This is a genomic window from Methylopila jiangsuensis, assembly GCF_027922305.1.
Classification (GTDB): domain Bacteria; phylum Pseudomonadota; class Alphaproteobacteria; order Rhizobiales; family Methylopilaceae; genus Methylopila; species Methylopila jiangsuensis.
The window spans coordinates 868,933-984,275 of the sequence record NZ_BSFK01000016.1 but is presented as its reverse complement, the minus strand read 5'-3'; the positions used below and the strand labels follow the sequence as shown (position 1 = coordinate 984,275).

Genomic DNA, 115,343 nt, shown 5'->3' with positions numbered 1-115,343 from the left:
AGACCTTCCGAGAAAATCACCGCCTCGTAATGCCCGGTCGGATCCGACAGGGTGATCACCCCCATGCGGTTGCCGCTCTTGGTCTTGCGCTCCTGGCGCGCAAGCACGGTGGCGGCGAGCCGGCCGGCGGTCGCGCCCTGCTTCGCGGCGTTGACGAAATCCCCGTAGCGCTGCAGCCGCAGCTTTTCGAGCAGGGCCCGGTAGTCGTCGAGAGGATGGCCGGAAAGGAAAAAACCGACTGCCTCATATTCCCGCTTCAGCCGCTCGCCGGTGGACCAGCCTTCGTAGGGCGTGGGTCGAATCGGATCGGCCGTGGCGCCGAACATGTCCGGCTGGCCGCGGTCGGCCGATTCGCGCGTGCGGGCCGCGATCGCCATCACCGCCTCGACGCAGGCCAGCGCCCGCGCGCGGTCCGGCTCCAGCGCGTCCAGCGCGCCGGCCTGGACCAGCTGTTCGAGCGCGCGCTTCGGCAGGGCGCGGACGTCGATCCGGCGGGCGAAATCGGCGAGATCGGCGAAGCGGCGGCGGCGGCTTTCTCCCACCAGCGTCTCGACCGCCTGCGCGCCGACCCCCTTCAGCGCCGCAAGCGCATAGAGAATCGCCCCCTCGCTGACGTCGAACGCGACCGCCGAGCGATTGACGCAGGGCGGCTTCACCACGATGCCGAGCCGCAGCGCCTCCTGCCGGAACTCCGCCAGCTTGTCGGTGGAGCCCATGTCGAGCGTCATGGAGGCGGCCAGAAACTCCACCGGGTGATTCGCCTTGAGATAGGCGGTCTGGTAGGCGACCAGCGCGTAAGCCGCCGCATGGCTCTTGTTGAAGCCGTAGTCGGCGAACTTGGCCAGCAGATCGAAGATGGTGGAGGCGTCCGCCTCGCCGATGCCGCGCTCGGTGGCGCCGGACACGAAACGCTGCCGCTGGGCGTCCATCTCGGACCGGATCTTCTTGCCCATGGCGCGCCGGAGCATGTCGGCCTCGCCCAGTGTGTAGCCGGCCAGCGCCTGCGCGGTCTGCATCACCTGCTCCTGGTAGATGATGACGCCGAAGGTTTCGCCGAGGATCGGCTCCAGCTTGGGATGCGGGTATTCCGGCCGTTCGAGCCCGTGCTTGCGGGCGCAATAGACCGGTATGTTGGCCATGGGGCCCGGACGGTAGAGCGCGACCAGCGCGATGATGTCCTCGAACCGGTCAGGTTTCATATCGGCGAGCGCGCGCCGCATGCCCGCGCTTTCCAGCTGGAACACGCCGACCGTCTCGCCCCGGGACAGCATGGCGTAGGTGGCGGCGTCATCGAGCGGGATCGTGCCGAGGTCGAGGTCGACCCCGCGCCGCTTCAGCAGGTCGACCGCGGTCGTCAGCGTCGTCAGCGTCTTGAGGCCGAGGAAGTCGAACTTCACCAGCCCCGCCGGCTCCACCCACTTCATGTTGAACTGGGTCACCGGCATGTCGGAGCGCGGATCGCGATAGAGCGGCACGAGCTCCGACAGCGGGCGGTCGCCGATCACGATGCCGGCGGCGTGGGTGGAAGCGTGGCGGTAAAGCCCTTCGAGCTTGAGCGCGATGTCGAGCATGCGCCCGACCTTCTCGTCCTCCGCCCGCGCTTCGGCGAGCTTGGGCTCGTCGGTCACCGCCTGCTTGAGCGTGACCGGATTGGCGGGGTTCTGCGGCACCAGCTTGCAGAGCTTGTCCACCTGCCCGTAGGGCATCTCCAGCACGCGCCCCACGTCGCGCATCACGCCGCGCGCCTGCAGGGTGCCGAAGGTGATGATCTGCGCAACGCGGTCATGCCCGTAACGCCGCTGGACGTAACGGATTACCTCTTCCCGGCGGTCCTGACAGAAGTCGATGTCGAAATCCGGCATCGACACGCGCTCGGGATTGAGGAAGCGTTCGAACAGCAATCCAAACCGCAGCGGGTCGAGGTCGGTGATGGTGAGCGCGTAGGCGACCAGCGAGCCCGCGCCGGAGCCGCGGCCCGGACCGACCGGAATGCCCTGGTCCTTCGCCCATTTGATGAAGTCCGAAACGATCAGGAAGTAGCCCGGAAACTTCATCCGCTCGATCACGTCGAGTTCGAACGCGAGCCGCTTCTCGTAAGCTTCGACGTCAAGCTCCGGGGCGGGTCCATGCAGCGCGAGACGGGCGGCGAGACCGACCTCCGCCTGACGCCGCAATTCGCGCGCCTCGTCTTCGGCCCCGTCCGCCCCGGAGGTGAAGCGGGGCAAAATCGGCTTCATGGTGCGCGGTCGGTAGGCGCAGCGCCGGGCGATCTCGACGCTGTTGGCGGTCGCCTCCGGCAGATCCGCGAACAGCGCGACCATCTCGGCCCGGCTTTTCAGGCCATGCTCGGGCGTGAGCTGCCGCCGGTCGCTCTCCGCCAGATACCGCCCTTCCGCCAGACAGATCAGCGCGTCATGCGCCTCGTGATCGGCGCGGTCGCCAAACCGCGCGCCATTGGTCGCCACCAGCGGCAGGCCGCGCTGGTAGGCGAATTCCGCGAGCCCGCTTTCCACGCCCTTCTCGCTCGCGAGACCGTGGCGCTGAAGCTCCACATAGAGATGGTCGCCGTAGAGATCGGCCAGCCGGTCGAGACGCGCGGCGGCGAGATCGTCCACACCCTCGAGCAGGAGCCGGTCCACCGGACCTTCGGGGCCGCCGGTGAGCGCGATCAGCCCCTCGCGGTGGGCCTCGAGCATGGCCGGGGTCGCGAACACGCCCTCGGTCGGATCGCTTTCCAGAAAGGCGCGGCTGCCGAGCGCCATCAGATTCCGGTAGCCGGCTTCGGACCTTGCCAGCAGCACGATCAGCGGGCGGCGTGCGTCACGCCCCGGACGGCCGGGACGCTCCTCCCGGTCGGCGAACTCCACGTCGACGGCCATGCCGCAGATGGGCTGGATTCCCGCTGCAGCCATCTTTTCGGAAAACTCGAGCGCCCCGAACAGGTTGTTGTCAGTCAACGCCATGGCCGGCATGTGGTCGGTCTTGCCGATCGACGCCAGTCGGCCGACGGTCAGCGCGCCTTCCAGCAGCGAGAACGACGAGCGCACATGGAGATGCACGAAACCGAGATCACCCCGAAGTCCGTCCGCATTGGCCATGACGCCCTCCTTAGACCTTGCGATCCTAGACCGTCCGCGCCCGCCAAATTCGCCGCCGACGCCATCCGCACAGGTTTTTCATCTCAGGTCGCCGCCTAGATGGGTCCCAGCGCCGCGCCCCAGAACAGCACCGCCCCGATGAAAACGCTCACCGCGCAGAGTTCAAGCACCCCGCCGCACACCACCTTCGCCGCCTGCCAACCCATGGCGCCACTCCGTTTTTGAACTTGCTAAGTTCATTTTTTGTTCTCATAACGTCCGGAGTCAAGAACAAATCTGTGGATGGTGCGGAAGCGGGGTGCGAGCGACATGGCCGCGTGGATGGGGGAGCTCCGGAGACAGAGGAGCAGAAGTCGCAGTCGCCTACGTCCGTTTGGAGCGCGGGCCGGGCCGTTCGGGAATCGGACGGCGGCGGTTTTGGTCACGCCGGCCTCGACGTTTCCCGTCGCCCGGCCGCGGCGATCGTTGGATTTCAGAGCTTGCTTGGACATTCGCGCTTGGCGTCATCCCTGAGCTTGGTCCTCGGGCATGACGCCAAAGCCGAAGCTTCCGACAGGCCGTCAGAGATCGACGATCTGGCCGTCGCGCAGGGTGATGCGGCGGTCGAGCGTGCCGGCGAGATCGAGATTGTGGGTGGCGACGACGGCGGCGAGGCCGGAGGCGCGGGCGAGCCGCGTCAGGGTGTTGAACACATGGGCGGAGGTCACGGGGTCGAGGTTGCCCGTGGGCTCGTCCGCGAACAGCAGCCGCGGAGCGTTGGCGACGGCGCGGGCGATCGCGACCCGCTGCTGCTCGCCGCCTGAAAGCTCCGCCGGCCGGTGCGACAGGCGGTGGCCGAGACCGAGATAGGACAGCAGCTCGCTCGCCCGCTCACGCGCCTGGGGCGCCGGCAACCCACGGATCAGCTGGGGCAGCGCGACGTTCTCAAGAGCCGAGAACTCCGGCAGGAGATGATGGAACTGGTAGACGAAACCCACCTCGTTGCGCCGAAGCGCGGTGCGGGCGTCGTCGCTTAAGGACGAGGTCGGCTCGCCGTCGAGATAGACTTCGCCGCCGTCCGGCCGCTCCAGCAGGCCGGCCACATGCAGCAGCGTCGACTTGCCGGTGCCCGACGGCGCGACCAGCGCGACCACCTCGCCGGCGTGCAGCGCCATGGAGGCGCCGGACAGCACCTCGAGCGCGTCGGCGCCCTGGCGGTAGCGGCGGACCACCCGGTCGAGCAGCAGCATCGGCATGCGTTCGTCGCGCGCGGCCTCGAAGGCCTCGGCGGCGTCATCCTCGGACAGGTCGCTCATTCGTAGCGCAGCGCCTCCACCGGATCGAGCCGGGCGGCCCGCCAGGACGGATAGAGCGTGGCCAGCACCGACAGCGCCATCGCCATCAGCACCACCGCCGCGGTCTCGCCCGCGTTCGGGTCGGCGGGCAGGCGGCTGAGGAAATAGATCTCCGGCGAGAACAGCTCGGTGTTGGTCACATAGGCGAGGAAGGCGCGGATCGCCTCGATGTTCCAGCACACGAGCATGCCGAGCACGAAGCCGGACAGGGTGCCGACGATCCCGATGCTCGCCCCCGTGATCAGGAAGATGCGCATCACCGCGCCGCTGGTCGCGCCCATGGTGCGCAGGATGGCGATGTCGCGCCCCTTGTCCTTCACCAGCATGATCAGCCCGGAGATGATGTTGAGCGCCGCCACCAGCACGATCAGGGTGAGGATGAGGAACATCACGTTCCGCTCCACCTCAAGCGCGGAGAAGAAGGTGCGGTTCCGCTCCCGCCAGTCGATCATGTAGACTGCGCGTCCCGCCGCCTTGCGCAGCTCGGGCTTCACGCGGTCCACCAGATCGGGATGGTTCAGGTAGACCTCGATGGCGGAGGCGTCGTCGTTGCGGTCGAAATAGGCCTGCGCCTCCGTGAAGGGCATGAACACGAAGGCGGCGTCGTATTCCGACATGCCGATCTCGAAGATGGCCGCCACCCGGTAGCTCTTGATGCGCGGCGTCACGCCCATGGGCGTCACCTCGCCGTTGGGCGAGATGAGCTGGATGGTGTCGCCGGCGCGCAGCGCGAGCTGGTCCGCGAGCCGCCGCCCGATCAGCACGCCGTCGCCGTCGTCGAAGCCCTCCAGCGTGCCCTCGCGGATGGTGCGGGAGACGAGCTGCAGCTTGCCCAGGTCCTGCGCCCGCATGCCGCGCACCAGAACGCCGCCGGAGGCCGAGCCGGACGAGGCCAGCGCCTGCCCCTCCACCAGCGGAATGACGAAGCGCACGTCCTCCACCTTCGCCAGCCGGTCGGCGATCGAGGCGTAATCCTTCAGCGGCTCGTCCAGCGGCTGAACCACCACATGGCCGTTGATGCCGAGGATCTTGTTCAGAAGCTCGGTGCGAAAGCCGTTCATCACCGCCATCACGATGATGAGCGTGGCGACGCCGAGCGTCACGCCGAGAAACGAGAACCCGGCGATGACGGAGATGAAGCCCTCCTTGCGGCGCGCCCTCAGATAGCGGCCGGCGACCATCCATTCGAACGGCGCGAACGGGCGGGTTCCGCCAGTCGCGTCCGCGACGGGGGCGTTCGCCGTCTGGGAGGCGGCCATGCGCCGGATCAGCCGATCAGGCGCGCGAGCGCGGAGTCGATGCTGACGGCCTCAGCCGCGCCGCCGTCGCGCCGCTTCAGCTCCACGGTCCCGGCGGCGAGGCCCTTGGGGCCGACCACGAGCCGCCAGGGCAGGCCGATCAGGTCCATGGTGGCGAACTTCGCTCCGGCGCGGTCGTCGGTGTCGTCGTACAGCACGTCGATCCCCTGGCTCGTCAGCTTGGCGTAGATGTCGTCGCAGGCCGCGTCGGTCGCCTGGTCGCCCGGCTTGAGGTTGACCAGCCCGACCTTGAACGGCGCGACCGCATCCGGCCAGATGATTCCGGCGTCGTCATGGCCGGCCTCGATGATCGCGGCGGCGAGCCGCGACGGGCCGATGCCGTAGGAGCCCATGTGGACCGGAACGTCCTTGCCGTCCGGGCCGGTGACATAGGCCTTCATGGATTCCGAGTACTTGGTGCCGAAGTAGAAGATGTGGCCCACCTCGATGCCGCGGGCGGACAGGCGCTTGTCCTCCGGCACGGCGGCGAAGGCGGCCTCGTCGTGCTTCTCCTCGGTGGCGGCGTAGAGGCTGGTCCAGCGGTCGACGAGGCCCTGCAATTCGGCGGCATCGTCGAAGTTCACCGTCGCCTCGGGCGTCGCGAACTCCAGGTAGTCGCTGTGGCAGAACACTTCGCTCTCGCCGGTCTTGGCGAGGATGATGAACTCGTGGCTGAGATCGCCGCCGATGGGGCCGGTGTCGGCGGCCATGGGGATGGCCTTCAGACCGAGCCGGGCGAAGGTGCGCAGATAGGCCACCACCATGCGGTTGTACGACACGCGCGCGCCGGCGGCGTCCAGATCGAAGGAGTAGCCGTCCTTCATCAGGAACTCGCGGGAGCGCATGACGCCGAAGCGAGGCCGCACCTCGTCCCGGAACTTCCACTGGATGTGATAGAGGTTCTTCGGCAGGTCCTTGTAGGAGCGGACGCTCGACCGGAAGATCTCCGTCACCATCTCCTCGTTGGTCGGGCCATAGAGCATCTCGCGGTCGTGCCGGTCGCGGATGCGCAGCATCTCCTTGCCGTAGGCGTCGTAGCGGCCGCTTTCGCGCCACAGGTCCGCGAGCTGGATGGTCGGCATCAGAAGCTCGACCGAACCGGCGCGCTCCTGCTCCTCGCGGATGATGCGGGTGATGTTGTTCAGCACCCGCAGGCCCAGCGGCAGCCAGGCGTAGATGCCGGCCGCTTCCTGGCGGATCATGCCGGCGCGCAGCATCAGCCGGTGCGAAACGATCTCAGCCTCTTTCGGCGCCTCGCGAAGGATCGGCATGAAGTAACGGCTGACACGCATGAAAAGGCCCGGACGGTTCGGAGAAAGACGGCGCGACGCAGGGCGCGCCGAACGCGGCGGAACGAAAGCCGATGCCCCCGCAAAACACAAGCCCGCCCGCCCCGCGCGCGCGGATTTGCGCCCGGCCTGGCGCCGCCCCGGCGCCCGGCGAGTAATCATGCATTATTTTTCAGCTTCACTGCGCAAGCAGATGACAGACGCAAAAAGCAGGTCTAAGCTTACTCTCAATAACAAAGGGCCTCCGGCGCGGTCGCCGCGCCGGAGTAATAAGGCCCAAGTCTTGGGAGGATGTCCGCAGGCGAGCCAGATCGCCTAGAGGTGAGCCGCCGAAGTCCCGCACCGCTCGCGGCGCTCACCCGACGGACCGCACGAGGAACTGCCGAAAAGCAGAGCGCCATGCTCTGCTTTTTTTTGCGTTCGCCACACGGCTGGACCACGTTTTGCTCCGCCTGACGTCTTTTCTCAGAAAAACCCGAGCGCCGGCAGCGGCTCGCCGGTGAGCTCGTAGGCGCCCAGCGCCCGGGCCTTCAGCGCGGACGGGTTGTGGGAGGCGAGCGTGCGGGCGTTGCGCCAGTGGCGGTCGAGGTTCTTCGCCCGCTTCGTGGCCGAGGCGCCGCCCACGTCAAACAGCCGGCTCGCGTTCTTGAGCGTCAGCTCGTCCACCACCAGCTTCGCCTTGGCCGCGGCCTCCGCGGCGCGATGGGCGACCTCGGCGCCGGGCAGGCCCCGGTCGCGGACCTCCGCCACCGCCTCGAGCGCGTCCGCGGCCGCCAGCACGGTGGCGTCCGCGGCGAAGGAGGCGGCCGAAATCTCGCCCACGATCTGCTGCAGCAGCGGGTCTTCGGCCGCGCTCCCGGCGGACGCATAATAGAAGTGCCGGTCCTTGCGGGATTTCAGCAGCGCCACCGCGTCGTCGCGCACGTTGCGCAGCACGCCCGCCACCACGCCCGTGACGATGAGCTGGGCCAGGGTGTTGTGGTAGGCGTAGCCATAGCCCACGGTCGGCGTGTCGAAGATGGCCTCGTCCGGCTCCACCCGCACGTTCCGCAGATGGGTCGTGCCCGAGCCGGTGAGCCTCTGGCCGGCGCCGTCCCAGTCGTCGACGGTCTCAACGCCTTCGCGGTCCGTCGGCACGATGGCGGACGCGTTGCGGCCCTCGGGACCCGCGGCCCGCACCAGAACATGGTCGGCGAAGATCGTGCCGGTGGAGTAGTATTTCACGCCGTCGAGCCGCCAGCCGTCGCCGTCGGGGGTCAGCGTGGTCTGGAACGCGCCGCCGCCGATGGCCGGGCTCGCAAGCTCGGTGTTGGCGAGGCCGAACAGCGCGCCGGAGGCCACAAGCGCCGCCCATTTCTCCCGGTTCGGCGCGTTCTTCGCGCGGGCGTGGCGCTCCACGAAGGTGAAATGGTTGCGCAGGGCGTGGGCCACGTTCGGATCGGCCGCGGCGAGGCGGATCACCACCTCCAGCAGCTCCCGGAACGAGGCGCCGCGCCCGCCCTCGGCCTTCGGCAGCCTGAGCGCGCCGAGACGGGACGCGCGGATGCGGTCGAACAGGTCGAACGGCATCACCCGGTCCCGGTCGCGCTCGGCGGCGCCTTCGGCGATGTGGGCGATCAGGGCGTCAAGGTCGTCCGCGCTCTCAAGCGGAAGCGCGCGGAGTCCGGCGGCGATCATGGACGCGCCCTCACTCGGCCGCCACCGCCGCGCGGGCGGCGAAGCGGTTCTCGGGGCGCTTCAGGCCGAGGTTCTCCCGCAGCGTCCGGCCTTCATATTCGGTGCGGAACGGGCCGCGGCGGCGCAGCTCCGGCAGCACATGATCGATCACGTCCCGCAGGCCGCCGGGGATGACCGGCGCCATGACGTTGAAGCCGTCGGCGCCGTATTCGACGAAGCGCTCCTCGAGCTGGTCCGCGATCTGCGCGCCCGTTCCCACGAGCTGCCAGTGGCCGCGAGCCCCGGCGATGCGCAGATAAAGCTCGCGGATCGACAGGTTCTCGCGCCGGGCGAGCGCCGCCACCAGCGCCTGCCGGCCCTTGCCGCCGGCGGTGTCGGGCAGATCGGGGATCGGGCCGTCCGGATCGTAGCCGCGCAGGTCGATCCCGAGCTGCACCCGCAGCAGCTCCAGCCCCACGTCCGGATGCACGAGGCTCTGCAGTTCGTCGAATTTCTCCCTCGCCTCGGACTCGGTCGCGCCGGTGACGATGAAGGCGCCCGGCAGGATCTTCAGCTCGTCCGGCGCGCGGCCGTATTTTCCGAGCCGCCCCTTCACGTCGGCGTAGAAGGCCTGCGCCTCGGCCAGCGTCTGCTGAGCGGTGAAGATGACCTCGGCCGTGCGGGCGGCGAGCTCCTTGCCGGGCTCGGACGAGCCCGCCTGCACCACCACGGGACGCCCCTGCGGGCTGCGCGGCGCGTTGAGCGGACCTTTCACCCGGAAATGCGCGCCCTGGTGGTCCAGCACATGCAGCTTGTCGAGGTCGAAGTAGACGCCGCTGTCCCGGTCGCGGCGGAAGGCGCCGTCCTCGAACGAGTCCCAAAGCCCGAGCACCACGTCCACGAACTCCTCCGCGCGGGCGTAGCGTTCGGCGTGGGGCACCGGCCTGGCGTGGCCGAAGTTCAGCGCCGCCTCCGGATCGTTGGAGGTGACGAGGTTCCAGCCGCCGCGCCCGCCGCTGAGGTGATCGAGCGAGAGGAACTGCCGCGCCAGATTGTACGGGTCGCTGAAGCTGGTGGAGGCCGTGCCGATGAGTCCGATGCGGCTGGTGTGCGCCGACAGCGCGGACAGCAGGGTCAGAGGCTCGAACAGCGTGGCGCCGGTGTGGGCCTTGCGCGCCGCGCCCTCGGGATGGAGCAGCCGCACGTCCACGCTGTCGGCGAGGAACACCGCATCGAACCGGCCCTCCTCCGCAAGCCGGGCGAAGGCGACGTAATCCTCGATCCGGTCGTCGGCGGAGGCCTCCGGCCGGCGCCACGCCGCGGCGTGGTGGCCGGAGACGTAATGAAACGCGTTGAGCTTGAGCTGCCCCGAGCGCTTGGCCATGGCGGTCGTGCCCCTTCGTGGTCGTCGATGGATCGGGCGGCCCGCCCAACATGGAGATCAGGCTAACGCCAAAACATCATATTTTCTATCTAAAATATATAATTTAGAGGCGAAGGCTTTTCGCGCTGCGCGCCCGTCAGGAGGCGGGCGGCACCGGGCGCCCCGCAGCGCGAAGCGCGGCCTCCAGCTTGTCGATCTCCGGGCATCCGTCCGGGTGGCACAGCAGCCGCAGCAGGGTCAGGTTGGTCTCGGCGCGGGCGAAGTCGCCGGTCTCCACGAACAGCTCGCCCTGATATTCCAGCGCCGGGCGGTGCCCCGGATCGTACCAGAGCGCCTCCTTGTACCAGCGCGCCGCCTCGTCGTAGCGCTTCAGATGGCGAAGCGAAAAGCCGAGCAGATTGTAGAGGTCGGCGTGGCGGACGGTTGCGCTGAGCGCCAGCAGACGGTCGGCCGCCGCCTGATACTCTCCGGCGTAGATCTGCGCCCGGACCTGCGCCAGATCCGGCAGGTCGGTGGACGGCGCGGTGTCCGCCGCCATGGCTGTGGAAGCGCCGAGCAGCAGCCCGGCGCAGGCGGCGGCGAACCGCAGGCCGTCACGCCGCGGCGCGGACATAGTCGCCCATGGCGTCGAGCACCCGCTTCTTGTGCGCGGCGAAGGCGGCCGAGCCGCGATCGCGCTCGCCGTCCAGCTCGACGACGATGCGCTCCGCCACCCGGCCGGGCTTGGCGTTCATCACGATCACCTCGTCGCTGAGGAAGATCGCCTCGTCCACGTCGTGGGTGACGAGGATCATGGTGACGCCCTCCGCCCGCCAGATGCGCTGCAGCTCGCCCTGAAGCCGGAGCCGGGTCAGCGCGTCGAGCGCGCCCAGCGGCTCGTCCAGCAGCAGGATGTCCGGCCGGTTGGCGAGCCCGCGGGCGATGGCGCCGCGCTGGGCCATGCCGCCGGACAGCTGGTGCGGGAAGGCCTGCTCGAAGCCCTGCAGCCCGACCAGCGCGATGTGCTCGGCCACCGCCTTCTCCTTCTCCTCCTGCGACCAGCCGGAGTTTTCGAGGCTGAGCGCCACGTTCTGCTGCAACGTCAGCCAGGGCAGCAGGCGGTGGTCCTGAAACACCACGCCGCGGGACAGCGCCGGCTTCGAGATGCGCTCGCCGTTGAGCAGGATGTCGCCCTGATAGTCGCCGTCGACGCCGAGGATCAGGCGCAGCAGCGTGGACTTGCCGCAGCCGGAGGGACCCACGATCGAGACGAAGCCGCCGGGGGCGACGTCGAAGCTCACATGGGACAGCACGTCCAGCCGGCGGCCGTCCACGTCGAAGCTCTTGGACACGTTGCGGATGTCGAGACGGCCGGGAACGCCCATGATGTTTCTCCTTGTCCGTTCTCAGCCTTCGAAGCCCTGCTTCCAGCGCAGCAGGCGCCGCTGGACGAAGAACATGCCGCGGTCGATGGCGAAGCCCACGAGGCCGATCACCACCATGCAGACCAGAAGCTGGTCGGTGAGCAGCAGCCCCTGGGCGCGGAAGATCAGGAAGCCGAGGCCCTCGAGGCCCGACAGACCTTCCGCCACCACCACCAGCGCCCAGGCGAGGCCCGCGGCGTAGCGCAGCGACACGAGGATGTTCGGCAGCGCCGCGGGCAGGATGACCTTGCGCACCAGTTGCCAGCGGGTCAGCGTCAGCGCGTCGGCCAGCTCCACATAGGAGCGGTCCACGTTGCGCACGCCCTGCAGCGTGTTGAGGAACACGGGGAAGAACACCGACTTCGCGATCACCAGCACCTTGGCCGGCGCGCCGATGCCGAGCCACAGCACGATCAGCGGCAGCCAGGCGATGCCGGGAATGTGGCGGATGGTGTCGAAGGTCGGCCCGAAGAACCGCTCCACCCGCCGCGACAGCCCGGCGGCGACGCCGAGGACGAGCGCGAGCGCAGAGCCGTAAAGAAACGCCTGGCCCACGATCTCGACGCTGGCCAGAAAGTCCCAGGCCAGCCGCTGCTTGGTCAGCATGGTCCAGAAGGCGGTCGCCACCGTCGCCGGCGCCGGCAGGAACACGGCGTCGACCCAGCCGAAGCTGGCGGACGCCTGCCACAGGCCCAGGATGATGGCCGGAAGCACGAGGCCGATGAAGGCGTCGCCGCTGATCCGCCGCCGCGACGCCGGAGGCCGGGCCGGGCGCGCCGGAACGACGCCGCCGATGAAATCCGCGCTGCTGGTCATGCCGCTGCGCCCTTCCCTGAACATGCTGGAGAGTTTCGGGACGAGACGGCGCCGGAGCCCGCGGACGCAGGCTCCGGCGGGGTCCGTCAGTTGTAGATCGAGTAGTCGCCGCCCACGAAGAAGCGGCCGTCCACGAAGGCGTCCACCTGCTCGCTGGTGAGGCGGCGCTCGTTCAGGATGTCGTCGCCGTGCTCCACATACCAGGCCTGGAAGGTCTTGATGGCCTCGCGGGCGCGCTGGGCGTTGGGCTCGCCGGCCATGAACTCCCACTCGCCGGCATGGCTGATCTGGAACTTGGCGGCCTCCAGCGGCACGCGGGTCTCGCGGGCGATGATTTCGGCCGCCTCGTCCACGTGGTCGCCGACCCATTCGCGGGTGCGCTCGCGGGCGGCGAGGAAGGCCTTCACCACCTGCGGGTATTTGTTCACGAAGTCGCGCCGGGCGAAGTAGGTCACGCGGCCGGCGTTGTTGACATAGACGCCGTCGTCCGGCGAGCGGCCGACCACCTTCAGCTTGCCGGAGAGCCACGGCCCCACGAAGGCGCCGGCGGCGAGATGGGCGGTGGTGGCGTCGCTCGCGCCCGACAGCACGGCCGAGATCGCGACGGCCGAGTTGTCGATCGAGGTGTAGCGGACGCGGCCCTCCTTCTCGCGGCTATCGAAGGGCAGCCCTTCCTTCTGCAGGATCTCGAACGGCGACGACCAGTAGCAGCTGATGCGGCTCGAGCCGAACTTCTTGCCGTCGAGGTCCTTCACCGTCTGGATGGCGTCGTTGTCGGCGCGGGCGAGGATCGGCGCGCGGTAGCGGTTCGACGGTTCGGACGCCCAGATGATCACGCCGTCGAGCCCGTTCGCCCGGTGCACCGTCGCCGGGTAGATCATGCGCTGGGCGATGGCGATGGCGCCGCCGCCGACCGCGGCCGCCTCGGCGCCCAGCAGGTCCGCCGCGCCGGAGGCGATCAGGTTCACGTTTGTGACGCCGATCCTGTCGAACTCCTGCTTGAAGAAGCCCTTTTCGCGCGCGACCACCGTCCAGGGCGTGAGCTGGAGGTTGATGGCCTTCAGATCGGACGCCGGCGCGACGGCGGACTGAGCCTGCGCGGCCGCCTGAGGCGTGGCGGAGGAGACGCCGGCGAGCCCGAGCGAGCCCAGCCCGGCCACGGCGGCCAGCGCGACCGCGACGCGATGACGAATCTTCATGGTTCCATTCCCCGAAGGAGCAAGGCGGGCGGCCTCGCCACGCCATTTGCTATAAAATCTACATTTTTGATATACAGACTGAGCTGGCATTGCAAGCCCTGGGACGCCACCGGCCACGCCAGCTGGCGGACTCCGCTTCGTCTGAGTTTATGTCTTTCCGAATCAAGGACTTGGCCGATGGCCGTCGCCCACCCCTTCCGTTTCGCGGCTCTGGCCGCCGGCCTCTTCGCTCTCGCCGCCGCAGGCGCCGTTTCGGCCACGGGCCCCGCGACGAAGGCGGCGGCCGCACCGTTGCGCATCGGACTCGCCACGCCGCAGGCGCCCGAGACCCAGGGCGGCCGCATCTATCTGGAGGAAGGCTTCGAGGGAGACTTGGCCAGCGCGCTCGCAGGGCGGTTGAAAACCAAAGCGCAGATCGTGCGGCTGGGACCGGACGAGGCCGACGCGGCGCTGCGGGACGGGCGAATCGATCTTCTGGTCGCCCGCGCCGGACCGGCCGCAGCCCCGAACGTGGAGGCGTTTCCCGTCGGCTACGCCTCGGGACAGAGCGCGGCGCTTCGCTCGGACACCGACATCCGGGACTGGAGCGACCTGCGCGGCCGCACCGCCTGCGTGTCGAAGGCCAACCTCGCCGGGCGGCGGCTGGCGGAAGCCCATGGCGCGACGCTGCGGCTCGCCTCCGCGCCCGCCGCCGCGCTGATCGACCTGCGCACCGGCCTCTGCGACGCCTCGATCCATGACGCCGCGCTGCTGAAGCCGCTGCTGGAGAAGCGCATCTGGCGCAAGTTCTCCGCCACCTTGCCGGAAACTGCGCCGACGACGCTCGCCGTGGTCGCCTCTACGCGCCAGCCGGACGTAGTGGAATGGGCGGCGGAGGCGACCGCCGCCATCGCCGGCGCGGCCGGATGGAAGCAGCGCGCCGCATCCTGGGCCTCGACGGTGGACTTCGAGGTCTATCGCGACCAGGTGGCCGCCGATTGCCATTGAAGGCGGCGCGCCGCGCAGGCCTTGCGGTCCTGTTCGCGCTGGCGCCCACGCCGGCCCTTGCGCCGGAGGAGACGCCCCGAGACCGCCTGCGCGCCGCCTACGCCGCCCCTCCATCCGCATGGCCGACGCCCTGGGTCGACCCGGGCGTGGCCTTCGTGGAGTTGGGAGCCCGCGATCTGCCCGCGCGCGGCCCCGAAGTCGAGATCGGGCTCGGCCGACGCCTGTTCTTCGAGCCGCGCCTGTCCGCGGGCGGCGATCTCGCCTGCGCCTCCTGCCACGATCCGGCGACCGGCTTCACGGTCCGGACGCCCGTCGCCACGGGGCACGAGGGCGCCCGTGGCCGGCGCAACCCGCCTTCGCTGATCGGCGTGGAGGCGAGGCCGAGCCTCGGCTGGGACGGCGGCGCCACATCCTTGAGCGAGCGGCTTCTCGCGCCGATCACGGACCCGCGCGAGATGGGGAACGCCCGCCTCGACCACGCGCTCGCGCGTTTCTCCGGAGACCCGCCATACGCCGGCCTGACGCCCGACCGCGCCGGCGCGGCGCTGGCGGCCTATGTGGCGACGCTCGATTCCGAGACCCGGTTCGACCGCTTCGCCCGTGGCGACGCCGCAGTCCTGAGCGATCAGGAGATCGAGGGGCTGCACCTGTTCCGCACCAAGGCGCGCTGCGCCAACTGCCACTTCGGGCCGACGCTGACGGACGACGACTTCCACAATCTCGGCCTCTCCGCCTTCGGCGAGCCGGGGCAGGACCTGGGCCGGCATGAGGCGACGGGCGACACGGCGGACGCCGGCGCCTTCCGCACGCCGGGCCTGCGCCATGCCCGCGACACCGGCCCCTACGGCCATGCGGGCCTGTTCCCCACGCTGGAAGGCGTCATCGCCCTCTACGACCGCGGCGGCGGCGAGATCTGGATCCGCAACGCGCGGGAGGCCGCGCAGCCGCTGCGCCGCGCGGCCGCCGCCCGTTCGCCTCACGTGACGCCGCTCGGGCTGACGGCGGGCGAAAGGGCCGCCCTCGCCGCCTTCCTGCGGACCCTGTGACCCGGCAAGAAACAGCCCATCACATTATTGTCAATTAAATCTACTGAATATATATATTGACGATGGCCACGCGCTCGGGATCAATCGCGTCCGGTTTGACGAACGGCTCAGGAGGCCGACGATGAAGGCGATTGCGGGGGTGTTGGGCGCGGTTCTGGCGGCGGGGCTGACCGCCGGCGCGGGCGCGGCCGAGAACGGCGCGCTGGTGACGGCGGACTGGGTCGCCGACAACCTGAAGAACCCCAAGGTCAAGGTGTTCGAGGTCAGCGTCGATCCGGGCGTCTATGAGCGCGGCCATGTTCCGGGCGCAACCAACATCCGCTGGCACACCGAGCTGGTCGACCCGGTGAAGCGCGACATCGCGAGCCGGGAGAACCTGCAGAAGCTGCTGTCCACGGCCGGCGTGGACAAGGACACCACCATCGTCCTCTACGGCGACAACAACAACTGGTTCGCCGCCTGGGGCGCCTGGGTGCTGGAGGCCTATGGCCTCGGCGACCGGGTGAAGCTGCTCGACGGCGGCCGCAAGGTCTGGGAGGCCAAGGGTCTGCCGCTCGACACCGCGACGCCGGAGAGCGCCAAGGGCTCGATCGAGATCGGCGAACTGAACACGAAGGTGCGCGCGCGCCTCGGCGACGTGCTGAAGGTGGCCGAAGGCGACCAGAGCTCGACCCTCCTCGACATCCGCTCGCCGGACGAGTTCTCGGGCAAGATCTTCGCGCCGGAGGGCTCCAAGGAGCTGGCGGTCCGCGCCGGCCATGTGCCGAACGCGAAGAACGTACCGTGGTCCAAGGCGGTGAACGCCGACGGCACCATCAAGTCCAAGGACGAACTGAAGAAGATCTACGCCGACGCCGGCGTCGACGGCTCCAAGCCGGTGATCGTCTACTGCCGCATCGGCGAGCGCTCCAGCCACACCTGGTTCGTGCTGGCCAAGGTGCTCGGCTACGACGTGAAGAACTACGACGGCTCGTGGACCGAATACGGCAACGCCGTCGGCGTGCCGGTCGCGAACCTCACCGGCACCGTCTGGCAGGGCAAGTAAGGCTCGATCCGTTTCGTCCGCAGGCGTCGGGGCGCGGCGCCGGCGGACGACGCGCATGGCGGCGGTGGGAAACGCGCCGTCGCCATCATTGCCGGCCGGCGATCCCTACGGGGTCGCCGGCCGCTCTGCGTTCCGCATCGCCTCTCGAAAGGTCTTCCCGTGCTCTCCCCGCTCCGGCGCTTCGGCTCATGGCCGGTCCTCGTCGCTCTCGCGACGCTCGCCCTGCTCGCGGCCGCCGCTCATGCGTTCGGGCAGACCCCGGGCGCGGTGGGCGCGCGCCAGTCCTTCGCCCTGCTCTCAGGCGCCGCCTTCGGCCTCGTGCTGCAGCGCGGGCGCTTCTGCTTCCTGTGCAACCTGCGCGACCTGACCCGGGCCGGCGACCCCCGCGGCGTGCTCGCCATTCTGGTCGCGCTGGCGATCGGAGCGGTCGGCTACGCCGCGGTGTTCGGCGCCTGGGTCCCGAACCCCTTCGGCGGACGCCTGCCGCCCACCGCCCATGTGGGGCCGGTGAGCCCCGCGCTCGCCGTCGCGGCCTTCGCCTTCGGCGTGGGCATGGCGCTGTCCGGCTCCTGCCTCTCGGCCCATCTCTACCGGCTCGGCGAAGGCTCCCCCACCTCCCCCTTCGCGCTCGTGGGCGCGGTCGCGGGCTTCGTGATCGGCTTCCAGACCTGGAACCCGATCTACCTCGCGACCGTCGCCGAGGCGCCCGTGGTCTGGCTGCCGTCCGTGTTCGGCTATCCGCTCTGGCTTGCGCTGACGCTCGGCCTGCTCGCGCTGCTGGCGGCGCTGGCGCTCGCCCGCGCCCGCGCCGGAGCGGCCGACCCGCGCGCGCCGCTGACGCTTCGCAGCGCCGCGCGCGCCGTGCTGGTGGAGCGCTGGCCGTTCCTGCCCACCGGACTGCTGGTGGGAGCGATCGGGACACTCGCCTACCTGCGCGTCGCGCCGCTCGGCGTCACGGCGGAGCTCGGCAGCGCGGCCCGCACCGCGGCGGGCGCCGCCGGGCTGCTGCCCTCCACCCTGTTCGGGCTCGACGGGTTGCGAGGCTGCGCCACCGTGGTGAAGGAGACGCTGCTGTCCGAAAACGGCCTGTTCGTGCTTGGGCTGGTGGCGGCGAGCTTCACCGCGGCGCTCGTCTCCGGCCGCTTCGCGCCCGCCCGTCCCACCCGCGGGCAGGTCCTGCGCGGCCTCGCGGGCGGCGCGCTGATGGGCTGGGGCGCCATGACGGCGCTCGGCTGCACGGTGGGCGTGCTGCTGTCGGGCATCCAGGCCGGCGCGCTGTCGGGCTGGGTGTTCCTGGTCTTCGTCACGCTCGGCGCGCTGGCCCATGACGCCGCGGCGGCGCGGCTCCCAACCCGCGCCGCCGCCTGATCCGCCCGCGTCAGGACACCGCGGCGCGCCGGTCTCCGCCCGCCGCGGCGAGCGCGCGCGCCAGCGGCGCCACCTCGGCGGCGAAGCGGCGCATCTCCGCCTCGAACGGCTGGAACTGCAGCATGAACAACTCGATCCCGGCGGCGTGGAACGCCGCGATCCGCTCCGCCACCTCGGCGTAGGAGCCCACCAGCCCCGCCGCGGTGCCGCCGTTGCTGCCGACCGACGGCCGGCTGGCGATGGCGCGCATCATCACCACCTTCGGATCGGTGTTGGCGCGCTGGACCGCTTTCAGCTCCGCGTCCTGCGCGGCCAGCTCGGCGAGGTGGGCGTGCTCCGCCTCCGCCTCCGCGTGGGTCGGCCGTGCGATGACGAAGGCCGCGAGGCCATAGCGCAGCGGCGGCGCCTCGCCCCTCGGCCGCGCCGCCACGTCCGCGATCAGCGCCCGCACGTTCTCCAGCGGCTGGCCGTTGATGAACCAGACGTCGCCCGCCTGCGCCACCAGCTCCCGCGCCGGCTCCGACTCGCCGCCCACATAGAGCGCCGGCCGGGCGCGATAGGCGTCCGCCGGCCGGAGCCGGTAGTCGGTCAGACGGAAATGCTCGCCCTCATGGGTCACCGCCTCGCCCGAGATCAGGCCGCCCACCACCTTCAGCCACTCCGCGCCATAGGCGTAGCGGGCGTCGTGCTCGGGGAACGGCAGCCCCGCCGGCTCGAACTCCGCCCGGTTCCAGGCGTTGACCACGTTCAGCCCGAAGCGCCCGCGGGAGATGGCCTCGATCTGCAGCGCCATCTTGGCGAGCGTCGCCGGGTGCTGCAGCAGCGGCTTGATGGCGGCGATGATCTCGATCTTCGACGTCACGGCCGCCAGCGCCGCCGCCGCCGTCCAGGCCTCGAGCTGGTCGCGGGTCCGGTCGTGCGGATTCACCGTGTGCTGCGCCACCAGCACGCTGTCGAAGCCCAGCGCCTCCGCCTCCAGAACCAGCGCCCGGTTGCGCTCCCAGGAGGCGTCATAGGGCTCGCGCGGGTCGTTCAGCGCCGCCCGATTGCCGTGCACCGCGGCCCACACCCCGAATCTCAGGCCCCGCGCCCCATTTCCCGCCTCACGATGCGTCACGTCCGCCTCCCGCCCATTAGAGGGCTTGCCCCATAAATATATTCAATCCATAGACATATTGGTTTTATATTTCCAGCATGAGGCCCGCCGTGTCCGTCCGCTTTCTCGCCCGCGCCGCCGCCGTCGCCGCCGCGACCGTCCTGTTCGCCGCCTCCGCGTCCGCCGAGACCGTGCGCATCAGCTTCCAGCGCTCGTCCACGCTGCTGATCACGCTCAAGACCAACGGCGAGCTGGAGAAACGCCTGAAGCCGCTCGGCTTCGACGTGAGCTGGCACGAGATGACCGCTGGCGTGATCCCCACCATGACCGCCCGCGCCGTGGACATACACGCCGACGTGGCAGACGCGGTGCCGGTGTTCACCCAGGCCGCCAATGTGGACCTGACCTATTTCGCCAAGGAGAGCGCCTCGCCCAAGGCGCAGGCGATCCTCGCGCCAAAGGGCTCGCCCATCGCCGAGCTGAAGGACCTGAATGGCAAACGCATCGGCGTGCAGAAGGGCTCCGGCGCCCATTTCCTGCTGGTGGCCAATCTGGCGCGCGCCGGGCTTTCGGTCTCCGACGTGCAGATCTCCTACCTGCAGCCCCAGGACGCCCGCCCCGCCTTCGACCGCGGCGTGATCGACGCCTGGTCGGTGTGGGACCCCTATCTGGCGCAGGTGGAGGCCGAGACCGGCGCCCGCGTGCTGGCGGACGGCTCCAACGGCACCTCCACCTACAAGCGCTACTACCTGGTCAACAGCGAGTTCGCCGCCCAGCACCCGCAGGTGGTGCGCACGGTCTACGCCGCCCTACAGGAGGCCGGCCGCTGGGTGAAGGCGGACAGGCGCCGCTCCGCCGAACTCCTGTCGCCGCTGTGGAAGGGCGTGCCGGTTCCGGTGATCGAGGCCATCACCGAACGCCGCAGCTACGACGTGCAGCCGGTGCTGGCCGAAGACCTCGCCACCCAGCAGGAGATCGCCGACGCGTTCGCGGAATCGAACCTGCTGCCGAAGGCGATCGAGCTGAAAAGCGCCAAGACCTTCGACCCCACCGCCCCTTAAGCGCCCAAGCCGGAAGCCGCGGACGCAGGCGACCTCCCGGTTCCCGCAGCCCCTTCGACGCAGCTCCGGTCAACGCGGCTGGCCCTCAACCGCCAGACTGGCGCGCTGCGAGTCCAAGTCATGGCGGCCACTGCTACGTTGCTATGGGCCCGAAATCTCTGAGCGGTTAAACTCCTATGTTGAACTTAGGCGCGCTGTAAAGAGTTGCTGCTGGACCGCAATCTCTGAGCGGTTAAACTCCTGGGGCGCGCTGACGCGGGACGAGCGGCGTTGCTGCTGGACCGCAATCTCTGAGCGGTTAAACTCAACGCTGTGGCGGCTCCACAAAGCGCCCAGTTGCTGCTGGACCGCAATCTCTGAGCGGTTAAACTGGCGGGCGCAGTGCCCGCTTGAACTGTTCCGTTGCTGCTGGACCGCAATCTCTGAGCGGTTAAACTCCGGACCGCAATGCCGCATCGGCGACAGCTGTTGCTGCTGGACCGCAATCTCTGAGCGGTTAAACTGCGTAGCGCGCCATCACGGCCTCCCAATGGGTTGCTGCTGGACCGCAATCTCTGAGCGGTTAAACTGAACAGGAGATGCTGGCCGGCATCCGCGCAGTTGCTGCTGGACCGCAATCTCTGAGCGGTTAAACTCCAAGCCTGGGATGGAGAGGTTCGCGATTGGTTGCTGCTGGACCGCAATCTCTGAGCGGTTAAACTCCCGGCGCCGGAAGCGGCGCTGGCGCTGGCGTTGCTGCTGGACCGCAATCTCTGAGCGGTTAAACTTCAATCAGGGCGGAACCGGCGCGCGCACGCGTTGCTGCTGGACCGCAATCTCTGAGCGGTTAAACTCGGTGATCGCCAGCGGCCCGGACACGTCCAGTTGCTGCTGGACCGCAATCTCTGAGCGGTTAAACTGTCCGGAACGCTCTGGTCCGGCGCGCCGGCGTTGCTGCTGGACCGCAATCTCTGAGCGGTTAAACTCCCTGCGCTGGGGCGCGCTCCGGTCGCCGCGTTGCTGCTGGACCGCAATCTCTGAGCGGTTAAACTGTGCCGAGCACCTCGCCGAATATCTCGCCGGTTGCTGCTGGACCGCAATCTCTGAGCGGTTAAACTGACCCACGAGATCAGAGGGACTTCGGTGATGTTGCTGCTGGACCGCAATCTCTGAGCGGTTAAACTTGCTCGCCATTCCGGATGACCATCGCGACCGTTGCTGCTGGACCGCAATCTCTGAGCGGTTAAACTCTCCAACGACTTTATGACGCGCCTGCTGCCGGTTGCTGCTGGACCGCAATCTCTGAGCGGTTAAACTTTTCGCCCGAGGCGAAGAACGAGCTGCGCGGTTGCTGCTGGACCGCAATCTCTGAGCGGTTAAACTGCCGGGAACAGCCGCTCCTCGGTTTCCTTCGTTGCTGCTGGACCGCAATCTCTGAGCGGTTAAACTGGCGGGCGCAGTGCCCGCTGGAGATGTTCCGTTGCTGCTGGACCGCAATCTCTGAGCGGTTAAACTTGGGCTATGGCTCGGACGCGGCGCGAACCTGTTGCTGCTGGACCGCAATCTCTGAGCGGTTAAACTTCATCGAGTTCGAGACCGACGCCTTGACGTGTTGCTGCTGGACCGCAATCTCTGAGCGGTTAAACTACGCCGCATTCGCGGCCCACGCGGAGATGGGTTGCTGCTGGACCGCAATCTCTGAGCGGTTAAACTTGCAGTCCATGTCCTCGCGCGGGCTGATCTGTTGCTGCTGGACCGCAATCTCTGAGCGGTTAAACTGACCACGATGCGCAGCGTGATCCAAAGCGGGTTGCTGCTGGACCGCAATCTCTGAGCGGTTAAACTGACGATGTGGCCGTCGTCGAACACCAGCGCGTTGCTGCTGGACCGCAATCTCTGAGCGGTTAAACTCGAAACCGCCTACAACGCGATTTCGGTCCAGTTGCTGCTGGACCGCAATCTCTGAGCGGTTAAACTGCTCCTCGCGAATGATGCGGCTGCGCTCGGGTTGCTGCTGGACCGCAATCTCTGAGCGGTTAAACTGACCGTCAAGGAAGCCCTCACCGCCCCCAGTTGCTGCTGGACCGCAATCTCTGAGCGGTTAAACTTTGTCGAGACGTTCGCCCTGCGCGCCCTCAGTTGCTGCTGGACCGCAATCTCTGAGCGGTTAAACTGCTTCTCCTTTCTAATGAGCGGCCCCTGATGTTGCTGCTGGACCGCAATCTCTGAGCGGTTAAACTTGCCCGGGAACCCCTATCTCGCCCGCAACTGTTGCTGCTGGACCGCAATCTCTGAGCGGTTAAACTGGTCATGCCTGCGGCTCCTTGGCGGCGAGCGTTGCTGCTGGACCGCAATCTCTGAGCGGTTAAACTCCTCCGCCCTCACGGGACGGGACGCGTAGTGTTGCTGCTGGACCGCAATCTCTGAGCGGTTAAACTCCGCCCGATCATGCGCCGCTGGATCGAGCTGTTGCTGCTGGACCGCAATCTCTGAGCGGTTAAACTGCGCTGCTCTACGGCGTCGATTTCTCGTGAGTTGCTGCTGGACCGCAATCTCTGAGCGGTTAAACTGCGCGTTCTATGCGGCTGACGACGGCGAGAGTTGCTGCTGGACCGCAATCTCTGAGCGGTTAAACTCCCCGCCATCGCGCGGGGCTTTTTCATTTCGTTGCTGCTGGACCGCAATCTCTGAGCGGTTAAACTACAGCGACAAGGCCGGCCGTGACAGGCATGGTTGCTGCTGGACCGCAATCTCTGAGCGGTTAAACTCAGCCCGGCGACAAGCCCGGCGACGACACCGTTGCTGCTGGACCGCAATCTCTGAGCGGTTAAACTGGCCGTTTGGGAAAGCGAATGCGCCAACTGGTTGCTGCTGGACCGCAATCTCTGAGCGGTTAAACTCGAGAAGTACGTCGCCGAGCAGTTCGTCTAGTTGCTGCTGGACCGCAATCTCTGAGCGGTTAAACTGACATTCTCAGCACCGCGGCGGAGCGTTCGTTGCTGCTGGACCGCAATCTCTGAGCGGTTAAACTCACCGGCCACCTGCAGTAGCGCCAGCGGCAGTTGCTGCTGGACCGCAATCTCTGAGCGGTTAAACTTTGACGCCGATGTCCCAGGCCGTGTGGACCGTTGCTGCTGGACCGCAATCTCTGAGCGGTTAAACTGTCGCACATCCGGTGCCCATATCCCGATCAGTTGCTGCTGGACCGCAATCTCTGAGCGGTTAAACTTCGGGTTGCGGGTGGCCGCAGGCGGCGCGCGTTGCTGCTGGACCGCAATCTCTGAGCGGTTAAACTGACGGTCGACGTGCGCAAGCCGGGTCAGTAGTTGCTGCTGGACCGCAATCTCTGAGCGGTTAAACTATCGGCTTGGCGGTGGCGGAGGCCGCGCCGGTTGCTGCTGGACCGCAATCTCTGAGCGGTTAAACTATGCGGCGAACGCGGTCGGCCCGGTTTCGAGTTGCTGCTGGACCGCAATCTCTGAGCGGTTAAACTCCGTGGTGTCGTCCAGCGTCAGGCCGCCCAGTTGCTGCTGGACCGCAATCTCTGAGCGGTTAAACTTTCCACAGTTTGAACGTGACCTCGTTGCCGGTTGCTGCTGGACCGCAATCTCTGAGCGGTTAAACTTCGAAGGCCTCCTGCGCCAGGCGGTGACGTGTTGCTGCTGGACCGCAATCTCTGAGCGGTTAAACTGCACGTTGCGCTCGGCAGGATCGTCCGGCCGTTGCTGCTGGACCGCAATCTCTGAGCGGTTAAACTGCTGTCGCAGAGCTTCAGCACGTCAAACAGTTGCTGCTGGACCGCAATCTCTGAGCGGTTAAACTTCAGCACGAGAAAGTTCAGGGCGCCACAGAGTTGCTGCTGGACCGCAATCTCTGAGCGGTTAAACTCAAGGTTGCTGCCCTTCGACAGCTTCGACGGTTGCTGCTGGACCGCAATCTCTGAGCGGTTAAACTAATCGCCGTCGCCCATCTCCCGTCCGCCGTGTTGCTGCTGGACCGCAATCTCTGAGCGGTTAAACTTCGGGCAGGTCAGGGACGGCGGCGGCCGTCGTTGCTGCTGGACCGCAATCTCTGAGCGGTTAAACTGTCGGCGAGCGCCTGGTCGAACCACGCGCCGTTGCTGCTGGACCGCAATCTCTGAGCGGTTAAACTCCCAAGCGTCGTAAGCGACCCGGTCGCGACGTTGCTGCTGGACCGCAATCTCTGAGCGGTTAAACTGCGCATCGAGCGCCTGGAGGAGGAGAAGCAGTTGCTGCTGGACCGCAATCTCTGAGCGGTTAAACTAGGTCTCGCTCGTCGTCACCCGCGGCCCGCGTTGCTGCTGGACCGCAATCTCTGAGCGGTTAAACTGCCCTATACCTCTTGGACGATTGCGGCCTCGGTTGCTGCTGGACCGCAATCTCTGAGCGGTTAAACTTCAGTTCGGGCGGTAGCGTCATGGTGAGACGTTGCTGCTGGACCGCAATCTCTGAGCGGTTAAACTTCTTGGTGGTGGCGGGGGCCGAAGCAACCGGTTGCTGCTGGACCGCAATCTCTGAGCGGTTAAACTTCGGCGTCCAAATGTACGGCGCGACTGGTGGTTGCTGCTGGACCGCAATCTCTGAGCGGTTAAACTAACCCGAACACAACCGCGCTCGACATCGTGGTTGCTGCTGGACCGCAATCTCTGAGCGGTTAAACTGGTACGTCTTTGATGACGGCGGACGTGCTAGTTGCTGCTGGACCGCAATCTCTGAGCGGTTAAACTTTGCGATGTCGATATGTACGCACAAGCGTCGTTGCTGCTGGACCGCAATCTCTGAGCGGTTAAACTCCGCCTGCGCCCGCGACGGCCTCACCGTTCGTTGCTGCTGGACCGCAATCTCTGAGCGGTTAAACTCAGAGCCGAAAGCTGGATGCGCGCCATGAAGTTGCTGCTGGACCGCAATCTCTGAGCGGTTAAACTCAGGCTCGCGTCGGCCGCACGTCGGAAGACGTTGCTGCTGGACCGCAATCTCTGAGCGGTTAAACTACGCCGCCGCCTCGGAGCCCAGCGCGTTTCGTTGCTGCTGGACCGCAATCTCTGAGCGGTTAAACTCGTGCTTTCCGCGCAGGCTCGCGAGCTTCTGTTGCTGCTGGACCGCAATCTCTGAGCGGTTAAACTTGCTGTCCCGCATCATCCGCGCGGCGCTCTGTTGCTGCTGGACCGCAATCTCTGAGCGGTTAAACTCGCCGAGGAGAAGGAGCCGGAGCCGAAGCAGTTGCTGCTGGACCGCAATCTCTGAGCGGTTAAACTGACGGTCGAAGTCACCGCGCGGAACCCGGAGTTGCTGCTGGACCGCAATCTCTGAGCGGTTAAACTTCATCCGAGACGCGCTGGTTTTTTACGACTGTTGCTGCTGGACCGCAATCTCTGAGCGGTTAAACTGCCCTCCGCGACCGAGAGCATGGCGACCTTGTTGCTGCTGGACCGCAATCTCTGAGCGGTTAAACTGCCCGCTGGCAATCTCTGAGAACGGTGCGCGTTGCTGCTGGACCGCAATCTCTGAGCGGTTAAACTCGCTGCGGCTATGGGACGTCATCGGACGCTGGTTGCTGCTGGACCGCAATCTCTGAGCGGTTAAACTCTGCTTGAGCATTTGCGCCAGCCCGTAACAGTTGCTGCTGGACCGCAATCTCTGAGCGGTTAAACTGCGCGCTCGACAGCCGCGCCGCGGCTCTAGGTTGCTGCTGGACCGCAATCTCTGAGCGGTTAAACTCGCGTCGAGGCGGCGATGGCGGCCGTGCACGTTGCTGCTGGACCGCAATCTCTGAGCGGTTAAACTTCGACGTCGCCGCCTCCGATCCCGGTCGCGGGTTGCTGCTGGACCGCAATCTCTGAGCGGTTAAACTCGCAGACCATCATCTCCGCGACCGGCGTGGTTGCTGCTGGACCGCAATCTCTGAGCGGTTAAACTCCGCGCCGCTCAGGGCTGGTGTGGCCGGTGGTTGCTGCTGGACCGCAATCTCTGAGCGGTTAAACTCGTCGGCGTTGATCGCGGCGCCGAGAATGCGTTGCTGCTGGACCGCAATCTCTGAGCGGTTAAACTCTGGAACAGCGGCACAAGGAACTCGTGCATGTTGCTGCTGGACCGCAATCTCTGAGCGGTTAAACTTGATCAGCCGTTATCGCCTTGATGTTAAAGGCGATAACGGCTGCCGCCTGCGGCTTATTTCCAGGGACAAATCTAGAACAGCGCAAGCTGGTCCGGTTTTTTGCGCGGAGCGCGGCGGCGTTGGCCGGAGAAGCGAACGATCGATTCATATTGGCGATCCGTGAAGGTGAGGACATGAACCTCGCCGCTGTCGGGGAGATGACGTTCGATGCGGCGCATGTAGGCTTCGAACTGCTCCTTGCCGTTGCAGAAACGAGCATAGACCGAGAACTGGCTTTTTTCGAACCCCTCATCCAGCAGGAACTCTCGGAATTTGGTCGCCGCCCGGGACTGCGCCTTGGTGGCGACCGGCAGATCGAACATCACGAAGATCCACATCAGACGGTATCCGCTCAACTGCGTGGGACCGGGGCCCAAGTCTGGCCCGGTCAACGCTGCGCCTCCGCCTCAGCCGCGACGATCGGCGACAGCGGGTCCATCGCCGCGAGCCCCGCAAGTTCGAGCGGCGAAGGCGCGCGCGGCAGCGCGAGCTCTGCGACGCGTCCGGTTTCAAACGCCCGCGCCAGGGACTGGGCGGAACGCTGTGCGGCCATGGCGACGGTGGTGACGCCGGCTTCCCCCGGCAGGTCGAGCGCGATCAGCGCCGCGAAGGCGCGCTTGGCCTCAGGGTTCACCTCGGCCGCGCCCCGATCCGCAAGCTTCGCCGCCACCAGATCCACCAGCGGCCGGAACGGCTCGATCAGATCGTCGGCCAGCGCGAAGGCGTTGCCGCGGTTGGCGTGGTGAACCCCGATCGACGGGTGCAGCCCGGCCGCGACGAGCGAGCGCGCGCACAGCGCCCGCAGCACGGTGTAGCCGTAGTTCAGCAGCGCGTTGACGCCGTCCGCGCCGCGATCCCGGCGGAAGTCCGGCCCCATCAGCGCCGGCCAGTAGCGCCGGGCGGCCTGCGCCTCCACGTTCTCCGGATCGCCGGACTTCACCCGGCGCGCGATCAGCTCGAACGCCTCGCCGGACTGGCCGCGGGCGCTAAGCGCCGCACCCTGCCAGCGGATCTTGGCCATCACGATCTCGCGCCAGAGCTGCTTCGAAAGCGGACGGCCCGCCTCCCATTGCGCCCGCATGCGCGCGTTCTGCCCGTGATGGCCGTCGATCGGCAGGCAGACGGCGACCGGCGCGTGGTTGGAGCCGCAGAACACCAGCGGCGCGCCACGCTCGGCCAGCGCCGAGACCAGATTGGCGGTCCAGGTCACGCCATGAGCGTGCACGATCACCGCCGCCACATCGTCCAGCGGCACGCGCCCCACTTCGACGCCCGCCTCGCTCACCAGCAGAAAGCCGCGATGGGCGCGCAAGTGCCGTCCGTCGACGGAAATGTCGACCACGCGCTCCATGGTTCAAGCGCCCCGCCGCATCGGCGGCGAGAGAGACTTCAGGGCGGCATCGTCGCGACGGGTCATCGCCTGTGGCGCTCGCTGGGCACACGGGAGGCGGCCACCTAGGCCGCCCCTCATGCGCCCATCATTGATTGTACAGTTTAAAAAATACAATCACTGATGATTCGCTGGCTTTGACTTCGTGCGGCGCACCGCGGTTCGGGCGGGGAAGCCGGGATCCCGCACGCGACCGAGCGGGTCGACGCGAACTTGGCGCGCGCGAGCCTTTTTCAGGCTGCTTGCCATAAGGGCGAGATACTTGAAGGGGTCGAGATCGTTTGGCGCTTTATCGCGATCCTTCAGTTTCCCTGCTTCATTGTGCTCGGCCAAGGTGATTTCACCGGTCTGCCGGAACTTCACCACGCGCATGAGCCGCCGTTCCTCGCCCTCTCGCTCGATCGCGACAATGTCGTCCTGCTGCAGGCTGAGCACTTTTTTCGCGATGGGGTGCGCCGCGCGCAACGCCGAGGTCCAGTCGGGGCGGTGGGCGTCGAACATGGACACCACCTCGGCGACCCACTTGCCGTCCTTCAGCTCCCACACGTCGTAGCGGTAGTTGGAGTCGCCCTTGTACCCCTTGTAAACGCGGCCCGTGGCGTCACGGATCGGGATCACCGCCAGCGGCTCGGTCACGCGGATGCGGCGGATGTGCGGATAGGACGCCCGCGCGCCGTCCGCCATGAAGCCGTGCTCGGGATCGCCGAACGCGCGGAGCCGGGCCTCGAACGCCGCGCCTTCCTTGCCCGCCGTCCAGCCCTTCAGCGCCTCGCGCAGAACCGGATCGCGGATCGCGTCCAGATCGGCGGCCTTTCTGAAGGACAGCAGCGGCGCCCGATGGACCACCAGATCGTTGCCCCGGGCGTCCGTCTCCCCCGTTATGCCGTAAGCCGTGTCGTTGTGCAGCCGGCCCGCCGTCGCGTCATGGCCGCGCTTCAGACCGGCTTTCGACACCGTGCCGTGGTCCGGCCGGTGGCTGACCACGATGTTCTTGACCGCCCGGCGCAGATCCTCGCGGAAGCCCTCCCACGGCTCGGGGATGACGATCTTCTCGCGCCCGTCCTTCCCCTCCTGACCCGAAATCGTCGCGACGCGCTGGAGCATGGAGCGGTCCACGATCCCCACCACAACGGCGTCGATGGCGTGGTGGCGGTGGTCCTTGCGGTTCTTGGACTGGTCGGCGCCGCCGCCGAAATTGTGGTCCGGCAGCAGTTCGTTCAGCCCGAGCTTGCGGCGCACCATCTCGGTCAGCCGGCCGGGCGAGACCCAGACATGGGAGCCGCCATCCTCCCGGTCGGAATAAAGCGCCGACAGATATTCGCGGGCGAGCCGCGCCAGATGCTGGGTGTCGGTGAGCTGGCGGGCGATGAAACCACGGCCGTTCTCGGGATCATCCCGGAACCGCTCCATGGCGTCGGGCTCGAACCGCCAGCGCTTGGAGGGATGCATGCGCGCCGCCCGGCCGGCGATCGCCTCCCAGTCGCCGCCATCGGGCCAACGCACCGCAAAATCCCCCCGCGCCTCATAAGGTGAACGATCGCGTTTTTTACGATTGGCCTCGACCAGACAGACGGTCTTGTTGCCGTTGGAGTCGTCGAGAGTGCGTTTGAACGGCAGTATGTGGTCCACATCGACCTCACTGCTGAACAGCATCTTGGCGCTGATTTTCTGGCCGGAATAAGGGCAGCGGCGATCCAGACAGTTCTCTGGGTTAAGCTCTTCCCACAGCTTCAGCAGCGCGCGGTTGGCGCCGGTGTTCCGCTGTCCAAGCTCGTGAAGCTTTTTAGCGCGCCTTTCGGCGTCTAGCCTGTTCTTGTTGTTCTTCCGGTTGTTCTCCTTCTTTTCATCATCGTTCTGTTTCAGATCGCGGGAGAGTTCGATCGCGATTTCATAGGGACGGCCATAGACGCGGATCAGGTCGTTCACCACCGTCTTGAGCTGGTTGAGGCCGATATGGACGGTGGGGTTGGTGAGCCGGCCGATGCGCAGCGCCTCGTCCGGTTCGTCGGGGTCGGCGGTGCCCGGCAGGATGTGGCGCTCCAGCGTGACGCCGTAATAGGGCAGCGCGTTCAGCCCGCCTTCAGGTCTGAAATCCGAATGGTGGCGAAAGCCGGCGCGCTGCACCGCTTCGCTGTAGACCACCACATCCTTCTCAAGCTCGGCGATCAGCCGCTCCGTCGCCTCCTCGCCGAAACGGCCGAAGCCCTCCGGCAGCCGGGCGGCGCAGACGGCCCTGGCGCGCTCGGGGTCGAGGCCGTGCTCCGCCTGCAGCCAAGCGCGGAACGCCGCCTCGTCCTCGTCGCTTTCGAGCTCGCGCAAGCGGGACACCACCTCCCACTGCCTCTTCCAATCCAGATGCGCCCAGGCCTTGCCGAAGCGCTTCGACGAGCCGAACTCCGCCGCGATCTCGTCGCCGGCCAGCTTGGTGCGGTTCTCGCTTTCCTTGTTGAAGCGAGCTTCCGTGTCGAGCTTCAGCCCCTTGATCTTGCGGAGCGAGGCGAAGGCGACGTCGCGACTGTCCTTCAGCTTCAGCAGGAGAAGGTCGCGCTGCTCTCTGGTCAGCGGCTGCGGGTTCCGCCCCGTGCGCACGATCATCAGCGCGTTCAGCTCCTCCAGCAGGCGCCGGCGCTGGAACAGCGGATGCGCCTTCGGAATGCGCTCGTCCGTCGGGATCAGCGTGCAGCGGCCGATCTTCGGGGCTTTCAGCGGCCGCTGGTGGAAGATGATCTCGAACAGGCACTGGCGCGCCTCGTCCGTCAGAACGTCGGGATGGTGGGGCGCCTGGCGCTCCCAGATGGTCGCGAACTCCTCCTCGACGATGGCGCGCGAGGCATAGAAGTCGTAGCCGTCGGCCGCCGCGGCCCGGACCCGCGTCCGCACCCAGCCCTCGCGGCCGGGCTCTTCGCCGGCCTCGCGCTTCTCCTCTGCCCTCGCCCGGCGGCGGTGGAGAAACTCGCCCAGCGTCTCGGCGCCGTCGTCCGCCATGGCGTCCTTCAGCCGCTCGACGCCGATCTTCACAACGCCGGCGTCGTTTTCCTTGCCCCGATCGGCCTTGCGGTTGGATTTGAAGCCGCGGCGCTGGTCCAGGTGGAACAGCGCCCGGCCGAGATGGGCCAGCGGCAGCGCCTCATGCAACGCGCGGGCGCGCAGGTCGTAGGGGTCGAGCCCCTCCAGCGCCTTACGCTCGGCCTCGTCGGCGGGGAACAGGCCAAGCCGGGTCAGATGCTTGATCAGCGCCGCCTGCCGGCGCTTGAAGCGGTCCCGCCGGCGGCGCATGGCCCGCGCCGCGCGGCGATCGACCGCCAGCGACGCCCCGGATTTGGGATCGCGGCCAGTGGAGAAAATGCGGGAGCCGATGGCGACGATGCGGATCGGTCCACCCTCCGGCCCAAGTTCGAGCACGATCCAGCCAAGGCTGTCTGTCCCCAGATCGAAGGCGAAACGCAGTTTCATGCCGAAGTCCCCCCCTTTATTTCTTATCTCTCCGGGGTCGCGCGATCGATGCATCGACTGCAACCGTCCCCTCCCCCGAGGGCCCAACGGCTTGATCGCCAACCGCTCCTTTGTTGTTCACCGGAGCGGGCGCTCCGATCTATGGAGAGCTATACCTTTGAGACGAATTGGTTTTTCAAAATCTCCCTCAACACCTGCAGCTGCGCAACCATAAAGTTCATTCTAGATCGCCGCGCATTTTCGCGCTTGACGCCAATCTCAGAACGACTATCCTGAAGCTCTCAGAGATTGCGGTCTGGCGGTTAACAAGCGTCAGTACGCACCAGATAAGGGCGACGCTCCGGCGTCGCCTTTTTTGTTGGCGAAACAACGGTCGGCACGGCCTTGAATGTGGCTTGGCCGCTTCACCGTGCGTCACCCCACCACGAACACGATGGTCGTTCCCCACGGGTCGGCGACGCGCAGCGCGTCCTCGTCGCGCTGGTAGGCCACGCCGCGGGCGTCGAGGCGCGTCGCCAGCGCCTCCACCGCCGCCGCGTCCGGCAGGATCGCCTCGAAGCTGAGCAGCCCGGTGGAGCCCTCCGGCGCGGGGCCGCGCCCCCGGCTCGCCCAGACATTGGCGGCGAGGTGGTGGTGATAGCCGCCGGCGCTCATGAAGACCGCGCCCGGATAGGTGGTGGTCGGCTCGAAGCCGATCGCGTCGATCCAGAACGCGCGGGCGGCGGCGAGATCGCCCACCTGCAGATGGATGTGGCCGACGCGGGTTCCCGCCGGCTGGGCGGCGTCGAGATCGACGCCCGGCGCAAGCAGGTCGAGCAGCGCTTCAGCGTCCAGAGGCTCGGTGGCCATGGCGATCTCGCCCGCGCGATACGTCCATTCTCCCCGCGGCCGGTCGCGGTAGATCTCGATCCCGTTGCCGTCCGGGTCGTCCAGATAGAGCGCCTCGCTCACCAGATGGTCGGACGCGCCGATGCGCAGCCGCTCCCGGACGAGCCGCGCCAGCGTGATCGCGAGGTTGCGCCGCTCCGGCAGCAGGATCGCCACATGGAACAGGCCCGCGGCCTCTCGCGGCTTCGGGGCCGCGCCCGGGCGCTCCACGAGACGGAGAACGGCGGGGCCGCCGGTGCCGCCCAGCTCCGCCACGCCGGGCTCCTGGGACAGGCGGCGGAGGCCCACCACGCGCTCGTAGAACGCGACCGAGCGCGGCAGGCTCGAAACCGCGAGTTCGGCGACGCCGAGCGCGAGGCCGGCGGGCAGCGTGGACGCCGCGCTTCGCGGGGCGGCGGACGGGACGGCCATGGCGACATCTCCTTGAGCTCGAATGGCGTTCACGCAATATCGGCCCGCCGCTTCCGCCACGCCATGGGCGCTGATGCAAACCTCGTTCTGCGTCCCGAAGAACGGGACGACGCGCGGCGCCTTGCCTTGGCGGCCTCGATCCGATAGCAAGCCGCGGGAGAACCCCGGCTCTCCCGAGCCGGGGTCTTTTTTTGCCCGGAGTCATGGCCGGAGAGGACTGGAAATGGCGAACGTCGTCGTGGTCGGCGCCCAGTGGGGCGACGAAGGCAAGGGCAAGATCGTCGACTGGCTGTCGGAAAAGGCCGACGTGGTCGTGCGGTTCCAGGGCGGGCACAACGCCGGCCACACCCTCGTGATCGACGGCGTCACCTACAAGCTCAGCCTGCTGCCCTCCGGCGTGGTGCGCAAGGGCAAGCTGTCGGTGATCGGCAACGGCGTGGTGGTGGACCCGCACGCGCTCGCGGACGAGATAACCCGCCTGCAGGGCCAGGGCGTGGAGCTGACGCCGGACACGCTGAAGGTGGCCGAGAACGCCACGCTGATCCTGTCCGTGCATCAGGAGCTGGACGCCCTGCGCGAAAGCTCCAGCGAGGGCACGCGCATCGGCACCACCAAGCGCGGCATCGGCCCGGCCTATGAGGACAAGGTGGGCCGCCGCGCCATCCGCCTGCGCGATCTCGCCAACCTGCCCACGCTGCGCCCCAAGATCGAGCGCCTGCTCAGCCACCACAACGCGCTGCGCCGGGGCTTCGGCCTGCCCGAGCTGACGGTGGACGCGATCTATGACGAGCTGGCCTCCGCCGCGCCGAAGGTGCTGCCCTACGTCGCCGCCACCTGGGAGCTGCTGGAGCGCCGCCGCCGCGCCGGCGACCGCATCCTGTTCGAGGGCGCGCAAGGGGCGCTGCTGGACGTGGACCACGGCACCTATCCGTTCGTGACCTCGTCCAACACCACCGCGGGCCAGGCCGCCACCGGCTCGGGCCTCGGCCCCCGCGCCATCGGCTACGTGCTCGGCATCGCCAAGGCCTACACCACCCGCGTCGGCGAAGGCCCCTTCCCCACCGAGCTGACCGACGAGATCGGCAAGCGCCTCGGCGAACGCGGCCGCGAGTTCGGCACCGTGACCGGGCGCCCGCGCCGCTGCGGCTGGCTGGACGCGGTGGCGCTGCGCCAGACCGCGAGCGTCTCCGGCATCGACGGCATCGCGCTGACCAAGCTCGACGTGCTGGACGGCCTCGACGAGATCAAGGTCTGCGTCGGCTACGAGCTGGACGGCCAGCGCATCGACCGCCTGCCCGCGAGCCAGGGCTCGCAGGCCCGCGTCCAGCCGATCTACGAGACCATCGCCGGCTGGGAGGGCACCACCGCCGGCGCCCGGTCCTGGGCCGACCTGCCGGCGCAGGCCATCAAATATGTCCGCCGGGTGGAGGAGCTGATCGAATGCCCGATCGCGCTCGTGTCCACGTCTCCGGAGCGCGCCGACACGATTCTTGTGGCCGATCCGTTCGAAGACTGAATAACTTCGGACCCGTGTCTTCCGCGCCATCGACGCGCGCGGAAGCCTGGCTTATGTCGTGAGTCATGGCGGACTATTATCCAGTACTCTCGCGCGCAGTCGCGGGCCTTCCGGAGAAAACCGGAGAAAACCGGCGCGCGGTCTATGAGCGCGCCCGCGCCGCCATCATCAGGCAGTTGCGCAGCATCGACCCTCCCTTGTCGGAGGAGGACATCTCGCGCGAGCGGATGCAGCTCGAGGACGCGATCCGCAGGATCGAGGACGAACAGCAGCCGGCGGCGCCCGAACCCGCCGCAGCGCCGCCCGCGCCGCGCCGGCCGGCGGAGCCGCCGCGCCGGGCGCCCGCGCCGGAGCCGCAGCCCGCGCAGGACGAGGCCCGCGCCGCGGCCGCCGAACGGGCCGCGCCGCCGCGCCGCGGCCCCGAGACCCGCGCCGACGGCCGCCCCATCATCCGCGCCGCCGGCGCCAAGGACGATCGACCCGCCGGCTCCAAGCGCAAGCCGCTCGTCGCCATCGCCGCGCTGGCGCTGATCGCCGCCGCGCTGGTCGGCGTCGCGGGCCGGGAGCAGATCGCCGGCCTGTTCGGCGGCGGGGCCACCGAGACCGCGGCCGTGGACGTTCCGAAAGAGCCGTCGACGCCGGAGCCCGCCACGACCAACGGCCAGACCAAATCCGACGACCGGCTGCTGAGCGACGACGCCCCGGCGGCCACCGAGCCGCCGCCCGCGGACCAGCCGGCGCAGACGGACGTGGCGCGCGCGCCCGAGCCGTCGGCGGCCGTCCCGCCGGAGGCGCAACCCCAGACGGCTCCGCAGTCCGCCGCTCCGTCCCAGCCGGCCGCCGGGGCGCTCGTGGCCCAGCGCGCCATCCTCTACGAGGAAGGCTCGGACCAGAAGTCCGGCGATCAGGTGGATGGAACCGTGGTGTGGCGCACCGAATCGGTCTCCGCCGGCCAGGGCCAGCCGCTGGAGCTTGCGCTGCGCGGCGACGCCGAGGTGCCCGCCCGCGGCATCCGCGCCTCGATCGTGATCCGCCGCAACGTGGACAGCACCCTGCCCGCCAGCCACACGGTGGAGATCCAGTTCAAGCTGCCGGAGAACTTCGCCAACGCCGGCGTCGCCAACGTGCCGGGCATCCTGATGAAGACCGACGAGGCCGCCCGCGGCGCGCCGGTGCAGGGCCTGTCGGTGCGGGTGACCAGCGGCTTCTTCCTGATCGGCCTGTCGAGTATCGACAACGAGCGCGTGATCAACGAGCAGCTTCTGCGCGACCGCGGCTGGATCGACATCCCGATCCTCTACGACAACGGCCGCCGCGCCGTGCTGACGCTGGAGAAGGGCACGCCCGGCGCCCAGGCCTTCGCCGACGCCTTCGCCGCCTGGCAGAACGCCTCCGCCGGCGCGCCCCCGCCGCAGCCCTGACGGCGGGGGCCGGGCCGCCGTCACTGTCGATCGTTAAGATTGATTTAAAACTCTCTTCATGCGGCCGGTTTGAAACCCGTGATCCGCATGTAGCATGGCTCCGGCTCGCGCATCGCGCGGCCGGCCGCCGCCTCGAAGGCTGACGGCGCAACCGTCCTGTCGGCCCAAGAGGCTCCCATGTCCGCTCGCCTTATCGGAACGTCCGGCGCCGACGATCTTCGCGGCGACGAAAGCAGACCCTCGCCTCAGGACATCTACGGCCGGAACGGCGACGACCGGCTCGTCAGCGTCGAGCACGGCGACAGGGCCGTCGATAATCTGTACGGCGGCGCGGGCGACGATCGGCTTGAGCTGGACTTCTTCTCGACGACCACTGACAGCGTGTTCCACGGCGGCCTGGGCTACGACACGCTTGCGATCACGGGAGACCTGGTCGGCCTGCTCAACGCCGACGTGCGCTCCATCGAAGCCCTCGAGCTGTCCGGCGGCTCCCACGCGCAGATCAACCTGTCGCAGCTGAACGACTCGGCTTTCGCACGCGGCCTCGCGCTGTCGTCCACCGGCGGCTCCGCGCAGCTTGAAATCGGCGTGGGCGTCGCCGGCGGGTCGGTGAACCTCACCGAACTCACCTTCACCACTTGGGCCCCCACCAACGTGATCGTCGTCTGGGGCTCCGCGAAAAACGACACCTTCGTCGGATCGGCCGCGGCCGACGTCATCAAGGGCGGAGCCGGCAACGACGGGTTTTACTGGAAACCCGCCAGCACGCTGGCGCCCCAGGGCGACGGCCTGGAAGGGCAGGACGGCGACGACGTGTTCGTCGTCAACGGCGGTTCAAGAGGCCCCCATCTCGGCTACGCCGACGGCGGCGCGGGCGTGGACACGCTTTCGGTGACGGCGACCTCGGTCTATTTCTCCTCCGACCTGACGCAAAGCCGGCTCACCAGCATCGAACGGATCATCCTTGGCGACAACGACGCCAACGTGCGGCTGGAGCTGCTGGGCTCCCAGTTCGGGGGAACCGGCGTCGCGGCGGACGCGCTGGTGAGCGGCGGGGGCGCGGGCTCCGCCACGCTTCAGGTGAGCGCCGGCCCATCGGAGTCGGCCGCGGGGACCCCGGATGTGGACCTCAGCGGCCTGCGCTTCACCTCCTGGTCGCAGACGGGCGTGCGGCCGGACCAGATCGTCATCGGCGGCGGCGATCGTGACGACGTCCTGATCGGCTCCTCCCAGTCGGACCAGATCCATGGCGGCCGCGGCGCCGACCGGATGCAGGGCGGGCTGGGCGACGACCGCTACTGGGTCGACGACGCGAGCGACACGATCGTCGAATCCGCCAATGGCGGCCGCGACGTCGTCGAAACCTCGGTGAGCTATCGTCTGATGAACGGGCAGGTGGAGGAGCTGCGCGTCTCTCTCGACGGCTTTCTCGCCGACATCGACCTGACCGGCAACAAGCGCGGCAACCTTGTGGTCGGCGGTGACGGCGACAACGTCCTGAAGGGACTGAGCGGCAAGGACAGGCTCTTCGGAGGCGACGGCGACGACATTCTTCACGGCGGCGCGCACGCGGACGTGCTGACGGGCGGGACGGGTCAGGACATTTTCGTGTTCGACACCGCCCTGGGCTCCATCGACGCGATCAAAGACTTCAGCCACGCCGACGACGCCATCGCGCTGGACGACGCCGTCTTCACCGCGTTTCAGGGCGGACGCGCCGGCTCCGCGGAGATCTACGACCACCTCTTCTACGATGGGCGGACGGGCTATCTCTATTATGACGCGGACGGGACCGAGGGCGCCGGCGCGCGCGTCGCCTTCGCCAAGCTGGCCGCAGGCCTGACGGACGTGGACGCAAGCGATGTGATCATCATCTGACCGCATCGCGATCAAACGGAGCGGCCCTCCGACATCAAAAAGCCCGGCCTCGAAAGAGGCCGGGCTTTTTGATGGAGCGACCCCGCTAAGGCCACGTCAGGCCATGGCGCCGACCGCCTGCGGATGCTGCTCCACCAGCGCGCGGCGCAGTTTCTCCAGCGCGCGGTTCTCGATCTGGCGCACCCGTTCTTTCGAGATGCCGAGACGCTCGCCGAGGGCTTCGAGAGTGACCGCGCTCTCGCTCAACCGGCGGGCGCGGACGATGTTCAGCTCCCGCTCGTTCAGCACGCCGAGGGCGGAGCGCAGCCAGCGCACCCGACGCTCGCCGTCGATGGACTCGCCCACCGTCTCGTCCGGCAGCGGACCGTCGTCGACCAGAAAATCCATTCGTTCCGAGGAGGAGTTCGGATCGCTGTCGATCATCGGCGCGTTAAGCGACATGTCGGGACCCGACAGGCGCGAATCCATCAGCGCCACGTCCTTCACCGACACGCCGACCGCTTCGGCGATCTTCCCGTGCAGCGTTCCCGGTGCCATGGCCTCGCCGGTGCGGCTGAGACGGGCGCGCAGACGGCGCAGGTTGAAAAACAGCGCCTTCTGGGCGGAGCTGGTGCCGCCGCGCACGATCGACCAGTTGCGGAGGATGTGGTCCTGGATCGCGGCCCGGATCCACCAGGTGGCGTAGGTGGAGAAGCGCACCTCCCGCTCGGGCTCGAACCGGGCCGCCGCCTCCAGCAGGCCCACGTGCCCTTCCTGAATGAGGTCGGGCATCGGCAGCCCGTAATGGCGGAAGCGGGCGGCGATCGCGATCACCAGCCGCATATGCGCGGCGGCAAGGCGGTGCAGAGCCTGCTCGTCGCGATCATCCTTCCACTGCACGGCGAGCTGATGCTCTTCCTCGCGCTGCAGAAACGGCGCCTCCATGGCGGCGCGCACGAAACGGCGGCGTACTCCAGCCATCTGGGACATTGCGTCTCCTCCCCGCTCGAGCCGTCCGCAGACGGCGTTCAGGGCAGAAACGCCTCAGGCGGCGAAAAGGACGAAACGAAGACGCATTTTGTCGATCACGGTTTCGTGATCATAAAAATCAAGGCCTTGTCGAGCGCAGGATTGCGGACAGGCGTCCCCCAGCCTTTCGTCGCAGACTTGGCCAAACCTTTGACAACGAACGTCTTTCATTATCACGACAGGTCTTGGACAGAATGGAGATGGCCGAAACGAAAAAGCCCGGCGCAACGCCGGGCTTTCCATGACATCGGATGTCAAAGGCGGAGATCAGGCCGCTTCGTCCTGCTCGGTCTCAGCCTCGGCTTCGACCTCTTCCACCTTGCCGCCGCGGCGCGGGCCCTTGGCGAGCTGGCCCTCGATCTTCTTCTGGGCCTCGATGTCGGTCAGCTTCTCGGCCGCCGCCAGCTCGCGCATCATCCGGTCGAGCGCGGACTCGTAAAGCTGGCGCTCGCTGTAGGACTGCTCCGGCTGGGTCTCGGCGCGGTAGAGATCGCGCACCACTTCGGCGATGGCGATCAGATCGCCGGAGTTGATCTTGGCCTCATACTCCTGGGCGCGGCGGCTCCACATCGTCTTCTTGACGCGGGCGCGGCCGGTCAGCGTCTCCAGCGACTTCTCGACCACGGCGGGTTCGGACAGCTTGCGCATGCCGGCGCTGGCGATCTTCGCGACCGGCACGCGGAGCGTCATCTTGTCCTTTTCGAAGCTGATGACGAACAGTTCCAGCTTGTGACCGGCGATCTCCTGCTCCTCGATCGCCATGATCTGACCCACGCCGTGCGACGGATACACCACGTGCTCCAGCGCCTTGAACCCGTGCTTGGCCTGCGAAGTCTTCTTGGTGGTCATGCTGCTCCGAACTCCGTGTCGTCGCGCCGCCTGAAGAGGCGCGACCGTCGCCGGCCCGCGGGGCCGGGCCTTGTGTTTCGGAAGGGGAGGATCGTGAAGCCGAAGCTTTCGAGCCCGCCGTCTCCGCCCAACCAGAGAAAAACGACGCGAAACCTGCCTTGCGCTCGAAGCGCCCGTCAGGTTGTTCCGCTGCAGCTGGTGAGCCGATCGACCGCCAGGATGGCGTTCTTTGAAGGCGGCGCGCGTCGTTTTTGACCGTTGTGGCACATTACCACCAACGGACTAAAAAATCAATGAAACAGACGCATGGGCGCCACACCTTCGCCGCGACGCGAAGGAGGCTTGCGGGGAATCAGTCGCCCTGGCCGGGCTCGGGCGAAAAATGCTCCTTGAGCTTGTCAGGCACGCCGTCGAACTCCTTGGCCTCCGGCAGCGGGTCCCGCCGCGTCGTCAGGTTCGGCCAGGTCTTGGCGTAATCGCCGTTGAGCTTGATCCAGTCCTCCAGCCCCGGCTCGGTGTCGGGCTTGATGGCCTCGGCCGGACATTCCGGCTCGCACACGCCGCAGTCGATGCACTCGTCGGGATGGATGACGAGCATGTTCTCGCCTTCGTAGAAGCAGTCCACGGGGCACACCTCGACGCAGTCCGTATATTTGCAGCGGATGCAGTTGTCGGTGACCACATAGGTCATGCCAGTCTCCCGGTTCGCTGCCGGTGACGTAGCGGACGCGCCTCCGCTTCGCAAGGGCGGGTCCGGCCATGGCGGACAGACGGAAACGGGACGGCGGGTCAGTTCAGAGGCGCGGCGGCGCCCAGCTCCACGAACAGGCCGCGCGCTTCGGACGGCGGCCCCCGGCGCGCGCCGAGATCGGCCACCCGCAGCACCCGCACCGTGCTTTCGAGCGCGATGGTGAGCACGTCGCCGGTCCTGACGCCCCGTCCGGGCGCGGTCGTGCGCCGGCCGTTGACGCGCACATGGCCGGATTCCGCCAGACGCGCCGCCAGCGCCCGCGTCTTGACCACGCGTGCGCGCCACAGCCAGACGTCGAGACGGGCGCGATCGGGGGAAGCCTCCTCCGGTCGCGCCGCCGCCATGGATCAGGCGTCGCCGCCGTCCGTGCCCTTGGGCCGGCCGCCGGTTTCGAGCTGCGCCTTCAGCGCCAGCAGCTTGGCGAAGGGCGAGTCCGGATCCGGCCCGCGCTCGGAACGCTTCGGGCCCGAGCTTGCGAACGGCGCGGTCGAACCGCCGCGGTCGCGCCGGTCGTCACGGGGGCGGTCGGACCGGCCCCCGTCGCGCCGCCCCTGATGGGGACGGTCGCCACCGGGACGCCCGCCCTCGCCGCGCCGCTCGGGGCGGTCGCCGCGGTGGGGACGTCCGCCGCCGGACCGCTCCGGGCGGCCACCCTCGGCGCGCGCGCCTTCGCCCTGGGGCCGCTCCGCCGAGGCGGCGCGTTCGCCCTGAGGCCGGTCGCCTTGGGGACGGTCGCCCTGGGGCCGGGGACCGCGGCCACGGCCTTCGCCGCGGGGACCGCGATCGCCGCCCGCCGGACGACGGTCGCGACCGCCGCGCTCCGGCCGCTCCCGGCGGCCGAAACCGCCCGGCCGCCACACTTCGATGAACTCGGGCTCGGCCGCCTCCGTCGGAGCGCTCTCCGCGGCCACGGCGGCGAGCCCGGCGTCCGCTTCGACCGCCTCGGGCGCATCCACGGCCGCCGCCTCTTCGGTGGCGGTCTCGACCGAATCCTCGGCCTCGACGGCGTCCACCGTCTCCGGCTCGGGCTCGTCGGCCACCGGATCGACCAGAGCCGGAGCCTCCGACGCGGCGTCGAACACGGGAACGTCGCCCGCCTCGGCGGACGCGGGCTCCATCGTTTCGACGGCGTCGGTCGGCTGCGTCTCGCCGGCCTCGTCCGCAATGTCAGCCGCCGCGTCGACCGCCGTCTCTTCGGAAGGCGCCGTGGAGGCCGCGGCCGAAGCCGGCGCCTCCGCCGGCTTGGGCTTGCGCTCCATGCGGTAGCCGAGCGCGCGCAGGATGGCGGCGAAATCCTCGCCGGAGCAGCCGGCGAGCGAGGTCATGGCCACCGTCACCGTGAAGCCGTTGCCGTCGGCGGCGCCCGCCGGAGCCACGCCCGACTGGCCCGGCTTCCACGCGATGGCGGGGCGGATCAGGTCGGCCAGACGCTCCAGGATGTCGACGCGGATGGCCCGCTCGCCGCAGACCCGATAGCCGAGCGCGCGGTAGAGGCCCTTGTCGACCTCCTTGTCCGCCGGGATCGAGGTCCGGCCCGAAGCCGCGAGATGGGCGATGTCGTCCACCTTCGAATCTGTGTCGTGGCCGTGGGCCAGCGCCCAGAGCTGGGCTGCGAGCGCCCGCGGCGCCGGCTTCATCAGCGTCGGCAGATAGATGTGATGGGCGCCGAAGCGCACGCCGTGCTTGCGCAGCGAGGCGCGGGCGTCCTGCTCCAGCCCCTTGACCTCGTCGGCGACGCGGGCGCGGTCGAGCACGCCCAGATCCTCCACGAGCTGGTAGGCGACGCCGCGGGCGACGCCGGTCACGTCCTCCGCGGATTCGAGCGCGGCGAGCGGCCCGAGCAGGCGCTGCACATGGCTGCGGATCCAGAGATCGAGACGCTTGTCCACCTGCTCGCGGGCGGCGCCGGTGAGCTGGTCGTCGGCCAGCACCCGCACGCGGGGCGCGAGCGTCTTGTCGCCCTTGACCAGCCGGCCCACCAGTTCGCCCTGCCAGCGCACCGCGCCGTCGGAGGCGAGCACGATGTCGCCGTCGCCCACATTGGCGAAGCGGTTGGCCCGCGCCTCGATCTCGCCGGCCAGCGCCTTGGCGGCCGCGGCGCGCAGCGCCTTGCCCTCCACGGTGTCGGCCGAAGAATCGGGCGCGAACTGGAAGCCCGCGAGACGCCCCACGTGGTGTCCCTCGACGACCACGTCGCCGTCCTTGTTGATTTCGGCCTCGAGCATGTCCTTTTCCCTGAGGCGGCGCATGAGCACGCTGGTGCGGCGATCAACGAACCGTTGGGCGAGCCGCTCGTGCAGCGCGTCCGAAAGCCTGTCCTCGACGCTGCGCGTCACTCCTTGCCAATGTTCGGGATCGTCCAGCCAATCGGAGCGATTGGCGACGAACGTCCAGGTCCTGATGTGCGCGATCCGGGCGGATAGCGTGTCGATGTCCCCATCCGCGCGATCCGTCAAGGCGACGTGCCGGGCGAACCAGTCGGTCGGGACCATACCCGGACGGCTCAGAAAACCATAGAGCTCTGCGAGCAGTTCCGTGTGCTGCGCCGGCGCGATCTTGCGATAGTCCGGAACCTGGCACACCTCCCACAGCAGGCGCGTCATTTTCGGCCCCCGCGCCGCGGCCCGCACCTCCGGGTCCCGGTTGAGGTGGATCAGCGCGCGCAGGTCGTCCGCGTCGGGCGCGCGGGTGAGGCCGGCCTCCGCCGGCGGCCGCGACAGGCTGTCCACCAGCGCGCCCACCGAGGCGAAGTCCAGCCGCCCATTCCGCCACTGCAGCACCCTGACCGGATCGAAGCTGTGGCCTTCGAGGCGCTCCACCAGTTCGGGCTCGAACGGCGGGCAGCGGCCGGTGGTGCCGAAGGTGCCGTCCCGCAGGTGGCGCCCGGCGCGGCCCGCGACCTGGCCGATCTCCGACGGGTTCAGCCGGCGGAACTGGTGGCCGTCGAACTTGCGGTCGCCGGCGAAGGCCACATGGTCCACGTCGAGGTTGAGGCCCATGCCCACCGCGTCGGTGGCGATCAGGTAGTCCACGTCGCCCGCCTGATACATGGCGACCTGGGCGTTGCGGGTGCGGGGGCTGAGCGCGCCCAGCACCACCGCCGCCCCGCCCCGCTGGCGGCGCACCAGCTCGGCGATGGCGTAGACCTCGTCGGCCGAGAAGGCGACGATGGCGGAGCGCGGCGGCAGCCGGGTGATCTTGCGCTCGCCGGCGAACAGAAGCTGGCTCAGCCGGGGCCGGGTGATCACATGGGCGCCCGGCAGCAGCTTCTCCACCAGCGGGCGCATGGTGGCGGCGCCCAGCGCCAGCGTCTCGTAGCGGCCGCGCAGATTGAGCAGCCGGTCGGTGAAGACGTGGCCGCGGTCGAGATCGGCGCAGAGCTGAATCTCGTCGATCGCCACGAAATCCACGTCGAGGTCGCGCGGCATGGCCTCGACCGTGCAGACCCAGTAGCGCGCGCCGTGGGGCTTGATCTTCTCCTCGCCGGTGACGAGCGCGACCTTGGCCGCCCCCACCCTCTCCACCAGCCGCTGATAGACCTCGCGCGCCAGCAGCCGCAGCGGCAGGCCGATCAGCCCCGAGCCGTGGGACGCCATGCGCTCGATGGCGAGATGGGTCTTGCCGGTGTTGGTGGGGCCCAGAACCGCCGTGACGCCCCGGCCGCGCATGGGGGCGAGCAGGTCGGACGCGGGAGCCGGAGCGAGGTCGGCGACGTCGGTCATTCACCGTTCCTTAGCATCCGGGCCGGCGCGGATGCACGCGAAACGAGTCCCCGGCGGCCCGCGAAAACTGGAACGAGTCTGGAACGAAGGCGGTGCGAATCGGTGATCGGAGCGAAATTCGTGATTCGTTCCAAGCGCTTGATTCGACTCCCGATCTTCGTCGGACGCCGGTGTCAGGCCGAAATGGGAACCGCGCAGGTGACGATGGTTTCGCCGCCGGTTTCGGCTTCGATCGTGACCGCCATGTTGGCCGCGCGGGCGACCAGCCCGGCGTAGAACGGCTGGATCACGTGGGCGTCGACCCGGTCTTCGGGCGCGCGGCCGGCGAGCAGGTCCACCACATTGGCCGGCACCCGGGCGGTGGGGCCGGTGGCGGAGATGCGGAACGAGGTGCCCTCGTCGCCGTCGCCGTCCGAGGTCACGGTGATCACGCCGCCGCGGGGGATGGTGGTGGTGGCCACCAGCACCAGATTCAGCAGCAGCTTCACCTTGTTCTTGAGCAGGAGCTGGCGCTTCGCCTCCCAGACCAGCTTGGTCTTCTGGTCCTCGATGAAGCCGCGCGCCACCTGCTCGGCGTCGCCGAGATCGAGCACCGCCGCCGCCGATCCCGCCGCGCCGAAGGCGATGCGGCAGAACTGCAGCCGGGCGGAGGCCTGCGCCGCGCTCTTCTTGATGAGGTCGAAGGCGAAGCCGCGCATGCCCTCGTCCTTCTCGTCCTCGAGGATTTCGAGGCCGTTGACGATGGCGCCCACCGGGCTGATGACGTCGTGGCAGACGCGGCTCGCGATCAGCGCCGCGAGATCCAGCCCATCCAGCGTGATCACGCCCGAGGACGGCGCGGAGTCGGAGGTTGACATGGAGGCTCCTGCCAAGGCTTGGGATGAACCATCGTCACGCGAGGCGACTCGCAAGGCCTTATCAGCCCTCTTCGCCTGATACACGCCCCCGCCCCCGCCCTCAAGGCGCGGACGGGTTACGCTCCGTCCGAGGCCCGATGCCATGACCGTCTCACCCGCCGCCGACGCCCGTCTGCTCGCCGCCCTGTCGGAGCTCTGCGCCGAGGCCGGCCGGGTCATCCTCGACGTCTACGACGCCGAAGCCGTCGCGGTCCGCGAGAAGGGCGACCGCAGCCCGGTGACGGCGGCGGACGAGCGGGCGGAGGAGGTTCTGCTCGCCGGACTGGCGCGGCTGCTGCCGGGCGTGGGCGTGATCGCGGAGGAAGCGGTCTCCCGCGACGGCGCGCCGACCGAGGCGCCGTCCGCCTTCCTTCTGGTCGATCCGCTGGACGGCACGCGGGAGTTCCTGGCGCGCAACGGCGAGTTCACGGTGAATGTGGGGCTTGTCGTCGACGGCGCGCCCGTGGCCGGCTGCGTCCACGCGCCGGCGCTCGGCGGAACCTGGCTCGGCGCCGCCGGGCTCGGCGCCCGCAAGGCGAGCGCGGCCCTCCGGGCGACGCCGGCCCCTGAGGCCTTCGCGCCGGTCATGGTCCGCGCAGGCGTCGCGGGCCGGCTGTGCGCGGTGGCGAGCCGCAGCCACGCCGATCCGGAGACAGAGGCGTTTCTGGAGCGGCTCGGCGTCGCCGAGCGCCGCTCCGCCGGCTCGTCGCTGAAGTTCTGCCTGGTGGCGGAAGGCGCGGCCGACGTCTATCCGCGCTTCGGCCCGACCATGGAATGGGACACCGCCGCGGGCCACGCCGTGCTGGTCGCCGCCGGCGGCGCTGTCACCGCCCCCGACGGCGCGCCCTTCCTCTACGGCAAGAGCGCGGACGGCTTCCGCAACGGCGGCTTCGTGGCTTGGGGCGCGCGGGACCGGGGCGCGCGGGGCTGAAGCCTCAGCCGCGCGGCAGTTCGGCCTCGACCGCGGGCCACGCCTGTTCCGCCGCGCGCGGATCGGCGAATGAATCCCGCTCCGCCGGGCTGCGGAACAGATAGAGCCGCTCCTCGCGCACCGCGAAGATCAGCGGGTGGCCGGGCGCCGCCGCGCCGTTCGCGACCGCGCCGGGCGCGTAGCCGCCGAAGCGGGGGGCGTAGACCTCGGGGGCGGACAGGAAGGCGGCGCGGTTCGCCTCGCTGGCGAACCGCCAGGCGACGCCGTTCCATTCGGCCTCGAAATCCCGGCGGCCGCGCACGGCGCGCTTCTCCACGAAATAGGCCACGGGATCGTAGCCGTAGAGCGCGACGCCGGTGGCGGGGTCGGTCACGGTGCGCTCGTCCAGCCCCGGCAGGGCCTGGGCCGACGTCGCCGCCATGAGGCCCGCGAGGAGCGCCGCCGCGATGTGGGTGCGAGAAGCCACGGAACGTCCTGTCATCCTGCGCCGGTCGAACGGCGTTTCCCTGCTCCCCCTTGGCATACCTCGCCGGCGTTCACCTTTGAGTAAAACGGATCGCTCAAATTGTATCGAATCGCGCGAAACCCGCACGCTTGGGTCCCCGCGCCCCCGAAACGAGAAGGAGCACCGCGATGACGTGGAGAACGCCCGCCGCCGCCGCCGCGCTCGTGGCCGGACTTGTCGCCGCCGGCGCGGCTGACGCGCAGTACGCCGGCCCCGCCTCGACGCGCGCCGCCTATTCCGACAGCGCCTACGGCACGCCGCGCGGACCGACCTATTCCGCGCAGGAGGTTCTGGACAAGGGCCACGCCTTCTTCGGCTCCATGTCGCGCGGCCTTGGCGGCATCGTGGAGCGGGCCACCGCCCAGTGGGGCGAGCCCAACGGCTACATTCTCGGCGAGGAGGCCAGCGGCGCCTTCGTCGGCGGCCTGCGCTACGGCGAGGGCACGCTGTTCACCCGCGACGGCGGCGAAGGCAAGGTCTACTGGCAGGGTCCGTCGCTCGGTTTCGACTTCGGCGGCGACGGCGCCCGCACCATGATCCTCGTCTACAACCTTCCCTCCAAGACGGCGATCTTCAACCGCTTCGTGGGCATCGACGGCTCGGCCTATCTGGTCGGCGGCCTCGGCATGACCGCGCTGAAAGACTACGAGACCGTGCTGGTGCCCATCCGCACCGGCGTCGGCGCGCGGCTCGGCGTCAACATGGGCTACCTGAAGTTCACGCCGCGCTCGACCTGGAATCCGTTCTGAGGCGCGGCTTGGCCCTAGGGTCGCGACGTGCCATCCTGACACGCTCATGGTCCGCGGCCTCGCGGGCGCCCTCGGCGCCGGCGCATTGCCCATGTCGCCCGCGCGAGCACGCCTGAATGGTCGAGCCCCTTCTCTACGCCTTCGCCGGCGCCTGCCTCGCCACGCTGCTTCTGCTGCTGTTCCTGCCGCTGTTCTGGCGACGCGCCGTGCGGCTCACCACGCGGCGGCTTACGGCACAGCTTCCGGCGTCGCTCGCCGAGATCGTCGCGGCTCAGGACCGGCTGCGCGCGGCCCATGCAGTGGAGACGCGCGCGACGGAGCGGCGCGCCGAGGCGAAGCTCGCAGAGGCCGCCCGGGAGCGGATCGAGGCCGGAAAGCGGGTCGGCCAGGATCTCGCACAGAAGGCGGAGATCACCGATCTGCGCGCGCGGCTGACATCGCTGGAGGCGGCGGCCGCCGAAGCGCGGGGCGATCTCGAGCAGGCGAGCGCCCAGAGCCGGGAGACCGCGACGGCGCTGGAGACCGCCCAGCAGGAGCGCCGCGCCGCCGAACGCGGCCGCGAGCAGGCCCTGAAGGACGGGGCCGCGGCCTCAGCGAAAGCGAACGACCTCAGCATCGAACTCGCCGGCGTCACCGCAGCGCTGGCCGCCGCACGGGAAACGGAGCGCGAGCTCGAGACCGAGCTTTCCCGAGCCAAAGCGCGGGAGGCGGAGCTCGACGCCCTGCTCGGGGCGGAGACCGCCCGCGTGGCCGACGCCCAGGCCGCGCGCGTGATCGCGGAGCGCCGGCTCGCGGAAGAAACCGAAGGCTATGTGGCGCTGCGGGCCGAGATCGCCCGCGCCGGGCTCGCTCTGCCCGCAGGCGGGGCGGAGCAGCCGGTCCTCATCGACCTGCGCCGGCAGCTCGACGATCTGGCGGACGCCATCCTGCGCGCCGGCGGCGCGAACGCCGCCGCGCCCGCCCATGGCGACGCGCGCCCGTCGCCGGTTCTCGCCGCCGGACAGTCCTGAACGCTCAGAGCGCGGCGTCCGCTCGCCGGAACGCCGGCGCGAGCACGAAGGTCGCCGCGACCGCCACCGCCCCGGTCAGCCCGAAGCACCAAGCGTAGCCGAGAGCGTCGCCAAAGGCGCTGGCGCCAAGCCAGCCCGCCACGCTCGCGATCGCGTCCGCGCACTGAAACAGGGTGAAGTCCACGCCGGCCTGATCGAGCGAGGCGTAGCCCATCAGCCGCGCGTAGAGCGCCACGAATCCCACCGCCATCACCACCGCGTTCAGAAGCGCGAGAGCGGCCACGATCCACGCACCATGCAGCCCATAGGCCGCGGAGACGGCGAAGCCGAGCGTGACCGCCGCCTGCAGCCCCATGGAGACGATGGCCACCCGGCCGCCGCCGAAGCGCCGCACGAGGCCGCCGCCCATGAGCGCGCCGAGCACGCCCGCGCCCATGCCGCCGAACCCGTTGATGACGCCGATCCACGTGAGGCTGAGGCCCGCGTCCACCAGATAGGGGCCGATCAGCACCATCGCCCATTTCTGGCCGACCACATAGAGCGCGACCAGCAGCAGGCCGTAGCGCACCTCGCGGCGCCGGAGCGCGGCGCGCAGATTGGGGCGCTCCGCGTCCGCCGCCCGCGGCGGGCGGGGACCATCGCGCCCGAGCACGAACAGGGCGCAGAGCGCGGCCAGCGCCGCCGCCATGGCGAAGCAGGCGAAGGCCCAGCCGAGATGGTCCACCAGCACCAGAAACAGCCCGCCGCCGATCGCCGTGCCCGCATAGGCGCCGGCCACCTGGGCGGCGTTGCCCCAGCCGCGATGCCGCTCCGACAGGGTCTCCACCGCGTAGCCGTCGCAGGCGATATCCACCGTCGCGGTAGCGAAAGCCGCGATGGTGAGCAGCGTCATCAGCAGGCCGAGCGCGCCGGGTCCCGCCAATCCCGCCCCGACCATCATGGCCATGACCACCACGCCGCCGATCAGCACCACCTGGCGCGAGCGGTGCGGCCGCCCCGCCGGGAGGCGGTAGCTTTCGACCCACGGCGACCAGAGAAACTTGAACGACCACGGCGCCACCGTGACCAGCAGCATGCCGATCTCGCTCAGCGACGCGCCGTCCTGCCGGAGCACGGCGGGCAGACCCTGGAAGGTGACGCCGCCGATCACGCTCTGGGCCATGTAGACGCCGGCGAGTCCGGCGACCACCTCCGCCGGCGAGGCGAGGCGTCTGGGAGCCCCCGCCGCCTCCGCCGCGCTCACCAGCGGTACTTCAGGCTGGCGATGACCTTCCGGCCCTCGTCCCAGTAGCAGTAGTTGGACGAGCAGACCTGCTCGACCTTGTCGAGCAGGTTGGTGGCGTTCACCTGCAGCTTCACGCCCTTCAGCTTCGGGGTGAGGTTTTCGAGCTCGTAGGCGATCTTTGCGTCGACGAAGGCGCGAGCCGTGTTGGCGATGACGGCGCGGTTGTCATTGTCGCCGAAATTGCGGCCGGTGTAGCGCACGCCGGCGCCGAGGCTCAGGCCCTTGGCGGCGCCGTTCTGCACGTCATAGCCGCCCCAGAGCGAGAACGAATGCTTCGGCGTGCTGGTCAGCTCTTTGCCCTTGATGCTGTCGGGCTTCGCGATCTTCGTGTCGGTGTAGGCGTAGGACGCCTGCAGGCTGACGCCGTTCTCGAACGTCGCCGCGCCGTCGATCTCGAAGCCGCGCGAGCGGAAGTCGAGCTGGGTCTGCCGGTTCTCCGTGCCGACCACCGCATAGACCACGCCGTCGTCTTGGCGGAGGTTGAACACGGAGGCGTTGATCGTGGCGTTCACGTCCGGGAACTTGTACTTCACGCCGGCTTCGACCTGCTCGCCCAGCGTCGGCCTTGTCACCGTGCCGTCGATCACCGTGCCGGGGTTCGGCACGAAGGATGTGCCGTAGCCCACATAGGGCGTGAGCCCGAAAGCGGTGACGTAGCTCAGGCCGGCGCGGCCGGTGAACTTGCCGTCGTTCTGCCTCTGGGTGTCCTTCACACGGTCATAACCGCCAATTGTTCCATCGGCGTTGTAGTTCGCAACGACATCGTTGGACTTGTAGATGCTGTCGAACCAGTCGTAACGGGCGTTGAGTGTCAGCCGCCACGCGTTCCACTTCAGCTCGTCCTGGGCGTAGACGCCGATCAGGCTCTGGTCCTGGCGCGCCCGGGACGGGGTCGCCGCGAGGGAGCCGAAGTCGGGCGTCGGGATGGCGTTCGGATCATCATAGGAGCTGAGGGCATATTTCGACGAGTATTTCAGTAGACTGATGTCCACGCCCGTGAGCAGCGTGTGCGCCAGTTCGCCGGTCCTGAAGTCGGTCTTCAGATAGGTGTCGGCCGCGAGCGCCGCGAACTGCTCCTTGACCAGCCCGGCGCCGCCGGCTTCCGAGACCGTGTCGTACCGGCCATTGTATTCCTCGCGCTGGCTGAGCGCCGAGAAACGGGCGTTCTGGTGCAGGCTCACGCTGTCGCTGAAAGCGTGCTTGAACTCATAGCCGATGCGGCCCTGATCCTGGGTGAAATCGTTGAAGTCGCCATTGGCGAGGGGCGTGCGGGTGGCGCCGGTCGGATTGAAGGACGCGTCATAGGCGTTCACGAAAGCCGCCGAGCCGCCCGTCTTGCCGCGCAGGAACTCGCTGAGCACCGTGATTTCGGTCGCATCGCTCGGGCGGAAGGTCACCGCGGGCGCGATGAAGACCCGGTCATCGGGCACCCGCTCCATCTCGGTGTTGGCGTCCCGCGCCAGAGCGGTGAGACGGTAGAGCACCGTCCCCTGCTCGTTGAGAGGGCCGCCGATGTCGAAGTTCACCTGCTTGCGGTCGAAGGAGCCGGTCTGGACCTCCACCTCGCCGAACCTATAGTCCGTCGGGCGCTTGGAGATCAGGTCGATGACGCCGACCGAAGCTCCGGCGCCGTACAGCGCCGAGGACGGCCCCTTCAGGATCGAGATCGCCTCCAGCCCATAGGGCTCCAGCCGGAACAGGCCGCTCGGGCTGCTGAACTGGCGCAGGCCGTCCCGGAACACGCCGGTGTAGGTGACGTCCACGCCGCGGATGAAGAAGCTGTCGAAGCGCGGATCGAAGCCGAAGGCGCCGCTGCGCACGCCCGGCGTATAGTACAGCGCCTCCTGAAGGTTCTGGGGATTGCGGTCCGCGATCTGCTTCTGCGTCACCGTGTTGATGGTGGCGGGCGCCTCATGCACCGGGGTCTCGGTCTTGGTGGCCGTGCGAGTGGTCTTGGCCACATAGCCGTCGTTGCTTACGACGCCCGCCGCGCCGTCGCCGGAGGTGCGCGCCGAGCCCTGTCCCTCGACCTGGATTTCCTCAAGCTGCGTCGCGCCCCCCGCCTGCTGGGCGGCGGCCGGAGCGGCGGCGGCAAGGCCGGCGGCAGCGGACAGAACCAGAAGTGAACGTGCCATGGCGGGGGGCGCTCCAGACAGAGTGACAACTCTGTGGCCGTTAAACGGACGCCGCGCGGGATTTCAAATTCAATTTTCCACCCTTATTTATAATAATTACACAATATAGTTATAATAATTATAATAAACAAATATATACACGATCACCCTACCATCGCTCAAAATAGGAGTATGCTATACTAACGTTGGACGACAATTTTATCATGCCCGAAGAAAAACACCGTCAGATCATTATTTCACCGCGAACTCACAACTTCGTGATGAATGCGTCTACACTCATAAGCAGGCGTTGAAGATCTTTGCGCTCGGCCGCCAGACCGCAGACCACGACACGCCGAGGCGCAGCGGGAATTGCTGTCACGTTTTCGCCACAGCGCGGCGGAAGATGGCGCTGGCCGTTTCGGAGTTTCTTCCCATGCGATCTGCGACCGCGCTGCTCGCCCTCGCGCTCCTGGCCTGCCCGGCCTCCGCGCACGCCGCCGCCGTCGTGACCTCGACGGCCACCCGAACCTATGATCGGGACGCTTTTCGCAGCCAGGCCGAGCGCGACGCCAACTTCCGGGATCTGGCGCGCGACCTGCAGCGCAGGCTCGACCGCCGCCTTCCGGCCGGCCGCGACGTTCGCGTGGAGTTGCTCAAAGTGCGCCCCGCCGGACGCTTCGAGCCGTGGCGCACGGGGATGGAGGACGTGCGCGTGCTGCGCGACGTGACGCCGCCCCGTATCGAACTGCGCTACGAGGTGCGGGAGCGCGGCCGCGTGGTGGCCGCAAGCGACGAGACGGTGACGGACATGAACTACCTGTCCAATCCGTCGTCGCGGCTGTCGTCCGACCGGCTGGCGCATGAAAAGGCGCTGCTCGCCGACTGGGCCGACCAGCGCCTGATCCGGCTGCGGCCGCCGCGCCACTGACGGACGCCCCCCGCGTCCATTGGCGAAGTTTGCGCTGCAGCGCATTCGGTGTAAGCGGGGTATGGATACCCTACTTCGGCATTCTCACGGGCGGTGACGATGGCTCTGATCGATCTGGCGCAGGCGGCTGGGCGCACCGCGCCTTTCCGGATGAACTGGACCCGCGCCGAGGCCCGGCGGCTCTACGATCTGCCGTTCGCCGACCTGATGTTCGAGGCCCAGACGGTCCACCGCCGCCATTTCGATCCCAACCGGGTGCAGATGTCGAAGCTGCTGTCGATCAAGACCGGCGGCTGCCCCGAGGACTGCGGCTACTGCAGCCAGTCCGCCCGCATGCCCGGCGAGAAGCTGAAGGCCTCCAAGCTGATGGAGGTGGAGCGGGTCATCGACGAGGCGCGCAAGGCCAAGGCCGGCGGCGCCACCCGCTACTGCATGGGCGCGGCCTGGCGCAGCCCGAAGGAACGCGACATGGACATGGTGGTCGCCATGGTCGAGGGCGTGAAGGGCCTCGGCATGGAGACCTGCATGACGCTCGGCATGCTGAGCGTGGACCAGGCCTTCCGCCTGAAGGACGCCGGCCTCGACTACTACAACCACAACCTTGACACCTCCGAGCGATACTATTCGGAGATCATCACCAGCCGCACCTTCGCCGACCGGCTGGAGACGCTGGACAACGTGCGCATGGCGGGCATGAAGGTCTGCGCCGGCGGCATCCTCGGCATGGGCGAGACGGTGGACGACCGCTGCGACATGCTCTGCACCCTGGCCAACATGGCCGAGGCGCCCGAGAGCGTGCCGATCAACATGCTGATCCCGATTCCCGGCACCAAGCTGGAGAACGCCGATCCCATCGACCCGATCTCCTTCGTGCGCACCATCGCGGTCGCCCGCATCATGATGCCGGAAAGCCATGTGCGCCTCTCCGCCGGCCGCACCGAGATGTCGGACGAGACCCAGGCGCTGTGCTTCCTGGCGGGCGCCAACTCCATCTTCGTGGGCGACACCCTGCTCACCGCCGACAACCCCGGCGAGGACCATGACGGCGCCCTGTTCCGCCGTCTCGGCGTCGAGCCGGAGGAGATGGACGCCGCCGAATGAGCGCCGACCGGCTGGCGCGGTTCGAGGCCACGCTCGCGGGCCTCGCGCGCCGCAGCCAGCGCCGGCGCCTCATCGGCCGCGCCGGCCACGACTTCGCCTCCAACGACTATCTCGGCCTCGCCGCCGCGCCCCGGCTTCAGGCGGCGATCGGCGAAGCCTTGGCGCGGGGCGTGCCCGTGGGCGCCGCGGGCTCCCGGCTGCTGCGCGGCAACGACCCGGAGCACGAGGCGCTGGAGGCGGAGGCCGCCGCCTTCTTCCGCTCCGAGGCCGCGCTCTATTTCGGCGCCGGCTACTCCGCCAATGTGGCGCTGCTGTCCGCCCTGCCCCAGCGCGGCGATCTGGTGGTCTACGACGCGCTGGTCCACGCCAGCGTGCATGAGGGCCTGCGGCTCACCAAGGCCGAGACCGTCGCCGTCCCCCACAACGACGCGGGCGCGGTCGGCGACGCCATCCGGCGGTGGCGCGAGGGCGGCGGGCGCGGCGCGCCGTGGATCGCGGCGGAAAGCGTCTACTCCATGGATGGCGACCGCGCCCCGGTCTCCGACCTGCTGGCGCTCGCGGAGGTCCATGATGGCTTCCTGCTGCTGGACGAGGCCCACGCCACCGGCGTCCTGGGGCCGACCGGCCGGGGGCTGGCGGAGGCGTTCGAGGGGCGCGAGGCGCTGATCGCCACCCACACCTGCGGCAAGGCGCTGGGCGCGAGCGGCGCGCTGGTGACCGGACCGCGCGTGATCGTGGATTATCTGATCAACCGGGCGAAGCCCTTCATCTACGCCACCGCGCCCTCGCCGCTCGCCGCCGGCGCCGTGCGCGAAGCGCTGCGCATCGTCGACGACGAGCCCGAACGCCGCGACGCGCTTCAGCGACGGGTGGCGATCGCGAAAGCCCGCCTCGAAGCCCTCGGCTTCGCGGCCTCCGACACCGCGATCCAGCCGGTGATCCTGGGCCCCAACGCCCGCGCGGTCGAAGCCGCGGAAGCCCTGCAGGCCGCGGGCTTCGACTGCCGGGCGGTGCGCCCGCCCACCGTGCCCGAGGGCACGGCGCGCCTCCGCATCTCCCTGACGCTCAACGTGGAGGAGGCCACCGTCTCCGCCCTGATGGACGCGCTGGCCGAAACGCTGACGGCCGCCGCCGCATGAGCCCCATCGTCGTCACAGGAACCGACACCGGCGTCGGCAAGACCGTGTTCGCCGCGGGCCTCACGGCGGCGCTCGGCGCGCGGTACTGGAAGCCGGTGCAGTCCGGTCTCGACGAGGGCGGCGACACGTCGGAGGTCGCGCGGCTTGCGGGCCTTCCGCCGGAGCGGATCGCGCCCGAGGCGTGGCGGCTGCGGACGCCCGTCTCCCCCCACCTCGCCGCCGAGATCGACGGCGTGGAGATCGACCCGGAGGCGCTTGAACCGCCCGTGTCCGACGGCCCGCTGGTGATCGAAGGCGCCGGCGGCCTGCTGGTTCCGTTGAACCGCCGGACGCTGACCATCGACCTGTTCGCCCGCTGGGGCTTGCCCGTGGTGCTGGTGGCCCGCACCGGGCTCGGCACGATCAACCACACCCTGCTGTCGCTGGAGGCGCTGGCGGGCCGGCGCGTTCCGGTGCTGGGGGTCGCCTTCGTGGGCGAGGCGAACGACGACAATGCGGCCACCATCGCCGCCTTCTCCGGCGTGAAGGTTCTGGGCCGCCTGCCGCGTCTCGACCCGCTGACGCCGGAGACGCTCGCCGCCGCATTCGCGGCCTCGTTCCACATCGCGGATTTCCGATTGTGAGTTCGCCCGTCTGGCGTCCGTTCTTCCAGCACGCGCTGGAGCCCGATCCCCCGCGCGTCACCCACGCCGAAGGCGCCTGGCTCACCACCGCGGACGGCGGACGGCTGCTGGACGCCATCTCGTCCTGGTGGGTCACGACCCACGGCCACCGCCATCCGCGCATCACGGCCGCGATCCGCGAGGCGACGGAGAGCCTCGATCAGGTGATCTTCGCCACCGTCACCCACGAGCCGGCGGAGCGGCTTGCGGAGGATCTGGTCGCGCTCGCCCCGCCGGGCCTGACCCGCGTGTTCTATTCGGATTCCGGCTCCACCGCCGTGGAGGTGGCGCTGAAGATGGCGCTGGGGGCGGCCCGCAACGCCGGCGACCTGAAGCGGACCACCATCGTCGCCATGGAGGACGCCTATCACGGCGACAGCATCGGGGCGATGAGCGTGGGCGAGCGCGGCGTGTTCAACGCGCCCTACGAACCGCTGCTGTTCGACGTGGCGCGCATCCCCTTCCCCGCCGCCGGCAGGGAGCAGGCGACCCTCGACGCCTTCGAACGGCTGGCCCGGTCCCGCGAGGTCGCGGCGCTGATCGTGGAGCCGCTGGTGCTGGGCGCGGGCGGGATGCGCATGTACCCGCCGTGGGCGCTCGCCGAACTCCGCCGGATCGCGGACGCCACCGGAACCCTGCTCATCGCCGACGAGGTCATGACCGGCTGGGGCCGCACCGGAACGCTGTTCGCCTGCGAGCAGGCCGGGATTTCGCCGGACATCCTCTGCACCTCCAAGGGCCTCACCGGCGGCGTGGTTCCGCTCGCGGCGACGCTCGCGACCGAAGAGATCTTCGCCGCCCACCGCTCGCAGGACCGGGCCAGGACCTTCTTCCACTCCTCGTCCTACACCGCGAACCCGATCGCCTGCGCCGCGGCCTGCGCCAACATCGCGGTGTGGCGCGAGGAGCCGGTGGCGGAGCGCGTCGCCGCGCTCGCACGGGCCCAGGCCGCGCGCCTCTCCCGCTACGACGGGGACCCACGCTTCCGGGACGCGCGCGTCTGCGGAACCATCGCCGCCGTCAACATCGCGGTGCCGGACACCGGCTACCTCGCGGAGATCGGCCTGACGCTGCGCCGCTTCTTCCTGGAGCGCGGCGTGCTGCTGCGCCCGCTCGGCGACGCGCTCTACGCCATGCCGCCCTATTGCGTCACCGACGCCGAGCTGGACCTGATCCACGACGCGCTGTTCGACGCCGCCGACCTCGTCGGGGCCGGACGATGAACCTGCGCGGAACCCGGCTCGCGGGCCTCGGCTGGGCCGCGCCCGAGCGGCGGGTGACGAGCGCCGAGATCGAGGCCTCGCTCGGGCTAGAGCCCGGCTGGATCGAGCGCCGCACCGGCATTCGCGAGCGCCGCTGGGCCGGCGACGGCGACACCCTGTCCGGCCTCGCCGTCGCGGCCGGGGAACAGGCGATGGCCGACGCCGGGCTCGACCGCGCCGAGATCGGCCTGACCCTGCTCGCCACCTCCACGCCGGATCAGCTTCTGCCCCCGACCGGGCCGCTGGTGGCGCACCGGCTCGGGCTCACGCGCTCCGGCGCGGTCGATCTCGCGGGCGCCTGCGGCGGCTTTCTCTACGCGCTCGCGCTGGCGGAAGGCCATGCGCGCCTCACGGGCAAGGCGGCGCTGGTGATCGGCGCCAACATCCTTAGCCGACGCATCAACCCGGCGGAGCGCGCGAGCTCCGTGCTGTTCGCGGACGCCGCCGGCGCGGTGGTGGTCGCGCCGGACGCCGATCCCTCGCGGGGCGTCGTCGCCTCGGCTCTCGCCGCCGACGGCGCGGGCTATGGCCTCGTCGGGATTCCCGCCGGCGGCTCCAGCATGCCGTTCGCGGCCGACCTTCCCATCGAGGACACGCTGATGGCCATCGCCGACGGGCGCGGCCTGTTCCTGGAGGCGGTCCGGCTGATGGTGGACTGCGCGCGCGAGGTTCTGGCGGAGGCTCAGGTCGCGCCCGAGACCGTGGACCGTTTCGTGCCCCATCAGGCCAACGCCCGCATCTTCGCGGCGGTGGGCGCCAAACTCGGCGTGCGGGACGCAGCCATGGCCTCCAGCATCGCCGACTTCGGCAACTCGTCCGCCGCCACCATCCCGCTCACGCTGGCGCTGTCCCATCAGGCGCGGCCCATCGCGGCGGGCGAGACGCTGCTGCTCGCCGCCGCCGGCGCCGGCATGACCGGGGGCGCGCTGCTGATCCGGGCGTGAAACCGCGCCGTCCGCGCGAATGAGCTGTGGCCGCGGCTCTCGCCCTTATGGACAGCGGCGGCCCCGCTCCGTAACGCTCAAGACCCTTTGCGACCGAGACCTCCGAGCGGCCCCATGACCGATGCGACGACCGCCTCCGCGCGCGTGACGCCGATGATGGAGCAGTATGTGGAGATCAAGACCGCCAATCCGGACAGCCTGCTGTTCTACCGGATGGGCGACTTCTACGAGCTGTTCTTCGAGGACGCGGAGATCGCGAGCCGCACGCTCGGCATCACGCTGACGAAGCGCGGCAAGCATCTCGGCGAAGACATTCCCATGTGCGGCGTGCCGGTGGAGCGGGCCGACGACTATCTCCAGCGCCTGATCGCCGCCGGCCACCGGGTCGCGGTCTGCGAGCAGACCGAGGATCCGAAGGAGGCGAAGAAGCGCGGCGGCAAGTCCGTCGTGCGGCGCGACGTGGTGCGGCTCGTCACCCCCGGCACGCTGACCGAGGACGCGCTGCTGGAGCCGCGCCGGGCGAACCTTCTGGCCGCCGTCGTCCGGGTGCGGGCGGAGACCCGCGGCTTCACGCTCGGCCTCGCGCATGTGGACATCTCCACCGGCTCGTTCTCCGTCGGCGAATGCGAGCCGGAGACGCTGTCGGCGGCGCTGGCGCGGCTCGATCCGGCGGAGGTGCTGATCCCCGAGGCGCTGCGGGACGAGTTCGCGCCCGCCGTGGCCGACACCCGGGCGGCGCTCACGCCCGTCGGCCGCGACCTGACCGACCCCGCCCGGTCCGAGGCCCGCCTCGCCGGCCATTTCGGCGTGGCGACCGTGGAGGCCTTTGGCCCGCTGTCGAAGGCGGAGGTGGCCGCCGCCGCCGCCATTGTGGTCTATCTGGAGCGCACCCAGCTTGCGAGCCGGCCGCCGCTGGCGCGTCCCCTTCGGGAAGGGCGCGGCGCGGCCATGGAGATCGACGCCGCCACCCGCGCCAATCTGGAGCTGACGCGCACGCTGTCCGGCCAGCGCGAGGGCAGCCTGCTCAGCGTCATCGACCTCTGCGTCACCTCCGCCGGCTCCCGCCTGCTGGCGCAGCGCGTGGCCGGGCCGCTGCTCGATCCCGCCGCCATCGCCCGCCGCCACGATGCGGTGGAGGCGCTGGTCGCGGCGCCGGACCGCCGCCGCGCCATCCGCGCCGCCCTCGGCCGCACGCCGGACCTCGCCCGCGCCGCCCAGCGCGTCGCCTTCGGCCGGGGCGGCCCGCGCGACCTCGCCGCCATCCGCGACGCGCTCATGGGCGCCGAGGCGCTGGCGGCGGTGGCGGACGGGCTCGGCGGCGCGAGCGCCGAGCTCGGCCAGATCGCCCGGGCGCTGGAGGCCGCCGACCACGCCCTCGCCGCCGAGCTCGCCGCCACGCTCGACGACGAGCTGCCGCTGTTGAAGCGGGACGGCGGCTTCGTGCGCGCGGGCGCCGACCCCCGGCTCGACGAGGCGCGGGCGCTGCGCGACGAGAGCCGCAAGGTCATCGCCCGGCTGCAGGCGTCCTACGCGGACGCGACCGACGTCCGGACCCTGCGCATCAAGCACAACAACGTGCTCGGCTATTTCATCGAGGTGCCGCAGGCCCATGGCGAGCGCCTGCTGAAATCCCCCCACGCCGAAAGCTTCGTGCACCGGCAGACCATGGCCGGCGCCATGCGCTTCACCACCACCGAGCTCGGCGAGCTGGAGCGCCGCATCGGCGAGGCGGGCGAGACCGCGCTTGCGCTTGAGCTTGCGATCTTCGAGGCGCTGGCGGGACGGGTCAGCGCGGCGTGGGAGACCTTGCGCGCCTGCGCCGACGCGCTGGCGGCGCTGGACGTCGCCGCGGCGCTGGCGGAGCTTGCGGTCGATCGCGGCCATGTGCGCCCGCATGTGGACGACAGCCTGGACTTCCATCTGGAGAACGCCCGCCATCCGGTGGTGGAGCGCGCGCTGCAGGCCGCCGGCAAGCCCTTCGTGCCGAACGACGCCACGCTGTCCGAGCCGGACGCGGACGCCGGCCTCGTGCAGCTCATCACCGGCCCCAACATGGGCGGCAAGTCCACTTATTTGCGGCAGGCGGCGCTCGCCGCCGTGCTGGCCCAGGCGGGCGCCTTCGTGCCGGCGCAGGCGGCGCGCATCGGCGTGGTGGACCGGCTCTACAGCCGCGTCGGCGCGGCGGACGACCTCGCCCGCGGCCGGTCCACCTTCATGGTGGAGATGGTGGAGACCGCCGCCATCCTGAACACCGCCGGCCCGCGCGCGCTGGTGATCCTGGACGAGATCGGCCGCGGCACCGCCACCTTCGACGGCCTCTCCATCGCCTGGGCCGCGATCGAGCACCTGCACGAGGTCAACCGCTGCCGGGCGCTGTTCGCGACCCATTTCCACGAGCTGACCGCGCTCGCCCGCCGCCTGCCCCGGCTGCGCAACGCCACCGTGCGGGTGAAGGAGTGGAAGGGCGAGGTGGTGTTCCTGCACGAGGTGGCGCCCGGCGTCGCCGACCGCTCCTACGGCATTCAGGTGGCGAAGCTCGCGGGCCTGCCGCCCGCGGTGGTGAAGCGCGCCAAGGCGGTGCTGGACGAGCTGGAGGCGGCCGACCGCGCCTCGCCGGTGGAGCGCATGATCGACGACCTGCCGCTGTTCGCAGCCGTCCGCGCGCGGTCCGAGCCGGACGCCGCCGATCCGCTGCATGAGGCGCTCGACGCCATCGAGCCGGACGAGCTGACGCCCAAGGGCGCGCTCGAGGTGCTCTACCGCCTGAAGGCGCTGCGGCGGGGATGAGAGCGGTTCTGAACCGCTCACCATTATGTTTTACGAAGCCTGAAACCGAACGCGGCGTCGGGCGTTGTCGCGGGGCATGCGCATATGTTCCGGAGTACCGCCGTGGCGCCTTTCCGCGTTCTCATCCTCGAAGACGACGCCATTCTGGCTCTTGATCTCGCCACCATCGTCAGCTGCTGGACCGACGCGCAGATCGTGTCGTGCCGCTCGGTGGCGCAGGCGCGCAAGGCGCTGAAGGGCGGCTTCGACCTCGCGCTGCTGGACGTGGAGGTGGAGGACGGGACCTCCTACGAGCTGGCGGAGGACCTGCGGAAGCGCAACCTCCCGTTCGCCTTCGTCTCGGGGTCGGACATGGCGGATTTCCCCGACGTCCTGAAGGGCTCGGCCTTCATTCCCAAGCCCTACAGCCAGCGCGGCATCGAAAGCCTGGTGGCCTCCGCCTCCGGCGCCCGCCGCCACCCCTGACGTCCCGTCACCCGTCATGCCCGAGCTTGCCTCGGGCATGAAGGGCTTAAATGGCGCGCCTCGGCATGTTCCAGATGGCTCAGCCCGCCGGCCAGCCGCGGAACGGCGTCTCCTCCACCGGGGACAACGGCGGCTCGCCGGCGGCGTAGGCTTCCAGATTGGCGACGACCAGATCCGCCATCGCCCGGCGGGTGGCGACGGAGGCCGAGCCCACATGGGGCAGCAGCACCGCGTTCTCCAGCGCGATCAGTTCCGCCGGGACCTGCGGCTCATGGGCGTAGACATCGAGGCCGGCGGCGCGGATGACTCCGTCCCGGAGCGCCGCGACCAGCGCCTCCTCGTCGATGACCGTTCCCCGCGCCATGTTGATCACCACGCCGTCGCGCCCGAGCGCGGCCAGCACGCCGGCGTCCACCAGATTGCGGGTGGCGGCGCCTCCGGGCACGATCACGATCAGCGTGTCCACCTCGGCCGCCATGGCCGTCAGGTCCCGATGATGCGGATAGGCGACCGCCGGGTTGGGCCGCCGGCTGTGATAGACCACCGGCAGCGCGAAGCCTTCCAGCCGGCGGGCGATGGCCTGGCCGATGCGGCCCATGCCCACGAGGCCGATCGTGCGGCCCCGGAGGCTGGAGGTCAGCCGGAACGGCCCCTCGCTCGCCCAGCGCCCCGCGCGCAGATGGCGCTCCGCCGCGCCGAACTCCCGCACGGTCGCGATCAGCAGGCCGACGGCGGTGTCGGCCACCTCGTCGTCCAGCACGTTCGGGGTGTTGGTGACGACGACCCCGCGCTTAGCCGCGGCGTGAGCGTCCACCACATCGTAGCCGACGCCGAAATTGGCGATGATCCTGAGCTGCGGCAGGCGCGCCATCAGCGCCTCGTCCACCGGGCGCTTGGCGAACACGGCGACGGCCTCGATCTGCGCCGCCTCGCGCTGCAGCGCCGCGTCGTCCTGAAGGTCGACGGTCCGGAAGGTCCGCTCCAGCGTGGCGTGGACGTCGTCCGGCGGACGGCCGGTCAGAAGAAGACGGGGGCGCGAGGTCATGAGCGGGCTCCTGCGGAGGGCGGCCGAGGACTCCGTTCTGGCGCGCGGCTCCGCTTCGCCAACCCCGGCCGGCCGCCGGCCTTAACGCAGCCCGGCGATCTCCACCAGGGCCCAGAGCCCCGCGACGGGAAGAGCCGCGTTCGCCGCGAGCCCCACGCAGAGCACACCGATCGCGAGCCGCGACCGCCCTTCCGAGGGCTCGCGGGCCATGGTCTCGTCGATCTTTCCCCGGCCCTCGTAGGCCGCCTTCGCATAAAGCTCGGTCACGCTGTCCATGGACATGGCCGCACCCATCCCGCCTGCGGCGACGGCATCCGCGCCGGCGCCTGACTTCAGGGCCGGATCATCGCTCATCCCGCGCCGCGACGACATTGGAATATGTCGAAGCGGCCCGGTTTCTTTACGAAGGGTTAACCCTGCGCGGCGGGCTGGGGGGCGGCGGCGAACAGGCGGCGGCCGGCTTCCGTGAGCGACAAACGCAGGCGCTGGGTGCGGGGATCGCGGGCGTCCACCTGCACCAGCTTCAGGTCGTCGGCGAGGTCGTTCGCCGCGCGGAGCACCAGCGCGTGCGCCAGGCCGAACAGCCGCGCGAAGCCGCGGGAATCGCCCGCGACCCCGGCGCCCAGCGCCGTCACCAGCCCCGCATGCAGCGGCGTGAGCGCGGGCTCGGCCCGCTCCAGCGCCTCGACGGCGGCCATGAAGCCCTGCTCGTCCATCACGCGGCCTCGCGCGGACGCAACGACACCAGCGTGGACTTGGACAGCGGCGTGTCCGAACCGTCGCCCGCCTTGTTGAACGGCACCACGACGTTGAGCTCCGGATAGTAGCCGGCGATGCAGCCGCGCGGGATGTCGTAGGCGATGAGCCGGAAGTCCTCCGCCACGCGGTGGCGGCCGTCGTCCGCGGAGCCGACCACGTCGATGCGGCCGTTGGGCTCGGCGCCGATGGCGGCGATGTCGTCCGGGTTCATGAACACGACCCGGCGCTCGCCGTAGACGCCGCGATAGCGGTCGTCGAGGCCGTAGACGGTGGTGTTGTACTGGTCGTGGCTGCGGAAGGTCTGCAGCACGAACTGGCCCTCCGTCTTGCGCGCCTGCTGGTGCTCCACCTCGATGGGAAGCGGCGCGGCGGAGAACTCCGCCTTGGCCGAAGGCGTCAGCCATTCCCGCTCGGTCGCCGCGTTGCGCAGCCAGAAGCCGCGGGGCTTGCGCACCCGGACGTTGAAGTCCTCGAAGCCCGGAATGACGCGCGACAGCCGATCGCGGATCAGGTCGTGGTCGTCGGCCATGGCCGCCCAGCCGAGCCCGTCGCCGAGCGTGGCCGCGGCCATGCCGGCGATGATCGCCACCTCGGACTTGAGCAGCTTTGAGGCCGGCTTGTTGATGCCGCCGGAGCCGTGGACCATGGACATGGAGTCCTCCACGGTCACGATCTGGGTCTTGCCGCGGGAGTTGCGGTCGATCTCGGTGCGGCCGAGGCAGGGCAGCAGATAGGCCACCTCGCCCACCGCCATGTGGCCGAGGTTGGGCTTGGTGGCGATCTGCACCGTCAGGCGGCAGCGCCGCAGCGCCTCGGTGACGATCGGCGTGTCCGGCGTGGCGCGGGCGAAATTGCCGCCGAGGCCGATGAACGCCCTGGAGCGGCCCTCCACCATGGCGTGGATGGCGTGCAGCACGTTGTGGCCGGGCCTGCGCGGCGAAACGATGCCGAACTCCTGGTCCAGATTGTCCAGCAGCCAGGCCGGCGGGTTCTCGTTGATGCCGACGGTGCGGTCGCCCTGCACGTTGGAATGGCCGCGCACCGGGCACAGCCCCGCGCCCTCACGACCCACATGGCCGCGCAGGAACAGCAGGTTGGCGATCTCCCGCACGGTGGCGACCGAGTGCTTGTGCTGGGTGACGCCCATGGCCCAGGTGGCGATGACCCGCTCGGCGCCGAGATAGACCTCGGCCAGCGTCTCGATCTGGTCGTAGGTCAGGCCGGACTGGTCCTCGATGCGGCCCCAGTCGGTGGCCTCCACCTCGGCCCGCCAGGCGTCGAGACCACGGGTGTGCTCGGCGATGAAGGCCTGGTCCAGGATCGAGGGCCGGCCGGCGGCCGTCTCGGCCGCGTCGCGGGCGAACACGATCTTGGCGACGCCGCGGATGGCGGCCATGTCGCCGCCCAGCTTCGGCTGGAAGTAATGGGTGGCGATCGAGGTCGATCCGCCGCGGATCATCTCGATCTTGTCCTGCGGGTCGGCGAAGCGCTCCAGACCGCGCTCGCGCACCGGGTTCAGCACCGCCACGCGGGCGCCGCGCATGGCGGCCTTGCGCAGGTCGCCCAGCATGCGCGGGTGGTTGGTGGCGGGGTTCTGGCCGATCACGATGATGGCGTCGGCGTGGTGGAAGTCCTCCAGCAGCACCGTGCCCTTGCCGATGCCGATGGACTGGATGAGCCCGACGCCCGAGGCCTCGTGGCACATGTTGGAGCAGTCGGGGAAATTGTTGGTGCCGTAGGCGCGGGCGAACAGCTGGTAGAGGAACGCCGCTTCGTTGGAGGCGCGGCCCGAGGTGTAGAACTCCGCCTCGTCGGGGGAGTTCAGGGCGCGCAGCTCCTTGCCGATGGTTGCGAAGGCCTCGTCCCAGGTGGTCTCCACGTAGCGGTCGGTCGCCGCGTCGTAGCGCATGGGATGGGTGAGCCGGCCGACGTTCTCGAGCTCGTAGTCGGTCCAGCCGCGCAGCGCGCTCAGGCTGTGCTCGGCGAAGAAGGCCGGCGTGGCGCGCCGCTCCGTCGACTCCCAGGCCACCGCCTTCACGCCGTTCTCACAGAACTCGAACGACGAGCCGTGCTCCGGGTCGCCCCAGGCGCAGCCGGGACAATCGAAACCGTCCGGCTGGTTCGCTTTCAGCATGGCCTTGGCGCCCATCAGCGCAGACCCGCTCGCCAGCAGGTGCTTGCCGCAGCTGCGAAGAGCGCCCCAACCACCGGCAGCGTGAGAGCGTTTGAGCGAAGCGTCAGCCTCGGCCATTGGCGATCACCTTAATTGTAATACTTCGAAAGCCGGGAGCCCGACCTGTCTACGATCAGCAGATAACCCTACCAATCGTCACCGACAACTAAAAATCTGAAATCTATTTCAAAACGAGCGATATCATGGCTCCCATGCGCGAATCTCATGCCTCAAAGACAGGCATATCGGCAGTTTTCTCTATCGGATGCGCCAATCGACCGATGGCGATTTCAGTATATGTGGGCGTTTCATCTCATGAACGAATGGAGCGATAGGCGGATCACATAATGCCGCAGCGCAGCGCGCGGCGGCCTGCGCCCGTGTGTTGTCGGGGGCGAGGGCGACTGAAGGGATGATCGGCGGCGGACGTCAGCCCTGCCGCGGCGCCTTGAACGCGCGCGGAGCGAAGCGCAAAGCGAACGGCCCGCGCAGGCCGACGAATATGGCGATAGGGGAAATAAAGCCGCGCGACACGCCCTACACGGGCGGAGGCGCTGGAGCGGGCGAAGGGAATCGAACCCTCGTCTGGAGCTTGGGAAGCTCTCGCTCTACCATTGAGCTACGCCCGCGTCGCCGGGGACATTACGGCGCGGCCGGCGTGCGGGCAAGGGCGTCCGGGGTCTTCCCGCGCGGGAGCGCACGACTTTGTGGCGCGAAGGCTGAGGACGTCATGTCGACGCGGGGGGCTTCCGGCGTTAAGCACACCGGGCGTCCTCGCATCGGGGCGCGATGGAGCCGCGATGGCCGGGCTTGAGAACCAGACAGCGACCGCGCCCCGGGGCGCGCCCGGCGGAGCCAGCGCCACGCTCGTGGCCGCAAGCCTTGCCGGCGTCGCGGCGCTTGCCGCGGCCGCGCTCTGGCTCTGGGCGAGCGAGGGCGGCGAGCTGTTTCTGCAGTCGGCCTTCGCCGCCGTCGCGGGCTGTCTTTAAGACCGGCGGCGCGCACCGCCGCATCAGGAGTATCGGAACATGTCCGCCCGCACCGCCTTCATCGCCGGCTCGCTGGCCTTCGCCGTCGGCGCGGTCGCGCTGGGCTTCGGCCTTGCGCATTTCGGCGCCTCCGGCGGCGCCACCGCGACGCAGCCCTCCAGCGTGGGCGGCCCGTTCCAGCTCGTGGACCAGAACGGCGCGACCGTGACCGAGGCGGACGTGAAGGGCAAACCCTATCTGGTCTTCTTCGGCTTCACCCATTGCCCGGACGTGTGCCCGACCGCGCTCTCCGAGATGACCCAGACCTACGACGCGCTCGGGCCCGACGCGGACAAGCTGCAGGCGCTGTTCGTCACGGTGGATCCGGCGCGCGACACGCCGGAGGCGCTGAAGGAGTATCTGTCGAGCTTCTCGCCGCGCATCCGCGGCCTCACCGGCTCGCAGGGACAGGTGGACGCCGCGGTGAAGACGTTCCGGGCTTACGCCCGCAAGGTTCCGCTCGAAGGCGACAACTACACCATGGACCACACGGCGCTGGTCTATCTTATGGACCGAAACGGCGCCTTCGTGCAGCCGCTGAACCTGAAGCGGGAGCCGGCCGACGTGGCCGCCGAACTGCGCCGCTATCTCTGACCGGCCGCATTTAAGGACCGCCGAAGCGGAAAGCGTTAAGCTCACGTCATGCCGAGCCTGGCCCTCCGGACCCGCTCGGCCAACCGGCCAGAGCGGGAGGGGAGGCGCCGCCTCCCCTCCCAAGCCGTCAGACGAACAGCACGTCGGAGGCGCTGAGATCGGCGATCGCCACGTTCTCGAGCGTCAGCTCGTGCGCTCCGAAGCGGAAGCTCACGTCCTCGCCGCCGTCGGTGACGCGGGCCCGCGCCATAAGCTGGCTGAAGCTGCGCACGCCAAGAGACGCGTCGATCTCCAGCCGGTCGAAGCCGGCCTGAAAATCCTCCACCTCCGTGACGCCTTCGCGGAAGATGAAGGTGTCCTTGCCCCGACCGCCATGCAGCTCGTTTCGCCCCGAACCGCCGTCCAGACGATCGTGGCCGGTGCCGCCTTCCAGATCGTCGTTGCCGAGGCCACCGATCAGAACGTCGTTGCCCGCGCCGCCTTCGATCTCGTCGTCGCCCCGGTCGCCGTGAATCCAGTCGTTCCCGAGACCGCCGAACAGATCGTCGTCGCCGCGGCCGCCGCGGATGACGTCGTTCCCGGCGCCGCCGTCAAGGTGATCCGCGCGGTTCGTGCCGGTGAGCGTGTCGTCGCCGTCGCGCGACGGCGCGGGCGGAGTGACGCCGCCGGTCAGACCGACGAAATGCGCCGCCTTGAGCTGCCCGAGGCTCACATCCTCCAGAAGCAGCGTGTTGCCGCCGCCGAAGTCGAACAGCGTGTCCTCGCCGCCGTCCACCGCGCGGGCCTTGGCCATCAGCGCGGAGAAGCTCTTCACGCCGAGACCGGAGTCCAGCTGGATCCGGTCCTCGCCCAGGCTGAAATCGTCGATCTCGTCCCGGCCGGCGCCATAGACGAACAGGTCGCGGCCTGAACCGCCCTCCAGCTCGTCGTTGCCGGCGCCCCCGTCGAGCACGTCGTCGCCCGCGCCGCCGTCGAGCTCATCGTTCCCGGCGCGGCCATAGAGCTTGTCCGCGCCGCCGAGACCATCGATCTCGTCGTGGCCCGCGCCGCCGGAGAGCGTGTCCGCCGCGCTGGTTCCCCTGTAATTGGCCATGGTCGTCCGTCCTCAACGTCAGAAGTTTGCGGGAGCGGCGCGATGAGCGCGCCGGGATCGGGACGCACCCTGGCCCATGCCGCCCCGCGCGCTCCTGACGACGGCCGTCAGCGAATTGTCAGCGAAGCAGGATCAGGCTCCGGCGCATGACCGGTCTTTCTCCCGTCCTGCACTGGATCCGCACGCTCGCCGTCGCCGTGGCGCTCACGCCCATGCTGGCGATCGGCCAGCCGGCCCCCGACCACTCCGACGACGCGCACGAGCATTACGAAGCGGGCGAGGCGCTGAAGTCCGGTCGGGTGCGGCCGCTGGAGGAGATCATCGCGCTGGCGCGCAAGGAGATCGGCGGGGAGATCATCGAGATCGAGTTCGAGCACGACGACGGCCGCTACATCTACGAGCTTGAGATCATCTCGCCGTCGGGCAAGCTGCTGGAGGTGAAGATCGACGCCGCGACCGGCGCGATTCTGTCGCGCGAAGGGGAGTAGCATGCGCCTGCTGGTGGTCGAGGACGACCCGCGCATCGGCGAGGACGTGCGCACGGTGCTGACCGCCGCCGGCTACGCCGTCGACCTGGTGACGGAAGGGCGCGACGCCTGGTTCAGGGGCGACACCGAGGATTACGACCTCGTGGTGCTCGATCTCGGCCTGCCGAACATGGACGGGATCAGCGTGCTCAAGCAGTGGCGGGCCGCCGGCCGGCACATGCCGGTGCTCATCCTCACCGCGCGGGGAAGCTGGGCGGAGCGGGTGGAGGGCATCGACGCCGGCGCCGACGACTATCTGCCGAAGCCGTTCCAGTTCGAGGAGCTGCTGGCGCGGGTGCGGGCGCTGATCCGCCGCTCGGTCGGCCACGGCGCCGCCACCATCGAGATCGGCGAGCTGACCATCGACACCCGCACCATGCGGGTGGCGCAGAACGGGCTGCCGCTCAACGTCACACCGCTGGAGTATCGGCTCGTCAGCTATCTGGCCCATCACCGCGGCCGGGTGGTGTCGACCACCGAGCTGCAGGACCACGTCTACGGCGACGACTTCTCCCGCGACGCCAACGCGCTGGAGGCGATGGTGGCGCGGCTGCGCAAGAAGCTCGGCGCGGAGGCGATCACCACCCGCAGGGGCTTCGGCTACATGATGGGCGCCTGACCGGTGCTGAACCGGCTGTCGCTGCGCCTCCGGCTCGTCTTCGCGGGCCTCGCCTCCGTGGGGCTGGCGCTGGTGGCCGCCTTCTTCGGCCTGTCGCTGCTGTTCGAGCGCCATGTGGAGCGCCGGGTGGCGGAGGAGCTCACGCTGCACCTCAACCAGGTCATCGCGGGTCTCGGGCGCGACGGCGGCGGCGCGCTGGACGTGCTGCGCCCGCTGGTGGACCCGCGCTTCGAGCGCCCGCTGTCGGGGCTGTACTGGCAGGTGGCGAGCGACGGCGGCGTTCGCCGTTCGCGCTCGCTGTGGGACGCCACGCTGACGCTGCCGGACCCGCCGGGTCCCGCGCCGCTGCAGACCACGATCGCCGGCCCCGGCGGCGCGCCGCTGCTGCTGGTGCTGCGCGAGGTGGTGACCGACCGCCGTCTCGGCTCCCAGAGGGTGACGGCGGCGGTGGCGATCGACCGCTCCGACATCACCCGCGCCACCGCCGACTTCCGGCGCGACCTGCTGCCCTATCTCGCCTTGCTGGCGCTGCTGCTGCTGGCGGCGAGCGCGGCGCAGATCGCGATCGGGCTCCGGCCGCTCACCGAACTGAGGCTGCGGATCGCCCGCATCCGCAGCGGCGCCTCGCAGCGTCTCGGCAGCGACTTCCCGAAGGAGGTGCAGCCGCTCACCTCCGAGGTGGACGCGCTGCTGCAATCCCGCGAGGAGCAGTTGCGCAAGGCGCGAGAGCGCGCCGCCGACCTCGCCCACCGGCTGAAGACCCCGCTGCAGGCGCTCGCCGGCGACGTGCTGCGGCTGCGGGCGGCGGGTCAGGCCAAGGCGGCGGACGACATCGATGGGCTGATCGCCACCATGCGCCGCCTCGTGGACCACGAGATGGCGCGGGCCCGCATCGCCGACCGGGACCGCCGGGCGCGCACCGATCCGGCGAAGGCGATGCGGGACGTGGTGAGCGTCCTGCGCCGCACGCCCCGGGGCGAAGAGCTGGATTGGACGATCGAGGCGCCGGACGACCTGCGCGTCGACATGGACGCGGACGATCTGGCCGAACTCCTCGGCGTGCTGACGGAAAACGCCGCGCGCTACGGCCGGCTCAGCGTCCGCCTCGCCGCCAGGCGGACGGGCCGCGAAGCCGTGATCGTGATCGAGGACGACGGCGCCGGCGTGCCGCCGGACAAGCTCGCCAACGTGCTGAAGCGGGGAGAGCGGCTGGACACCACCAGCGGCGGCGCCGGGCTCGGTCTGTCGATCGCCTCGAGCCTGGCGGAGGCCGCCGGCGGGGCGCTGGCGCTGGAGAACCGGGTCAGCGGCGGCCTGCGGGTCACGCTGCGCCTGCCGCTGTCGCCTGAACTCGAAGCCTGACGACGCCTTCCCTCCGACGGCTTCGATCCTCCTTGGCGCAGGCTTCAGACCGGCTGGACGCTCACTCGCCGTCATGCCCGCCGCAGGCGGATGTCCGAACCGGCGCTTCGGCGAAGCGCGCGCTCGCCGGATCGGCGTCGGACGACGCCCCGCCTCCCGATGCCGTGGCGCGAAGCGCAGGACGTCTCGCGACTGCGCTCGCCATATACGAAACGAAAACGGGGAGCGCCAAGGCGCTCCCCGTCCGAACCGGTTCTCTCAGGAACCGATCGATCTCAGTACTTGGTGACCAGCGGAGCCAGCGGCTTCTCGGGCGACCACAGCGGCACGATGATGCGCGACCAGAAGCGGGTGTCCTTGCCGCCGTAGTTCTTCTGGTAGACGTCGCGGGTCAGGTAAGCCTGCAGGATGACCGGACCGAAGTTGTAGCCGACGAGCGGGCCGAGCGCGAACTGGCTCTGCTTGGCGACGCCGCGCGGCGAGTTGTAGTCCCAGGAACCGTAAGCGGCGAGACCGAGCTCCCACTTGCCGAAGGTCTTGGTGGCCGTCAGATCGAGGTTGAAGAAGTCCGGGTAGCGGTAGCCGCGGTCTTCGTCGATGTGAATGCCGTTGATCAGGTTCGCCGTCAGGTTCCAGCCGTCAGCGGTGTAGCTGACCGCGGCGGCGTGGTTGAACGAGGTCGACTGGAAGGCGAGATCGTTCGAGCCGGCGTTGAAGTAGAAGCCGGCGTAGTAGCTGAAGCCGAAGCCGCCGCCGAGATCCCAGGCGAGCTGGACGGCCGCGAACGGGTTGTAGAAGCCGTACTCGGTGTCGCCGCCAAGGTTGTTGTCGGTCGCGACATGGATCAGCGGGGTGGCGACCAGAACCTGGACGCGGCCGCCGAGCACCTGCCACGGGGTCGACCAGGCGATGACCGGGATGTCGACGGCGACGGTCACGTCGCCACGGCCGCCATTGCCGTCACGCACGCGACGAACGCCCCAGTCGAGCGTGTTCACGAAGTACACGCCTTCCGGCAGCGGAGCGCCAGCGGCGAGGCCGACGCGCTCACCCGGCTGCGTCACGGAGCCCGCGAAGGCCGCGGTGGTCATGGCGCCCAGCGCAAAGGCGCCTGCCGCCGCATACTTCATCACAGTGTTCATTCGTTCCTTCCTCCGATCGACGCCCCTTTTCCGGGCGCGCCGCTTATCCGAGATCAATTTCGTTTCCGCTTTCGGTTTGCGCTTGCCACCCTCTCAAATCGAAAGTCAGCAACCGCACGACTAAAGGCGAATAAGCGTCCCCCGACTCGGCTCCGCTGGATGCAGAGGACAGTTTTTGCGCGCCGAATGCTACTCCCCTAACGGTCGCTCAATCTCATTCCCACGGGACTGTCTCTGAAATGTCGCAACGCCGCCATTGTTAAGAAGCTGTTAACCTTATTGTTCTTTGCGACGCAGCAAAGGTTGCGGCTTTTCTGAAATCTAAGAAATTCAAGTGGTTATAATCCGCATCCGATCAGCGGATCGTGTTCGATCCCACCGTCAGGCCTGGAAAACCGGCAGCGCCCACCACGGCGAGGTCGCGGGTGGCGGCTTCGGTCCAGCGGTAGCCGACGACCGCGCCCTTGCGCGACCCCGCGATGACGTTGCCGGCGATGGTGGTCGGGCCGGCCCCGTCCACCACGGAGACGCCGATTCCCACCTCGCACTCGCGGATGACGTTGCCGCTCACGGCGACGTCCCGGAGATAGGGACCCCATCCGGCGTAGATCCCGAACGCCGCCGCGTTTTCGATCACGTTGCCGGTGACCGCCGCGCCCGCCTCGATCCCGATCCCGAGGCCGTAGCCCTCGCCCGGCATGTCCAGCAGCTTGCGGCGGAACAGGTTGCGCAGCACGTTGCCCGTCACGGCGGCGAGCTTGCCGCCTTCCCTGAAGTTCGCGGCGGCGATCCCGCTCGCGGCGCCGTCCACCAGATTGCCGGACACCACGGCGCCGTCGAAGCCGAACTCCACGTAAAGCGCGGTCTCGCCGCCTTCGAGACAGACGTTGCCGGAGATCAGCACGTCGGTGGTCTCGTGGGCGCGCACGGCGGAGAAGGCGGAGCGCCGGATGGCGTTGCCGGAGACCATGACCCCGCCGGCCTTGGAGACGTTGACCGCGTTGCCGTTCCAGCCGAGCCCGCCGTCGAGCGCCCCCGTATCCTCGATGCGGTTGTTGGCGATGACCGAGCCGTCGTCGGCCTTGGCGCTGCGCCGCACCACGACGCCGTTGTTGCGGCAGCCGCGCACCAGATTGTCGCTGACCGTCACGCCCTTGCCGTCCATGCAGAACAGCCCCGCATGGCGCGCCTGTTCGATGTGGCTGCGACGCAGCGCGCCGCCCGAGCGCAGCAGCACGACGCCGCTGCCGCCGGCGTCCAGCACGGCGAGTTCATCCAGCGCGACCTCGCCCACGTCCTCCAGGTGCAGCGCGCCGGTCTGGAAATCGGCCGGCGCGCTGGCGCCGTCGAGCACAAGGCCGCGCAGGGCGATGCGCCTTACGCCCTTCGCCACCAGCAGCGGCCCCGGCGCCGCAAGCTCCAGCCGGGTCAGCTCCGGCGCGCCGACGAGAACGGCGCCCTCCGGCAGAGCGACGTTGGCGACCCGGTAGCGCCCCGGCGGAAGCGCCAGCGGCCGCGCCTCCTTCGCCGCACGGGCGAGCGCGCGGGCGAGCGCCGCGCTCTGGTCGCCGTCGCCGGGCTTCACGCCCAGCGCGCCCGCGTCGAGCGCGCCGACCATGGCCTGCGCGAGCCCCGGCGCGGCGAGGACCGCGGCGCCGGCGAGCGTCGCTCCGAGCAGCCGGCGACGGCCGACGTCCACCAGTTCAACGACGCCCGGCCCGTCCGTCATGCGCTCATCCCCCCGCTCAACTTCAAGGCTAAGCGTAACCCGGCCGCCGTTAACGCGCGCCCTCCCGCGCTGCGCGTCGATCTGCTAGAGAGGCGCGGTTTCCCGGAAGCGACGCCGCCACAGGACCCGTGTCCCAGCCTACGCCCTCCCTCCGACGGCGCGCCGACCAGCTTCTGGTCGAGCGCGGCCTGTTCGAAAGCCGCGCCAAGGCGCAGGCGGCGATCGCGGCCGGCGGCGTCACCGCGGACGGCCGGACGGTGGCGCGCGCCTCCGACATGGTGGCGCCGGACGCGACGATCTCAGCGGTTCCGGCGCACCCTTACGTGTCCCGGGGCGGAGTGAAGCTGGCCCATGCGCTGGACGTCTTCTCGATCGATGTCGCCGGCCGCCACGCGCTGGACGTGGGCGCCTCCACCGGCGGCTTCTCGCAGGTTCTGCTGGAGCGCGGCGCGGCGCATGTGACCGCGGTCGATGTGGGCCGCGACCAGCTGCACCCGAGCCTGCGCGGCCATCCGCGCCTCTCGAGCCTCGAAGAGACGGACATCCGCGCCCTCGATCGCGGGCGTCTGCCGGCGCCTCCGTCGCTGGTCGTGTGCGACGTCAGCTTCGCGCCGCTCGCCGCCGTGCTGCCGGCGGCGCTCGCGCTCGCACGTCCCGACGCGACGCTGGTGGCGCTGGTGAAGCCCCAGTTCGAGGTGGGCAAGCGCGACATCGGCAAGAACGGCGTGGTCAAGGACGCCGGCGCCCGCGAACGCGTGGTGGAGGCCGCCCGCGCGCTCGCCGCCGATATGCGCTTTGCGGAGCTTGGCGTCGTCCCCTCGCCCATCGCCGGCGGCGACGGCAATGTGGAGTACCTGCTCGGAGCGCGGCGCGGGAATGGTTGAACTCGTCACCATCGACCGGCTCGGCCATCGCGGCGACGGCGTGGCGGACACCGCCTCCGGGCCGCTTTTTATCCCCCGGGCGCTGCCCGGCGAACGGGTGGAGGTGGAGCGCGACGGCGACCGGGGCCGGCTGCTGGCGGTGCTGGAGCCTTCGCCGCAGCGTGTGGCGCCTTACTGCCCGGAGGTCGGGATCTGCGGCGGCTGCGCGCTGCAGGAGTTTGAACAGACGGCGGCGCTCGGCTGGAAGCGGGAGCTGCTGCTGGACGCCTTCCGCCGGGAACGGCTGGACGTGGCCGCCGTGACCGATCCCTGCCGCGACGCCCATGGCGAGGGCCGGCGGCGCGCCACCTTCCACGCCCGCGCCGACGCGGACGGCCGCGTGCGGGTCGGCTTCGCGCAGGCGCGCAGCCACGCCATCGCGGCGATCGACGCCTGCCCCCTGCTCGCCCCCGGCCTGCGCGGCGCGCTGCCGGCGGCGCGGGCGCTGGCCGCCACGCTCGCCCGCGCCGCCAAGCCGCTCGACATCGTCGTCACCGCCTCGGAGGGCGGGCTGGACGTCGATGTCCGGGGCCTCGGGGCGCCGTCGGAGGCGCTGCGGCTGAAGCTGGTCCAGCTCGCCGACCGGCTTGATCTGGCGCGGCTCGCGATCCATGGCGACGTGGTGGTGGAGCGGCGCAAGCCGCTGATCGCCATGGGCCGGGCCTGGGTCACGCCCGCGCCCGGCGGCTTCCTGCAGGCGACGGCGCTCGGCGAGGAGACCATCGTGAGCCTCGCCCGCGCCGCGCTGGCCAAACGCAGGAAGGTCGCGGACCTGTTCTGCGGCGTCGGGGCCTTCGCGTTCCGGTTCGCGGAGACCGCGGAGGTCTATGCGGCGGAGGCCGACCGCAAGGCGATCGCGGCGCTCGACGCCGCGGCGCGCAAGGCGCCGGGCCTGAAGCGCATCCGCGCCGAGGCCCGCGACCTGTTCCGCCGCCCCCTCACCGCGGCCGAGCTGAACGGCTTCGACGCGGTCGCCTTCGACCCGCCGCGCGCGGGCGCGGAGGCGCAGGCGCGGATGATCGCGGAGTCGAAGGTTCCGCTGGTGGTGGCGGTCTCCTGCGACGCGGGAACGCTCGCCCGCGACGCCGCCATCCTGATCCGCGGCGGCTACCGGCTGACCAAGCTGACCCCGGTGGACCAGTTCCGCCACGCCGCCCATGTGGAGGCGGTGGGCGTGTTCCAGCGGCCCTGAGGGCCGCTCGTCAGCCCTTCTGGCGCGCCCGCGCCCTGGCCACGGCCGCCTTGAAGCGCTCCACGTCGGGGGCCTCCGCCACCAGCAGCGGCCCGACCAGATAGATCGGCGTGCCGGGAAACCCCATGCCCTTGGCCTGGGCGTCGTTGCGCTTGAGCAGGGCGACGATCGCCGCCTCGTCCCGCGCGGCGTCCCGGCGCAGCCGGTCCATGTCGACGCCGGCCGCGGCGACCGCTTCGTCCAGATCCGTGGTCGGCCGGCTCGCGCCCTTCAGCGCCATCAGCGCCGCATGCGCCGTCTCGTAGCGTCCCTGCCGGTGGGCGGCGAGCGCGAGCTTGGCGCCGTAGACCGAATTGCGTCCGAGGATCGGCCAGTCCTTGTAGACCAGCCGCACGCGGCCATCCTCCCGCACCACCGTCTTCAACGCCGGCGCCGAGGTTTTGCAGTAGGGGCAGTTGTAGTCGAGGAAGGCGACGAGGGTGACGTCGCCGCGCGGCGCGCCGCCGACCGGGGCCGCGGGATCGCCCACGATCATCTCGCGGGACAGATCGTCGGCTGCGGCCGGCCCCGCGGCCAGCGCCGCGCCCGCCGTCAGGATCAAGGCGTGGCGCCGTGTGATCGTCATGCCCGTGTCCCCTTGTGACTTCAAGACCACTTCCGCTTGGGCCAGAACGGCGGCTTTCCCATGGCGCGGCCGGAATCCGGAACAGCAAAAAAGGCGGGCTCTTGGGGAGCCCGCCTTCAGTGAGGCGAGAGGCGGTTATGGGAGAACCCGCCCCTCGCCGCGAGGGTTCTTGAAGATCAGGCGCGGGCGAGCGAGCTCTTGCCGTCGGCGGCCGGCGCGACCTCGTCCCGGGTCGCCGGATGGGCGATGCCGGAGCGGCGGACGTGCTCGGCCAGGATCGGCCGCAGGGCGACGATCGCGAGGAAGGCGGCCAGCAGGTCCATGGAGGCGACGGTGTAGAGCACGGTGGCCCAGGTGCCGGTCGCTTCCATCAGCAGGTTGCCGACGGGGACGAACAGCGCGCCGATGCCCTTGGCGCAGTACAGCACGCCATAGATCTTGCCGATGTGCTTGGTGCCGAAGGCGTCGCCGGCGAGAGCCGAGAACAGGGAGTAGACTTCGCCCCAGGCCAGGAACACCACGCCGGACAGGATCAGGAAGGCGTAGGGGTTATGGCCGAAGTAGCCGAGCGCGATGATGCCGAGGCCTTCGAGGGTGAAGGCGATGACCATCGTCTTCTCGCGGCCGATGTTGTCCGAGATCCAGCCGAACAGCGGGCGGGAGATGCCGTTCATGATGCGGTCGAGCATCAGGGCGAGCGGCAGGGCGGCCATGGTGAAGAAGTAGAGGTTGACGCTGTAGTTCTTGACGCCGAGATCCTGCGCGATGACGCCGAGCTGAGCGACCGCCATCATGCCGCCGGTCACGACGCAGATGAACATGAAGAACATCAGCCAGAACAGCTTGGTGCGCATGGCCTCCGTCAGCGTGTAGTCGCGGCGGGACTGGGCGATCTTGTCGGAGACCTTCACTTCGTCCTTGGACGGAGCGCGCAGGAACATGGCGGCCACGAAGGCCAGGATGCCCTGCAGGATGCCGAAGAACAGGAAGGTGGACTGGAAGCCCGACGACTGGATCATCGAGGCGATCGGCAGGATGGTCGCCGCCGAGCCCATGCCGTAGCCGCCGGCGGTCAGGCCGACCGCGAGGCCGCGACGGTCCGGGAACCACTTCAGCGCGTTGTTGATGCAGGTGGCGTAGATGCAGCCCACGCCGATGCCGCCCACGGCCGCGCCGAGGTAGAAGCCCGCGAGCGAGGTCGCCTGGGAGTTGATGACCCACGACGCGCCCATGAACAGGGCGCCGAAGGCGACCATGGCGCGCGGGCCGTACTTGTCGATGAAGTAGCCTTCGATCGGCGTCAGCCAGGTCTGCACCAGCACGAAGATGGTGAAGGCGATCTGGATGGACGCGCGGTCCCAGCCGAAGGTGGACTGGATCTCGGGGACGAACAGCGTCCACGCGTACTGGATGTTCGCGGTCGCGATCATGCAGACGACGCCGACGACGATCTGCGTCCAACGTTTCTTTTCAGAGACGTTTGGCCTCAGCGCGGGATTGGAAGGTTGGCTCACTGGACTTTCCTCTCTCTTCGGTCGGCCTTGAGGCCGTTTATGTCGTTGTTTTTCGCCGATCTCTTGGACTTCCGTCCTACCGGCGTTTTTCCACAGAAGCGGCGCGCGGAACCCCTCTTGACAGCTTTTGGGGATCCCGCCGCTGAGAGCGGCCTTTTCGGCCTTGAATTCGCGCTGGACTGAGACTGAACGCCGCAGACTTCGCGTCATTTGGTCTCTTGCTTCCACCCCCTCCGTCTGACCGGCCTCCCTCCGATCGGCCTTCGAGGGCTCATGCGACAGTTTGGCTTACTCTTTTCTGCATAACTGGCATGCAAAATATGGCATGCCAAGCCCGACCTGTTAAAGCGCCCGCACGGGGCTCAAGCTTCACGTCTCCGTGAGATCATCGGGGCGCACATTGCTCAGACGAAATATTCTTATTCAATTTCAGCATCTTGATGAAGAAGCCCGCCCGGCGGCGCAGCTGCGCGAAATCGTCTCGCGCCCTTGTGGATACGCCGCAGCGCACACACGTGGCGGTGTCGCGCACAAAACGGCGAATCTGGGGTGGCCCACTGGTCGACCAGGAACGAACCACGCGGTCGAAGCGGCGCTCAGATCCAGCGCCAGCCGCCGGCGTCGAAGGCGAGCGCCCGGCCCTGAACGATGGGCATCCCGTGCAGCTTCTCCCGCGGAACGCCGCCGAGCAGGTGCAGCAGAGCGCGCGACACCCCGCCATGGACCACCAGCACGGCGGGTCCCTCGATCTCGTCCAGCGCGGCGTCCACCCGGACCGCCAGGTCGTCGTAGCTCTCGCCCTCCGGCGGCCGGTAGGACCACCGGTCGGCGTCGCGGGCGCGCATGGCGGCGGGCTGCCGTTCGCGGATCGCCGCCATGGTGGAGCCTTCCCAGAGGCCGAAGGACAGCTCCTTCAGCCGGGGATCGGTGCGGAAATCGTCGGCGGGCAGACCGAGCGCGGCCCGCATCAGCCGCATGGTCTCGGTGGCGCGCGACAGCGGGCTCGCCACGAAGGCGCGCCCCGTCAGATCGACCGGCGCGGCGGCGATCAGGCGTCCCACCGCCGCCGCCTGATCGCGGCCGCGCGCGTTGAGCGGGATGTCGGTCTGGCCCTGCAGCCGGCCGTCGGCGTTCCAGTCGGTCTCCCCGTGCCGGACGACGATCAGGTCGCGGCTCACCCCGCGACCGACATGTCCGGCGCGTCGGGGTTCTTCATGCCGACGATGTGGTAGCCCGCGTCCACGTGGTGGACCTCGCCGGTGACGCCACGTCCGAGATCGGACAGCAGGTAGAGGGCGCTGTCGCCCACCTCCTCGATCGATACCGTGCGGCGCAGCGGGGCGTTGTATTCGTTCCACTTCAGGATGTAGCGGAAGTCTCCGATGCCCGAGGCCGCCAGCGTCTTGATGGGCCCCGCCGAGATGGCGTTGACGCGGATGGCGTTGGGGCCGAGATCGGCGGCGAGGTAGCGCACGCTCGCCTCGAGCGCGGCCTTGGCCACGCCCATGACGTTGTAATGCGGCATCCACTTCTCGGCGCCGTAATAGGTCAGCGTCAGGATCGAGCCGCCGTTGGTCATCAGCTTCTCGGCCCGCTGCGCCACCGCGGTCAGCGAGTAGCACGAGATGAACATGGTCTTGTTGAAGTTGTCCGCCGTGGTCTCGACGTAGCGGCCGTCGAGCTGGTCCTTGTCCGAGAACGCGATGGCGTGGACCACGAAGTCGAGCCCGCCCAGAACCTCGCCGGTCTTCTCGAACACCGCGTCGATGGTGGCGGCGTCGGTCACGTCGCAATGGCCCACCACCTCGGCCCCGAGTTCGGCCGCCAGCGGCTCCACGCGCTTCTTCAGCGCCTCGCCCTGATAGGTGAAGGCGAGCTTGGCGCCGGCGTTGGCCGCGGCTTTCGCGATGCCCCAGGCGATGGATCGGTTGTTGGCGACGCCCATGACCAGGCCCCGCTTGCCGGCCATCAACCCCTGGGACATGGACATGAAACACCTCTTGCAGCGCACAACGCTTCGTCAGCGGTGGCTATGGCATAGGCTTCGGGAGCCTTTCAAGCCGCGGTGATCGCCGCGCCATCACAGCAGGTTTCAGTGAGCGACAATTTCCGCCGCTCACGTCCTCGGGTCGTAAGGCGCATCGTCGCGCATCGTCCGGGCGAAGGCCTCCAGCTTCGGATCGCCGCCCTTGGGCAGCGCGATGCGAAGCTCCACCAGCAGGTCGCCGGCGGAGCCGGCCTCGCCGATGCCCTTGCCGCGCAGCCGCAGCGTCCGGCCGCTGTCGGAGCCCGGCGGCACGGTCAGCTCCACCTGCCCGCCGAGCGTTGGAACCCGCACCTTCGCGCCCAGCACCGCCTCGTAGATCGTCACCGGAACCTGCACCCTCACGTCCCGGCCGTCGGCCCGGAACTGGGCGTCGGGCGCCACCAGAATCGTCACCAGCGCGTCGCCGGGAGCGCCTCCGAGCCCGCTCGGCCGCCCCTGCCCGCGCAGGCGGATGCTCTTGCCCGGCTCGATTCCGGCCGGAACCGTCACGTTGAGCTCCTTGCCGGTCGGCAGGCGCACGCGCTGCTTGGCTCCCCGCGCCCAGTCGCGGAACGGCACCGTCAATTCCACCGCCACGTCCTCGCCGCTCGGAGGCTCGCCGCCGAAGCCGCCGCCCGCGAAGCCGCCCGCGCCACGGGGCCGCCGGCCGCCGAAGGCGCCCAGAATGTCCTCGAAGATGTCCTCCGAGCCCGCGCCGGCCCGGCCGCGCCCGCCGAAAGGCGACCCGCCGCCGCCGAAGTTGAACTCGAAATGCGAACCGCGCGCGCCGGCGCCCGGTCCCGCGCCGCCGCCGGGAAACCCCTGGAAGCGGGGCTTGCCCTCGGCGTCGATCTCGCCGCGGTCGTACTGGCCCCGCTTCTCCGTGTCGGAGAGCAGGTCATAGGCCGTGCTGATCTCCGCGAACTTCTCCTTCGCGGAGGCGTCGTCGGGCTTGTGATCCGGGTGCCAGGTCTTGGCCAGCCGCCGGAACGCTTTCTTGATCTCGGCGTCGCTCGCCTGGCGCGTCACGCCGAGCACGTCATAGGGATCGCGCATCGCGTTCTGAATGTCCGTCCTTGCAGAGGGGGCGCGAGCGGAGGTCGTCGCTCCGCCGCCGTTTCCGGCAATGTGGGCGGAATGTCACTCAAATGCAACAGTCCGCAGCGCGGATCAGGCGCCCGCCCGCGTCGGCCGGATGGAGACCGCCTCCCAGTAGCCGGCGGCGGTGCGGCAGGCGTCGCCCTCCAGCCGCTGCTCCCGCCCGGCCATGCTGTAGCTGGCGGCGAAGGGGCGGCACAGCGCGCCGTTCTGGGTGATGGCCGCGGCGGAGGCGGTGAACGAGCCATAGGCTCCGCTGTCCGGATTGGCCCAGGGCACGGAGGCGTTGGGCGACGCGGCGCCCATGGCGAGGCCGAGCGCGCCGCGGGCGTAGGTCCAGTCCGCCGGCGACAGCGCAGGCGCGGTCTCGCCCACGGCGGCGGAGGCCTGGGGCGCGGCGTAAGCCGAAGGGGCGGCCGAGACCTGAGAGGCCGTCGCGGCCTCGGCCCCGGGCGGCGGCGCCAGCGGGGCCCGCGTCACCTTGTCCTGCGGGGCGGTCTGGCCCTGCGGGGCGGCGTGCGGAGCCTCGGGCCGGGCGATGCTGCCGGTCTTGATGTCGTCGTCGCCGAACAGCGGGTAGGACACGCTGCAGCCGCCGAGGCCGACGGCCGCGCACAGGGCGAGAACGGCGCCCCTGCCCCGCTGAAGCCCCGCTCGCGGGGCGGCGGCGGCTCGTGTACAGGTCGGGGGCGTGACAGCTTCGGACGAACGCTTACGCGGATCGCGGCTACGCATCGGCACTCGGAACAACTCCCTGATCGCCGGGAAAGTGAAGGACAGGAGCGGTTAATGTCGAGTGACTTCGACGCCACACGGGACCCTTACGTCCTGTTCGACGCCTGGATGGCGGAGGCCAGGGCCTCCGAAATCAACGATCCCAACGCCATGGCGCTCGCGACCGTCGATTCCGACGGCCTGCCGGACGTGCGGGTGGTGCTGCTGAACGGGCTCGACCGCCGGGGTCTCGTGTTCTTCACCAACGCCGAGAGCGCCAAGGGCGTGGAGCTTGAAGGCCAGCCCAAGGCGGCCGTGGTGTTCCACTGGAAGTCGCTGCGGCGGCAGATTCGCGCCCGCGGCCCGGTGAGCGAGGTCACGGCGGAGGAGGCCGACGCCTATTTCGCCACCCGCCCCCGCATCAGCCGGCTCGGCGCCTGGGCGTCGCAGCAGTCGCGTCCGCTTGGCTCGCGCGCCGAACTCGAGGCGGCGGTCGCCGCCCGCGACGCGGAGTTCGACGGCCGCGAGCCGCCGCGTCCGCCGCACTGGAAGGGCTACCGCATCGCGCCGGTCGCGTTCGAGTTCTGGCAGGACATGCCCTATCGTCTGCACGACCGCGTCACCTTCGTCGCCAGGAGCGACGGCTGGGACAAGACCCGCCTCTATCCGTGAAGCGTCCTCCGAAAGGCCCGCGCGCCGCATGAGCCGCCCGACCGATCCCCAGCCCGGCGACGCGCCGGCCGCATGCCCGTTCACCGGCGCGCGCGCCGGCGAGAGCGCCGCAGCGGCCTCCACGCCAGCGCCGGTCTCGCCGCCCCGGCCCGCCGCCGCGCCGAAGCCGCGCGACGCCGCCGGCGCGGAGCCCCGCAAGACGCTGCTCCTGACCGGCGCCAGCCGGGGCATCGGCCACGCCACGGTCAAGCGCTTCTCGGCCGCCGGCTGGCGCGTCATCACCTGCTCGCGCCACGCCTTCCCCGAACAGTGCCCTTGGGGCGCCGGCCCGGAGGACCACATCCAGGTGGACCTCGCCGATCCCGCCGACACGCTGCGGGCGATCGCCGAGATCCGCGACCGGCTCGACGACGGGATGATCCACGCGCTGGTGAACAACGCCGGCATCTCGCCCAAGGCCGAAGGCGGCGCCCGGCTGAACGCGCTCGGCACCGACCTCGACGACTGGAAGACCGTGTTCCAGGTCAACTTCTTCGCGCCGATCATGCTGGCGCGGGGACTGGCTGACGAGATCACCGCCGCCCGCGGCTCGATCGTGAACGTGACCTCGATCGCCGGCGGGCGGGTGCACCCCTTCGCCGGCGCGGCCTACGCCACCTCCAAGGCCGCGCTCGCCTCGCTCACCCGCGAGATGGCGGCGGATTTCGGCCCGCTGGGCGTGCGCGTCAACGCCATCGCGCCGGGCGAGATCGACACCGCCATCCTGTCTCCGGGCACGGAGAAGATGATCGGCCAGATCCCGCTGCGCCGCCTCGGCGCGCCGGACGAGGTGGCGAAAACGATTTATTTCCTATGCACGGACGCATCCGCCTACGTGACCGGGGCGGAAATCCACATCAACGGCGGCCAGCACGTCTGACGCCGCCCTTGGTGATTGAGTTTCCGGTTAGAAAATCAGGATCCTCCCGCCGCGAGCGACGGAATAACGGCCTAAGCGCCCTCAGCTCCACAGCTTTCATCTCATTTTCCTGATTTAGGAATTAAAGCTTGACGTGCGCGCCTTATCGGTACAAAACATGAACATCCGGTCCGGCACGACCTTCTGAACCGGGACCGGGCGCCCCTACGGCGCCGATCCGAAACCCGCCGCGTCCCAGCCGGACCGGACCCGACCCCACCGAGACCCTGCCGCCACGCGCCGCTCATCGCCGCGCGACGGACCGTCTCGCCCTTACGAGAGGACGACGCCATGGGCGTGAACTATCCGCTCAATCCCACCAACGGGCAGAGCTTCACCTACACCGACCCCGCCACGTCGACGGTCTACACTTTCACCTACACGGGCACGTCGCCGAACGGCCGCTGGTCCGTCTCGCCGAACGTGGAGCCCTTCGCCACCACCGACGCCCTGCCCCGCGTGAGCGCGCTGGAGAAGCGCGTCCCGGCGCTGCGCGACTACGGCGCCGTCGGCGATGGGACCACGAACGACACGGCCGCCATCAACGCCGCCATCGCCGCCAATCCCGGCGGCGTGGTGCTCATGGAGGGCAAGACCTACCGCTGGGTGGTCGCGAGCCTGCCGGACTTCACCACCTCGGGCGCCACGCTTTTCTTCGGTGGCTCCTTTACGATCGGAAACCCCAGCCCGGGCAGCACGATCGACATGGGGCGCGATCCTGACGGAGCGCTGATCTCGTACAATCGCGGCGCAGGCCTTGAGCTCGGCACCCGAGATCGCGCCTTGATCGCGGCGTCTGATCGGGTGACGCAGGTCAAGGACGCCGCAGGCTCGTATTCGGAAGGCTCGAATGTCGCGGCGATCGCTTCGTCTCGCGTCTACCAGCGCGGACTTCGCACCTTCGCCGCGGGCACGGAAACCACCGACATCGGCTTCGCCTTCAGCGTCGGCGCCATCGGCAACCGCTATTGCGAGGCCAGCGGCGAACGGTCCTTCGTGGCGGCGTCGCTGCTGTCCCGCATCTGGGGACAGTATCCGATCACCGATTATCAGGGCCGGTGGGGACTGCCTGCGGATGGCGGACCGTTCGCTGGAACGAACCAGCCGACGCCTGTCGGATCCACGTTCTACACGGGCATGATCGCCGCCGCCGCCACCGAAATCCGCAGCGGCACCAGCGTTTTCGCAGCGGCGACGAAAGGTGTCCACGACTCCGGCGACAGCGATTTCAAGTCGACCACTCCGGTGATCCTCAAGGGAACCTGCACCTGGGCCATCGGCGCGCGAAGCACCTCGTCCGTTGATGGCGTGCTGAACGGCCTGCTGAGCGCCCACGCCGGCGTCATCTCGGATACGGCGGGCGGCTGCGTCATCGCGGCGGCAGAAGACTGCAGCGTGCCGGCGGGCCGCTTCTCCGCGATCGTCGGCGCCAACAACTCCGACATCAACGCGCCCGGTTCGAGCGGCCCCATCCGCAACAACCTCATCGGCGGCTCTTACGGCGCATCCATCCGGAACGCGCTGTCCTCGGCGGTGATCGGCGGCACCAACGTCTACAGCTCCGGCTCCCGCTCGGTGGTTGCGGCCGGTCGCGGCGGCGAGAACGTGTCCAACGACGTGCTCGCCATCATGTACACCACCGCCGCCAAGCCGGCGACGCCGACGGGGTCCAACCAGGCCCGCAAGATCGTGCTCGAAGCGACGTCGGGCATTGGCCGCTTCGCGGGCGGCACCACCACCTCCGGCCTCGATTTCGCGGAGTACATGGAGAACCTGGTTCCGGGCGCGATCGAGCCCGGCCATGTTCTGGTGCGCGAGGGCCGCAAGGTGGCGATCGGCGTCCCGGGCGACACCCGGCCGCTGGCGGGCGTGCTGTCGGCGCGGCCGACCATCATCGGCGGCGACGGGCTGGAATGGGGCGGCAAGTACGTGCAGGACGAATGGGGCCGCGACCTCGAGGTCGACGTCGCCATGATCCGCTGGCCCGACCAGACCGACGAGACCGAGGCGGTGACGCTGAAGGGCTTCGACGGCCGCGTGGAGGACCTCGCGCCCGACGCCGTCATTCCCGACGCGGCCGAGCGCTACACGCTGCGGGACAAGGTGGTCAGCGACGGCTGGACGCCCGGCGTCGAGTACCGCTTCAAGTCGGAGCGTCCGGAGGAGTGGTCGCCGGTGGGCTATCTCGGCCAGATCCGGGTGCGCACCGGCGAAGCGGTGGCGGTCGGCGACTATGTGGGTCCCGGCGGCCTGAAGACCGACCGGGAGGGCATCGTGGTGATGGAGGTGCTGAATCCCTACGATGCGGATGCGGGCTACGGCGTCGCGCTCTGCTTCGTGGCGGTCCACGCCGCGGTCTGATCCGCGGTCACGACGCTGAAAGACTTCGCCCGGCCTCGCGCCGGGCGAACGTCCGTTTCACGCCGCCCGGTGCAGGGCGGCGCTCCTGCGGTACAGAACATGCGGCAGACCGGCGTGCTCGAACTCACGGTCGAAGCGGAAATCGAGCCGCTCCATCACCGCCAACGAATGGGTGTTGGTCAGCGTGGTGAAGGCCACGATCTCGTCGAGGCCCAGATTGTCGAAGCCGAGCTGCAGCGCCGCGGCGCCGATGCGGGTGGCGTGGCCCTTGCAGCGCATGCGCGGCGTCAGCGCGTAGGCGAGCTCCACCACATGTTCGCCCGCCGCCTCGCACATGCGGATGCCGGCCCAGCCGGCGAAGGCGCCGTCCCGCATGTCGCGCAGGAACCAGAGCCCGAACCCTTCGTCCCGCCAGTGGCCTCGCGCCCGCGCTATGAACGCGGCCGCGGCCTCTTCCGAGCGCACGCCGCCGAGAGTGGTCATCATGGCCGGGTCGGCGAAGGCGTTGGTCACCGCGTCGAGATAGCCGTCGTGGGGCACGTCCGCGAGCACGCCGCCGATCTCGACAATGGTGGGGAAGCGCTGGCGCAACATGACGAGCTCCTGTTCCGCCGTCTTGCGCGGCGTTCGCGTCAGGCGTCTCCCCGGCGCTGCGTCAAATTACATGCCCGGATCGTGGCAGTCTGAAGACGGCGCGCAAGCGCGACTTCAGTCTGTAAGGAGAATCACGTCGTTCTCGACGCGCGGCAGCCCGCGGGCGCGCAGCGCGGCCACGAGCGCCTCCGGCTGCGCGCGGTCGGAGGTGAAGACCGCGCGACCGGGCGGCGGAGGCTCGGTCCCCGAAGCGTGGGCCGCGAGCGCCGCCACCCGACGGGCGACCGCCGGCGCGGGGTCGATGAAGGCGGCCGGCCAGGGCGCGAGCCGCTCGAACCGTTTGGTCAGAAGCGGGAAATGGGTGCAGGCCAGCGCCACGGCGTCGGTGCGGCGGCCGTCCCGCTCCACGAAACAGGGCGCGAGTTCGGCGCGGATGGCGTCGTCGGAGACCGGCGCGCCCGACAGCTCGGCTTCCGCATAGGCCGCGAGGGTGCGGGAGCCCACCAGCGTTACTTCGGTCTGGCCTGCGAAGGCCTCCACCATCTCCCGGGTGTGCTCGCGCCGCACCGTGCCGGGGGTCGCGAGCACCGTGACGAGGCCGGACGTGGAGGCCGCCACCGCCGGCTTCACCGCCGGCACCGTGCCGACGAAGGGCAGCGCGAACCGCGCCCGCAGCGCCGGCAGCGCCAGCGTCGAGGCGGTGTTGCAGGCGATGACCACGATGTCCGGCCGCTCACGCGCGATCAGCCGCTCCATCACGCTCAGCACGCGGGCCACCAGCCGCTCGTCGGCGAGCGCGCCATAGGGGAAGGCGGCGTCGTCGGCGGCGTAGGTGAAGGCGGCGTCGGGGCGCGCGGCGCGCAGCTCCGCCAGCACCGTGAGGCCGCCCACGCCCGAATCGAACACCAGTATGCGCGGCGCCCGCGCAAGCGGCGGCAGGGCCGCGCTGTTCCGTCCTGCGAAGAGATCCACGCCCATTCCGCCCGCGCCGCCCGCAGCGCCTCGCCCCAAATCACACATCGCGATTGAACCGCGGGATGGTTACCGAAACATGGCGAGGCTATGGTCCGGCGAACGTCCCCGACGAGGTGTCGCCTTTCCGCCATGGCCGTCCTCCATCCCGGCTACTTCGACGCCGGCCTCTCCGCCGATCCCGAACTCGCCGCCGCTGTCGCGGGCGAGCTCAAACGCCAGCAGGAGGGGATCGAGCTGATCGCCTCGGAGAATCTGGTCTCGCGCGCGGTGCTGGAGGCGCAAGGCTCCGTGCTCACCAACAAGACCGTGGAGGGCCGCGCCTTCGCCCGCTACTACGGCGGCGCGGCGTTCGCGGACGCGATCGAGGACCTGGCGGTCCGCCGGGCCACGGCGCTGTTCCGCTGCCGCTTCGCCAACGTGCAGCCCCATTCCGGCTCCAACGCCAACGCCGGCGTGTTCTTCGGCCTGCTCAGGCTCGGCGACACGATCCTCGCCATGGACACCGCCGCCGGCGGCCACATCAGCCACGGCCATCCGGCGACGCTCACGGGGCGCGACTACCGCATCGCGCGCTATGGCGTGAACCGGGAGACCGAGCGGATCGACCTGGACGAGGTGGCGGCGCTCGCGAAGCGGGAGCGGCCGAAGATGATCGTCGCCGGCGGCTCGGCCTATCCCCGCGCCATCGACTTCGCGGGCTTCCGCGCCATCGCCGACGAGGTCGGCGCCTGGCTGATGGTGGACATGGCTCATGTGGCGGGGCTGGTGGCGACCGGACTCTACCCCGATCCCCTGCCCCACGCCCATGTGGTCACCTCCACCAGCTACAAGTCGCTGCGCGGCGCGCGGGGCGGCTTCGCGCTCTGGAACGACGACGCGCTGTCGGCGCGCATCGACGCCGGCATTTTCCCGGGCGTGCAGGGCTCCGTGATGATGCATGGGGTGGCGGGCAAGGCCGCCTGCTTCGGCGAGGCGCTGAAGCCGGAGTTCCGCGCCTACAACGAAGCCGTCCTGGCGGGGGCGCAGGCGCTGGCGCGGCGGCTTTCCGACCGGGGCCTGCGCATCGTCGCCGGCGGCGCCGACTGCGGCCTGCTGCTGGCGGACCTGACGCCGCTCGGGCTCACCGGCGACGTGGCGGCCAAGGCGCTGGAGCGCGCCGGGCTCGCGGTGAACAAGAACCTGATCCCATTCGATCCGCGTCCGCCGGAGGCGCCATCCGGCCTCAGGCTCTCCGCCAACGCCGGCGCCGCGCGCGGCTTCGGCGCGGCCGAGTTCGAGACCGTCGCCGACTGGATCGCGGATGTGGTCGAGGCGCCGGACGACGCCGCGCGGATCGCGGCGGTTGCGGCCTCGGTGCGGGAGATGACGGCGCGGTTCCCGGTCTACGGGGCCTGACGGCCGTGACGCAGGGCCCATGAGGGCTGCGCGCCCGGAAACGGCAGCGGCGTCGCGGCGTGGACGCCCCGGGCGATGGCGCGGGCGAGCGTCAGCGCCGCCGCGTGGCCGATGAGCGAAAGCGCCGCCAGCCGGTCCGGCCCGAGAGCGACCCGTTCGGTGGAGGCGGCGAACACCAGATCGCCGTCGAGCGGGGTGTGGACCGGGAGCAGCGCCCGCACGAGCCCGCCCTGCGCCATTCCTGCGAGCGCCTTCGCCTCCGCCTTGGTCAGCGCGGCGTCGGTGGCGACGATGGCCAGCGTGGTGTTCGCGCCCGCGAGCGGCTTCGGCGGCGGGAGCAGCGCCTGCGCGGGAACCTCAGGCGCGGGGCCAAGCCCGCCGAACTCGACCCCGATCTCGTAAGGCGCCGCCCAGAACCACGGCCCGTCGCCGACGGTGGCCGAGCCCAGCGCGTTCACCGCCGCAAGCGCCCCGACCGTGACGCCGAGCGGTTCGATCGCGGTGGAGGCGGAGCCGAGCCCGCCCTTCAGCGTGGCGGTGCGGGCGCCGAGCCCCGCGCCTACCGAGCCCAGCGCCACCTCGGGCCCCGCGGCGCGCGCGGCGGCGTAGCCCAGATCCCGATAGGGCGGGAAGCGGCCCCAGTCCTTGTCGCCGCCGTTGGTGAGATCGAACAGGATGGCGGCCGGCACGATCGGCACCCGCGCCGGGCCGACCGCGAAGCCGCGCCCGTCCTCGGCCAGCGCCGCCATCACGCCGGAGGCGGCGTCGAGCCCGAAGGCCGAGCCCCCGGACAGGACCAGCGCGTCCACCCGCTCCACCGCGCGCTCCGGCGCCAGCAGTTCGGTCTCCCGCGCGCCCGGCCCGCCGCCGCGCACGTCCACGGAGGCGACCGCCGGCCGCTCGAACAGCGCCGCCGTGACGCCGGACCCGAGCCGCGCGTCCTCCGCCTGCCCCACGAGCACGCCCGCCACGTCGGTCAGCGCGTTGCGGGGGCCGGCGCGGAACGGGGTCATGCGACGCGAGGCCTCCTCAGGCCGCGTCGGCGGGCGGGGTGTGCCAGCGCACCCGATAGAAGATGTGGCGGCCGATGGCGTCCAGCTTGACCATGTCGCGGATCCAGCGCGGCCGCACATAGGTGGCGTGGTAGTGGGTCGAGGGTCCCACCTCCGCAAGCCAGGCGCCGTTCTGCACCACGTCGCGGGAGATGCGGGTCGCGACCTCCCAGGCGTGCGCGTTGTTCACCCGGTCCGCGATGCGGTCGCAGGCGAAGGAGAACTGGCAGGCGTTGCGGCGGTGCTTGTTCTGATAGACCACGCCGCAGATCGTGTCCGGGTAATAGCCGGAGCGGACCCGGTTCAGCACCACCTGCGCCACCGCGTACTGGCCTTCCACCGGCTCGCCGCGGGCCTCGAAATAGATCGCTTCCGCAAGGCACTGCTCCGAGGCCGCGAGCTGGTCCTCGGGCACGAACAGGCGGTTCGACAGGCGCGTGACCACGGGGGCCTCGCTGCGGGCGCGCAGCTCCGCGGTCTCGGGCGCCACGTCGGACAGCGCGGGCGTCAGCGCCACCGGAACGACGCCGGCCACCGCCGGCGACTGCGGGCCGCCCGCGGGCTGAGCCACCGGCAGCGCCGCCACCACCAGCGGCGCGGCGACGGAGGGGGTGGAGGTTTCGGGCATGCGCCCGCCGGACAGCTTGACGACGTTGGGCGTGGAGCCGTCGTGATTGGCGCCGGCCTCGCGCGGCGTCATGGGCACGCGGGTGACGCGCGCCGCGGCCGCCTCGTCCTGCGGGTCGGCGTAGGCGCTGTCGGCCAGCGCCCCGTCGGCGGGGAGCGCGTCGCGCTCCTTCGCGACCGCCGCGACCTCGGGCAGCGGCTGCATGGCCGCGACGATCGCCGCGTCCGCCGGCCAGTAGCGCGCCACGTCGCCCGCGAAGGGCAGCGCCGCGAGCCCGCCGCGCCGGTCGGGATGGAGCGCGTCGCCGAGCGGCGGCAGGGTCGCGAGCGCGTCCGGATCGGGACGTCCCGGCTCCGCCGGCGGCTCGTAGGGTTTGGGCGCGGTGATGGGACGGATGTCGCCGCGGAGCGTGCGGTCCACGAAGGGCGCCGGCCGGTCCTCCTTGGCGAGCGGCGCGGGCGGCGGCGCCAGCTCAGGCTGGTCGAGCACCACCAGGTTCTCGCCGGCGTTCAGCGACGCCATCAGCAGACCCGGCCCGCGGCCGGTGGCGAACAGGTCCGCCGTCTCCAGGGAGGCCATGTCGGCGCGCATGCGCGGCTCGGAAGCGAAGTAGACCGCCTCTCCAGCCCCGCGCGCCACGCCCGGCAGCAGGCCGGAAGCGTCCTGTCGGGCGATGGAGGTGCTGGCGAAGACCAAAGCGGCGCTTGCGAACCCGACGCGGAGAAGAGCCTTCGGTCCCGGATGCCGTCCGCGCCGCGGCGCGTTCGCGCGCCCGCCCTTCTCCGCTCGCACCATGGACGCCACCCTGACCGCGACCGCGCCTCCCAGGCCCGGGCCGGAGGCCGGGGCGCGAAGACGGTCGGAAACCACACATGAGTATGGTTGTCGGTCCTTAACCTTGATGGCCGGTTAACGCCGAAACCGGCGGCGCGACATAGGTAGCGATAACGCGCCGCTAACCACGCTGCGCTTTTGCGGGGCCGGTGACGCTTTGTTAACCGGCGCGTCACCCTCCCCGGTTACCTTTCGCAAAGCCTAACCGGGAGTTTCGCCGCTGCCGCCCCTGCGCGCCCTCGCCTGCCTGACGCTCGCCGTCCTCGTGTCCACGGCCGCCCGCGCGGCCGAACCGGCGGAGGCGGGCGCGCTCTGGAGCGGACCCTATGCGGGCGCGCTGCTGTCCTACGGACGGGTGGCGGGCGAAGGCGCGGGCGGCGCCCTGCTGGTCGGATACGGCTGGCGCTCCGGTCCATGGGCTTTGGGAATCGAAGGCGATCTCACGCTGGGCGGCTTCGATGGCCGGGCGCAGGGCGGCCGCTTCGAGACCGAGGCTCTGGGCGGCGTGCGAGCCCGCGTCGGCTACGCCTTCGACCGCTTCGTGGTCTATGGCGCGGCCGGCGCCGCCTTCGCGTCGGTGGAGTACGCGCGCGGGGGCGCACGGGACGGCGCGACCCATTTCGGCTGGACGCTCGGCGCCGGCGCGGAAGCCCATCTGGGCGGCGGCGTCTCCGCGCGCGCCGAATTTCTCTATGTGGACCTCGACCGCCGAGGCTACCGCGCCGATCGCGAGGTCTCGCTCGCCCCCGACGGCGGCCTCGCCCGGCTCGGGCTCAATTACCGCTTCTGAAGCGGAAAATTAACCAGATCATATGGCCGTGATCCATCGGCCGGCCTATCTTCCCGCCCCCGCACGAACGATGCGGCTGCGAACGGGAGGCCCCAATGGGCATTTTCGATTTCATCAAGGACGTGGGCGAGAAGCTGTTCGGCGCGAGCGAGGCGCAGGCCGCCCCGGCCGACAAGATCAAGGAGGAGCTCGCCAAGCACGGGCTCGATTCCGGCGACGTCTCCGTGCAGGTGGACGGCGACACCGTGAAGATCAGCGGCTCGGCGCCGTCGAACGAGGTGCGCGAGAAGATCATCATCGCCGCCGGCAACACGCTCGGCGTCTCGAAGGTCGAGGAAGACCTCAAGGTCGCGACGTCCGAGCCGGAAGCGAAGTTCTACACCGTCAAGAAGGGCGACACGCTGTCGAAGATCGCCCAGGAGCAGTACGGCAAAGCCAGCCGCTATCCGGACATCTTCGAGGCCAACAAGCCGATGCTGACCCATCCGGACAAGATCTATCCGGGTCAGGTGCTGCGCATCCCGGCCTGAGCCGCCGCCGGAAAACTCCCGCCGTCATGCCCGAGCGCGTCTCGGGCATGACGGCGCGTTCGATCGTCCCGACGTTCAGGCCAAGGACGAGCGCAGCCGCCGTGTCAGGCCGGCGCGCGGGTGGCGTCGTAGGCGGGCGTCTGGGCCCGGAAGGCGTCGAGCCATTCCACCAGTTTCGGGTGATCGGCGCGCCAGCGCCCTTCGAACCTGAGGTCGAGATAGCCGAGCGCGCAGGCCACCGCGATGGTCCCCACGTCGATGCGGGACGACGGCGGCGCGTCCTCCAGCGCCTTCAGCGCCCGCTCCACCTTGCCGGCCTGGTTGGCGAGCCAGCCGGCGTCGCGCTTGTCCTCGGCCCGCAGCCGCACCTCGTAGATCTGCAGCAGGGCGGCGTCCATCAGCCCGTCCGCCAGCGCCTGCAGCCGGAGCACGGCGAAGCGCTCCGCCGGATCGGCGGGGATGATGCGGCCGCCGCCCGCGAGGTGGTCGAGATATTCAAGGATCACCCGGCTGTCGAACAGGGTCGCGCCGCTGTCGAACTCCAGCGTCGGGATCTTGCCGAGCGGGTTCAGCCCGCGGATGGCGTCGTCCGGGTTCGTGGTGTCGGTCTTCACCACCTGAATGCGGTCCGACAGGCCGAGAACCGCGGCGGCGATCTTCACCTTGCGTCCGAAGGGCGACGGCGGCGACGAGCGGAGCGTGAGCATGGGCATTGGCGTTCGGGTCCTCGGCATATGAAAACGCCGCGGCCCGTCCTCAGGGGACGAACCGCGGCGCATGTTCGCGCCGCCTCCGTTCAGGGCGGCTTCCGCGGCGATGAGCGGGGCCTGCCCGCCGCCCAGTCGCCGACGGCGATCAGTTGACGACGAGATTGACCGCCTTGGGGCCCTTGCCTTTCCGGTCCGGCTCCACGTCGAACGAGACGTGCTGGCCCTCGCTGAGGCTGGACAGCCCCGAGCGCGTCACCGCGGACACATGAACGAAGATGTCGCTGCCGCCGTCATCCGGCTTGATGAAGCCGTAGCCCTTCTCAGCGTTGAAGAACTTGACCGTCCCACTTTGCGCCATGTGGGCGCCCCCTTGCCTGCCGTTGCCATTCGCGCCTCCCCCAAGCGAGGCGCCGCCCCACGCGACAGACATATGGCGGGAGCGCGGACGCGCCGAACTCCCCCCGCCACGGCCAGACCCGCGCGCTGCCCTGATTTGGTAAAGGCATGGGCACGAGGATGGCAAGGTGAAAAGAGCGCCATTCCGGGACGCGAATGTCTCAATTCTGCGGCGCCGCGAGGCTCTCCACCACGGCGCCCGCACCCGGCGCCTGGGCGAGCGCCGCCGCGAGTTCCGGCAGTCCCGCCGAAAGCTCCTCGGCCAGCGTCCAGGGCGGATTCGCGATCACCAGCCCGGAACCCGCGAGCGTCCGCGGATCGTTCGGTTCGCGCACGCGCAGTTCGACCCGCAGCAGCTTGTCGACGCCGGCCGCCGCGAGCGGCCGCAGCAGCGCCGCCGCGGTCTCCCGCGCGTCCTTGATCGGATACCACAGCATGTAGACGCCGGTCGGCCACACCCTGCGGGCGGCGAGAAAGCGCTCGGCCATGCGCGCAAGCTCCCCCGGCTGCTCGAACGGCGGGTCGATCAGCACCAGCCCGCGCCGCTCCCGCGGCGGCAGCCAGGCGTTGAGCGCGGTCCAGCCGTCGATCTCCACCACCTTGGCCCGCGCGTCCCGCCCCATGGCGCGGGCGAGGCTCTCCCGATCGGCGGGATGCAGTTCGCACAGCCGCAGCCGGTCGTCGTCCCGGGCGAGGCGGCGCACGATCTCCGGCGAGCCGGGATAGCGGGCCAGCGCCCCGTCCGGCGTCGCGAACTCGGCCAGCACGGACCGCCACGGCGCGAGCAGCCGCTCCGTGGCCTCGCCGAAGCGTCGCCCCGCGACGCGTCCGACGCCGTCGCGCCACTCGCCGGTGCGCCTCGCCTCGTCGCCGTCGAGATCGTAGACGCCCACGCCCGCATGGGTGTCGAGATAGCCCCACGGCGCAGGCTTGGCGTTGAGATAGGCGACGACGCGCGCCAGCGCGACATGCTTCAGCACGTCGGCGAAGTTTCCGGCGTGGAAGGCGTGACGGTAGTTCAAGGACGGTCTCTCGGATGAAAAGACGCGCGGCGCGGCGGCAGGCCCGCCGCGCCGCGCGCGGAATGTCCGACGATCGCGCGCCCGAAGGCGCTAGGCGCTCAGGACGTCGGCGTCACTTGGCTTCCGAATAGAGCTTCTCGACGTATTCCCAGTTGATGAGATTGTCGACGAAGGCCTTGAGGTAGTCGGGGCGGCGGTTGCGGTAGTCGATGTAGTAGGAGTGCTCCCACACGTCGACGCCCAGCAGCGGGGTCGCGCCATGGACCAGCGGGTTCTCGCCGTTCGGGGTCTTCAGGATCTCGAACTTGCCGTCCTTGAGCGCGAGCCAGGCCCAGCCGGAGCCGAACTGGCCCTTGCCGGCCTCGATGAAGTCGGCCTTGAACTTCTCGACGCCGCCGAGGTCGGACTCGATCTTCTTCTCGATCTCGCCCGGAATCGCGCCGCCGCCGTTCGGCTTGAGCCAGTTCCAGAAGTGCAGGTGGTTGTAGTGCTGGGCGGCGTTGTTGAACAGCGGCGCGTTCTTGCCGAAGCTCTGCTTCACCACCTCCTCGAGCGACAGGCCCTCAAGGCCCGATCCCTCGAGCAGCTTGTTGCCGGTCTCCACATAGGCGTTGTGGTGCTTATCGTGGTGGAACTCCAGCGTCTCCTTGGACATGTAGGGCTGGAGCGCGTCGTAGGCGTAAGGCAGTTCGGGGAGCTTGAACGACATGAAAAATCTCCAGAATTGCGTCCGGGTGATCGACGCCCGGGGCGCCGGCGTCCCTGCGCTACATAGGCCCCAGGCCACGGCGCGACAACGCCGAAGTGGAAGAGCGGCGTAACGGGTCCCATACTACCGCTTTACCGGGCGATAACCGTAATCCGCGCATCATGCGCCCGGAATCAATTTGCCGGCGAGGATCGCGTCCATGCATTTCGTTCTTTACGGCCTCGGCGCGGTGCTGCTGCTCTGGAGCGCCTTCCTGCTGCTGACCGGCGACATGGTCGCGACCGTGGACATCGCCGCGAGCCTCGCGGGCTCGGGCGCCATCGCCATCGGCCTCGGCGCGGTGGTGGAGGCGATCGGCCGCGCCGCCCGCGTGGTGGCCGCCACCGCCGGGAGGGTCATGGTCCCGGTCGCCCGCGACGACGCTCCCGCCGCCCCCCGCGCGTTCGCGCCGCGGGTCGAGCCCGAAGCCGCGGCGCCCGCCCTGCCGGACGTCTCCTCCGCCCGCCCCGTCGCGCCGGAGGTGGCGCCGTTCCTGCGCCGCGCTCCGATCGCTCCCACAGCGCCCCTGGCGCCGGCGGAACCAATCGCCCGCCCGCTCGGCAAGGCCGCCAAGCGCCGCGCCGCGGCGGCCGCCCGCACCGAACCGGAGATCGCTCCGCCGCCTGTCGCCGCCCCGACGCTCGGCGGCGGCGTGGCGCTCGCCGCAGACCGCGACGAGCCGGAGGACGTGGGCCCGCCGCCGGTCGCGCTGCGCCGGACGGAGCCGGCCGTGGAGCCGACGCCCGAACCGGAGCCCTTCGCGCCCGAGCCGGAACCGGAGACGCCCGAGCCCGTCGCGGAGGGCGCCCCGTCCGAACCGCCGGCGGCGCCTGAGCCGGCCCCTGCCCCGGCGGCGGTCAGCAAGCCCGATCCCAAGACCCCGGAATGGCTGGTGCGCGCCCGCGCCCGCCGCGCCGAACGCGCGCGGGACGAGGCCGCGGCCGTCGCGACGGCCTCCGCCGCGCCGGCGGTCGCAGACGCCGCGACGGAGCCTGACGCGCCGACGCCCGCGCCCCAAGAGCCGGCCGCCATCGAGGACGAACCGGCGCCGGTCGCCCGCGCTGAGCCGGATGAGGCTCCGGCGTCCGACGACGGCCGGCAGGTGGTGCGGGAAGGCGAGCACAACGGCGTCTATTACCGCTTCTTCACCGACGGCTCGATCGAGGCCCGCAGCGAGCACGGCGTGCGCCACTTCGCCTCGCTGGACGAGCTTCAGGCCACCATCCAGGCGGCCCGCGGCGGCCATGCGGAGGCTGCGTCCGCCGCAACGGACGAGACCGCGGCGGACGAGGCTCCCGCCGAAGGCGGCTCCGCGCCCCAGGACGATTTCGAAGCCGCGCTCGCCGCGCTCGAGGACAAGCGGGACCGGTGATCCGGCCCCGTCAGCCCTTGGCCGCCTCGAAGCCTTCGGCCGCCGCGGCGTCCGGATGGCCGACCGCGGCGAGGGCGAAGGCGTAAGCCAGCGCCACCTCCTCCAGCCGGTCGAACCGGCCGGAGGCGCCGCCGTGGCCGGCGTCCATGTTGGTGCGCAGCGCGAGCGGGCGTCCCGACGTGGTCTCCTCCCGGAGCCGGGCGATCCACTTGGCGGGCTCCCAATAGGTCACGCGCGGATCGGTGAGCCCCGCGAGCGCCAGGATCGCCGGGTAGGCCTGACGCGTCACGTTGTCGACCGGGCTGTAGCTCCGGATCCGCGCGAAGGCCTCAGCGTCGCGGATCGGGTCGCCCCATTCCGGCCATTCGGGCGGCGTCAGCGGCAGGCTGTCGTCCAGCATGGTGGTCAGCACGTCCACGAACGGCACCTCCGCCAGCACGCCCGCGAACAGCTCGGGCCTGAGATTGGCCACCGCCCCCATCAGCATGCCGCCCGCCGAGCCGCCATGGGCGACTATGCGGCCCGCCGACGTGAAGCCTGACGCGGCCAAGAGGTCCGCAGCGGCGATGAAGTCGGTGAAGGTGTTGGCCTTCCTGTCGAGCTTGCCGTCCAGATACCAGCCCCAGCCCTTGTCCGCGCCGCCGCGGATGTGGGCGATGGCGTAGACGAAGCCGCGATCCACCAGCGACAGCCGGCCGCCGGAGAAGCTCGCCGGCATGGAGATGCCATAAGCGCCATAGCCGTAGAGCAGGCACGGCGCGCCGCCGTCGAGCGCGAGGCCGCGTTTGTGGATCACCGTCACGGGGACCAGCGCGCCGTCCAGCGCGGTCGCCTGCAGCCGGCGCACCACGTAAGCCTCGGGGTCATGGCCGGAAGGGATCTCCTGCCGCTTGCGCAGCGTCCGGTCCCGGCTCGCCAGGTGGTAGTCCCAGGTCTCCGAGGGCGTCGCGGGCGAGGAGTAGACGAAGCGGGTCAGGTCCGTGTCGAAGGTCGGGCCGGCCATCAGCCCGAGGGAATAGGCCTCCTCGGGAAAGGCGATGGCGTGCTCTGCGCCATCGTCGAGCCGCCGGATCACGATGCGCGGCAGCCCGTCCTCGCGCTCCAGCCGGGCGAGATGGCGCGCGGTGACGGCGTGGTCGAGCACATAGACGCCGGGGCGATGGGGAACCAGCTCCTCGGCGTCGGCGATCTCGGCGTTCTCGACCTCCGCGGGCAGGCGCGCGAGCTTGAAGTCCACCGCGCCCCCCGCGTTGGTGCGCAGGATCAGAGTGGAGCGGCCGTCGAGCGACGGGTGGTGGTCGATCTCGTAACGCAGGCCAGCCTTGCGCGCCGCCACCAGCCGCGGCGCGTTGGCGAGACTGGCCCGGTCGATCAGCCGGGCCTCGCTGGTGTCGTGGTCGGAGATGGTGACGACGCAGAAGGCGCCCGAGCGGGTCTCCTCCACGCCCACGAACCAGCCGGCCTCCGCCTCGCGATAGACCAGTTCGTCCCCGGCGACCGGCGTTCCCAGCCGGTGGCGCCACACCTCCAGCGCCCGGTGCTGCTCGTCGAGCCGCACGTACCAGAAGCCGGCGCCGTCGGAGGACCACACCGCGGCGCCGGTGGCGTCCGGCACGCTGTCGGGCAGGTCCGCGCCGGTCGCGAGATCGCGCACCCGGATGGTGAGGAACTCCGAGCCCGCCTCGTCCGCGCTCCAGGCCAGCAACTTGTGGTCCGGCGAGGGCGACCACGAGCCGAGCTGGAAGAACGCCCGCCCCTCCGCCAGCGCGTCGCCGTCCAGCAGCACGGTCTCCTCGGCGTCGGGCCGGCCTGTCGGGCGCCGCGCCACCAGCGGGTGCTGGCCGCCGGCGCGGTAGCGCACCGCGTAGTCGAAGGGGCCGTCGCGGGTGGGGACGCTGGAATCGTCCTCCTTGATGCGCCCGCGCATCTCCGCCACCAGCGCCGTCGTCAGCGGCTCCAGCGGCTTTAACAGCGCGGCGGCGTAGGCGTTCTCGGCCTCCAGATAGGCGCGGATGTCCTCAGGCAGCGTCTCGGGGCGGCGCATCACCTCCTGCCAGTTGTCGGCGCGCAGCCAGGCGTAGGGGTCCTCCAGCCGGACGCCGTGGACCTCGCGCGCGCTCGGACGACGGTCGGCGCGGGGCGGCGGCGGAAGAGCGGCGCCAGCGGTCATGGGCGGGGTCCTCGGACAGGCGGGTGCGTCGGGCGGGCGCCCGCGGGGGAGCGGACGGTAGCCACCCCTCCTCCGCCCGGCAAGGCGCGGCGCGGCGGACCGCGCCGCCCAAAGCCCGGAGAGACCTCCCGCCTGCGAGATAACGCATCCGTTCAACATGTCGGATGAGGACGAATGCTGAAAAGAGTTTTGGAAGAACTTGCCAGCGCCCAAAGGATTGTTTATCTAGCCGCAAGTTCCCCGAGCGGAGTCGGTCAGCGTCGCTTTTTCCACAGCGCCTGACGTCGCCGAACAGAAGAACCGGCGCGATTGCGACGCTTTTGTGGCGTTCGGGCCGCCGCCCAGCTTACGGATCCCGAGTTTATAATGACCGAAGACGCGACCCCCGCGAACTACATCGAACTCGCCGCCGACATCGTTTCGGCCTATGTCAGCAACAACTCGGTGGCCGCCGCCGATCTGCCGACGCTGATCGGCGAGGTGCATCAGGCGCTGAGCCGCGTCTCCAACGGCGCTCCCGAGCCGGAGCCCGAGGCGCTCCGCCCCGCCGTCCCGGTGAAGAAGTCCGTGACGCCGGACTACATCGTCTGCCTCGAGGACGGAAAGAAGTTCAAGTCGCTGAAGCGCCACCTGCGCACCCAGTACGACATGTCGCCGGAAGAGTACCGCGAGAAGTGGGGCCTGCCGACCGACTACCCGATGGTGGCGCCGAACTACGCCGCCGCCCGCTCCGAGCTCGCCAAGAAGATGGGCCTCGGCCAGCAGCGCGGAAAGCGCTGATCGCTTGTAGTGTCTTTCGGCGCGCCGCGTCATGAATTTGAGAACGCCCGCCCTCACCGGCGGGCGTTCTCCGTTTCAGCCGCGGCTCAGGGCCGCACGCAGGCCTGCTCGGGCTTGTTCGTTGGGATGACGCGGAAACGCACCGCCGCGCGGTAGTCGTCGTTGTCCACGGTCCCGCCCTCGTAGACCAGCGCCAGCGCCGTGTCGTCGATGGGCGAGAGCGCGCTGTAGCCGGCGCCGCCCGGATCGAGCAGGCAGGCGCTCCAGCTCGCGCCCTTGTCCGAACTCACGGCGAGCGTCAGCCGCTTGCGATCGCTGACGTGGCCGCGCCCCTTGGTCGGCCGGTCCGAATGGGGATAGGTGACGAACAGCCGTCCGGCGTCGGCCGCCGCGCCCGCCTGGGCCGGCGCCGCGCTCAGGGTCTCGTCCGGCCGGATCGAGACGTAGCTTTCGCCGCCGTCTCGGCTGATGGCCACGAGACGATACGGGTCCGCCGCGCCGTCCTCGTCGCCACGGGCGCGGATGCTGGCGATGGTCGGCCGCAGGGTGGCGAACAGGTCGTTTCCGCCGAGCGGCGCCAGCGCCACCTCGTTGCCGGCGACAGCCTTGTCGCCGCCCCGGGTGGTGGCGCCCTTCCGCCAGGTGCGCCCGCCGTCGTCCGACAGCAGCAGATGGGGATAGGTCGGCGCGACGATGCGTCCGCTGTCGAGCACCACCGCCGTGCCCGGAACCGGAGAAAGGATCCGCGCCACGTCGCCGGAGAAGGCCATGGGCTGCGGTTTCGACCAGGTGGCGCCCTTGTCCGCGCTGCGCGCGGTCCACAGGCTCTGCTCCGCGGGCACGCCGCAGCGTTCCCGGTCGCGTCCCGCGAAGCGGGCGCATTCGCCGCTGTTCTTCTCGCCGGTGGTGCGGTTGACGCCGAAGATCATCAGCAGCTCGCCCGGCAGCTTGGCGAAGATCGGGCTGCCCACCAGCGCCACCCGGAACTCCGGCGGCAGGAACTGGCGGTGGTCCACCATCAGCTTCGGCGCGCTCCAGGTGCGGCCCCGGTCGGTGGAGACCCGGCTCATGAGGTCCATCACGCCGGTGTCGACGCAACGCGCGCGCCGGCGGCGACGCTCGTCGGCTTGCGCCGCGACGCGGTCGTCATGGCCGAGACGGCGTTCGGCCACCGCCAGCACCGTGCCGTCCTCGAAGGCGACCACCGAGGGCAAGCGGTAGCAGGCCTCCTCGGTGGAGCGGAACAGCACGCCGTCGTCGCCCGCGGCAAGCGCGTCGAGAGGAAGCGTCGCGGCCAGGGCCAGAGCCGCGACGGCGGCGAGGCCCCGCATCTGGCGCGCGATGGGTGATGTTGTGAGGCTCATGCGGCAGCGTCTCCTTGGTCGATCGGCGGCGGCCGCGGCGTGCGCCGCAGGCGGCGGGAAGTGAGGCAGGCGGTTGTGGCGGTTGCAAGACCGGGGCCGTCACGAGGGCTTGGAAACGGGGAACGGAACCGCGCGGCGGGCGGTTCTCATGCGACGCGACGGCCTTATGTTGCACTGCGAGCCAACGTCCAAACCGTCGGGAAAGGCCTCAATGCCGCTGCGCCTGCTCGTCCTGCTGCTGACCTTCGCGACGCCGGCGACCGCCCAGCCGCCCATGTCCGGAGGCTCCACGGTCCAGCGCAGCCTCGCCATGCCGAGCGCGGCGCTCGGGCAGCCGGTGCGTTATTCGGTCTACCTGCCGGCGGGCTACGCGCGGAGCGGGCTGCGCTATCCGGTGATCTACCTGCTGCACGGCTTCGGCGGCGACGACCTGTCCTTCTTCGATTCCGGCGACCTGCAGGAGGTCGCCGACCGGCTCGCCGCCGAGGGCGAGCTGCCGCCCGCCATCATCGTCACGCCCTCCGCCAAGAAGGGCTGGTACGTGGACAACGCCGAGACCGGGCGCTGGGAGACCGCGCTGCTCGACGATCTGGTGGACGGCGTCGACGCCCAGTACCGCACGCTGGCGAAGCGCGAAGGCCGGGCGGTGGCCGGCTACTCCATGGGCGGCTACGGCGCGCTGCGCTTCGCGCTGCTGGAGCCGGAGCGCTTCGTCGCCGCCGGCAGCCTGTCCGGCGCGCTGTTCCCGGACGTGAAGGCCGCGACCGACTTTCCGGCCTTCCAGCTCGCTTTCTTCGGCCGGGCGTTCGGCGCCACCTTCGATCCAAAGACGTTCAACGCCGCGAGCCCCTGGCGGCTGCTGGCCGACGACGCCGCGGACGCGCCGGCGCTCTACATGAGCGTCGGCGACCGCGACATCGGCATCCTGGCCGAGGGCAACGCCGCCTTCGAGAAGGCGTTGGCGGCGGCGCGCATCCCCGTCACCTATTCGGTCGCGCCCGGCGGCCATGACTGGGCGCTGTGGGGCTCGCAGCTTGCGCCCATGCTGGAGTTTCTGGGCAAGCGGCTGGCGAAGCCGCTCCCGGCGGACGCCCCGAACGAGCCGGAGCGTTCCGCCGCCGTGCCCCGCAAGGACGCGCTCGGGCCGGCGACGCCCACGATGCCCAAGCTCGGCGTGCAGACCGCGCCGGCGCGCTGAGGCGGCGTCAGCCCTCCAACGGCGCGGGCTCGAACGTGTCCCGGAGCGGCCGCTCCGGCATGGCGAGGAAGCAGACCCAGGCCGCGACCGTGGCCGCCATCGTCGCCCAGAACGCCAACGCGAAGGCCTGCGGCGGAATCGCGGCCACGAAGCGCGCGCCATGGGCCTCCAGATCGCCGCCCTCCCCCAGCACCAGCGCGCCGAGGATCGCCACCCCGAAGGCCGCGCCGAGCGAGCGCAGGAAGGCGAGCAGGCCGGTGGCCGCCCCGAGGTCCGCCCGGCCGACCGCGTTCTGGGTGTTCACCGTCGCGGTGGGGAAGATGGGGCCGAGCCCGAGCCCGTAGACGAACAGCAGGCCCTGCGTCAGCCAGATGGAGCGCTGCTCCACCGCGAGCGCGAGCCCGAGCAGGGCGATCGCCGCCAACGCGAGGCCGATCAGCGCAGGCCCGCGGGTGCGCTTCAGCTTCGGCAGCGTCTTCCCGGTCAGGCCCGCGCCGAACACCGACCCCGCCGCCATGGCGATGAGGCCGAGCGCGGCGCGGTCCGGCGGCAGGCCGTTCATGGCCTCGAAATACACCGGAATCAGGGTGGAGAGGCCGACGAAGCCCGCCATGCCGAAGAACACCGCGCCGGTGGCGCAGGCCACCACCCGGTCCTTCAGCACGCCGAGCGGAATCAGCGGCTCGGCGAAGGTGGCGAGCCGGACGGCGAAGGCGACGGACGCGACGGCGGACGCGACGGCGAGGCCGAGCACCTGCGGGCTGTCCCAGTCGCCGCTCATGCGCCCGAAGGACAGCGCCAGCATGGCGAGCGAGGTCGCCGCCACCACCAGCACGGAGCCCAGAACGTCGAGCCGGCGGCGCTTGGGCTGGAACGGCAGCAGGCGCAGCGGCCCCGCGGTCATGGCCACCGCCGCGGCGGCGAGCGGCAGGTTGACCCAGAAGATCAGCGACCAGTGCAGATGCTCGGCGAAGGCGCCGCCCACCACCGGCCCCGCCACGCTGGAGGTGGCCCAGACCGCGGAGATCTGCGCGGTGTACTTCGCCCGCTGCCGGGGAGGCACCAGATCGCCGATCACCGTCTGGGCGAGCGCGATCAGCCCGCCGCCGCCGAGCCCCTGGATGGCGCGCCCGAGGATGAGGGTCCCCATGTTGGGCGCCAGCGCGCAGACCACCGAGCCCGCCACGAAGATGCCGACCGCCCAGAAGATGACCGGACGGCGGCCGTGGATGTCCGCGAGCTTGCCGTAGAGCGGCACCACCGCCGTGCCGGTGACGAGATAGGCGGAGATGATCCAGGGCAGGAACTCGGCCCCGCCCAGCGCCTCGCCGATGGTGCTCATGGCGGGGGCGACGATGGTCTGGTCCAGCGCCGCGAGCAGCATGGCGGTGAGCACGCCGGCGATGATGCGCCGGCGCGTGGCGTCGTCCACCGCCGCCGGGGCGGCGTGGGCGTCCATCAGCGCGGGCTCACGACGGCGTCCATTTGGTGCGGAGCGTCACCAGTTCTTCCGCGGCGGAAGGGTGCAGCGCCACCGTCTGGTCGAAGTCGGCCTTGGTCGCGCCCATGCGCACCGCGATCGCGGCGAGCTGGATCATCTCCGCCGCCGCCTCGCCCACCACATGCACGCCGAGCACCCTGTCGGTCGCGGCGTCCACCACGATCTTCATCAGCACCTTCTCGTCGCGGCCCGACAAAGTGGCCTTCATGGCCCGGAAGCGGGTCTTGTAGATGTCGACCTCGCCCTTCTCCCGCGCCTGCGCCTCGGTGAGGCCGACGACCCCCACCTCCGGCGTCACGAACACCGCGGTCGGGATGGCGTCATAGGCCACAACGGTCGGCCTGTTTCCGAACACGGTGTCGGCGAAGGCGTGGCCTTCCCGGATCGCCACGGGGGTGAGGTTCACCCGGTCGGTCACGTCGCCCACCGCATAGACCGAGGCCACGTTGGTGCGGTTGTTCACATCCACCAGAATGGCGCCGGCATGGCTGGTCATGACGTTGGTGGTCTCGAGCCCGAGGCCGGCGGTCGCGGGCGTGCGCCCGATGGCGAGCATCACCTGATCCGCCTCGATCACGCGGCCGGCCTTGGTGGCGACCCGCCGGCCCTCGCCCGCCGCCGCGATCTCCGCGATCTCGTCGGACAGCACCAGCTCCACGCCGCGCTTCCTCAGGCCCTCCGCAACCTCGTCCCGCACGTCCTCGTCGAAGCCGCGCAGAACCTTGTCGCCGCGGTGGATCAGCGTCACCTTCGAGCCGAGGCCCGCGAACACGCTCGCGAACTCCAGCGCGATGTAGCCGCCGCCGGCGATGACGATGGTTTCGGGGAAGCGCGGCAGGTCGAAGGCCTCGTTGGAGGAGATCGCCAGCTCCGCGCCGGGGATGTCGGCGCCCACCGGCGCGCCGCCGGTGGCGATCAGGATGGTCCCGGCCGTGATCTCGGTCCCGTCGGCGAGGCGCACCGCGTTGGGGCCGGACAGCGCCGCCCGCTGCCGGTGCAGCGTCACGCCCGCCCTGTCGAGATTGGCGGCGTAGAGGCCGGACAGCCGGGTGATCTCCTTCTCCTTGGCGGCGACCAGCCCCTCCCAGGAGAACGTCGCCTCGGGCACCGTCCAGCCGAAGCCCGCGGCGTCCTCGAACGCGTCGGCGAAGCGGCTGGCGTAGACATAGAGCTTCTTCGGCACGCAGCCGCGGATGACGCAGGTTCCGCCCACGCGGAAGTCCTCCGCGATCGCGACGCGGGCACCGTAGCCGGCGGCGATTCGGGCCGCGCGCACGCCGCCGGAGCCCGCCCCGATGACAAACAGGTCGACGTCGTAATCGGCCACGGCGGGCTCCTTCATTCGCTCATGTCGCCGGCCAAGGGCTTAAGCCGGCGGGGGCGGGACCCGCAAGATGGGCGGCGCGCGGCTAAGGACAAGCGCGCCCACGGGCGGGCGGTCAGCCGCCCCGCAGGGCGCGCAGGGCTTCGGGCGTGTCCACGTCGGTCACGGGCGCGGCGTCGGCGATCTCCACCTCCCGCACCCAGTCGGCGTTGGGGCCGATGAGCGCGCGGCCGCCCACGTCGCCCGTCACCGCCATCAGCTCGGGGAAGAAGCGCCGGCCCCACAGCACCGGATTGCCCCGCGCGCCGTCATGGACCGGAAGAACCGCATGGGCGCCCGCCGCCGGATCGAAGGCCGCGACCAGACGCCGGATCAGATCCGGCCCGACCCGGGGCATGTCGCCCAGCGCCACCAGCGCGGCGTCGGTTCCGGGCGCGAGCGCCGCGAGCCCGGCGCGCAGCGAGGTGGACAGGCCGTCCGCGAAATCCGGATTGGCCACGAAGCGCACCGGCAGGCCGTCCAGCGCCGCCATCACCTGCTCGCGCTGATGGCCCACCACCACGACCACCTCGCTCAGGCCCGCCGCCACCGCCGCCTCCGCCGCGTGGCGCGCCATGGGACGGCCGTCCACGGTCTCCAGCAGCTTGTTCGGCCCGCCCATGCGGCGGGAGCGGCCGGCGGCGAGCACGATCCCGGCGATCCTCGCCTTGCCCTCGCTCGGCGTCTCGCGCGGCTGGGGACGGGCCGCGATCTCCATCAGCAGGCCGCCAACCCCCATGCCGGCCATCTCCCGGCCGGTCATGGGCAGGCCCGCCAGCAGCCGGTTCAGCACCCAGTCGAAGCCGTTCTCCTTCGGCGAGCGCGCGCAGCCCGGCGCGCCGATCACCGTCACGTCGCCCAGGCGCCCCAGCAGCAGCAGGTTGCCCGGATCGACCGGCATGCCGAGCCGCTCAACCGTCCCGCCCAGCGCCTCGATCGCCATGGGCGCCACGTCGCGCCGGTCGGTGACCGCGGAGGCGCCGAACACGATGACGAGCTCCGGTGCGGCCGGCGACAGCCGCGCCAGCGCGCCGGCGAGCGCCTGCGCGTCGTGCTCGACCCGGAGCTCGCCCACGATGCGGGCGCCGGCGGGGGCGAGGCGGCGCTCCAGCGTGGCGATGGTCTTGTCCACCACCTTGGGCGACAGGCCCGGCAGCAGGGTGGAGACCACGCCCACCTTAAGCGGCGCGAAGGGCGCGAGCCGGATCACGGGCGCGGCCGCCCGGGCCGCCGTCTCCGCTTTCGCCACCACCGTCTCGGGCAGCGCGAAGGGGATGATCTTGATGGTGGCGACCATGGCGCCCGCCGCCACCGGCGCATGCTGGGCGAGCGTCGCCAGCGTCACGTCCTCGTCGATCAGGTTGAGCGCGTCGACCCCGCCGGCGTTCACCAGCAGCAGCCCGGCGCGCTCGGCGTAGACGTTCACCCGTCCCGTGAAGGGCGCCTCGGCGGCGAGGCCGGCGCCCGTGAGCGCCGAGGCGATGCGGCGCGCGGCCTCGTCCTCGGGCACGTCGTCGGCCTCGAGGCTCGCCACCACCAGCTCGCGCACGCCCCGCGCGCCGAGTTCGGCCACGTCGCGGGCGGTGACGGTAGCCCCCTTCTTGAGCAGGAAGCCCGCCGCGCGCACCGCATGGGCCGCGACCGCGCCCACGGCGTCGTCGAGCGGAACGGCTCCGAACCTCATGGCGTCCGCTCCGGCGCGCGCAGCGCCATGACGATCTCGGCGAGCGTCGCCACCGCGATCTCCTCGGGCCCGGCCGCGCCGATGGCGAGGCCGATGGGCGAGCGGATGCGGTCGAGCGCCGCGTCCGCGACGCCGGCCGCCCGCAGCCGCTCCCGGCGCGCGGCGTGGGTCTTCCGGGAGCCGAGCGCGCCCACATAGAAGCAGCCGGCGCGGAGCGCCGCCACCAGCGCCGGATCGTCGATCTTGGGGTCGTGCGTCACCGCCGCGACGGCGGTGTAGGGGTCGAGCCCGAGCGCCGGCAGCGCCATGTCCGGCCATTCGGCCCGCAGCGCCACGCCCGGAAACCGTTCCGGCGCGGCGAAGGCGGTGCGCGGGTCGACCACCGTGACGGCGAGGCCGACCGCCGTCGCCATGGGCGCCAGCGTCTGGGCGATATGGACCGCGCCGACGACGACGAGGCGGGGGCTGGGCTCATAAACCGCAAGGAACCACTCGCCCGCCGCGCGGCTGCGGCCGGCGCGGCGCGCCGCCGCGATCTCCGTTTCCAGCGGATCGCCTGCGGGATCGAGCACGAGGCGCTGGGCGCCGTCGTCGAGCCGGGTCACGACCGTCGCCGGGCGGCGGGCGGCGCGGGCGGCGTTCAGTTCGCCAAGCAGCGCAAGCTCCATGGCGCTTCAGCCCACCTTCTCGACGAAGACGCGGATGCGCCCGCCGCAGGACAGGCCGACGCGCCAGGCGGCCTCGTCCGCGACCCCGAACTCGAGCATCCGCGGCCGGCCGCTGGCGATCACCTCCGCCGCCTCCGCCACCACCGCGCCCTCGACGCAGCCGCCGGAAACCGAGCCCTCGAACCGGCCGTCCTGGTCGATGGCCAGCGCGCTGCCGGCGGGGCGGGGCGCCGAGCCCCAGGTCTCCACCACGGTGGCGAGCGCCACGCCCCGGCCTTCCCGCGCCCAGGCCTCGGCGACGATCAGCGGATCGGGCGCGCTCACGGCTTTTCCGGCGGCAGCAGGGACAACGCGCGCAGCAGCGCCCGCGTGCGGCCGACGGCGTCCGCGGTGGTCGCCGTCGGAGCGGTCTCGGCGGCGGCGAACAGGGTGGAGCGCCCCTGCCGCTCGACCCAGCCCACCGCCCAGGCCACTTTCGGTCCCGCCGCCGGGCCGCATTCGCCGCCCTTGAGGGTGATCTGCCCCTCGGGCGTCTTCTCCGCCGGCAGGATGTCCAGCGCTCGGGCCTGGGATTCGGCGCTGGTGGGCAGTTCGCCGCGCTTGAGGCGGGCGAGGAAATCCACCTGCTCCACCGGACTGAGCCGCAGCCCGCCGTCGGTCTCGCCGAGCCACATGCGGTCCACCGGCGTCGCCGACAGGTCCGCCCCGCCGTAGCGCAGGGCGTTGAGCGCCTTCGGGAAGGCGTCCGGACCGATGCGGCGGGCCAATTCCTCGTAAAGCCACGGCGACGGCGTTCGGGCCGCATCCCGCAGCGAAGCGGCGACCGGCGCCGGCGTGGGCTCGGCGCCGGCGTCCTGCGGCTTCGGCTGCGGCGGATCGCGCTGCAGGTCGCGGCGCAGCGGCGCGTCCACGTCCGGGGCGGCGCCGCGATCGAGCGCCACCACATTGGCCGCGATCTCGAAGGTGGCGCAGGGCGGAAGGCGGCGGGCGCAGGCGGCCTCGTCGCTGATCGCGACCTGGGCGCCCGCGGCCACGTCCCGCATCACCACGCAGGCGTCCAGCCCCGCGAAGGCCTCGCGGAACGCCGTTCCCAGCTCCACCTCCGGCCCCTGGGCGCGCGCCGCCGCCGGCGCCAGAAGCGCCGCCGCCACGGACAGACTCCAGACAACCCTCACGCCACGCGTCCCCTCGAGTCGACGCCCGCACCCGTCAGGACCGCGGACCGGCGGCGCGTCGCGCCTTCGTCATAGCCTGCCACGACGACGGGCGCGAGCGCCGCGATTCTCCCCCACGCGGCGAGGCTTACGGAGGGAATAAGGCCGTCTCGGGGAGGACCGGCCCGCGCGCCGCGCCGCCCTTGCGCGTTGTCGGGCGCCGCCGCCCGCGCTAAGACTCGGAGCGTGGGCGCTTCGCCCAGCGGGAAGGCAGGCCTAATTTTCAGGCGCGCCTCGCCGCTGAAGCTTCGGCCCGCGGACGCACGACCCTCGACTCACCCGACCGGAGCCAGACGCGGCGCGCATGGAATATTTCCTCCAGCAGCTCATCAACGGCGTCACCCTGGGCTCGATCTACGGGCTCATCGCCATCGGCTACACGATGGTTTACGGCATCATCGGCATGATCAACTTCGCCCATGGCGACGTGTTCATGGTGGGCGCCTTCCTCGCGCTGATCGTCTATCTGGCGCTGGTGGCGATCGGGATCACCTTCGTGCCGCTGGCGCTGCTGATCGTGCTCCTCGTCGCCATGGCGCTGACCGCGCTCTACGGCTGGACGGTGGAGCGCATCGCCTACCGGCCGTTGCGGGGCTCGTTCCGGCTGGCGCCGCTGATCTCGGCCATCGGCATGTCGATCTTCCTGCAGAACTTCGTGCAGCAGGCTCAGGGAGCGCGCGTGAAGCCCCTGCAGCCCGTGGCCCCCGGCGGCTTCCAGTTCGGCGCGGCCGACGGCTTCGTGGTCAACGTGTCCTACGTGCAGCTCATGATCGTGGGCGCCACCATCGCGATCATGACCGGCTTCACCCTGCTGGTGACCAAGACCTCGCTCGGCCGCGCCCAGCGCGCCTGCGAGCAGGACCGCAAGATGGCGGCGCTGCTCGGCGTGGACGTGGACCGCACCATCTCGCTCACCTTCGTCATGGGCGCGGCGCTCGCCTCGGTCGCGGGGCTGATGTACCTGCTCTATTATGGCGTGATCGACTTCTACATCGGCTTCGTGGCCGGCGTGAAAGCCTTCACCGCCGCCGTGCTCGGCGGCATCGGCTCGCTGCCGGGGGCCATGCTGGGCGGCCTGCTGATCGGGCTGATCGAGACCTTCTGGTCGGCCTATTTCTCCGTCGAATACAAGGACGTGGCGGCGTTCTCGATCCTCGCCATCGTGCTGATCTTCCTGCCCTCCGGCCTGCTCGGCCGTCCCGAGGTCGAGAAGGTCTGATGGCCGCTCCCGCCTCCCCCGCCGCGGCGCCCTCCCCGCTCATCGCCGCGGTGAAGGACGCCGGGATCGCGGCGCTGATCGCGCTCGGCCTCGCGCTGCCCATGCTCGGCCTCGTCACCACCCAGACCCAGGCCGGCATGGGGCTCGTCCCCCACTGGGATCGGGTCGCGATCGCGGTCGTGGCGGTGTTCGCGGGACGCCTGCTGCTGAACCTGACCCTGTGGCGGCCGGGCCGACGCAAGAGCGCGCTCGCCGTGCCGCCGAAGGTGGAGGCCACGCTGGCGCGGACCGCGAAGTATCTCGGGCCGCTCGCGATCCTGTTCGCGATCGTGATGCCGCTGCTGCCCTTCACCGAGCGCTACGCCATCGACCTCGGCATCCTGGTGCTGACCTACGTCATGCTGGGCTGGGGCCTGAACATCGTGGTGGGCCTCGCGGGCCTGCTCGACCTCGGCTACGTGGCGTTCTACGCCGTCGGCGCCTACTCCTACGCCCTGCTCGCCCAGAACTTCGGCCTGTCGTTCTGGATCTGCCTGCCGCTCGCCGGCATCCTCGCCGCTTTCTGGGGCGTGCTGCTGGGCTTCCCGGTGCTGCGGCTGCGCGGCGACTATCTCGCCATCGTCACGCTGGCCTTCGGCGAGATCATCCGCATCGTGCTGCTGAACTGGTACTGGTTCACCGGCGGCCCGAACGGCATTTCCGGCATCCCGCGCCCCACCTTCTTCGGCATCGATTTCGACCGTGGGCCGGACGGCTTCGCCGCCACCTTCGGCCTGAGCTACTCGCCCCTGCACCGCATCCTGTTCCTGTACTATCTGATCCTCGCGCTCGCGCTCATCACCAACCTCGTCACCATCCGGCTGCGGCGGCTGCCCATCGGCCGGGCGTGGGAGGCGCTGCGCGAGGACGAGATCGCCTGCCGCTCGCTCGGCATCAACACGGTGAACACCAAGCTCACCGCCTTCGCGCTCGGCGCCATGTTCGCGGGCTTCGCCGGTTCGTTCTTCGCCACGCGGCAGGGCTTCATCAGCCCCGAGAGCTTCGTGTTCATGGAAAGCGCGCTGATCCTCGCCATCGTGGTGCTGGGCGGCATGGGCTCCCAGTTCGGCGTGGCGGTGGCGGCGGTGGTGATGATCGGCGGCTTCGAGCTGTTCCGGGAGTTCAGCGACTACCGCATGATCACCTTCGGGCTGGTGATGGTGCTGATCATGGTCTGGCGGCCGCGCGGGCTGGTGTCGTCGCGCTCGCCCACCGTCTTCCTGAAGGAGAAAAAGGCGATCTCGGGCGCGCTGGTGCAGGAGGGCCACGGATGACCCTCCGCCACGACGACGCCCCCGCCCTGCCCGAGGACGTGCTGCTGCGGGTGGAGCGGCTGACCATGCGCTTCGGCGGGCTGACCGCCGTGAACGACGTGTCCTTCGACGTGCGGCGCGGCGAGATCACCGCCCTGATCGGCCCCAACGGCGCCGGCAAGACCACCGTGTTCAACTGCATCACCGGCTTCTACAAGCCGACGGTCGGGCGCCTCACGCTGCAGTCCGGAAATGGCCGCTTCCTGCTGGAGCGCCTGCGCGACCACCAGATCTCCCGCACCGCGGGCGTCGCGCGCACCTTCCAGAACATCCGCCTGTTCGGCGGCATGACGGTGCTCGAGAACCTGCTGGTGGCCCAGCACGCGCCGCTGATGAAGGCGTCGGGCTTCACGCTGCTCGGCGTGCTCGGGATCGGCGGCTTCGGCGCGGCGGAGAAGGCCGCGATCGACAAGGCCAAGGCCTGGCTGGAGCGCATCGACCTGATCGACCGCGCCGACGATCCCGCCGCCGACCTGCCCTATGGCGACCAGCGCCGGCTGGAGATCGCCCGCGCCATGTGCACCGACCCGGCCCTGCTCTGCCTCGACGAGCCGGCGGCCGGCCTCAACCCGCGCGAGTCGCTGGAGCTGAACGCGCTGCTGCGCTCCATCCGCGACCGGGACGGAACCGCCCTGCTGCTGATCGAGCACGACATGAGCGTGGTGATGGAGATCTCCGACCACGTGATCGTGCTCGACTACGGCAAGACGATCTCCGACGGCGCCCCCCGCGCGGTGCGGGAGGACCCCAGGGTGATCGCCGCCTATCTCGGCGTCGAGGACGAGGAGGTGGACGAGGTGGAGCGCGAGATCGAGGAGGCCGCGTCGTGAGCGCGCCCCTGCTCTCGATCGAGGGCGTCACCGCCTATTACGGCGCCATCGCCGCCCTGAAGGGCGTGGACGTGACCGTGGACGAGGGCGAGATCGTCACGCTGATCGGGGCCAACGGCGCCGGCAAGTCCACGCTCATGATGACCATCTTCGGCGCGCCCCAGGCGCGGGACGGGCGGATCGTGTTCGACGGCCGGGACATCACCCGCGTTCCCACCCACGACATCGCCCGCATGAAGCTGGCGCAGTCGCCGGAAGGACGGCGCGTGTTCCCGCGCATGACCGTGCTCGAGAACCTGCAGATGGGCGCGGCGGTGACCAGTTACGCCCATTACGACGAGGATCTCGAACGCATGTTCGCGATCTTCCCCCGGCTGAAGGAGCGCGCGAGCCAGCGCGGCGGCACGCTCTCCGGCGGCGAGCAGCAGATGCTCGCCATCGCCCGCGCGCTCATGAGCCGTCCGCGCCTGCTGCTGCTGGACGAGCCCTCCCTCGGCCTCGCGCCCTTGATCGTGAAGCAGATCTTCTCCGTGATCCGGGAGCTCAACCGCACGGAAGGGCTGACCGTGTTCCTGGTGGAGCAGAACGCCTATCACGCGCTGAAGCTCGCCCATCGCGGCTATGTCATGGTCAACGGCCGCATCACCCTGTCCGGCGGCGGCCGGGAGCTGCTGGAGCGCGAGGAGGTCCGCGCCGCCTATCTCGAGGGAGGGCGGCACTGATGGGCCTGATCTGGGAGATTTCGCCGCCCGAGTTCCTGTTCGTCACCGTCATCCTCGGCGGCGGCGCGGCGTGGCTCGCGGGGCGCGCGGTGGCGGGCTCCTGGGAGCCGGCGTGGAAGGCGGCGCTGTGGATGCCGCCGCTCGCGGCGGCCGTGCGCTTCATCCACTACGCCCTGTTCAGCGGCAGCCTGCTGACGCTGCACTTCTTTCTGGTCGATCTCGCGATCCTGATCGCGCTGGCGCTCGCCGGCCACCGGACGCGCATGGCCGCGCAGATGACGCGGCAATACGATTGGCTCTACGAGCGCGCCGGCCCCTTCGGCTGGCGCGGGAAATCCGGCGCATGACGCCGGCGTCGCGTTTTGGACCTGTCCGGAGCTTGGGAGAACTGAGCATGAAGAAGCGTCTCGTCGCCGGCCTCGTGGCCGGGCTCGCCGTGGTTCTGGCGGCGCCCGCCTATGCGGACGTCACCATCGCGGTCGCCGGCCCCATGACCGGCAGCAACGCCGTCGTGGGCGCCCAGATGCGCCACGGCGCCGAGCAGGCGGTGGAGGACATCAACGCCGCCGGCGGCATCAACGGCGAGAAGGTGGTGCTGAAGATCGCCGACGACGCCTGCGACCCGAAGCAGGCGGTGAACGTGGCGAACCAGCTCGCCGGCGACGGCGTGGCGTTCGTGGCCGGGCACTACTGCTCCGGCTCGTCGATCCCGGCCTCCGCGGTCTATGCGGAGGAGGACATCATCCAGATCTCGCCGGGCTCCACCAACCCGGTCTTCACCGACAAGCGCGCCGGTCCGACCATCTTCCGCGTCTGCGGCCGCGACGACCAGCAGGGCGCCGTCGCCGGCGCCTACATCGCCCAGAACTTCAAGGACAAGAAGGTCGCGATCCTTCACGACAAGTCCGCCTACGGCAAGGGCATCGCCGACGAGACCCTGAAGGCGCTGAAGGACGCCGGCGGCAAGGAGACGCTGTACGAGGCCATCACCGCGGGCGAGAAGGACTACTCCGCCCTGGTCTCCAAGCTGAAGCAGAGCGGCGTCGACGTGGTCTATCTCGGCGGCTACCACACCGAGGGCGGCCTGATCGTGCGCCAGATGCGCGAGCAGGGCCTGAACGCGGTGCTGATCGGCGGCGACGCGCTGGCCAACAACGACTTCCTCGCCATCACCGGCAAGGGCGGCGAGGGCTCGCTGTTCACCTTCGCCCCCGACCAGCGCAAGCTGCCGACGGCGGCGGGCGTGGTCGAGAAGTTCAAGGCCAAGAACTTCGACCCGGAAGGCTACACGCTCTACACCTACGCCACGGTGCAGATCTACGCCGCGGCGGCCGCGGCGGCGAAGTCCACCGAGACCGAGCCCGTGCTGGCGGAGCTGAACAAGCAGACCTTCAAGACCGTGGTCGGCGACGTGAAGTTCGACCCGAAGGGCGACCCCACCGTCGCGGGCTACGTGTTCTACGAGTTCAAGAACGGCGGCTACGCCCAGAAGGACTGATCCGACCAAAGACGGCGCGGCGCAGCCCGCCGCGCCGTCTCGCCTTGCCCCCGATTTCGTGATCTATGGGCTGCAACCGCCGCGCGCAGCCAGGGGGCTCATCGATTGACCGACTTCACGACCACAGGGGGCGTCCGCCCGCAGTTTGACGGCGAGGCGCGCCACATGCGTCCGCTGGTGCTGAAAGGCCTGCTGCTGACGCTGCTCACGCTCGGCGTCTACCGCTTCTGGTACCAGACGGACGTGCGCCGCTTCCTGTGGAGCCGCACCGCGATCGAGGGGGACGGGTTGGAATACACCGGCCGCGGGCTGGAGCTGTTCCTCGGCTTCCTGATCGCGCTCGCGGTCCTGATCCCGGCTTACGTGATCATCGCGCTGCTGAGCTTCGCCGGCGGCCCGATCCTGCAGGTGGCGGCGCAGTTCGCGTTCTCGCTGGCCATCGTGTTCCTGGCGCAATACGCGCTCTACCGCGCCCGGCGCTACCGGCTCTCGCGCACGCTGTGGCGCGGGGTGCGGCTGGGGCAGACCGGCTCGGGCTGGGCCTACGCCGGCCGCTGCTTCGGCTGGGGGCTGCTCACGGTCCTCACCCTCGGTCTCGCCTATCCGTTCATGCGCGCGAGCCTTGAGCGCTACAAGATGAACAACACCTGGTACGGCGATCAGCAGGGCCGCTTCACCGCCACCGGCGGCCAGCTGTTCCGGCAGGGCGTTCCGCTGTGGTTCCTGGTCGCCGTGCTCATCGCCGTGCCCGCGGCGCTGCTCGCCAGCGCCGCGGCGAACGCGCCGGACGCCGGCCGTGAGCTGGGCCGGGCGGGCTGGCTGGGCATGCTGTTCCTGTTCGCCGCCGTGCCGGTCATCCTGGCCGTGATGGCGATCTATCAGGCGCTGGAGTTCCGCTGGTGGGCGAACGGCGTCCATGTGGGTCCGGCGTCGGCGCGCTGCGATCTCGGCCTGTTCGCCTTCCTGAAGACCTATCTCGGATACGTGCTCGCGCTCCTGCTGTTCTCGATCGCGACCGCGGTCGTGTTCGCCGTCGTCGGCGCGGCGCTGGGCGGAACGGCGGCGCTGCGCGAAGGCGGCGCGCCGGCGCTGGTCTTCACCGCGATCGCCTATCTCGCGACGCTGCTGGGCTACGCTGCGCTGGGGCAGCTGTACGTGGTGCGGCCGTTGTGGAAAAAGAGCTTCGAGAGCGTGACGCTGACGGGCCTCGGCGCGCTGGTCGCCGCGCAATCCACCGAACCGCCCGCCAACGCCTTCGGCGAGGGCGTGGCGGACGCGCTGGACTTCGGAGCGGGCTTCTGACGGGACGGACGGCGTGACCACCAGCAGCGGCACGGGCGTGTTCTTCGACGGCCTCACCAGCCGCCGGCAGGACGTGCATGTGTCGCTGGCGGAGGAGGACCTCGCCGTTCTGGCCCCCGACGGGCGCATGCTGGCGCGCTGGCCGCTCGGCCAGCTCCGGGAGGCCTTCACCACCTCCGGGCGGCTGCGGCTGACCCGCGACGCGGAAGGGCCGCCGGCCCGGCTTGAGCTCGCCGACGGGCCGCTCGCCGACGCGATCCGGGCCGCGGCGCCCGCGCTTCACGCCGCCCGAGCCTCGGAGCGCACGGCCACCCGCCGGGTGGTGCTGTGGTCGGTCGCCGCCGTCGTCTCGCTGACGGCGCTCGGCCTGTTCGGCCTGCCGGCGCTGGCCGACAAGGTGGCGCCGCTGCTGCCCTGGAGCGTGGACCGGCGCATGGGCGAGGTGGTGGACGCGCAGCTGCGCTACCTGCTCCCCACCGGCCAGGGCGGCTTCGCCTGCGGCGAGACCGCGACCGAAGCGCCGGGGCGCGCGGCGCTGGATCGGCTCGCGGCTCCGCTCGAACGGGCGGCGGGTCTGCCCGTCCCGCTGAAGATCACCGTGGTGCGCAGCGCCATCCCCAACGCGCTCGCGCTGCCGGGCGGGCCGATCTACCTGTTCGACGGCCTGATCCGCGAGGCCCGGTCGCCGGACGAGCTCGCCGGCGTGCTGGCGCATGAGATCGGCCACGTGGCCCATCGCGACGGCGCCAGACGCACGCTGCAGGCCGGCGGCCTGTCGTTCCTGTTCGGATTCGTGCTGGGCGACTTCGCCGGCGGCGGCGCGGCGGTGTTCGTGGCGCGCATGCTGAGCGAGGCGTCCTATTCCCGTCAGGCGGAATCCGCCGCGGACGGCTACGCCGTCGCCCTGATGCGGCGCGCGGGCGGCGACCCCGCCGCCTTCGGCGCCCTGCTCGCCCGGCTGACCGGGGAACAGGACG

Annotated in this window: 95 protein-coding genes, 1 tRNA gene, 1 pseudogene and 1 CRISPR repeat array (2 of these 98 only partly in view); of the genes and pseudogenes, 43 read left to right on the top strand and 54 right to left on the bottom strand. The window is 70.1% G+C overall.

From position 1 onward, the window contains the following. From dnaE to PKE85_RS17545, 10 genes are all read right to left on the bottom strand, one after another. Positions 1-3,098, bottom strand: partial view of a DNA polymerase III subunit alpha gene (gene dnaE, locus PKE85_RS17590; protein ID WP_271206061.1) — the 5' portion only. It extends 349 nt beyond the left edge of the window; only the first 3,098 of its 3,447 coding nucleotides appear in the window; its start codon is at positions 3,096-3,098; its stop codon lies beyond the left edge, outside the window. 560 nt (positions 3,099-3,658) lie between these two features. After that, entirely contained in the window at positions 3,659-4,333 is a 675-nt protein-coding gene (locus PKE85_RS17585) for an ABC transporter ATP-binding protein (protein WP_428981379.1), read from the bottom strand. 56 nt (positions 4,334-4,389) lie between these two features. Next, on the bottom strand, positions 4,390-5,691 hold the full coding sequence (locus tag PKE85_RS17580; RefSeq protein WP_271206059.1) for a lipoprotein-releasing ABC transporter permease subunit: 1,302 nt from the start codon (positions 5,689-5,691) through the stop codon (positions 4,390-4,392). Between the two features lie 8 nt (positions 5,692-5,699). Further along, complete coding sequence (gene proS, locus PKE85_RS17575; protein WP_271206058.1) at positions 5,700-7,022, bottom strand: proline--tRNA ligase; 1,323 nt, start codon at positions 7,020-7,022, stop codon at positions 5,700-5,702. A gap of 462 nt (positions 7,023-7,484) precedes the next feature. Continuing rightward, positions 7,485-8,696, bottom strand: coding sequence for an acyl-CoA dehydrogenase family protein (locus tag PKE85_RS17570; protein ID WP_271206057.1), 1,212 nt, complete (start codon positions 8,694-8,696; stop codon positions 7,485-7,487). A gap of 10 nt (positions 8,697-8,706) precedes the next feature. Then, positions 8,707-10,059 carry an LLM class flavin-dependent oxidoreductase gene (locus PKE85_RS17565; RefSeq protein WP_271206056.1) on the bottom strand — a complete coding sequence of 451 codons (1,353 nt, stop codon included), beginning with the start codon at positions 10,057-10,059 and terminating at the stop codon, positions 8,707-8,709. 136 nt (positions 10,060-10,195) lie between these two features. Next, complete coding sequence (locus tag PKE85_RS17560) at positions 10,196-10,672, bottom strand: tetratricopeptide repeat protein (protein ID WP_271206055.1); 477 nt, start codon at positions 10,670-10,672, stop codon at positions 10,196-10,198. Further along, positions 10,653-11,423 carry an ABC transporter ATP-binding protein gene (locus PKE85_RS17555; RefSeq protein ID WP_271206054.1) on the bottom strand — a complete coding sequence of 257 codons (771 nt, stop codon included), beginning with the start codon at positions 11,421-11,423 and terminating at the stop codon, positions 10,653-10,655. The genes PKE85_RS17560 and PKE85_RS17555 overlap by 20 nt, the downstream gene beginning before the upstream one ends. A gap of 21 nt (positions 11,424-11,444) precedes the next feature. Continuing rightward, a complete protein-coding gene (locus tag PKE85_RS17550; RefSeq protein ID WP_271206053.1) occupies positions 11,445-12,278 on the bottom strand; it encodes an ABC transporter permease in 834 nt (277 codons plus the stop codon). Positions 12,279-12,364: 86 nt separating this feature from the next. Continuing rightward, complete coding sequence (locus PKE85_RS17545) at positions 12,365-13,477, bottom strand: ABC transporter substrate-binding protein (protein ID WP_271206052.1); 1,113 nt, start codon at positions 13,475-13,477, stop codon at positions 12,365-12,367. Between the two features lie 177 nt (positions 13,478-13,654). Between PKE85_RS17545 and PKE85_RS17540 the strand changes: the two genes are divergently transcribed. From PKE85_RS17540 to PKE85_RS17525, 4 genes are all read left to right on the top strand, one after another. After that, positions 13,655-14,464 (top strand): transporter substrate-binding domain-containing protein, encoded by an 810-nt coding sequence (locus PKE85_RS17540; RefSeq protein WP_271206051.1) that lies wholly within the window; start codon positions 13,655-13,657, stop codon positions 14,462-14,464. After that, positions 14,455-15,510 (top strand): cytochrome-c peroxidase, encoded by a 1,056-nt coding sequence (locus tag PKE85_RS17535; protein ID WP_271206050.1) that lies wholly within the window; start codon positions 14,455-14,457, stop codon positions 15,508-15,510. The genes PKE85_RS17540 and PKE85_RS17535 overlap by 10 nt, the downstream gene beginning before the upstream one ends. Positions 15,511-15,631: 121 nt before the next feature. Further along, a complete protein-coding gene (locus PKE85_RS17530; protein ID WP_271206049.1) occupies positions 15,632-16,555 on the top strand; it encodes a sulfurtransferase in 924 nt (307 codons plus the stop codon). A gap of 159 nt (positions 16,556-16,714) precedes the next feature. Then, the gene (locus PKE85_RS17525) at positions 16,715-17,923 is read left to right on the top strand and encodes a YeeE/YedE family protein (protein ID WP_271206048.1); all 1,209 of its coding nucleotides are present in this window, start codon (positions 16,715-16,717) and stop codon (positions 17,921-17,923) included. A 10-nt stretch (positions 17,924-17,933) separates the two neighbouring features. Here the strand turns inward: PKE85_RS17525 and PKE85_RS17520 are convergent, their stop codons facing one another. After that, entirely contained in the window at positions 17,934-19,040 is a 1,107-nt protein-coding gene (locus PKE85_RS17520; protein ID WP_271206047.1) for an LLM class flavin-dependent oxidoreductase, read from the bottom strand. Positions 19,041-19,129: 89 nt separating this feature from the next. Between PKE85_RS17520 and PKE85_RS17515 the strand changes: the two genes are divergently transcribed. Continuing rightward, on the top strand, positions 19,130-20,080 hold the full coding sequence (locus tag PKE85_RS17515) for an aliphatic sulfonate ABC transporter substrate-binding protein (protein WP_271206046.1): 951 nt from the start codon (positions 19,130-19,132) through the stop codon (positions 20,078-20,080). Positions 20,081-20,217: 137 nt separating this feature from the next. Further along, positions 20,218-26,193: direct repeats of the CRISPR family, unit length 36 nt; unit sequence GTTGCTGCTGGACCGCAATCTCTGAGCGGTTAAACT. Between the two features lie 72 nt (positions 26,194-26,265). Here PKE85_RS17515 and cas2 read toward each other — a convergent pair. From cas2 to PKE85_RS17495, 4 genes are all read right to left on the bottom strand, one after another. Beyond that, positions 26,266-26,571 (bottom strand): CRISPR-associated endonuclease Cas2, encoded by a 306-nt coding sequence (gene cas2 / locus PKE85_RS17510; protein WP_271206045.1) that lies wholly within the window; start codon positions 26,569-26,571, stop codon positions 26,266-26,268. A gap of 50 nt (positions 26,572-26,621) precedes the next feature. Next, complete coding sequence (cas1, locus tag PKE85_RS17505; protein ID WP_271206044.1) at positions 26,622-27,584, bottom strand: type II CRISPR-associated endonuclease Cas1; 963 nt, start codon at positions 27,582-27,584, stop codon at positions 26,622-26,624. A 156-nt stretch (positions 27,585-27,740) separates the two neighbouring features. Further along, complete coding sequence (cas9, locus tag PKE85_RS17500; RefSeq protein ID WP_271206043.1) at positions 27,741-31,076, bottom strand: type II CRISPR RNA-guided endonuclease Cas9; 3,336 nt, start codon at positions 31,074-31,076, stop codon at positions 27,741-27,743. A 414-nt stretch (positions 31,077-31,490) separates the two neighbouring features. Then, positions 31,491-32,375: a VOC family protein gene (locus tag PKE85_RS17495; RefSeq protein ID WP_271206041.1), complete on the bottom strand. Its 885-nt coding sequence runs from the start codon at positions 32,373-32,375 to the stop codon at positions 31,491-31,493. 223 nt (positions 32,376-32,598) lie between these two features. On the opposite strand from PKE85_RS17495, the gene PKE85_RS17490 reads away from it, so the two are divergent. The 3 genes from PKE85_RS17490 to PKE85_RS17480 all read left to right on the top strand — a co-directional run bounded on the left by PKE85_RS17490 (position 32,599) and on the right by PKE85_RS17480 (position 37,190). Then, positions 32,599-33,891, top strand: a complete 1,293-nt coding sequence (locus PKE85_RS17490) for an adenylosuccinate synthase (protein WP_271206040.1) — start codon at positions 32,599-32,601, stop codon at positions 33,889-33,891. A 65-nt stretch (positions 33,892-33,956) separates the two neighbouring features. Further along, entirely contained in the window at positions 33,957-35,312 is a 1,356-nt protein-coding gene (locus PKE85_RS17485; RefSeq protein ID WP_271206039.1) for a hypothetical protein, read from the top strand. A gap of 177 nt (positions 35,313-35,489) precedes the next feature. Next, complete coding sequence (locus PKE85_RS17480) at positions 35,490-37,190, top strand: calcium-binding protein (protein ID WP_271206038.1); 1,701 nt, start codon at positions 35,490-35,492, stop codon at positions 37,188-37,190. A gap of 96 nt (positions 37,191-37,286) precedes the next feature. On the opposite strand, the gene PKE85_RS17475 is transcribed toward PKE85_RS17480, so the two are convergent. The 6 genes and pseudogenes from PKE85_RS17475 to chpT form a co-directional block, all read right to left on the bottom strand. Next, positions 37,287-38,159: an RNA polymerase factor sigma-32 gene (locus tag PKE85_RS17475; RefSeq protein ID WP_271206037.1), complete on the bottom strand. Its 873-nt coding sequence runs from the start codon at positions 38,157-38,159 to the stop codon at positions 37,287-37,289. A gap of 306 nt (positions 38,160-38,465) precedes the next feature. Further along, positions 38,466-39,017: pseudogene (locus PKE85_RS17470) on the bottom strand (CarD family transcriptional regulator); the annotation flags it as partial. A 382-nt stretch (positions 39,018-39,399) separates the two neighbouring features. Continuing rightward, positions 39,400-39,738: a ferredoxin FdxA gene (gene fdxA / locus PKE85_RS17465; RefSeq protein WP_271206036.1), complete on the bottom strand. Its 339-nt coding sequence runs from the start codon at positions 39,736-39,738 to the stop codon at positions 39,400-39,402. A 98-nt stretch (positions 39,739-39,836) separates the two neighbouring features. Continuing rightward, positions 39,837-40,142, bottom strand: coding sequence for an RNA-binding S4 domain-containing protein (locus PKE85_RS17460; protein ID WP_271206035.1), 306 nt, complete (start codon positions 40,140-40,142; stop codon positions 39,837-39,839). A gap of 3 nt (positions 40,143-40,145) precedes the next feature. Then, positions 40,146-43,520 carry a helicase-related protein gene (locus tag PKE85_RS17455; protein WP_271206034.1) on the bottom strand — a complete coding sequence of 1,125 codons (3,375 nt, stop codon included), beginning with the start codon at positions 43,518-43,520 and terminating at the stop codon, positions 40,146-40,148. A 173-nt stretch (positions 43,521-43,693) separates the two neighbouring features. Continuing rightward, positions 43,694-44,377, bottom strand: coding sequence for a histidine phosphotransferase ChpT (gene chpT / locus PKE85_RS17450; protein WP_271206033.1), 684 nt, complete (start codon positions 44,375-44,377; stop codon positions 43,694-43,696). A gap of 142 nt (positions 44,378-44,519) precedes the next feature. On the opposite strand from chpT, the gene cysQ reads away from it, so the two are divergent. Next, complete coding sequence (gene cysQ, locus PKE85_RS17445) at positions 44,520-45,347, top strand: 3'(2'),5'-bisphosphate nucleotidase CysQ (protein ID WP_271206032.1); 828 nt, start codon at positions 44,520-44,522, stop codon at positions 45,345-45,347. Between the two features lie 4 nt (positions 45,348-45,351). Here the strand turns inward: cysQ and PKE85_RS17440 are convergent, their stop codons facing one another. Then, positions 45,352-45,813: a YHS domain-containing (seleno)protein gene (locus PKE85_RS17440; RefSeq protein ID WP_271206031.1), complete on the bottom strand. Its 462-nt coding sequence runs from the start codon at positions 45,811-45,813 to the stop codon at positions 45,352-45,354. 167 nt (positions 45,814-45,980) lie between these two features. Between PKE85_RS17440 and PKE85_RS17435 the strand changes: the two genes are divergently transcribed. Continuing rightward, entirely contained in the window at positions 45,981-46,601 is a 621-nt protein-coding gene (locus PKE85_RS17435) for a DUF1134 domain-containing protein (RefSeq protein ID WP_271206030.1), read from the top strand. Between the two features lie 116 nt (positions 46,602-46,717). Continuing rightward, positions 46,718-47,611, top strand: a complete 894-nt coding sequence (locus PKE85_RS17430; RefSeq protein ID WP_271206029.1) for a coiled-coil domain-containing protein — start codon at positions 46,718-46,720, stop codon at positions 47,609-47,611. A gap of 4 nt (positions 47,612-47,615) precedes the next feature. On the opposite strand, the gene PKE85_RS17425 is transcribed toward PKE85_RS17430, so the two are convergent. Beyond that, entirely contained in the window at positions 47,616-48,854 is a 1,239-nt protein-coding gene (locus PKE85_RS17425) for an MFS transporter (RefSeq protein WP_271206028.1), read from the bottom strand. Then, positions 48,851-51,031 (bottom strand): TonB-dependent siderophore receptor, encoded by a 2,181-nt coding sequence (locus PKE85_RS17420; RefSeq protein WP_271206027.1) that lies wholly within the window; start codon positions 51,029-51,031, stop codon positions 48,851-48,853. The genes PKE85_RS17425 and PKE85_RS17420 overlap by 4 nt, the downstream gene beginning before the upstream one ends. Positions 51,032-51,446: 415 nt before the next feature. Here PKE85_RS17420 and PKE85_RS17415 point away from each other — a divergent pair, with 415 nt between their 5' ends. The 8 genes from PKE85_RS17415 to PKE85_RS17380 all read left to right on the top strand — a co-directional run bounded on the left by PKE85_RS17415 (position 51,447) and on the right by PKE85_RS17380 (position 60,301). Then, the gene (locus PKE85_RS17415; protein WP_271206026.1) at positions 51,447-51,941 is read left to right on the top strand and encodes a DUF3016 domain-containing protein; all 495 of its coding nucleotides are present in this window, start codon (positions 51,447-51,449) and stop codon (positions 51,939-51,941) included. A 150-nt stretch (positions 51,942-52,091) separates the two neighbouring features. Further along, positions 52,092-53,042 carry a biotin synthase BioB gene (bioB, locus tag PKE85_RS17410; protein WP_271206096.1) on the top strand — a complete coding sequence of 317 codons (951 nt, stop codon included), beginning with the start codon at positions 52,092-52,094 and terminating at the stop codon, positions 53,040-53,042. After that, positions 53,039-54,181 carry an 8-amino-7-oxononanoate synthase gene (locus tag PKE85_RS17405; RefSeq protein ID WP_271206025.1) on the top strand — a complete coding sequence of 381 codons (1,143 nt, stop codon included), beginning with the start codon at positions 53,039-53,041 and terminating at the stop codon, positions 54,179-54,181. Before bioB ends, PKE85_RS17405 begins: the two co-directional genes overlap by 4 nt. Beyond that, on the top strand, positions 54,178-54,804 hold the full coding sequence (bioD, locus tag PKE85_RS17400; protein ID WP_271206024.1) for a dethiobiotin synthase: 627 nt from the start codon (positions 54,178-54,180) through the stop codon (positions 54,802-54,804). The genes PKE85_RS17405 and bioD overlap by 4 nt, the downstream gene beginning before the upstream one ends. Continuing rightward, positions 54,798-56,066 (top strand): adenosylmethionine--8-amino-7-oxononanoate transaminase, encoded by a 1,269-nt coding sequence (locus tag PKE85_RS17395; RefSeq protein ID WP_271206095.1) that lies wholly within the window; start codon positions 54,798-54,800, stop codon positions 56,064-56,066. Before bioD ends, PKE85_RS17395 begins: the two co-directional genes overlap by 7 nt. Then, positions 56,063-57,049 (top strand): beta-ketoacyl-ACP synthase III, encoded by a 987-nt coding sequence (locus tag PKE85_RS17390; protein ID WP_271206023.1) that lies wholly within the window; start codon positions 56,063-56,065, stop codon positions 57,047-57,049. The genes PKE85_RS17395 and PKE85_RS17390 overlap by 4 nt, the downstream gene beginning before the upstream one ends. An 87-nt stretch (positions 57,050-57,136) precedes the next feature. Next, positions 57,137-59,836 (top strand): DNA mismatch repair protein MutS, encoded by a 2,700-nt coding sequence (gene mutS, locus PKE85_RS17385; protein WP_428981373.1) that lies wholly within the window; start codon positions 57,137-57,139, stop codon positions 59,834-59,836. A 102-nt stretch (positions 59,837-59,938) separates the two neighbouring features. Next, positions 59,939-60,301: a response regulator gene (locus PKE85_RS17380; protein WP_271206021.1), complete on the top strand. Its 363-nt coding sequence runs from the start codon at positions 59,939-59,941 to the stop codon at positions 60,299-60,301. A 79-nt stretch (positions 60,302-60,380) separates the two neighbouring features. Here the strand turns inward: PKE85_RS17380 and PKE85_RS17375 are convergent, their stop codons facing one another. From PKE85_RS17375 to PKE85_RS17355, 5 genes are all read right to left on the bottom strand, one after another. Continuing rightward, positions 60,381-61,346, bottom strand: coding sequence for a 2-hydroxyacid dehydrogenase (locus PKE85_RS17375; protein ID WP_271206020.1), 966 nt, complete (start codon positions 61,344-61,346; stop codon positions 60,381-60,383). Between the two features lie 81 nt (positions 61,347-61,427). Continuing rightward, positions 61,428-61,700: a hypothetical protein gene (locus tag PKE85_RS17370; protein WP_271206019.1), complete on the bottom strand. Its 273-nt coding sequence runs from the start codon at positions 61,698-61,700 to the stop codon at positions 61,428-61,430. A gap of 56 nt (positions 61,701-61,756) precedes the next feature. Beyond that, on the bottom strand, positions 61,757-62,062 hold the full coding sequence (locus tag PKE85_RS17365) for a hypothetical protein (RefSeq protein WP_428981372.1): 306 nt from the start codon (positions 62,060-62,062) through the stop codon (positions 61,757-61,759). Further along, complete coding sequence (locus PKE85_RS17360) at positions 62,062-64,356, bottom strand: FdhF/YdeP family oxidoreductase (protein WP_271206017.1); 2,295 nt, start codon at positions 64,354-64,356, stop codon at positions 62,062-62,064. Before PKE85_RS17360 ends, PKE85_RS17365 begins: the two co-directional genes overlap by 1 nt. A gap of 477 nt (positions 64,357-64,833) precedes the next feature. Further along, positions 64,834-64,907: transfer RNA gene (locus PKE85_RS17355), tRNA-Gly, on the bottom strand. 171 nt (positions 64,908-65,078) lie between these two features. On the opposite strand from PKE85_RS17355, the gene PKE85_RS17350 reads away from it, so the two are divergent. Both PKE85_RS17350 and PKE85_RS17345 read left to right on the top strand, forming a co-directional pair. Beyond that, on the top strand, positions 65,079-65,267 hold the full coding sequence (locus PKE85_RS17350; protein WP_271206016.1) for a hypothetical protein: 189 nt from the start codon (positions 65,079-65,081) through the stop codon (positions 65,265-65,267). Positions 65,268-65,306: 39 nt separating this feature from the next. Next, on the top strand, positions 65,307-65,900 hold the full coding sequence (locus tag PKE85_RS17345; RefSeq protein WP_271206015.1) for an SCO family protein: 594 nt from the start codon (positions 65,307-65,309) through the stop codon (positions 65,898-65,900). A gap of 127 nt (positions 65,901-66,027) precedes the next feature. On the opposite strand, the gene PKE85_RS17340 is transcribed toward PKE85_RS17345, so the two are convergent. After that, a complete protein-coding gene (locus PKE85_RS17340) occupies positions 66,028-66,993 on the bottom strand; it encodes a calcium-binding protein (RefSeq protein ID WP_271206014.1) in 966 nt (321 codons plus the stop codon). A 146-nt stretch (positions 66,994-67,139) separates the two neighbouring features. Between PKE85_RS17340 and PKE85_RS17335 the strand changes: the two genes are divergently transcribed. The 3 genes from PKE85_RS17335 to PKE85_RS17325 are packed head-to-tail and all read left to right on the top strand — an operon-like array spanning position 67,140 to position 69,501. Further along, complete coding sequence (locus tag PKE85_RS17335; RefSeq protein WP_271206013.1) at positions 67,140-67,481, top strand: PepSY domain-containing protein; 342 nt, start codon at positions 67,140-67,142, stop codon at positions 67,479-67,481. Between the two features lies 1 nt (position 67,482). Next, on the top strand, positions 67,483-68,139 hold the full coding sequence (locus PKE85_RS17330) for a response regulator transcription factor (RefSeq protein WP_271206012.1): 657 nt from the start codon (positions 67,483-67,485) through the stop codon (positions 68,137-68,139). A gap of 3 nt (positions 68,140-68,142) precedes the next feature. Beyond that, positions 68,143-69,501: a sensor histidine kinase gene (locus PKE85_RS17325; protein ID WP_271206011.1), complete on the top strand. Its 1,359-nt coding sequence runs from the start codon at positions 68,143-68,145 to the stop codon at positions 69,499-69,501. A gap of 275 nt (positions 69,502-69,776) precedes the next feature. On the opposite strand, the gene PKE85_RS17320 is transcribed toward PKE85_RS17325, so the two are convergent. Then, the gene (locus PKE85_RS17320) at positions 69,777-70,643 is read right to left on the bottom strand and encodes a transporter (RefSeq protein WP_271206010.1); all 867 of its coding nucleotides are present in this window, start codon (positions 70,641-70,643) and stop codon (positions 69,777-69,779) included. Between the two features lie 355 nt (positions 70,644-70,998). After that, positions 70,999-72,372 (bottom strand): TIGR03808 family TAT-translocated repetitive protein, encoded by a 1,374-nt coding sequence (locus tag PKE85_RS17315; RefSeq protein ID WP_271206009.1) that lies wholly within the window; start codon positions 72,370-72,372, stop codon positions 70,999-71,001. Positions 72,373-72,500: 128 nt separating this feature from the next. On the opposite strand from PKE85_RS17315, the gene PKE85_RS17310 reads away from it, so the two are divergent. After that, positions 72,501-73,256 (top strand): TlyA family RNA methyltransferase, encoded by a 756-nt coding sequence (locus PKE85_RS17310; protein ID WP_271206008.1) that lies wholly within the window; start codon positions 72,501-72,503, stop codon positions 73,254-73,256. Continuing rightward, the gene (locus PKE85_RS17305; RefSeq protein WP_271206007.1) at positions 73,249-74,487 is read left to right on the top strand and encodes a class I SAM-dependent RNA methyltransferase; all 1,239 of its coding nucleotides are present in this window, start codon (positions 73,249-73,251) and stop codon (positions 74,485-74,487) included. Before PKE85_RS17310 ends, PKE85_RS17305 begins: the two co-directional genes overlap by 8 nt. 10 nt (positions 74,488-74,497) lie before the next feature. Here PKE85_RS17305 and PKE85_RS17300 read toward each other — a convergent pair whose 3' ends face one another. The 6 genes from PKE85_RS17300 to PKE85_RS17275 all read right to left on the bottom strand — a co-directional run bounded on the left by PKE85_RS17300 (position 74,498) and on the right by PKE85_RS17275 (position 80,335). Next, the gene (locus PKE85_RS17300) at positions 74,498-75,112 is read right to left on the bottom strand and encodes a DsbA family protein (RefSeq protein WP_271206006.1); all 615 of its coding nucleotides are present in this window, start codon (positions 75,110-75,112) and stop codon (positions 74,498-74,500) included. Positions 75,113-75,288: 176 nt separating this feature from the next. Next, positions 75,289-76,626: an oxalate/formate MFS antiporter gene (gene oxlT / locus PKE85_RS17295; RefSeq protein WP_487353019.1), complete on the bottom strand. Its 1,338-nt coding sequence runs from the start codon at positions 76,624-76,626 to the stop codon at positions 75,289-75,291. Positions 76,627-77,222: 596 nt separating this feature from the next. Then, the gene (locus PKE85_RS17290; RefSeq protein ID WP_271206005.1) at positions 77,223-77,804 is read right to left on the bottom strand and encodes a histidine phosphatase family protein; all 582 of its coding nucleotides are present in this window, start codon (positions 77,802-77,804) and stop codon (positions 77,223-77,225) included. Then, positions 77,801-78,616 carry an enoyl-ACP reductase FabI gene (fabI, locus tag PKE85_RS17285; RefSeq protein ID WP_271206004.1) on the bottom strand — a complete coding sequence of 272 codons (816 nt, stop codon included), beginning with the start codon at positions 78,614-78,616 and terminating at the stop codon, positions 77,801-77,803. Before fabI ends, PKE85_RS17290 begins: the two co-directional genes overlap by 4 nt. Before the next feature lie 126 nt (positions 78,617-78,742). Then, entirely contained in the window at positions 78,743-79,708 is a 966-nt protein-coding gene (locus PKE85_RS17280) for a DnaJ C-terminal domain-containing protein (RefSeq protein ID WP_271206003.1), read from the bottom strand. Between the two features lie 114 nt (positions 79,709-79,822). Further along, positions 79,823-80,335, bottom strand: a complete 513-nt coding sequence (locus tag PKE85_RS17275; protein WP_271206002.1) for an RT0821/Lpp0805 family surface protein — start codon at positions 80,333-80,335, stop codon at positions 79,823-79,825. A gap of 204 nt (positions 80,336-80,539) precedes the next feature. Here PKE85_RS17275 and pdxH point away from each other — a divergent pair, with 204 nt between their 5' ends. The 3 genes from pdxH to PKE85_RS17260 all read left to right on the top strand — a co-directional run bounded on the left by pdxH (position 80,540) and on the right by PKE85_RS17260 (position 84,455). Further along, positions 80,540-81,136: a pyridoxamine 5'-phosphate oxidase gene (pdxH, locus tag PKE85_RS17270; RefSeq protein WP_271206001.1), complete on the top strand. Its 597-nt coding sequence runs from the start codon at positions 80,540-80,542 to the stop codon at positions 81,134-81,136. A gap of 28 nt (positions 81,137-81,164) precedes the next feature. Continuing rightward, positions 81,165-82,055, top strand: coding sequence for an SDR family NAD(P)-dependent oxidoreductase (locus PKE85_RS17265; RefSeq protein ID WP_271206000.1), 891 nt, complete (start codon positions 81,165-81,167; stop codon positions 82,053-82,055). A 330-nt stretch (positions 82,056-82,385) separates the two neighbouring features. After that, positions 82,386-84,455 (top strand): peptidase G2 autoproteolytic cleavage domain-containing protein, encoded by a 2,070-nt coding sequence (locus PKE85_RS17260; protein ID WP_271205999.1) that lies wholly within the window; start codon positions 82,386-82,388, stop codon positions 84,453-84,455. A gap of 57 nt (positions 84,456-84,512) precedes the next feature. Here the strand turns inward: PKE85_RS17260 and PKE85_RS17255 are convergent, their stop codons facing one another. Both PKE85_RS17255 and murI read right to left on the bottom strand, forming a co-directional pair. Further along, complete coding sequence (locus tag PKE85_RS17255) at positions 84,513-85,049, bottom strand: GNAT family N-acetyltransferase (protein WP_271205998.1); 537 nt, start codon at positions 85,047-85,049, stop codon at positions 84,513-84,515. Positions 85,050-85,163: 114 nt separating this feature from the next. Beyond that, positions 85,164-86,027 carry a glutamate racemase gene (gene murI / locus PKE85_RS17250; protein WP_271205997.1) on the bottom strand — a complete coding sequence of 288 codons (864 nt, stop codon included), beginning with the start codon at positions 86,025-86,027 and terminating at the stop codon, positions 85,164-85,166. A gap of 126 nt (positions 86,028-86,153) precedes the next feature. Between murI and PKE85_RS17245 the strand changes: the two genes are divergently transcribed. Then, on the top strand, positions 86,154-87,419 hold the full coding sequence (locus PKE85_RS17245; RefSeq protein ID WP_271205996.1) for a serine hydroxymethyltransferase: 1,266 nt from the start codon (positions 86,154-86,156) through the stop codon (positions 87,417-87,419). On the opposite strand, the gene PKE85_RS17240 is transcribed toward PKE85_RS17245, so the two are convergent. After that, entirely contained in the window at positions 87,407-88,432 is a 1,026-nt protein-coding gene (locus tag PKE85_RS17240) for a P1 family peptidase (RefSeq protein ID WP_271205995.1), read from the bottom strand. The two genes, PKE85_RS17245 and PKE85_RS17240, sit on opposite strands and share 13 nt — an antisense overlap. A gap of 16 nt (positions 88,433-88,448) precedes the next feature. Next, positions 88,449-89,795, bottom strand: a complete 1,347-nt coding sequence (locus tag PKE85_RS17235) for a cell wall hydrolase (protein ID WP_271205994.1) — start codon at positions 89,793-89,795, stop codon at positions 88,449-88,451. A gap of 403 nt (positions 89,796-90,198) precedes the next feature. On the opposite strand from PKE85_RS17235, the gene PKE85_RS17230 reads away from it, so the two are divergent. Together PKE85_RS17230 and lysM are read left to right on the top strand one after the other, a co-directional pair. Continuing rightward, the gene (locus PKE85_RS17230; protein ID WP_271205993.1) at positions 90,199-90,723 is read left to right on the top strand and encodes an outer membrane protein; all 525 of its coding nucleotides are present in this window, start codon (positions 90,199-90,201) and stop codon (positions 90,721-90,723) included. Positions 90,724-90,818: 95 nt separating this feature from the next. Next, positions 90,819-91,253, top strand: a complete 435-nt coding sequence (gene lysM / locus PKE85_RS17225; protein ID WP_271205992.1) for a peptidoglycan-binding protein LysM — start codon at positions 90,819-90,821, stop codon at positions 91,251-91,253. A gap of 104 nt (positions 91,254-91,357) precedes the next feature. Here lysM and PKE85_RS17220 read toward each other — a convergent pair whose 3' ends face one another. The 4 genes from PKE85_RS17220 to PKE85_RS17205 all read right to left on the bottom strand — a co-directional run bounded on the left by PKE85_RS17220 (position 91,358) and on the right by PKE85_RS17205 (position 94,090). Continuing rightward, positions 91,358-91,960 carry a glutathione S-transferase family protein gene (locus PKE85_RS17220; RefSeq protein ID WP_271205991.1) on the bottom strand — a complete coding sequence of 201 codons (603 nt, stop codon included), beginning with the start codon at positions 91,958-91,960 and terminating at the stop codon, positions 91,358-91,360. Positions 91,961-92,108: 148 nt separating this feature from the next. Beyond that, positions 92,109-92,321: a cold-shock protein gene (locus tag PKE85_RS17215; protein WP_271205990.1), complete on the bottom strand. Its 213-nt coding sequence runs from the start codon at positions 92,319-92,321 to the stop codon at positions 92,109-92,111. Positions 92,322-92,520: 199 nt separating this feature from the next. Next, the gene (locus PKE85_RS17210; protein ID WP_271205989.1) at positions 92,521-93,381 is read right to left on the bottom strand and encodes a 23S rRNA (adenine(2030)-N(6))-methyltransferase RlmJ; all 861 of its coding nucleotides are present in this window, start codon (positions 93,379-93,381) and stop codon (positions 92,521-92,523) included. A gap of 112 nt (positions 93,382-93,493) precedes the next feature. Continuing rightward, on the bottom strand, positions 93,494-94,090 hold the full coding sequence (locus PKE85_RS17205) for a superoxide dismutase (protein WP_271205988.1): 597 nt from the start codon (positions 94,088-94,090) through the stop codon (positions 93,494-93,496). A 199-nt stretch (positions 94,091-94,289) separates the two neighbouring features. Here PKE85_RS17205 and PKE85_RS17200 point away from each other — a divergent pair, with 199 nt between their 5' ends. Further along, positions 94,290-95,501, top strand: a complete 1,212-nt coding sequence (locus tag PKE85_RS17200; RefSeq protein ID WP_271205987.1) for a hypothetical protein — start codon at positions 94,290-94,292, stop codon at positions 95,499-95,501. A gap of 10 nt (positions 95,502-95,511) precedes the next feature. On the opposite strand, the gene PKE85_RS17195 is transcribed toward PKE85_RS17200, so the two are convergent. Beyond that, entirely contained in the window at positions 95,512-97,671 is a 2,160-nt protein-coding gene (locus PKE85_RS17195; protein ID WP_271205986.1) for a S9 family peptidase, read from the bottom strand. 366 nt (positions 97,672-98,037) lie between these two features. Between PKE85_RS17195 and PKE85_RS17190 the strand changes: the two genes are divergently transcribed. Next, a complete protein-coding gene (locus tag PKE85_RS17190) occupies positions 98,038-98,451 on the top strand; it encodes a Ros/MucR family transcriptional regulator (protein ID WP_271205985.1) in 414 nt (137 codons plus the stop codon). 86 nt (positions 98,452-98,537) lie between these two features. Here the strand turns inward: PKE85_RS17190 and PKE85_RS17185 are convergent, their stop codons facing one another. Then, positions 98,538-99,815 (bottom strand): exo-alpha-sialidase, encoded by a 1,278-nt coding sequence (locus PKE85_RS17185; protein WP_271205984.1) that lies wholly within the window; start codon positions 99,813-99,815, stop codon positions 98,538-98,540. Between the two features lie 211 nt (positions 99,816-100,026). Here PKE85_RS17185 and PKE85_RS17180 point away from each other — a divergent pair, with 211 nt between their 5' ends. Then, complete coding sequence (locus tag PKE85_RS17180; RefSeq protein ID WP_271205983.1) at positions 100,027-101,013, top strand: alpha/beta hydrolase; 987 nt, start codon at positions 100,027-100,029, stop codon at positions 101,011-101,013. Positions 101,014-101,020: 7 nt separating this feature from the next. Here the strand turns inward: PKE85_RS17180 and PKE85_RS17175 are convergent, their stop codons facing one another. The 6 genes from PKE85_RS17175 to PKE85_RS17150 form a co-directional block, all read right to left on the bottom strand. After that, positions 101,021-102,472 carry an MFS transporter gene (locus tag PKE85_RS17175; RefSeq protein WP_271205982.1) on the bottom strand — a complete coding sequence of 484 codons (1,452 nt, stop codon included), beginning with the start codon at positions 102,470-102,472 and terminating at the stop codon, positions 101,021-101,023. Positions 102,473-102,482: 10 nt separating this feature from the next. Then, the gene (gene gor, locus PKE85_RS17170) at positions 102,483-103,841 is read right to left on the bottom strand and encodes a glutathione-disulfide reductase (RefSeq protein ID WP_271205981.1); all 1,359 of its coding nucleotides are present in this window, start codon (positions 103,839-103,841) and stop codon (positions 102,483-102,485) included. Between the two features lie 112 nt (positions 103,842-103,953). Continuing rightward, positions 103,954-105,561, bottom strand: a complete 1,608-nt coding sequence (locus PKE85_RS17165; RefSeq protein WP_271205980.1) for a molybdopterin-binding/glycosyltransferase family 2 protein — start codon at positions 105,559-105,561, stop codon at positions 103,954-103,956. Then, positions 105,558-106,229 (bottom strand): XdhC family protein, encoded by a 672-nt coding sequence (locus PKE85_RS17160; RefSeq protein WP_271205979.1) that lies wholly within the window; start codon positions 106,227-106,229, stop codon positions 105,558-105,560. The genes PKE85_RS17165 and PKE85_RS17160 overlap by 4 nt, the downstream gene beginning before the upstream one ends. Before the next feature lie 6 nt (positions 106,230-106,235). Continuing rightward, a complete protein-coding gene (locus PKE85_RS17155) occupies positions 106,236-106,553 on the bottom strand; it encodes an XdhC family protein (RefSeq protein ID WP_271205978.1) in 318 nt (105 codons plus the stop codon). Then, entirely contained in the window at positions 106,550-107,380 is an 831-nt protein-coding gene (locus tag PKE85_RS17150; RefSeq protein ID WP_271205977.1) for a penicillin-binding transpeptidase domain-containing protein, read from the bottom strand. The genes PKE85_RS17155 and PKE85_RS17150 overlap by 4 nt, the downstream gene beginning before the upstream one ends. A gap of 367 nt (positions 107,381-107,747) precedes the next feature. Between PKE85_RS17150 and PKE85_RS17145 the strand changes: the two genes are divergently transcribed. From PKE85_RS17145 to PKE85_RS17110, 8 genes are all read left to right on the top strand, one after another. Next, complete coding sequence (locus PKE85_RS17145) at positions 107,748-108,662, top strand: ABC transporter permease subunit (protein ID WP_271205976.1); 915 nt, start codon at positions 107,748-107,750, stop codon at positions 108,660-108,662. Continuing rightward, positions 108,662-109,975 (top strand): high-affinity branched-chain amino acid ABC transporter permease LivM, encoded by a 1,314-nt coding sequence (livM, locus tag PKE85_RS17140; RefSeq protein WP_271205975.1) that lies wholly within the window; start codon positions 108,662-108,664, stop codon positions 109,973-109,975. Before PKE85_RS17145 ends, livM begins: the two co-directional genes overlap by 1 nt. Continuing rightward, positions 109,972-110,844 carry an ABC transporter ATP-binding protein gene (locus PKE85_RS17135; RefSeq protein WP_271205974.1) on the top strand — a complete coding sequence of 291 codons (873 nt, stop codon included), beginning with the start codon at positions 109,972-109,974 and terminating at the stop codon, positions 110,842-110,844. Before livM ends, PKE85_RS17135 begins: the two co-directional genes overlap by 4 nt. Beyond that, the gene (locus PKE85_RS17130; protein ID WP_271205973.1) at positions 110,841-111,566 is read left to right on the top strand and encodes an ABC transporter ATP-binding protein; all 726 of its coding nucleotides are present in this window, start codon (positions 110,841-110,843) and stop codon (positions 111,564-111,566) included. The genes PKE85_RS17135 and PKE85_RS17130 overlap by 4 nt, the downstream gene beginning before the upstream one ends. Next, positions 111,563-111,913 carry a DUF6867 family protein gene (locus PKE85_RS17125; protein ID WP_271206093.1) on the top strand — a complete coding sequence of 117 codons (351 nt, stop codon included), beginning with the start codon at positions 111,563-111,565 and terminating at the stop codon, positions 111,911-111,913. Before PKE85_RS17130 ends, PKE85_RS17125 begins: the two co-directional genes overlap by 4 nt. Positions 111,914-111,960: 47 nt before the next feature. Beyond that, the gene (locus PKE85_RS17120; protein ID WP_271205972.1) at positions 111,961-113,064 is read left to right on the top strand and encodes a branched-chain amino acid ABC transporter substrate-binding protein; all 1,104 of its coding nucleotides are present in this window, start codon (positions 111,961-111,963) and stop codon (positions 113,062-113,064) included. Positions 113,065-113,169: 105 nt separating this feature from the next. Further along, a complete protein-coding gene (locus tag PKE85_RS17115) occupies positions 113,170-114,366 on the top strand; it encodes a DUF898 family protein (RefSeq protein ID WP_271205971.1) in 1,197 nt (398 codons plus the stop codon). Positions 114,367-114,379: 13 nt separating this feature from the next. Further along, positions 114,380-115,343, top strand: partial view of a M48 family metallopeptidase gene (locus PKE85_RS17110; RefSeq protein ID WP_271205970.1) — the 5' portion only. The gene runs 200 nt beyond the window's last position; the window shows 964 of its 1,164 coding nt (coding positions 1-964); its start codon is at positions 114,380-114,382; its stop codon lies off the right edge, out of view.

Bases quoted from the DNA above. Each gene is read 5' to 3' on its own strand.
- PKE85_RS17585 (WP_428981379.1), bottom strand. From the start codon at position 4,333: ATGCCGATGCTGCTGCTCGACCGGGTGGTCCGCCGCTACCGCCAGGGC.
- PKE85_RS17580 (WP_271206059.1), bottom strand. From the start codon at position 5,691: ATGGCCGCCTCCCAGACGGCGAACGCCCCCGTCGCGGACGCGACTGGC.
- proS (WP_271206058.1), bottom strand. From the start codon at position 7,022: ATGCGTGTCAGCCGTTACTTCATGCCGATCCTTCGCGAGGCGCCGAAA.
- PKE85_RS17570 (WP_271206057.1), bottom strand. From the start codon at position 8,696: ATGATCGCCGCCGGACTCCGCGCGCTTCCGCTTGAGAGCGCGGACGAC.
- PKE85_RS17565 (WP_271206056.1), bottom strand. From the start codon at position 10,059: ATGGCCAAGCGCTCGGGGCAGCTCAAGCTCAACGCGTTTCATTACGTC.
- PKE85_RS17560 (WP_271206055.1), bottom strand. From the start codon at position 10,672: ATGTCCGCGCCGCGGCGTGACGGCCTGCGGTTCGCCGCCGCCTGCGCC.
- PKE85_RS17555 (WP_271206054.1), bottom strand. From the start codon at position 11,423: ATGGGCGTTCCCGGCCGTCTCGACATCCGCAACGTGTCCAAGAGCTTC.
- PKE85_RS17550 (WP_271206053.1), bottom strand. From the start codon at position 12,278: ATGACCAGCAGCGCGGATTTCATCGGCGGCGTCGTTCCGGCGCGCCCG.
- PKE85_RS17545 (WP_271206052.1), bottom strand. From the start codon at position 13,477: ATGAAGATTCGTCATCGCGTCGCGGTCGCGCTGGCCGCCGTGGCCGGG.
- PKE85_RS17540 (WP_271206051.1), top strand. From the start codon at position 13,655: ATGGCCGTCGCCCACCCCTTCCGTTTCGCGGCTCTGGCCGCCGGCCTC.
- PKE85_RS17530 (WP_271206049.1), top strand. From the start codon at position 15,632: ATGAAGGCGATTGCGGGGGTGTTGGGCGCGGTTCTGGCGGCGGGGCTG.
- cas2 (WP_271206045.1), bottom strand. From the start codon at position 26,571: ATGTGGATCTTCGTGATGTTCGATCTGCCGGTCGCCACCAAGGCGCAG.
- cas1 (WP_271206044.1), bottom strand. From the start codon at position 27,584: ATGGAGCGCGTGGTCGACATTTCCGTCGACGGACGGCACTTGCGCGCC.
- cas9 (WP_271206043.1), bottom strand. From the start codon at position 31,076: ATGAAACTGCGTTTCGCCTTCGATCTGGGGACAGACAGCCTTGGCTGG.
- PKE85_RS17495 (WP_271206041.1), bottom strand. From the start codon at position 32,375: ATGGCCGTCCCGTCCGCCGCCCCGCGAAGCGCGGCGTCCACGCTGCCC.
- PKE85_RS17490 (WP_271206040.1), top strand. From the start codon at position 32,599: ATGGCGAACGTCGTCGTGGTCGGCGCCCAGTGGGGCGACGAAGGCAAG.
- PKE85_RS17485 (WP_271206039.1), top strand. From the start codon at position 33,957: ATGGCGGACTATTATCCAGTACTCTCGCGCGCAGTCGCGGGCCTTCCG.
- PKE85_RS17480 (WP_271206038.1), top strand. From the start codon at position 35,490: ATGTCCGCTCGCCTTATCGGAACGTCCGGCGCCGACGATCTTCGCGGC.
- PKE85_RS17475 (WP_271206037.1), bottom strand. From the start codon at position 38,159: ATGTCCCAGATGGCTGGAGTACGCCGCCGTTTCGTGCGCGCCGCCATG.
- fdxA (WP_271206036.1), bottom strand. From the start codon at position 39,738: ATGACCTATGTGGTCACCGACAACTGCATCCGCTGCAAATATACGGAC.
- PKE85_RS17460 (WP_271206035.1), bottom strand. From the start codon at position 40,142: ATGGCGGCGGCGCGACCGGAGGAGGCTTCCCCCGATCGCGCCCGTCTC.
- PKE85_RS17455 (WP_271206034.1), bottom strand. From the start codon at position 43,520: ATGACCGACGTCGCCGACCTCGCTCCGGCTCCCGCGTCCGACCTGCTC.
- chpT (WP_271206033.1), bottom strand. From the start codon at position 44,377: ATGTCAACCTCCGACTCCGCGCCGTCCTCGGGCGTGATCACGCTGGAT.
- cysQ (WP_271206032.1), top strand. From the start codon at position 44,520: ATGACCGTCTCACCCGCCGCCGACGCCCGTCTGCTCGCCGCCCTGTCG.
- PKE85_RS17435 (WP_271206030.1), top strand. From the start codon at position 45,981: ATGACGTGGAGAACGCCCGCCGCCGCCGCCGCGCTCGTGGCCGGACTT.
- PKE85_RS17430 (WP_271206029.1), top strand. From the start codon at position 46,718: ATGGTCGAGCCCCTTCTCTACGCCTTCGCCGGCGCCTGCCTCGCCACG.
- PKE85_RS17420 (WP_271206027.1), bottom strand. From the start codon at position 51,031: ATGGCACGTTCACTTCTGGTTCTGTCCGCTGCCGCCGGCCTTGCCGCC.
- PKE85_RS17415 (WP_271206026.1), top strand. From the start codon at position 51,447: ATGCGATCTGCGACCGCGCTGCTCGCCCTCGCGCTCCTGGCCTGCCCG.
- bioB (WP_271206096.1), top strand. From the start codon at position 52,092: ATGAACTGGACCCGCGCCGAGGCCCGGCGGCTCTACGATCTGCCGTTC.
- PKE85_RS17405 (WP_271206025.1), top strand. From the start codon at position 53,039: ATGAGCGCCGACCGGCTGGCGCGGTTCGAGGCCACGCTCGCGGGCCTC.
- bioD (WP_271206024.1), top strand. From the start codon at position 54,178: ATGAGCCCCATCGTCGTCACAGGAACCGACACCGGCGTCGGCAAGACC.
- PKE85_RS17390 (WP_271206023.1), top strand. From the start codon at position 56,063: ATGAACCTGCGCGGAACCCGGCTCGCGGGCCTCGGCTGGGCCGCGCCC.
- PKE85_RS17375 (WP_271206020.1), bottom strand. From the start codon at position 61,346: ATGACCTCGCGCCCCCGTCTTCTTCTGACCGGCCGTCCGCCGGACGAC.
- PKE85_RS17370 (WP_271206019.1), bottom strand. From the start codon at position 61,700: ATGAGCGATGATCCGGCCCTGAAGTCAGGCGCCGGCGCGGATGCCGTC.
- PKE85_RS17365 (WP_428981372.1), bottom strand. From the start codon at position 62,062: ATGGACGAGCAGGGCTTCATGGCCGCCGTCGAGGCGCTGGAGCGGGCC.
- PKE85_RS17360 (WP_271206017.1), bottom strand. From the start codon at position 64,356: ATGGCCGAGGCTGACGCTTCGCTCAAACGCTCTCACGCTGCCGGTGGT.
- PKE85_RS17350 (WP_271206016.1), top strand. From the start codon at position 65,079: ATGGCCGGGCTTGAGAACCAGACAGCGACCGCGCCCCGGGGCGCGCCC.
- PKE85_RS17345 (WP_271206015.1), top strand. From the start codon at position 65,307: ATGTCCGCCCGCACCGCCTTCATCGCCGGCTCGCTGGCCTTCGCCGTC.
- PKE85_RS17340 (WP_271206014.1), bottom strand. From the start codon at position 66,993: ATGGCCAATTACAGGGGAACCAGCGCGGCGGACACGCTCTCCGGCGGC.
- PKE85_RS17335 (WP_271206013.1), top strand. From the start codon at position 67,140: ATGACCGGTCTTTCTCCCGTCCTGCACTGGATCCGCACGCTCGCCGTC.
- PKE85_RS17330 (WP_271206012.1), top strand. From the start codon at position 67,483: ATGCGCCTGCTGGTGGTCGAGGACGACCCGCGCATCGGCGAGGACGTG.
- PKE85_RS17320 (WP_271206010.1), bottom strand. From the start codon at position 70,643: ATGAACACTGTGATGAAGTATGCGGCGGCAGGCGCCTTTGCGCTGGGC.
- PKE85_RS17315 (WP_271206009.1), bottom strand. From the start codon at position 72,372: ATGACGGACGGGCCGGGCGTCGTTGAACTGGTGGACGTCGGCCGTCGC.
- PKE85_RS17305 (WP_271206007.1), top strand. From the start codon at position 73,249: ATGGTTGAACTCGTCACCATCGACCGGCTCGGCCATCGCGGCGACGGC.
- PKE85_RS17300 (WP_271206006.1), bottom strand. From the start codon at position 75,112: ATGACGATCACACGGCGCCACGCCTTGATCCTGACGGCGGGCGCGGCG.
- fabI (WP_271206004.1), bottom strand. From the start codon at position 78,616: ATGTCCATGTCCCAGGGGTTGATGGCCGGCAAGCGGGGCCTGGTCATG.
- PKE85_RS17280 (WP_271206003.1), bottom strand. From the start codon at position 79,708: ATGCGCGATCCCTATGACGTGCTCGGCGTGACGCGCCAGGCGAGCGAC.
- pdxH (WP_271206001.1), top strand. From the start codon at position 80,540: ATGTCGAGTGACTTCGACGCCACACGGGACCCTTACGTCCTGTTCGAC.
- PKE85_RS17265 (WP_271206000.1), top strand. From the start codon at position 81,165: ATGAGCCGCCCGACCGATCCCCAGCCCGGCGACGCGCCGGCCGCATGC.
- PKE85_RS17260 (WP_271205999.1), top strand. From the start codon at position 82,386: ATGGGCGTGAACTATCCGCTCAATCCCACCAACGGGCAGAGCTTCACC.
- PKE85_RS17255 (WP_271205998.1), bottom strand. From the start codon at position 85,049: ATGTTGCGCCAGCGCTTCCCCACCATTGTCGAGATCGGCGGCGTGCTC.
- murI (WP_271205997.1), bottom strand. From the start codon at position 86,027: ATGGGCGTGGATCTCTTCGCAGGACGGAACAGCGCGGCCCTGCCGCCG.
- PKE85_RS17245 (WP_271205996.1), top strand. From the start codon at position 86,154: ATGGCCGTCCTCCATCCCGGCTACTTCGACGCCGGCCTCTCCGCCGAT.
- PKE85_RS17240 (WP_271205995.1), bottom strand. From the start codon at position 88,432: ATGACCCCGTTCCGCGCCGGCCCCCGCAACGCGCTGACCGACGTGGCG.
- lysM (WP_271205992.1), top strand. From the start codon at position 90,819: ATGGGCATTTTCGATTTCATCAAGGACGTGGGCGAGAAGCTGTTCGGC.
- PKE85_RS17220 (WP_271205991.1), bottom strand. From the start codon at position 91,960: ATGCTCACGCTCCGCTCGTCGCCGCCGTCGCCCTTCGGACGCAAGGTG.
- PKE85_RS17215 (WP_271205990.1), bottom strand. From the start codon at position 92,321: ATGGCGCAAAGTGGGACGGTCAAGTTCTTCAACGCTGAGAAGGGCTAC.
- PKE85_RS17205 (WP_271205988.1), bottom strand. From the start codon at position 94,090: ATGTCGTTCAAGCTCCCCGAACTGCCTTACGCCTACGACGCGCTCCAG.
- PKE85_RS17200 (WP_271205987.1), top strand. From the start codon at position 94,290: ATGCATTTCGTTCTTTACGGCCTCGGCGCGGTGCTGCTGCTCTGGAGC.
- PKE85_RS17195 (WP_271205986.1), bottom strand. From the start codon at position 97,671: ATGACCGCTGGCGCCGCTCTTCCGCCGCCGCCCCGCGCCGACCGTCGT.
- PKE85_RS17190 (WP_271205985.1), top strand. From the start codon at position 98,038: ATGACCGAAGACGCGACCCCCGCGAACTACATCGAACTCGCCGCCGAC.
- PKE85_RS17185 (WP_271205984.1), bottom strand. From the start codon at position 99,815: ATGAGCCTCACAACATCACCCATCGCGCGCCAGATGCGGGGCCTCGCC.
- PKE85_RS17180 (WP_271205983.1), top strand. From the start codon at position 100,027: ATGCCGCTGCGCCTGCTCGTCCTGCTGCTGACCTTCGCGACGCCGGCG.
- PKE85_RS17175 (WP_271205982.1), bottom strand. From the start codon at position 102,472: ATGGACGCCCACGCCGCCCCGGCGGCGGTGGACGACGCCACGCGCCGG.
- PKE85_RS17165 (WP_271205980.1), bottom strand. From the start codon at position 105,561: ATGAGGTTCGGAGCCGTTCCGCTCGACGACGCCGTGGGCGCGGTCGCG.
- PKE85_RS17160 (WP_271205979.1), bottom strand. From the start codon at position 106,229: ATGGAGCTTGCGCTGCTTGGCGAACTGAACGCCGCCCGCGCCGCCCGC.
- PKE85_RS17145 (WP_271205976.1), top strand. From the start codon at position 107,748: ATGGAATATTTCCTCCAGCAGCTCATCAACGGCGTCACCCTGGGCTCG.
- livM (WP_271205975.1), top strand. From the start codon at position 108,662: ATGGCCGCTCCCGCCTCCCCCGCCGCGGCGCCCTCCCCGCTCATCGCC.
- PKE85_RS17135 (WP_271205974.1), top strand. From the start codon at position 109,972: ATGACCCTCCGCCACGACGACGCCCCCGCCCTGCCCGAGGACGTGCTG.
- PKE85_RS17120 (WP_271205972.1), top strand. From the start codon at position 111,961: ATGAAGAAGCGTCTCGTCGCCGGCCTCGTGGCCGGGCTCGCCGTGGTT.